A 115,343-nucleotide genomic window follows, 5' to 3' on the forward strand; every position below is an offset into this window, starting at 1 on the left:
TTTTTGCGTCATTCGTAGAGTAAGGAACTTTTTAAATTGCAAATTACTGATAATTAATACATTAGAGCGATGGTTCTGAACCCTAGCTCTCCGCTGAAAATATAAAGCCCTGTAAATCAAGCATTTACAGGGCTTTTTTAATTATATGCGTTGATATCGAACCTAATTTTGAAAAAACAAAAACCCTCTAATTTCGCTAATTAGAGGGTTTTTGTTTTTAGAGTTTGTTAGAGAATAACAAAACTCGTATAAAATCGCAAAACCCATGAGCGTCTTTTGGAGCGTTTTTTAGCCCTAAAAATGACGCACCAAGTCTATTTACAATAGCAAAACTGATTAAATAAAGTGTTCCTCATATCTCAATTAGTATCCCTGAATTGAGATTTAAGAAATGTAAATACCTGTTCTTTACCCGATTGATTTAACAACCTGATTTATACACTACCCCGTCTCATCCTCATATTGTTATTGACGTAGGAATTGTCGGATGTAGCTGGCAATTTCAGGTGCAGCCTCATCAAGTGCAAAATGTCCTGCATCCAGAATATGGATCTCAGCGTCAGGAACATCTTGTTGATAGGCATATGCGCCTGCAACGGTGAATGAAAGATCATATCTCCCCCACAAAACTAACAAACGTGGATGACGTACCCGCAGCCATTTTTGGAATTTTGGATAATTGGCAACATTGTTCTGATAGTCATAAAATAAGTCAATCTGGGCCTTTAAAACTCCCGGAGTGTTTAGCCAGGCTAATTCGTCAGTCCATGTGTCAGGGTCTATCGCTTCGGGGTGTGGCGAACCGCCTATGTGCCGTTGACGGGTCGCATTAGGAGACGTAAAATTAGCAATTAATGTTTGCACGTTAGCAGCACTATCCTTCCAAAAGGCCTTTCTTTTTGCCCACAATGGTGACAGGCCTTCGTCATGGCTTACGGCATTTTGGATTATGATGGAGGCTATCCGTTGCGGATTTAAAATCGCCATCCTCATTCCTATTGGCCCTCCGTAATCCTGCAAATATAAATTGTAACTTTTCAGATGAATTGCCTCTGTAAATTTGTCCATAATTTCTGCCAGGTGATCAAATGTATATTGAAACTCGGAGGTTGACGGATAATCACTATGACCAAAGCCCGGGTAGTCTGGTGCTATGAGATGAAAGTGGTCTTTCAACAGCGCGAACAATGAGTTGAACATACGTGACGATGACGGAAAGCCATGCAGCAGTAAAATCGTTGGCGATTTTGTTGACCCGGCTTCGCGATAGAATATTTTAAGGCCATTTACCATTACCGTTTTGTATACCGTTTTTGATGAATACTCCGCGACCTTAATTTCTCTTTCATTAGTTAATCGGGCGTCTTGCGCACTTGCCTGCTGGGGTTCCATTAAAAAGAATATGAATATCACTGCTGTCAACTTTAATAATTTCATCTTTCCTACGTTTTCTGAATGTTACTAACCGCTTTTTCCTAACTTTTAGGGAACGGTTTTAGGCGATATTGACAATTTAAAGGGCGAATTAAAACCTTTGTAAGAGTAAGCCGTATACTGATACCTCAGTGGCACTTGCATACGGCGATATTAACTACGACATAGAATAATTTAGATTTTCGTGGCGTTATTCATTTATTTTAAAAATGTATCCATATCCTAAACGTTAGCTTCCTTGGCTAGGATACTGACATCAAGGTCAAAGTCGTTATAGATCAATGTATCACCCAGCTTTTCAAAGAAATTGCCGGAACGAAAAATCATATTGTATTTAGTACGGTCAATGGTGATTTTGCCAGCGGCTTTGATGATATCTCCCTCAACAAATGCAGTCACTTTAAATGATACAGGATTAGTAATATCTTTGATGGTCAAATTCCCCAAAATGGCATATTCCGCCTCGGTTTCAGCTGCAGCCGAAACGATTTCAAACACTGCTTCGGGAAATTTTTCAGAAGAGAAAAAGTCGTCTGAAGCTAAATGGGCAATGAATTTCGCGTAAGTGTCAGGGTCGCTTATGTCAAGGTCCTTGATGGAAGTAGTATCGATGATGAATTTGCCACCGGTTATTATTCCCTCATTTACAATTAGCCAACCTGATTTAATTGCGATTGTTCCATTGTGGAATCCGGTTACTTTTCTGCCAGTCCACGCAATGATGCTTTCTGAGGTTTCGATGTTGAAATTTTTAGTTTCCATAATTTATGTTTTAAGTTATTTTGCCTTTTGTTCCTTTTATTGTATACTGGAAGGTAGGGTGGCTAATTAGTTGCATTATATGTCTGATATCTCCCTTTACTTTCAACCAAATACGACCAAGGACTTCCGGTTTCCGACGTAATCATTTTTTTGAATGATGGGCATTGCATTGTACATTATCAACAAATACAGTCAATTTTACAGTCACGGACTTTAGCAGTTATTTCACCGCTTTGGCACCGGCCCGGGCTACTGCCTGGTCATGTTCTACCGTGCTCCCGGAAACACCGATCGCCCCAATAATTTGTCCTGTCGTATTTGTAATAGGTACTCCCCCCGGGAATGTAATTAGTCCGCCATTTGAATGTTCAATCTGCCAGCCCTGTCCGCCGGGCTGCGATAATTTCCCGATCTCGCCGGATTCCATGTTAAAATAACTCGCCGTTTTGGCTTTGCGCAGGGCGATATCTATACTTCCAATCCATGCATCATCCATACGAACAAACGCGACAAGGTTGACACCTGAATCCACGATCGCGATATTCATTAGGGTACCCAGTTGCGAGGCTCTTTCTTTCGCAGCCTGTATAGCCAACTCCGCTTGTTTAAGTGTAATATTCATAACGCTAATTTTCAAAATATAAAAATGATTGACCTGTAGACTGGCAGCTGGCTTATTCACCTGCTTTATTTGGGTACGGTATCGGAACCCAGAACTCCGTTTGCCTTCTTAAATGTTAAGGTTGCAATATTCGCTGGTAGCTATAGTCCATTCTTTAACAACGTACCTGATGTTGGCTAAACTCCTATTTCAGATGCGCTCTTAACATCCAGGCCATCTTCTCGTGCGCCTCGATCAGGCCGGTAATGTAGTCGCTGGAACCGGCATCTTTCAGGTCATTCGCGAAGTAGTTAACTTTTTGACGAAACTGCATAATTAAACTTTCATGGTCATTTAACAATTCTTTGATAAAGCCCGGGCCATCATTCGTTTCATGTAATTGTTCTGAAAAATGGGTCAGGTCAAGAAAGTCTTTTAATGTTGCTGGAGCGTAGTGGCCTAAGGAACGGATGCGTTCGGCGATGCTATCGGCTACTTCATCCAGCACTTTAAATTGTTCTTCAAAAAAAAGATGCAAGCCATGAAAGTTTGCACCCTCAACATTCCAGTGCGCATTTTTTGTTTTGGTAAAAAGTACAAATTCATCAGCAAGAAAAACGCTTAAAGCGTGTGCTACCTGTGTACGGTTGTTCGTTATGATTCCAATTTGAGTGTCCATTATTAGTTGATTTTTAGATTTAATATTAAGCCGAGGCGTTAGTGAAGATCTGATCAATGATCATGACACCTTTCTCTCCATTACATGTATCTATGGTATGGATATATTTAAAGCGCCGGCTGAGCTGATCATAAACCTGATCGATGACTTTTATGCATACATCGTTAACACGAAAATTGACAGCATTTTGCATACACAGCAAATGCTTATTACATAAACAAAAATCATTGACATATCCTTGCTTGTGTAAGTTTATCACCTGCCTGGTTATAGCGCGGTTTATTATTCGTGGAGTTTTGAATATCATGCCCATTGGATTGATCTTTAGTACTTTATAGGATTATCCCATTATATAAATCATGCCAAATGCCTAATGCGCTTATTATCAAACACATACTAACACATCTGATTAAATTTCATATTCGAAAATTCGTTAAACAATAACTTGAACAACGAAATATCACAAGTAACCAATCCATTTCACACCTAACTGAAAATAAGTTAAGCCGCCGGTTTTCCGAACCTGGATGATAAGTAATCAAGTATACTGCCTGCCAACAGCGTTGCAGCACCGATCTCAAAAAGCAGTGTATAGGAACGCTCAATCGAAAAAAGGAAAGATAAGAGGTAGGCAGTACCGGCATGAGTGATAGAAAAGATAACTGTCATCCTGCTCCAAACCTGTTTTTGATGCTGATGACCCGCCAATTCTGCCGTCCGCCCCGCCGCCAGTGAACTGATACCCAGCGCCAAACTGCCGACAAATATGCTTGATAATGCTAAACTCCAGCTCGCGGTAGACACCAGTGGTAAGATTACGCCAATTGCTTTAACCAATAAGCTGATGCGAATGCTTTTGGCAAAACCGATCTTATCTGCAACTATGCCAGTCAGCACCGGCCCAACAGCTGCCGCCAGTCCGAGCAGTACCCAGAAACGCGTACCTTGTTCAATTCCCCGGTGCAGTCCCCGACTAATAAAATCTACCCAAAAAACGGTATGCGGAACAAATCCCACCGCATTACAGGCATAAGAAAGGATGAGGAAAATTATAGCCCCCGACCATAGCATCCCCTTGCCGGAACTTTGACGATGAGAAGGTACGTAAATGTGTTTTTCATTACTCCCCTCGGGCCAGCCTTTCCAGATCACCAACGTTAAGATAAAAGCTATTGCAGCAAAAACAAACCAAGTGGTTTCCAATCCCTGGCTAACCAAAAAAGGGATGAGCGTACCGGCTAAGGCAATGCCAATACCAACCCCGGAAAATATAACGCCGCCTACCAAGCCCTTGCGCTCGGGCGCGGTATGTTTAAATATCGTGGGGGCGGTGATCACCATGATCACGCCACCACCAAAGCCGGCTAATAACCTGATCATAAAATACAGCGGGTAGGCAAGCGGAAATGCACAGGTAATAAAAGACACAACAACCAGTAATAACATCGACCGTACCAGCGTAACAGATCCCACATACCTATTGAGAAAAGTTCCCGCCATCGAGCCGATGATATATCCGGTAAGGTTACCTGCACCCAGGTAGTCTGCCTGAGCAACTGTAAACCATTTAGCATCAACTAACGCCGGTATTAACGGCGGATAGCCGAAGCGGCCAATGCCATTACTGATGAGCAAGGTAACAAAGCCTGTAAGAGCGGGTATAGCGAAACTTCTCCGCGATTTTTTTTTGATAGCTAATTCCATATTCAAAACTAATTCCATAAAATGAACATTAAAAACAATTAATAATGATATATTTGTATCATTATTAGTGATTAATTATGCAAATAAATGATTTGGTAATTTTCCAGGCAGTGGCGGAACATAGTAATTTCAGCAAGGCTGCAGCCGCAACACATACTGTGCAATCCAACGTCACCGCCAGAATTAAAATGTTGGAGACGGAGTTTAATACGATACTATTCGCACGGACGTCTCGATCCATCCAAATGACTGATGCCGGTGCAGAGCTACTGAAAACCGCTAAACAGATCTTGTTAATGATCGATCAAACCAAGGCTACGATTAACGGCGGCGAACAGCCGGTTAAAGGTTTGGTTAGGATTGGTTGTATCCATACTACTGCCGCTTTGCGTGTTCCCGGAATGTTACAACACTTTGGTGAAACTTATCCCGATGTGGAATTTAAGTTGAAGACGGGAACCACTGAAGCTTTGATTAAAGAAGTTTTATCCTGCCAGTTAGACGGCGCTTTCGTAGCCGGAGATATTACCGATGCGCGCCTTTCCGTGCAGCCGATCTTAACGGAAAAACTGGGCATCATTGCCTCCTCATTGATCACATCTTACGAACAACTTCAACAAAGCGGTCGGAAACTGAAGCTGATTGTTTTCAGCGATGGGTGCTCCTACCGTAAACTTGCCGAGCGCCTAACCAAAGACTGGCCGGTCAGCAAGATCTCCCTGATCGAGATGGATACCTTGGAGGGAATATTGAATGCTGTCGAAAAGAACGTAGGCGTAACTTTAATGCCTGTTGCCCTGATCGAAAAACTTTATCAATATAAAAACCTTAAAGTATTTAGCCTGCCGGCCGATATTTCGCAAATGACTACCGTCTTCGTAAAAAGGAACGACGTTGGTATGAGCAAAGCTTATACCGAGTTTTACAGATCCATCACCGACGGTTACAAGGCCTGATAAAAACGATTTTCGCAACATGATATTAAGCAACAAGCACCATCATCTTGAGGTTTGATGCCTAGTTTACCTCTACTATGTATCCAAATACAGCAAAGAAAAAGAGGCTATTTTCAAAATTGAAAACAGCCTCTTTTGATAAATAGCCACTTTTTCAGTGCCCTGCAATTTTGCAGACTTTTTTGCTTAAAGATTTCATTCGGAGAGTTAGTTGACCGAAGATGACAAGTAAGTCATCAGTTTTTGTGCAACTAGTAAAGATGATTGCGGATTTTGGCCGGTAAATAATAAGCCGTCCTGAACTGCAAACGGGTGCCAGTCCTCCCCTTTTTGATAATCGGCTCCTTTAGACCTTAACATATCTTCCAGTAAAAAAGGTACAACTTTGTTTAGCTGCACAGCAGTTTCTTCAGTATTCGTAAAAGCCGATACTTTTTTACCTTTTATTAATGGTTGTCCGTTCGCGGCTTTAACATTTTTCAATGCAGCCGGTGCATGGCACACCAAAGCTACCGGTTTTTGATTTTTGATGAAGGACTCGATCAGGCGGGCCGAGTTTTTATCTTCGGATAGATCCCACATCGGCCCATGTCCTCCAGGGTAGTAAACGGCGTCATAATCTTTTTGATTTACCTTTGAAAGCAAAACAGTATGGGCCAGTTTTTCTTGCGTAGCCACATCGGCAAAGTATTTCCGGGTTGATTCAGTTTGAAATTCAGGATCGTTACTTTTAGGATCTATCGGAGCCTGACCGCCTTTTGGAGAGGCGATGGTGATCTGTGCCCCCTGAGCGGTAAGGTAAAAATAGGGCGCTGCGAACTCCTCTATCCATAACCCTGTTTTTTTGCCGGTGTTACCTAATTGATCGTGCGAAGTAACAACGAAGAGTATTTTCTTCGCCTTCGAATTTACCGGTAACGCAGATTGATTTTCTTGCGAAAACCCGCTTAAATTTACTATTGAAAGTAAACCTAATAATATTGCACTTGCTTTAATTCTCATTTTCATTTTCATTTCCTTTGAATTTTATTTAATGCAAAGGTTTGAAGATTTGAGGTTTTCACACAGGACATACATCAAAAAATTCGTGTGATATATATCAAATTATTGGTGGGTTTTGTATAGGCGACTAAGGGTTTCACGGGTAACCCCAAGATAAGATGCGATCAATTGCTTCGGCACCATTTGAAATAAAGCAGGATATTGTTTTATCAGTTGCTCATACCTATCGCGGGCGTTGGTATTGATCAAGCCCAATACACGCTGCTGAAGAGCAACATAACCGAAATTAGTTTTTTTCCGAAAAAAATGTTCAACTTTATGCAGTTCGGCACAAAGTTTATCCTTATCCGCCAACGAAATTACAAGTACCTCTGCCGATTCCACAGGATCAATATATAACGATGATGGGATTTGATTGTAGAGCGCGTAGTAGTCTGTTATCCACCAATCGGGAAGGGCAAACTGAAGCACATGCATCTTATTATCGCTATCTATCATATACGATTTCAAACAGCCCTTCACCACAAAAAACTCGTTTTTTACCAGCTCACCCTCCTGAATAAGAAACTGATGCTTAATCAGTTTCTTATGTACAAAATGACTGTATATATATTCAAACTCACGATCTGTAAGCTGAATTATTTTCTCGAAATGGGCTCTTAGCAGTTCTTTCATAAAAAGCACTAATTTGATAAATTTCGGCAATAAAATTATCATTAAAAGCTAATGTTATAGCTCCCTTTTGCTCACCTGCTTATGAGCCTCGTACCTGTATTTGCCAGAGTAGACCTTAAAAAAAAGGCAAGGCAATGGCCAAGCCAAACCGCTCTGTCCACTGACTCTAGTTGCCCCCCAATTGGAGCAACGTGACAGGCATTATCTTAGAAGGAATGATTTATGTATGGCGAAACCTGATAGCCACTTCAACCGATTGAGATTAACGGTTATAAGGCTTAACCGGAAACATTAAAAGAAAAGGTAATAAGACAAGCCCCCGTCATCGGAGGCTTGTTGCTCAACTTAATTTATTATGCTTCGGGTAAAGCTGCGGGCAAGGCTTCTACCAGCTCTCCCGTCGTTAAGATGGCATGGGCAAAAGTGGGTCCGTTCAAAACATGGGCAGCGTGCATCATTTCCGGCGTAAAGGCAGCTGTTGCGTCTTTTACCAGGGTCACATGATAACCCAGTTCCATCGCGAAACGGCAGGTACTTTCCACGCAGGTATTAGCCAGCAAGCCCACCGCGATCACGTGGGTAATCCCATGCTGCTTAAGCAACATATCCAGATCCGTATTGGCAAAACCACTTTGGGCCCAGTGCTCTTTGGCAATGATATCACCCTCCTGGGGGGCAAAATCCGGGTGCCATTCCCCGCCCCAGGTACCTTTGGCAAAGGAATGACGGCTCATGATACCCACTTGCGTTGGGTTGGGATATTTCCAGTACTGGTAATCTGTTGGCTCCCATCGTTTATGGGGCACGATAAAAACCTGGATACCCGCTTGCCTGATGGCCTTAACAATCGTCCGGAGGTTATTTAATAAGTTATTACTCTCCGCAACATCTTTAACCCTTGGCCACACCTTTCCCCCTTCTGATAAAAAATCGTTGTAAGGGTCGATAAACATCAACGCTGTTCTTTCGCGTTCATAAGTTTGAGCTTCCATTTCAGTAAATTTTATTTATGATAAAATTAATTTTGTCTCAAAGCATGTCGCTCGATGCTTTTGGCGAACAACGGCGTTTCACTTTGGTTGTGATAGATCGATACCGGCTGGCGCTGGGTTTTAAACAGATCAAATGGTATCCCCTGTTTTTCCAGGCCTTTTAAAAAGCCTTCTGTGGGCCTTGAAATTACCCGGTTCGTAAATTCGCAGCTATTTTCGTCGATCTTTTTTACGCTCAGCTCCCAATGTACCAAAATATTCACGCGGCCGGTGGGTGAGAACACATCTGAAACCGACTCCAGGATCAGGTGTCCCGGTTCTGACAATGTTTCTATGTAGTGCTGTACCATTGGGCTGCCCCCAAGTATCTCCACATTGATAGACATTCTTTTTCCTTCGGGTGAGGTTGTCACACCTGCTGCCACGTGCGCGGGTGAGCATGCCTGGTATTCAGCTTCCGGAAGCGAAAAGCACCATTCCGGGATGTTGATCTTTTCGATCGGAGCGTTGATCACAGCTGAAAAGCTGGAATCCACGATAATTTGTTCATTTTCCATGATAATTACATTTTAATTTTAAGTATTGTGTTATTTAAATTATTGTTGAACCGGCTTATTTTGAATAACCTTCAGCCTCAATGATCGCATCTGCAAATGCCTGCGGCGCTTCCTGCGGCAGGTTATGCCCGATACCACCATCGATAATCTTATTGGCATACTTACCTGAGAATTTTGCGGCGTACGCGCTCGGCTGTGGATGAGGCGCACCGTTGGCGTCACCTTCCAAGGTGATAGTTGGTACAGTAATTACCGGGGCTTTTGCAAGTTTGTTCTCTACATCGTCGTATTTTGATTCACCCTTTTCAAGGCCCTGTCGCCAACGGTAATTATGTATCACAATAGCGACGTGATCCGGGTTGTCAAAAGCCGCGGCCGAACGGTCAAAAGTGGCATCATCGAAGTTCCACTTGGGCGATGCCAGTTTCCAGATCAGTTTATTAAAGTCATTCCGGTATTTGTCATAGCCCGCCTTTCCACGTTCTGTAGCGAAATAGAACTGGTACCACCACTGCAGTTCAGCAGACGGTGGTAGGGGTATTTTTCCCGCTGCCTGGCTACCGATCAGGTAGCCGCTCACAGAGACCAGGGCGCTGCAGCGTTCAGGCCATAACGCCGCGATAATATCAGCAGTTCTCGCGCCCCAGTCAAACCCTGCAAGAATGGCTTTGTCGATCTTGAGCGCATCCATGAACGCTATGATATCAAGAGCAATAGCGGATGGCTGCCCGTTCCTGAAGGTTTTAGCCAAAAGAAAGCGGGTTGTTCCAAAGCCACGCAGGTAAGGCATAATCACGCGATAACCTTTTCCTGCCAGCAACGGTGCAACATCAGCAAAACTGTAAATATCATATGGCCAGCCGTGCAATAGTATAACTACTTTGCCATCTGTCGGCCCCAAATCAGCGTAGCCAATATTCAATAAACCAGCATTGATCTGCTTAATATCAAATGAGGACGATGCGTTGATTTTCGTGCTTGATTTACCTGAAGTTAACGGGCCAGTTTTAACAGGCTGTGCATTTGCCCCCCCTATCATCAATAGTGGGCCGGCCGCCATGGCTATCGCTGCAGCTCCTAAAAACCTGCGGCGATCATAGTTATGTTTCTGTAACATATGCTTGATATTTAAATTCCTAATGAAAAATTTTTCTCTTTTGACCAAAAAGTGTTTTCCCACCTGCGGAGAATCACATCCTTGGTACGTCACGGTTAAACTATATTAGTTTCCACTTTAATATTACCATGAGTGGCTTTTGAATAAGGACATAATAAGTGCGCCCCTTCGGCAATAGCCCGAGCCAGTTCCGGTTCAATACCTGGTAGACTTACGTTTAAACGAGCTTCCAAAGAGTATCCAGATTCTTCCGACAGCCGAAGGTCTACTTCAGCGTCAACTGCCGCATCTGCCGGAAATCTCACTTTCCTGGTGGCAGCTTCCAATTTTAAGGCACTGAAAAAGCAGGACGACCAGCCTACAGCAAACAATTGTTCGGGGTTGGTGCCATTTCCAGGAGCGCCGGGTAAAGAAAGTTTAACATCCAGACGGCCGTCTGATGTACGTGACGAACCGCCATCGCGACCACCGACAGTGTGTGCTTTTGCGGTATAAACTACTTTTGCATTTTGGTCATCCACTTGTGAATTCCCGTTAGTGCTGTTTTCCATTTTCTTATTATTTAAGTTGTTAATTATTTCAATTCGTTAAGTAGATCCATTAATCAATGTTATGCTCACTGATCCGGTTCAAATAAGCGCCTACGTTGTATTCGAAATCACCGTCCTGCTGAAAGCCCCAGGCCCGGAGTTTTTCAATGGTAGGTTTTCTTTCCGGCCTGCTGGCAGTCTGGATATACGCGGCTCGCGACTCATTCATATGTTCCAATGATGGCCTTGGTGCTCGCTTATTCACCAAAGTTTTTGCCTGTCCGGTTACCACCTGGTCAAACTGGCTAATACGAAGTGCAAAATTGTGCACGAAATCGTCCAGTTTATCATCCGTTATCATCCGGTTAATTAGCCCATAGCGTTCGGCTATACCCGCATCTATGTCTTCACCGCCTACTATGATCTCCAGGGCTCGTGCTCTCCCTACTAAAAGCGGCAGAAACTCCATGCTGCCTCCGCCAGGGATCGTTCCAACAGCCACTTCAAATTGACCAAATATGGCTTTATCGCCCGCAAAGCGAATATCACAGGCTGCTGCAAACTCAATACCTACGCCACGGGCGCGTCCACGGATAGCAGCAATCGAAATAACCGGCGACTCGTGCAATGCTACCGCAACATCGAATACCGGCAGTATCCCCGAAGGTGTTTTGCGGGCAATTATTTCGCCACCTTTTACCACGTCAAAATGCGCAATAAAGAAATCCGGTAGCGCGCTGTCAAATACGATCACACGCAATTCGGGCGAGGCCTGCATACGGCGCACCACTTCTTCCAATCCGGTAAGTAGTTCAGGGCCGAACAAATTAAGGGGTGGAGCATCTAACGTTAGCTGCCAGTAACCGGGATTATGGCGGGTTAATCGAACCGGAGTTCCTTCTATTTGCTCTGTAGTTTTTGTTATTTTTTCCATTGTCTTACTTTTTTGAATTATTAGTATAAGCTCTTGATCATCCAAATGTGAAATCATATACCTCAACCTTAGGGGATAAAAATTCGATTTGAAAGTCCCGGTCGATGATCGGCCCCTGCTGGCGGATCAATTGATACATTCGCGGTTCCGTTATCGTTCCGTTGCCATTTTCGTCTATATCTAACCCGTGCGAGGCTCCGGGAATATTCCCATCAATAGTGACACGGAATTTTACTGGAGTTCCTTTTGCGCCAGGACCGATAATTAAATTAAGATCGCGGGCATGGAACCGGTAAATTAGCCTGCCTTGTTTCCCGTTTAATAAAACCTTTTCCTTGCCGATGGTCCATTCTCCGTTAAGCGCCCATTGATTGAGTTGGAGGCCAGACGGCACAGTATAGATTACCGACTTATCACTAATTATTCCACCCGGGGAAGCAAAACCCTGCGTTTGGCCGTAACCCACATAATTTTCAGGCGACTCAACGTTGCTCCAATCAGCAGCAGCTTCAGCGCCGCCGGGTTGAATTGCTGTAATTTGAAGTGGTGTGTTTTTTGGCGAAAGCTCCCTTAGCAATTGCTGGATCTTTATTTCAATTTCTTTATAATCACCTTCACCGAACTTTTGATAGCGTATTTTTCCGTTCGGATCAATCAGGTAAAGCGCCGGCCAATAATGATTCCGGAAGGAGTTCCATATTTCATAATTGGAATCAACCGCAACCGGATAACCAATATTCATTTCTGTGTTGGCGTTCCTGATATTCCCTAATTCTTGTTCAAACGAAAACTCAGGGGTATGAACACCTATCACCACCAATCCCTGATCTTTGTATTTTGAGGCCCAATCCTTCACATAGGGCATGGTACGCCGCCAGTTGATACAGGTGTAGGTCCAGAAGTCAATAAGCACGACTTTTCCACGCAACTCTTCCAATTTTAACGGCGTTGTATTCAACCAGCCGGTTGCACCTTGCAACGACGGTTTGTTATCTTGTTCAGGCGTAAATTGTATTGGTGTAACAGCTACGACGATCGCGGCAATTAAGATCGCAGGGATGGTGATGTATAGGGTTCGCATAGTTTTCATCGGGTTTAATATTTCTTTGAGAATTATTTATTGGTTTCAATTAACCGTGCGCTGCGTCGGTAACGTCCTTCCACTCCTCGAACTCGGCAAACCGCTTTTCATAGTTTTGCTTTACCAGCGGAAATGCAACTTTACCTAAGAGCAATCTAAGGGGCGGATTTGGCGCATCAACAAGTTTTAAAATGGCTTGCGTAGTAGCTTCAGGTTTGCCCCAGGCATCCGGTGTAAGGCTTCCATAAAAAGCTGTTCTTAATGGCGCGTAAACTTCATTTTCTTTTGTGCGTATGGCTGATGCCCCCGACCAATCTGTGGAATAGCCGTTAGGCTCGATCAATGTGACGTTAATCCCAAAACCAGCTACCTCTGTGGCTAAGGTTTCGCTCAGGCCTTCAACTGCAAATTTGGAAGCGTTATATAAACCCAAAACAGGTAGCGTTGCTAATCCGAGCATACTGGATACCTGGATAATATGACCACTTTTTTGTTCCCGCATCAGCGGGAGTATGGCTTGGCTCATCCATAACAAGCCGAAGAAATTCGTTTCCATTTGATCCCGGGCTTCCTGCTCTGTAGTTTCCTCGATCGCACCAAACAAGCCGTAACCTGCATTATTGATCAAAACGTCAATGCGGCCGAAAGCGGCCCGCACCTTTTCCACAGCTTCGAAGCTTTCCGACCTGTTGTTTACATCTAACTTTATAGGTAATACTGTATCGCCATATCTGGCCACAAGTTCGTCAAGGTGTTTGATATCCCTGGCGGTGGCAGCTACTTTATCGCCACGCTTTAAAAATGCTTCAGCCCATAATTTGCCAAATCCACGCGAAGCTCCTGTTATTAAAAATACTTTGGGGCCTGTTGTAGCACCCTCATTTTTATTAGTTTCCATTTCCTTGTTCGTTTATGTTTTATTTGCTGATATTTTTATTCCTCGGATCATCCGATGGAACTATATAACTTATCCCCAGGGGGCCGTTAGCGGTAACCTGCGTTTCATAGCCGCCGGATCTGGCCCAATGGAAATGTGGTGTGTTTCCGGGTAGAATGACCACGCTTCCGGGCGGGTACGCCTTTAATTTTGAAGCGTCGAATTTGGTGCCTATACCGATATAAAAGACGCCGGAAATCACGGTGTATATCCTGTCTTCAGGATGTAGGTGCGGCCGCAGAATAACACCGGCGGGTACTCTTACCCTGATTACATACGGTCCCGGCTTTTTGGGGTCACCTACGAGAATAGCCAGGCGCGCCTCTGGGGGAAATGCCGGGAACGGTGACCATTTAATGTTCTCCTGGTAGATTTCACCAAACTTATGATTTGGTAAGCCCTGGGCATGGGTGCGGGTTGCTTTGAGCAGCGCAGCGAGGCAAAAGAGTGTCAATAAAAAATTTATTTTTTTCATGATCTTAAAGGTTAAATGTCTTGTGTAAAATCGGCATGAATGGAGACTTCCTTCCATTCTTCCAGTTCTGTTGACATCGCTTTTAACTTTTCTGCCGCGCGGTTGTAAGCATCCCGGCCCAAAAACAGGTGCTCCGGCGCTTCCGGGCTTTCGGCCATATCAATAAATATTTCCGCCGCGCGTTCAGGATCGCCTGGTTGGCTTCCGTTTGCTGATAAGTAGCTGATCTCCGTGTCTTTTACAGCGTTATATCCTTCTGTAATATTGGGAATCCGCGCCAGTGAGCTTTCAGTTAAAAAACCTGTCCGGAAACCTGAGGGTTCAATCACGGTAACTTTAATCCCAAATTCTTTGACATCCAGCGCCAGGACTTCAGAAAAAGCTGCGATGGCTGCTTTAGTAGCTGAATAGATTGCCCATCCGGGCGCACCGGCAAGACCGGCCACCGAGCCAATATTGATAATATGCCCTGATGTTTGTTCGCGCATTACCGGTATCACCCTTTTAGTCACTTCGATTAAGGCAAGAACGTTCACACTAAAAATGTCTTTGATATGCTCCTCTGCGGTTTCTTCAACAACCCCAGTCATACCGTAGCCTGCATTGTTGACCAATACATCTATCCCCCCAAAGGCGGCAAGCGTTTGCCTGATGGATTCGTCAATACAATCCGGGTTATTCAGGTCCACAGCCAATGGCAAAAAGCGGTTGCTGTCGATAACGCCGACTGCTGTTTTGAGTGTTTGCGCATTACGTGAAGTTGCAGCAACCCGGTATCCGCACGCTAATAATTTTTTAACGAGGGTGAGCCCCAATCCCTGGGAAGCACCCGTTACATACCAAACTTTCGGTGTGTTCATTGCCTTTTGTTTTAGTGATTGATTTAGTTTTATTAGCCCCTTTCGGCATAGTCAAGTAAGGTATCGATCGCTAATACCGATGATGCAGGATTTTGCCCGGTGATCAGCAAACCATCGCGCGTTACGAACGGCTTCCAGTCTTCTCCTTTTTGAAAATTTGCGCCCCTTTGTTTCAGCATATCTTCTAATAGAAAGGGCACCACTTTAGTCAGTTCGGCGGTTTCTTCCTCTGTATTGGTGAAGGCGGCCACTCTTTTTCCTTCGATCAGCCATAGCCCTTCCGGTGTTCTTGCATACTTTAGAGCTGCCGGAGCGTGGCAAACCAATGTTACAGGCTTGCCGTTATAATAAAATGCTTCGATAAGCTTTACAGAGTCTCTGTCTTCGGCCAGGTCCCACATTGGGCCGTGACCGCCCGGATAGAAGATGGCATCAAAATCACTCTCTGAAACCGTGCTTAATTTTACCGTATTACTCAGCCTGTCCTGCGTTTCTGCATCGCTATAGTATCGTTTAGTAGCTTCGGTTTTATTTTCAGGAAGATCACTTTTGGGATCAATTGGTGTTTGCCCGCCTTTTGGTGAAGCAATCACGATCTCTTTACCAAGGTCACGTAATTTGTAATAAGGAGCAGCAAATTCCTCGATCCATAGTCCTGTTTTTTTGCCGGTGTTGCCCAACTCATCATGAGATGTTACAACGAATAGAATTTTGTTGATTTTCATAGTTTTAATATTTAATTTTTAGATATAGCATCTCCTGTCCGGATGTTTTCCAGCTTAAAAAATGCTTGTGCTTGTTGTTTTACAGTTCTGTTTTTACCCCTGCTTTTAGTATTTTCAGCCTTTCGGCAATTCCCAGGGCGCTAAAGGATTGCCGTAACATTTCACCTGTCTCCGTATAATGCGACCAGCCCTCAAAATGTACTGGAATGATCGTAGCTTCCGGGAAAGCAAAGGCTGTATCAATAGCATCGTTGGTACCCATGGTTACATTGAACGGCCCACGTGGCTTAGCTGCCCCTGCAAAAATGAATATGTATTTCGGTTTGAACCTTTCGGCAACTTCTTTAATGCCATCGTAGAAAACCGTATCCCCGGTAATATATATCTGGATGTCTTTTGTTGATACGATAAAGCCTGTGACATCCCCAGTAAGATGTTCGCTTCCGGCCGGGCCGTGCCTGGCAGGTGTTGATATGATGGTAATCTTGTCATTTAAAATGGCGGTATCCCAGGGGGCCAATCCGATAGCATTGCCCTTCAATCTCTCTGCTCCTATCCTGGTGGTAAATGTCTTCGGCACCGATTTCAGAAACTCCCTCCCTGCATTATCGAGGTTATCGCCATGCTGGTCATGACTTAACAGCACGGCATCAATTTTGCCAATATTAACTCTTGCCGGGCCTTCAGTTTTTGAGTAAGCAGGCTTGTCATTGATCTTGAATACTTCACCCGCAGGGTCAAGCGTTGGATCGGTCATGAGCCTTAAACCGGCTATCTCTAATATGATAGTCGGGCCACCGAGATAAATAACATTGATCGCCTTTTTCATCGTCTTAAGCTTTTAAGTTTTCAAAGTATGCGGTAGTTTCTTCTATTAGGGCACTCATCAATTCACCGGCTTTGGTATGTTTTAATACCGGTGCTATCTGCCCGCCCCAAAACAGAATCATATCCCACTTTTCCTGTTCGATAGCCGCTTTGCGGATGTGTGACATAAACTGCGTTTGCAGAGGGAAAGGCAGGAACCCTTTTTCCTGGTGTACGAGATCCCTGGCGATACGGCTGGTTATGCCCCTTCCCAATCTTCCTGTAAACGCCCGCGATAAAGTGGTGTACTTTGCCGCATCCGAAAACAGCATTTGTTTATGAATGGCCGTGGCGTTTGATTCATCGGTAGCCAGGAAAGCTGTACCTATTTGTGCAGCATCGGCACCAAGTGCCAGCGCCGCTGCTACGCCTTTGCCGTTGGCTATACCACCTGCGGCAATAACAGGTGTTTTTACTTTCTCATTAATGAGTTGTAGCAATACAAACGTTCCAATTGTGGACGACTCGGCCGGTGCCAGAAACGATGGACGGTGCCCGCCTGCTTCAAAGCCCGAAGCAATGATCAGATCAACTTCCGCTGCTTCCAATGCTATGGCCTCATCCAGCGTAGTTGCAGCACCGATGGTGACAATGCCCAGCTTACGGCATTGTTCCAGAATATTAGCAGATGGGGTACCAAACATAAAGCTGAACACCGGAGGCCGTTCATGAAGGATGACTTCTACCTGATTTTCAAAACGGGTTTTGAATGGCGCAGGTTTTCCCGGCAATTCTATCCCTAACTCATCAAAATAGGGTTTGAATAGTTCTTGCGCTCGTTTAAATTGATCATCTAAAACAACACCGCCTACCGCATCTGTATCCGAAACCCACAGGTTGATATTATAAGGCTTATCGGTTGCAGCCTTGAGCTGACGGGCAATATCGCTTAACTCCTGCGGGCTTAGCGTGTATGCGCCATATCCACCGAGCCCACCGGCATTTGATACGGTTGAGACAAGGTCAACGGATGACAGGTTACCGCCAAACGGCCCCTGCAGGATAGGATATTGAATACCCAGAATTTCAGTTGCTTTTGTTTGATACCACATGATGCTGTTTTTTATTGGGCTACATCAGTTAACATTTTGTTGACGATAACCCACTTTCCGTCAATCTTATGAAAAGAGAGGAATTCATCGTAATTAAAATCATACATTTTAACATGTAGTTTGGCCACAGCAATGGAATTCACTACATCTATGGAAGTAATAATTCCCCTAAACGGTTTGCCGGAGTCTTTGACACTCACGCGATTCTTTACACCATCCAGGTATTGATCAAGCGTTTTGGCATATGGCACCCCATTGATATCTCCAAATACCAATGTGCCCGAATGATAGACCTTACGAAGCAGGTCAATATCACCTTCATATATGCCTTTCAGATAAAGATCCTCCAGTGCCTGTGTGATCGCTACTTTATCCTGTTGATTGGTTTCCATTTTATTTTGATTTTGTGCTTTTGATACCTGTAAAATACAGGACAGAAAAGCGGTTAATAAAATCGTTTTCATTTAGTTTAAGTTATGCCCGGCTGACATGCCGCCGTCTACATTGATGATTGCACCGCTGATGAAATTGCTTTTTGCAACTGTATAAACCATTTCGGCAATGTCTTCCACTTCGCCAACCCGGTTTAACAAATGCAAGCCTGCGCCTTCATCGGCCTTACTGCCGTGCATCGGTGTACGGATGGTGCCTGGCGCTATGGTATTCACCCGGATGTTATCTTTACCAAATTCGGCTGCCAACTGTATAGTAAGCGCATGTATCGCCCCTTTTGATGCCATTTGCGCCGTGATCGGCACTCCGCCCAATGCGTGATTAACCAAAGGTGTCCCGATATTGATCACCACGCCATCATGTTGTTTCAGCATATGCGGAATAGCCGCCTGTGTGGTAAAATAGGTTCCCTTCAAGTTGGTATTTAAAAAGCGGTCAAGGTAGGCTTCATCCACCTGCAGGAATGGTTTTGTTTCAAAAATCCCGGCGTTGTTTACCAGTACATCTACCGAACCAAATCTTTCCAGCGCGGTTGCCACCAGTTTTTCACCGGTTCTTTTATCACTTACGTTTCCTGCTACCCAAGCCAGGTTTGTGCCCGCGCCTAATTCCTGGTATACCTGTTCTAATTTATGAGCCGTAGATGAATTGATCACTACATTGTCGCCTTTTTCTAAAAAGTGACGGGCTACTTCTTTACCGATGCCAGAAGAGGCACCGGTAACGATTATCGTTTGTTTTTTCACTGTGTTATTTTTTATCTGCCGTAATACCTTTTTCCCGCAAAACCGATACTTGTTCGCCGGCAAATCCCCAATCATCCAGCTCTATTTCCTGTATCACCACATGGGTTAATTGCGGGTCTTTATTCAGCACATCGGTTATCAGATCGGTGATGCCTTTGATCAGCGTTTGCTTTTGTTCTCTGGTGATGCCCTCCCGGGTCACTTCTAATTTTACGTATGGCATGGTTTTAATTTTTAGGCCAGGGCCGCTTATTAAGCGGCTTTGGCAGTAATGTTTACATCAAGGTCAAAATCATTGTAGATCAGCGTATCGCCTAAGTTTGTAAAGAAATTGCCCGAACGGAATTTCATATCATACTTGGTACGGTCGATAACTATTTTGCCTTTTGCAGTTAACTGGTCACCGTTTACCGTAACGGCAACATCAAATGCCACCGGATGGGTAATGCCTTTGATGGTTAGGTTACCTTCAACATGATTGCCTGAAACTGAGGTTATTTCTAAAACAGCTTCCGGGTATTTCTCCGATGAAAAGAAATCATCAGAAGCCAGGTGGCCCCAAAACTGGCCGTTTAAATTAGGGTCGGTTACATCCAGTATTTTTATGGATGTGGTGTCGATGATGAATTTACCACCGGTAAGTTTCCCGTCGTTTAAAATTACTTCGCCCTCTTTGATGGCGATGGTGCCGTTATGCGCACCAGTTACTTTTCTTCCCACCCAGTCAATGTTGCTTTGAGGAGTTACGATTTCGAATTTTTGATTTTCCATTTTATTTATGTTTTAAATTATAGAACAAATTACGGTAGCATTTCGCAGCCGGGCGTGTGACCTACATCACATAGACACCTATGCCTTATTTAATGTGATGTAGATCACTTTCGACCTGTGCTAAACAGTAGGTTTCCTGTATTAGCGCAGTGTTTTAAATGCTGCCCGCATTTCTTCGGAAAATATTTTTGGTTGCTCCCAAGCTGCGAAGTGACCGCCCTTATCAAGCTTATTATAGTACACAAGTTTAGGATACGCCTGTTCTGTCCAGCTACGCGGGGCCTGATACAGTTCGTCTGGAAAGGCGCTTACCGCTACAGGTATGGTAATACCCTTTGGCGCAAAGAAGGGAAGCTTGCTTTCCCAGTACAACCGGGCGGAAGAAACAGCCGTACCGGTTAACCAGTATAAGGTGATGTTATCCAGAATGTCGTCCCTGGTCAAACCTTCAGTCTTTCCATCGAAAACACGCGAAATAAGCGCAAGACTGGTAGCATCGTGGTCGAGCATCCATGCCGCCAGTCCCACTGGTGAATCTTCGATAGCATACAAAGTTTGTGGACGGTTTGCCATCTCATTAGCGTAACCCAGACCGTGTTTGTAAAAATAATCGAGCTGATCGTAGGCATGTTTTTCATCAGCAGAAAGGGAGGCCGGTGCCGGTTCGCCAAACTGAAGCGCTTTGGCAACGTCGGCGGGCACTGTGGCCGGCATATTGGTATGAATGCCGATCAGTTCGGGCGGTGTTAGCAGCGCCATCTGTTCGGTAACGGCATTTCCCCAATCGCCGCCCTGAGCAACAAATCGTTTATAGCCCATACGTTTCATTAGGGTAACCCATGCCCGTGCAATATGTTGTTGGTCCCAGCCGGTAGCTGTTGGCTTGCTTGAATAGCCATAACCCGGTAGTGACGGTATGATGACATCAAACGCATCTTCGGCTTTCCCACCGAAAGCGGTAGGATCGGTTAGCGGGCCGATGATCTTCATTTGTTCAATGATGGATCCTGGCCAACCATGTGTTATGATAATGGGCAAAGCATTTTTGTGTTTGGAACGAACATGAATAAAATGAATATCCAGCCCATCTATATTTGTGATAAATTGAGGTATCACTTTCAGCTTAGCCTCCATTTTGCGCCAATCATAGCCTGTTGCCCAGTAGTGCGCCAACTTTTTCATCACTTCTAGTTGTACACCCTGCGATCTATCTTTAACGGTTTCACGCTCGGGCCATTTGGTTGCCAGGATCCGGCGCTTAAGGTCTGTTAGTTTAGCAGCGGGAATACTTACATGAAATGGGCGTATCGATTCATCCGGCAAGGAGCTACCGGTATTTGCACTTTGCGCGCTGCCGGGTGTGCCCTGGGCAACAATAGCAGTTGCGATTATGGTACCGAGAAGGATTTGGTTAGTCTTTTTCATTTTTTTTAATATTTTATTTCCGACTTGTTTCAAGGGCCAATTCATTTATTGTGCCAACATTAAAACATTGCTTATCAGTATTTTATAAAATATTAAGATAGATTAAACCGTTACATTTCGCTAATTACGCAAACCCGCCTTGACATATCGTGGTAACACGATCTAACTACGCCCTGCAAGCTTTTAAACAATTTGGTTTTAAAAGATATTTTTTAGAAATTTATTTAACGGCACGCAAAATACTGGATATCAAGGTTATTTTTCGGGAAATAAATCTTCATAATAGAATAAAGTAAGTATTTAGCCCATCGCAAAATGCTGTCGAATTAAATTCAGTTATTGATAAAGAAAGCCACAGTTATGAGCACAAAGATTTTTAACGTATTACTGTTAAACACTGTCCGTGCTGAACCGGCAGCACCGACGATTGAAAAAACGTTAATTAATCTCATGTTCAAGTGGGTAGCAACCATGGCGTTGATTAGTTTTAGCTTAATAGCTTTTGCACAGAACCAGCATTCAAGGGACTCATTACAAAAAGTATTACAAACACGCGTAGTTGATACAGCCCGAATACATAATTTAATTCTACTTGCCGATGAATATGAAACCGCGGGGATTGTTGACAGCGCAAAGATTTATATTGATCAGGCCCGCGAATTAAATAAGAAATACCAAGTGTTGAGATTTAAGCATTCAATAGATATAATAAGTTTAGCGACGATTTGTTCTCAAAACCCTAAAATCGATTACACCCCCCGATTTCTACCGACATTGGAAGACTGTAGGAGAACTGGTGATAAGGAAGGTGAATTACGAGCCTTAACGGCACTTGGGAAATATACCATTTCGGATTCAAAACACAACGAGCTTAAACTTAAGTATTACCAGCGTGCGGTTGTATTAAGTCACGAGTTAAAACCGTACAAGGAGTGTTATTACCTAAGGCAGATCGCAGATATTCATCTTCAGCAACTCAAATATGATCTGGCTGAAAAAGAGTTATTTCAAATTTTAAATAACTCTAAAGCGGACAGTGAAGACAAAATGTCCTCAACAGATCTGTTGACAGCGGTTTATACTTCAAGGGGGCAGTATGAGAAAGCGCTATTGTATGCAACGAAAGCCGTCAAAATTATGCAGGCCACCAAAGATTCATCGGCTGCCATGACCTTTTACGGTCGGTTATACTTCATTCACAGGATCTTAGGGAATTATTCCTTGAGTACGCATTGGGCACGAAGGGCGCTCAGTAGTGCTATTGCTATAAACGGCTCCAAATTTATTTATAGGATTTCAGCAACCATCACCAAAAATCTGTTGATGGAAAAAAAAACCAAGGAAGCTTTAAAGTTCATTTCCAGCATTCAACGTGAACATAAACCTTTGGACGGGCGTGACAATGCTGTCCTGCATGGCATTTTAGGGGACTGTTACTTTGCGCTTCATAACAATCGGCTTGCAGAAAGTCATTATATAAAAATGCTTTCCATCAAGCGGGTGAAAGAAGTTGACTATGACTACAATCTCCATACTGGAATAAATTATAGAACTATATCCGATTTCTACATAAAAACGGGTCGATATTCAAGGGCGAAACTATACCTCCTTGAAGCGCAAAAATACTTTAAAGAGGTGGGTGACATTAGCTATTTGCAAAATGTTCAACTTTCGCTTTTCCAGGCCGATTCGGCTTTGGGAAATTACAAAGATGCGATCAGTCATTTGCGGGCAAGTAACACGCTAAAAGATTCGATGTTCAATATAGCAAAAAACAAACAAATAGAGGAGTTAAATATATCCTATAAAACAGAAGAAAGGGAAAAGGACCTCGTCCTGATGCGAAATAAAGAAAAACTGGAACAGATAAAACTTGAGCGTGCTGAAAACACCAGGGATTGGATTATCGGTGGCTCGGGTTTACTTGTGGTCATTGCTCTATTGCTCTATCGGCAAAGCGGGTTGCAAAAAAAGAACAACAAAGTGATCAGCCATAAAAATGACTTATTACAGCATTTACTTACCGAAAAAGATTGGCTTCTAAAAGAAGTGCACCACCGGGTAAAAAACAATTTACACACTGTGATCTGCCTGCTAGAATCCCAGTCCCGATACCTCGAAAACGACGCATTACAAGCCATCGAAACCAGCCAGCAACGCATTTTCGCTATGTCTTTGATCCATCAAAAATTATATCAGTCTGATGATATTAAAACTATAAATATGTCTACTTACATACCGGAGTTGGTTAAATCATTAATAGATGGTTTTGGCACTGCGGGACAGATACGCTTCAATCTGGATATTGAACCGATAGATCTAAGCCTTTCGCATGCCATCCCCCTGGCGCTGATTATCAATGAGGCGGTAACCAATTCCATTAAATATGCTTTTCCTGATAACGGTAAAGGTGAGATATTGATTGTAATGAAGGAAGAGGGAAAACGAATCATTTTGGAACTGGCTGATAATGGTATCGGCATGCCTCAGATCGATAACGATATTGAACCTGAATCACTCGGCTTAAGATTGATAAAAGGACTTAGCGAAGATATTGACGCGAAGGTCCATTTTGATATTCACAACGGAACAAAGGTCATTATTGAATTCAAACGAGACCCGTTGATTAACACAGGCAGCTACTTAGAGTCGACAAATATTAAGGAGGCCTCTTATGCTTAGAGCAATATCAATTGGTTTTTTACTGCTGATATTTGTTTTTAGCGTCGCGGCCCAGGCGCCGGAAAGGATGGAAACATCAGCTTCCAAACAATCAATTTCATCGCAGGAAGCTTTAAAAATATATTCCACTGCACAAAAACGGTTATTGGCTGTGAACACGGCTATTTTTATAAATACAATCACACAATCCCATCTTGATGCTGACAGTGTTCAACTAATCGCATCAAGAATTACAGATCAGCCATTTATGCTTCCTTATACCGATCGTATTGAAGGAGATGAACATTCCGCTACCGCCCGTTTACTTAACGAAAATAAAATAACCGCATCCAAAAAGCTCTCGAAACAATTAAAGGGTGAAGATCAAATCAGGTCTTTCTTGCTCCTGGCACTTTGGTACCTACATCAGCCTCATGCTTTGCAAAGTGACCTGGATAGCGCTCAGCATTACGCAATGGTTGCCAATAATCTGAATAGTGTCAAACCTTCAAAAAAGTGGCATGAAGAATCAAACTTGATCATGGGCGACATTGAATATCAAAGAGGTAACACTGATAGGAGCAGGAATTTTATTTCGAGCATCTTTTCTTCGGCTAAAGCAGGAAACGAGACTGAGATTGAAGCAGCTGCATTACAACAATATAGTAAAACGTTTGGTTCGCGGGATACCGCAAGGCTGCCTTACCTGATACAGTCTATTACTGTTTATCATCGCCTGCATCTGGTAGAGAATGAAATTGTATCGCGCTGGCTCCTTGCAGATTATTACATGACCAATGATAGAGCCTTAGCAGAAGATAATTTTAAGCAGGTACTTGCTATGCAGCGTTCATCCGGGTTTAGACATGAACTGTTCACCCATTATCTACTGACTGCTGTTTATAATAGCAACAGTAAATTTTCGGACGCTTTAAAAGCGGCCTACGCTGGTTTGGAAAACATGAAATGGTCGGGCCTTAATCAATTCGCCGGGGGGTTTAATATGCGAATTGGGGTTGTTTATGCATACGTTAATAAACCCGAAATGTCCATTCCCTGGTACAGAAAAGGGGTTGAAATAAAAAGTGAAGAGACACATTTCTTTTGGTATAAGAGTTTTTTATACCTGGCTACGGCACTTGTTGACCTCGGGAGACCGAAGGAATGCATTAGATTAATAAATTCAACGATTACCAAATATCCTCCCAAAACTACGTGGGAAAAGGTACAGATACTTACTACCCTTGGCTACTGTTACAATAGCATGCGTAAAATTTCGCTTGCCGATCTGTCATACAGGAAAATACTGAACGTTGTTAAAAATTACAATGACACTTATGGCGAGTTATCTGAAACCTACGCTCAAAGTGCTTTATTTTATATCAGCTTAAAAAAAACTTCCGTAGCCCGTTTATTTCTAAATCAAATAAACCCAAATTCAACAACGTTGGTTAACTACAATACCTTAAAATATAGCATCTTATACAAGATAGATTCGTTGGAGGGTGATTTTAAAGCTGCGCTTAACGACCATATCATATACCAACAGGCCAGTGAGGCTGTGGCCGGATATGACGAGCAGAAAAAATTGAATGAATTAACGGTTAAATATGCAGCTGCAAAAAAAGATCAGGATATTAAACTACTCCATAAACAGCGTGACGCTCAACAAGCTGAACTCAAAAAAGGTAAGCTTATTCGTGATTTGATGATTATTGCGGGTTGTTTACTTGCACTGCTGTTAATTGTAGTTGTTAGCCGCTACCGGTTAAAACAGCGAACAAGTGAGCAGATAACCCGCAAAAACGCATCCCTTCAGCACCTGCTTACAGAAAAAGAATGGCTCCTAAAAGAAGTGCATCACCGGGTAAAAAATAATTTACACACGGTTATCTGTTTGCTCGAATCGCAGGCCCGCTACCTGGAAAATGACGCACTGGAGGCGATCGAGACCAGCCAGCATCGTATTTTTGCCATGTCGCTTATCCACCAAAAACTATATCAGTCTGATGATATCAAAACGATAAACATGGCTGATTATGCTCCGGAGTTGGTTCAGTCATTAATAGATAGCTTTGGTACTGCGGGTCAAATTCACTTTAAGCTAAACATCGAGCCAATCAATCTTAGCATATCGCATGCCATCCCCTTAGCGCTTATCATCAATGAAGCCGTAACGAATTCTATTAAATATGCTTTCCCTGATAACCGGAAAGGTGAAATTTCAATTTCGATGATTGATGATGGAACTCGAATAATATTGAATTTAGCCGATGATGGTATAGGAATGCCGCAAGTAAATTACGAGGCTGAATCAGAATCATTAGGCCTAAGGCTCATAAAAGGGCTGAGTGAGGATATTACAGCGCAAATCCGCTTTGAAGTTAGCAAGGGAACAAAGATAATTATTGTCTTTAAAGCTGACCCGTTAAATGACCCCAACAGCATATTGAGTTCAACTAACCTAATTGAAGGAAGCTATGCTTAAATTAATTTCAACGGGCTTTTTGCTCTTACTTCTTGTTAAGACCGTTACCGCTCAAATTTCGCAGTTGAAAACCTCAAAAGAACTGCTTTTAGCAATTGAGGAAAGCAAGCCGGATACTAACCGGATAGCCCTTCAATTAAAACTGGGTAGCTACTTTCTTTCAAAGCCTGGCCAGTTTAAAAAGGAGCTGGACTCCGCTTACAATTTTATAAATCAGGCTGCCCGGTTAAGCCATGAGCTAGGTGAGGTTGAATGGCAATACAAAACCGAACTTCTTATGGGGAATTACTTTGCGAAAGTCGGTGATTTGGAGCGGTGCAAGCACTATTTTATGCGGGTAATAAATAATTACCACATTGCAGGTAAGTTAGGAAAACAGGCGGATTGCTGGGCACTGTTAGGTGATCTGTATGAAAATAATGGAAAATATGATCATGACACTGAACAGATGGTTTACTACCAGCGGTCGCGGACTTTATACATAGCTGATCAACAGGCATTAAACGCAACTCATATGTTAGTAAAAATTGCTGACATTAAAATTAATAGTTTCCAGTATAATCCGGCCGAAAAAGATCTATTGCAGGCTTTGGCGGAATACAAAAAATTACGTTATAAGAAACTACAAAATACATATGAAAGGCTTGCCGGGATAGAATATCTTAAAGGAAACTATTACCGGGCAATGACTTACGCAACTGAAGGTATAAAAAACGCGGAAGCTAGCGGTGATACAGAGATGGCTGCGACTTTATATGAGGAAATTGCTCGGTACAACTACATCGTCAAAAATTATAACCAAGCGCTCCAATGGTTAAATAAAGCAATGGTTATTGATCCCAGAAAGTTTTCCTATAAATGTAACGTAGTGTCAGCACTATTGGCATTAGACAGATTGAAAGAAGCACGTGTTGCACTGGAAATAGCTACAAAAGAGGAATACACTATACCCGCTTTTTATAAAGCGATGCTTTATAAGGTGACAGGTCTTTATTATAATAAAATAAATAAAAACGAACTCGCGCTAAAATATTATCATAAAATTTTAGACCCTGATTTTAGAAAAGATTTGGGGGAAAACAATTTTAATTATTGGGCTATCATTTGTGATAATGAAATTTCGGGTATCTATTTAAAATTAAATCAAGCTGCAAAAGCTAAAAAATATCTTGATGATGCTGAGACAATTTTTAAAAATTCAGATAAACCTGATCTGCGGTATTTAGCGGATTTTTATAGTCATTCCTATAAATATAATTTGGCCACCGGTAATTATCTGTCTGCGGTAAAAAACTTAGAAAAACGTGACAAGTTGCAGGATTCACTTTTCACTATTAACAAAGACAATAAATTCGCGGAGCTTGTTATTCAGTATGAAACGGCTCAGAAAGAACAATCTATAAAAGATTTGCATAATCAAGCAGCTGTTCAGCAAGCAAGGCTGCAAAATGCGAATTTGCAAAGGAACATCACTATCGGTGGCGTGGTGATCATGATTGCGATCAGTGCATTATTTTATAAATACTATAAGCAAAAGAAATCAGTTAACGATATTATCACCCATAAAAACCAGTTGTTGCAGCATTTACTTACTGAAAAAGAATGGCTGCTAAAAGAAGTACATCACAGGGTGAAAAACAATTTACACACCGTGATCTGCTTGCTGGAATCCCAAGCCCGTTATCTGGAAAATGATGCGCTGGAGGCTATCGAAACCAGCCAGCATCGTATTTTTGCCATGTCGCTTATCCACCAAAAACTATATCAGTCAGAAGATATAAAAACCATTAATATGGCGACGTATATTCCTGAGTTAGTAAAATCATTAGAAGACGGTTTTGGTGTTTCCGACAACATCCGGTTCAAACTGAATATTCAGCCAATATCACTTAGTCTTTCACATGCCATCCCTTTAGGCCTTATTATTAATGAAGCTGTTACGAATTCTATAAAATATGCTTTTCCTGATAAAAAGAATGGTGTGATTACCATTAATATGGCCGATGACGGAAATGAGACAATATTAGAACTTGCCGACGACGGTATTGGTATGCCACAAATCGATCATGATGAAGAACCCGAGTCGTTAGGGTTGAGATTAATAAAAGGTCTTAGCGAAGATATCGACGCTGAGACCAGCTTCGAGCTTGCTAATGGGACAAGGATAATTATAATTTTTAAACATGATCCCTTAAACAACCCTGAAATTATATTAGAATCATTTAAAACAGAAGAGATACAAGAGATATGAATACAAAGATACTTATAGTAGAAGATCAGTTTATCGAAGCTGACAATCTACGTTCTATCCTGCGAAAGGCAGGCTATATAGTTTGTAAAATTGCCCGTTCGGTACCCGAAGCATTACAGATCAGTGATGATGAAAAACCAGACCTGGTATTACTGGATATTCATTTGAAAGGTAATTTAACCGGCATAGATCTGGCTAAAACGTTAAAAGAGCGAAATATCGCTTTTGTATACCTATCGGCAAACTCTAACAAACAGATACTTGATGCGGCCAAGGCAACCAAACCTTATGGATTTCTGGTAAAACCCTTTAGGGAAAAGGATGTACTGGTGATGCTGGATGTTGCATGGTATCTGCACCGCCAAAATCAGGGAACAACCGGTAATACAAAGCTTTCGGATGCAAACATAAAGCCGACAGACTTCAAAGAGATTATTGGGGGAAGTGAATGTATGGCAGAGGTTTTGGAAAATGTTAAAATCGTGGGTACTTCGGATATATCTGTGCTGATATTAGGAGAAAGTGGTACAGGAAAGGAATTGATCGCCCAAAGTATTCATCGATTATCAGAGCGTAAACAAAAGCCATTTATAGCCGTGAACTGTGCAGCTCTTCCGGCGAACCTGATCGAGTCAGAACTATTTGGTCATGAAAAAGGATCTTTTACGGGTGCAACTGATAAAAGAATTGGGAAATTTGAACAGGGAAATGAGGGCACTGTTTTTTTGGATGAGATCGGTGAATTACCGCTGGAATTGCAAGTGAAATTGCTGAGGGTATTGCAGGAAAAAGAAATTGAATCAGTAGGAGGACGAACAAAAAAGATAGATGTTAGAATTATCGCCGCAACGAACCGAAATTTAGAAGAAGAGATAGCGGCTGGCAGATTTAGATTGGACTTATATTATCGCATCAATATTTTCCCTATACTGTTACCGCCTTTGCGGGAACGTAAGGAGGACCTCGTAGCCTTAGCTAAGCACTTTGTAAATATTTACGCCCGCAAGGAAAAAAAAGAGATCACCGGGGTGGCAGATCATGTGATCCAGGCAATGATCAATTATAGTTGGCCTGGCAATATCAGGGAACTGGAAAACACCATCGCCAGAGCTGTGCTGTTAACTAATGGGCCTATTGTGAATTCTGTAAAGTTATCCGAACCAAACAAAACGGCGGAGGCGGCAAACAATGGGCGCGTAAAGTCACTGATCGACAACGAACGGGATCATATTTTATTCGCGCTGGAACAGTGCAGCTGGAAGATATACGGCCAGGGTGGGGCGGCAGAGTTACTGGAACTTCATCCCTCAACATTAAATTCGCGGATAAAAAAATTGGGGATCGAAAAAAAGTATGCTAAAAATGATAACCATTGACTCCTATTCAGTTAGCGCCTTATAACCAGTGAAAGCTTAACGGTTTCGCAGTAATAAATTATTACCAGGCGGTTGCGCCGCCATCTACCGGAAAGTTAGCCCCCGTAATGTACGACGCTCCATCCGAAGCAAGAAAAGCGGCGAGTTCCACCAATTCCGAAGGATGACCGAACCGCTTAAGAAGTGTCTTTCCGGTAATTGCGGCCCTGGCTGCCTGATCGTCTCCAAGGTCCCGGTCGCTGGCAGGTGTTAAGAAAGGTCCCGGGCTGATCGCTACGGCACGAATTCCATGTTCAGCTCCTTCAAGCGCCAATTGGCAGGTCATGGCGATGACTCCTGCCTTCGCGGCGACATGCCCTATCATCGGCGGGTTGGCTCCGGCGATCATGCCCGCCATTGATGCAATGTTGATGATAGTGCCTCCACCACGACGGATCAGGTGCGGCCATGAGTACTTCGAAACGAAGAAAGGAATGTTAAGCTCTCCTGCAATGGTAGCCCGCCAATCATCTATCGAGAAATCAGGCATCGGACCGAAATATTGAATGGCCGCATTATTGTAAACCACATCCAGACCACCATAAACAGCTACACTTTGTTCGACCATGTCACGGACCTGATTGTGGTCGGTCAGGTCAACTGGCGCTATTCCTTTCATTTCTCCACCGGAGGAACGCACTAGTTCGACGGTTTCATTGTTGGTGACCTCATGAAGATCACAGCCGATGATCCTGGCACCTTCCCACGCGAATGTAAGCGCCGCGGCCCTACCAAGGCCTCCTCCGGATCCGGTTACTAAGATGACACCGTTTTAAGCACGTCAGATCCGGTTCGCGTTTATCAGAATTTTGCGACGCTGGATCTCATCTCCAAAGGTCGCGCAGAGTTGGTTGTCGGCCGCGGCTCTTCAGTCGAAGCCTATCCGCTTTTTGGCTACAACCTCGATGATTATGACGCGCTGTTCAGGGAAAAGCTGGACTTACTTTTACAGATTCGTGATAAGGAATTTATCACCTGGAATGGAAGGTTTAGACCCAAGCTGGAAAACCAGCCGGTTTATCCAAGATCATTTCAGGCGAAATTGCCGGTATGGCTGGGCGTAGGTGGGACGCCTGAATCATTTGCACGTGCCGGAACACTTGGCCTCCCGCTTATGGTGGCGATAATTGGCGGCGAAACTCAGCGGTTTCGTCCATTGGTAGATCTTTACCGGGAAGCCGGCAGAAGAGCCGGATTTGCACCGGAGCAGTTAAAAGTGGGATTGCATTCCCCCGGATATGTAGGTGAGACAAATGAACAAACCATTGCCGATTATTATCCGGGGTACGCCGAACTTTGGACAAAACTCGGCAGGGCGCGCGGCTGGCCACCGGTAACAAAAGCGCAATTCGATTCACTTAGAGGTCCCAAGGGTGCAATGGTCATTGGCGATCCTGAGCAGGTGGCTGAGAAATTGCTCGATCACAGTGAGTCTTTGGGTGGCATTGACCGGTTTACTTTTCAAATGGATAATGCAGGGTTGACCCATGCGCAGTTAATGCGTTCTATCGAATTGATCGGCACAAAGGTCATACCCTTAGTAAACCGCCGAAAGCAAGATCCTACTGCTTACCAGCAAGCAATTAAATATATGAATACTTTAAAAGAAGAGGAATAATTCGATAATTCCTCTTCTTTCCTTAATAATCGGAGTTAAGAATTGATATTACCCTTTGCGATATTATAGACCATTTGGGCAATAAGCTCCAATTCATTCACCCCATCGGAGTACTCCTTTCCTATGTCTCGGTCGCTACGTTTACCAGGTGTTATCGTATTGAATTGGATATTCTTATTTCCGAATTCCGCCCCCAGTAGCAAGGTAAGCGAATGCATGATTCCTTTAGGTAACAGTAAATTTGAATTTAATTCGGTTCCTGGCGAATGGCTAATCAATGGTGCATCAATATTGATCACAATGCCATGGCCTTGCTTGAGCATCTGAGGAATAATTGCCTGAATCGCAAAGAAAGCCCCTTTGAAGCCCGTATCTAAGACTTGGTTGAGATAAACTTCATCAACATTGAAGAATGGTTTCGATTCAAGATCACCTGAATTATTCACTAATACATCTGCCGACCCAAATCTTCCAATGGCATTTGCCAATAATTTAACTCCGGTAAGCCGGTCGTTGACCTTTCCCCCTACCAAAGCCAAATTTTCAGCTGCATCGAGTTGAAGATAGATGTCTTTTAAATTTTCATTTGCAGATAGATGGAGGACTACATTATCTCCGTTCTGCAAAAAGCGGCGCACTATTTCTTTACCGATGTAAGATGAACCACCGGTAATAATTATGGTTTGTTTCTTCATTTACACCATAAAGAAAAGCAACATTTCTGAGGTGATTATGTGATCTACATCACATTCGTATGCGCAAGAAAAAATTATTAAGAGATGATTATATTGCCGCCACTATAGCCTGCTGAGCGTTTCACGTGATACCCCCAAATATGCAGCGATCAGTTGCTTGGGGACTGCATTGTATAATTCAGGGTATAATTTTAAAAGTTCTTCATATCTTCGTTTTACATCATTATTCATAAAAGACAATAATCTTTTTTGAGCGGCGACGTACCCTCTATTGGTTCGCCATCTGAAAAAATGTTCCACCTGATGAAGCTCTTTACACAATTTCTCCCTATCGTCATTACTTAAACAAAGAACTACTGTATCCGTGATACAGTCAACGTTTACCGTAGCTTTGCTACCACTATATAAAGCATTGTAATCCGATGCCCACCAGGTAGGCATGGCAAATTGAAGGATAAACATTTTCAGGTCGTCGTTGATATAAAAAGTTTTTAAGCAACCCGAAATCACGAAATATTCACAAGTTACTGCATCGCCATCGGTAATTATCGCCTGCCCTTTTTTAAAATCCTGCTTTTTAAAATGTGAAAAGAAATATTCAAACTGTTCCTCAGTAAGAGCGGCTGTTTTAATGATATGACCTTTTAATAACTCTTTAGCTTCCATAGTTTGCAGTGACTAATAATAGTACAATTTTTAAAGATAAATATTCTTTAAAAAACTGCGGGCATGAATATAAATTCAAGGACACGAATAAGGTAATGTAAAATAAAATTTTGACCCTTTATTAAACTCGCTTGTCAACCATATGTCACCATGGTGTTGCTTTATAATTTGTTTTGTTAAATATAATCCTATTCCATATCCCTTAACCGGTATATTGGTTACTTGCTTAGCTCTGTAAAACCGGTTAAATATTTGTTTTTGGTCAGCTGGTTTTATTCCTATTCCATGGTCTTGAATCTCTACCTGCACATAATTGTCGTTAGTTCTGATGTCTATGGCAATTACATCTTTTGGCGAAGAGTATTTTATTGCATTGCTCAGGAGGTTTTGAATAACCTGGCTAATTTTTCCCTTGTCAGCGAACACCATCAGTCCCGGAGCAGGGTTAAGGATAATTAGATAACCCGGGTATACAAGGCGCAAATCATTTATTATTTCAACTAATAATTGTTTGATATCAAATTTTGCCTGGGTAAGAGTGATCTCTCCTTTACAGTTCAAGGAAGCTTCCAGGTAGCACTCGATCATGTTATTCATTTTATCGACTTGTAACACGGATTTCTTTAGCATTTCCCGGATAAGATGGTTGCCAGAATTAATGATTTCACGTTCAAATAGCTGCATGTATAGTTTTATAATTGACAGAGGTGATCTTAAATCGTGGCTTACAATTGCCAGGTAATCCTGTTTCAATAGCTCACTGAATTTCCGGTCCGAAATGTCTTCTATGGAGCCATGCAATTTCGGTAAGGAATTTGGACCGCTGAAAGTGGTTACACCCGTTATCCTTACCCATTTAGCATTAAATTCATTCGGTACAACAATCGGCACCTCTATATCAAATGGGGCATTTGTCTTAAATGCCGAATAAAAGTTTTTTAAAACTTGCCTGCTATATTCAGTATCTACGAGGGCGACCAGTTCGCTGCTTTTGACATTACCATCACCTAATGTAGGAAGTAACTCCCTGCATCTGCGGCAAACCAACAATAAATTTGTTGAAATGTCGAAGGTCCAAGTTCCCAGTTTGAGAGATTTTATGGCAGATTGCATCCGTTCAACTTCGCTACATAGGGTTTGTTTGTTCGCTGTAAAACCGTCAAGGGCTGATATTTTTAAATTAAGTTCGGCGCCATGGGCTTTAGGAGCTACAATAAATGGTGTGCTATCGTTTTCTTGCATTGCAATGATTTGTTATCCTCGACGTTCATATCCGGGTCTTACGCCGCTGTTTAATCACGGTAACCCATTTCAGGGCGATGATCAGACATCGCTTTTAATAAAACATCTTGTTGACAGCATTAAAGCTATCGGTAACTGAATGAAATTTAGGGGTAAGATCTGGCTAAAGCCAAGTCAGGCAATGGTACATATTTTTAAGCCACACGAATGTAGTGGCTTAAAAATATGTACCAGATTAAAGGCTGAAAGCGTATGCTATCCTCAATGCCAGAAAATTACTTGATTTACCGGCTTCATAAAATTTGGTATTGCCTTCAAACCTAAAGCCTGCATCTATATAACTTTTGCCGCCAACAGGCAATAGAACCCCTATCTGGGGTGCGTAAACAAATGTTGCAGATTTTTCGGCCTTATTGTTATTTGTCAGGAACGATGCACCCGCTTCTCCCTGTACATAAAAAATCTTCACGGGAAAATATTTCAAACCTGCCTTTACCGGGATAAGATGAATGTCATTTAAATTGGAACTATTTTTTGCAAAAATATTATTGTATCCACTGTTTAATGTGATGTATAACTCATCCTTGATAAGCGGGAAATCGGCCTGGGCAGATCCTCCAAAAGCCCATCTGTATCCATTTCGTAACGAGCCCACAGGAATACCAGCATCAGCGCCAATACTGAGTCTGATCCCGGATCCATAGGTTTCTGTTGTTGTGGATGATTGAGCTTTTACATCTGGTCCAAAAAAGGAGAACAAAGCTAATGTAAGAACACTGATTTTAATTGAATTTTTCATGATGTATTTATTTGTGTTAAAAAATCGGTTAAGTGCTATTTTAAATGAGTAATTAGTATACTCATTGCTATCCTATACACGGTCTTTCCAGTCCGTTCGATCAACCTTATACCTTTTTTAAAGAGTGGATCGCTTAATACTCTGTTATTTTGATCGCTGTTAGTTTCAGGAGACGTAAGCGATATCTGAACTAATGTTATTATGCAAATTGCCATAACAAAGTGCGTTATTAAGTAAATGTTATTCATTTTATTGATGCCTATATATGTTTGATTTGCTTTAAAATAACCGTATGACCGTTTCTTTATATAGCTGCTTATACCAAGCACGTGCCACACATTCAACAATCTTATTATCAGATAATTGTATATAAAAATGAAAAGTAACAGATGTTTTAAATTTCGTTCTTTAGCAGGTTTCCTAACGAAATATAGAGGTCTGGAAATTGGTTGTTGCCTACTTAGTAAATTATGCTCATGCTAACTTTATAGCATTTAAATACAATCAGAAGATTAATTCAGAAGGCTTGTGGGTCATCGAAAAGAACAGAGGTATCAACAATAATAATCAGGGTTATATATATCGAATGTTAATAACTCAGAAAATTAACAAATCAAGTAATCTCGGGGTAAAAACCTAACTTCAATATCGTCAAACATAAACCAATCTATAACACGGATGTTGCTATGGTTATGCTAAACAGATTAAATCTTAAGTAGTGGAAAAGGCGGTTAAACAAATTCTGATAAAGAAAGTAATTGACGGCGGAGGTTTTGACAGGAAGGACTCCCTTGCCATAGAAGAGCCTTTAGAGATCAGACTTGAATTTGGTGCTGATGGAGACCGAAGGGTTCAAAACATCTCCGTCACTATGCGAACGCCTGGTAGCGACGCAGCGTTAGCCACCGGATTTTTGTTCACAGAAGGTATTGTAAAAGATCCGGCGGATATATCGAACGTTGATCATTGTTTTATTGCCTGCGTTGAAAACAAAGAAAACGTGATCCAGGTAAACCTAAAACCAGGCGTTGTTCCTCATCTCCAAAACACAGAACGAAATTTTTATACTACCTCTAGTTGTGGAGTATGCGGAAAGGGATCAATCAGCGCAATTCGTACGGTAAGTACTATTAATCCCCACGTCGGTGATCTGGTAATTGAAAGCAATTTGCTCTTTCAACTACCAGTTATTTTGCGACGGCATCAGGCAGTATTTGCAGATACGGGCGGCTTACATGCCTCGGCTTTGTTTAGCTCAGCAGGTGAGTTATTATTGGTAATGGAAGACGTTGGCCGACATAATGCCTTAGATAAACTTATTGGCGCTGCACTAGCCAAAGGTTGGGTGCCGTTAAACCGACATATATTAATATTAAGTGGCCGGGCAAGTTTTGAGCTGGTTCAAAAAGCAGCGATGTCTGGAATTCAAATCATCGCAGCCGTTGGTGCACCTTCAAGCCTTGCCGTTGAACTAGCCGATGAGTTTAATATCACACTTGCAGGTTTTTTAAGAGATAATCGTTTTAATATTTATACCACACCGCAACGCATATTATTACCTGTTTATGAAAATACGCATTAAAGGAAATTCGTTAAGATACAGACTAACCCGTACAGATGTAGACCGGTTAGATAAGGAAAGTTACCTGGAAGAACAAACCAATTTTTCGGGTAATAGATTGGTTTACGCTATACAACTAACCAAAAGTGAGGTGTTGATATCTACTTTTATCGACTACAAGATCACCTTAAGCATGCCGCATAGCATGCTCGAAGAACTTATCCATACAGATAAGGTCGGCTTTAGTAACCGTGACGGAGATATACAGATACTTGTTGAAAAAGATTTCACCTGCCTCGACAATGTTGCAGAGGATCAGAGTGATAATTACCCTAACCCGTTAGCTAACAAACAGTATGAGCAAGGAAAATAACAACCCGGCTGCAGAGAATCCTGAAAAACTTTTAGGCCTCAAAATTACTGATCCAAAAACCTGGGCTGCAGGAATTCCTGCGGTGACAGCTGCAATGGACGACATATTCAAGGAAGCTGGCGTGGCCCGTGGTATGGAAGGGCTCTTTCACATGAATAAAAAATTGGGGTTCGACTGTTCCAGTTGCGCCTGGCCAGATCCCGATGATGACCGTTCTCCTATCGCGGAATATTGTGAGAATGGAGCTAAAGCGCTGGCTGAAGAAGCAACCACCAAAAAAGTTGACAGTTTGTTCTTCGCCCAAAATTCAGTAAAGGATCTGGCTAAATTAAGCGATTATGATATCGGGAAAAAAGGTCGCCTGAGTGAACCGGTTTATTTGCCTAAAGGAGGGACCCATTATGAGCCTATTAGTTGGGACGATGCTTTTAAAAAGATCGCATTTCATTTGAATGGTCTTGCATCCCCGAATGAAGCGACATTTTATACATCGGGACGTACCAGCAATGAAGCATCATTTACCTATCAGCTTTTCGTGCGGGAATATGGTACAAATAATATGCCCGATTGCTCAAATATGTGCCACGAATCTACAGGAACAGCGTTATCTGAAGTTATAGGGATCGGGAAAGGTACCGTAACCCTGAATGATTTCTATGATACTGACGTGATCATCATTATGGGACAAAACCCGGGCACTAATCACCCAAGGATGCTTTCAGCTTTGCAAAAAGCAAAGGAAAATGGTTCAAAGATCATCGCGATAAACCCCTTGCATGAAGCGGGTTTAACGGGATTTAAAAACCCACAGACCGTTAAAGGGATATTGGGTATCAAAACAAAGCTGGCTGACATTTATTTGCAGGTAAAAATAAACGGTGATATGGCGCTTTTGAAAGCGCTTGAAAAATTGCTGTATGCAGCGGAGTTAGAGCATCCCGGCGAAGTTTTTGATCAAGAGTTTATAAAAGAAAACACGCTGGGTTATGTAGCGTTCCTGCACCGTTTGGAAAAAGAGAACCTGGACAACCTGGCCATAGAGGCTGGGATTCCGCTCGACGAAATAAAAAAAGCTGCTGAATTACTGAAATACAAAAAGCGCATTATTTTTTGTTGGGCAATGGGCGTTACTCAACAGGAAAATGGCGTTGATACCATCAAGGAGATCGTCAACTTTGTCAGCTTGAAGGGAAGTATAGGTAAAAAAGGCGCGGGTTTATGCCCGGTCAGGGGCCACAGTAATGTTCAGGGTAACCGCACCATGCTGATCTATGATAAACCTAATGCAAAACAGTTGGATAAGCTAAAAGAAGTATTTGGTTTTGAGCCACCACGGGAGCACGGATTTGATGTCGTTGAATCTATAAAGGCAATGCATGAAGGTAAATTAAAAGTATTTTTCGCCATGGGAGGTAATTTTTTATCGGCAACACCGGATACCACATACACTGCCGAAGCGATGCGGAAATTAAACCTGTCGGTGCATGTTTCCACTAAACTTAACCGAAGCCATTTAGTTCATGGTGAGGAAGCGTTGATTTTGCCAACCTATGCGCGTAGTGACAAAGATATAATCAACAACGAGGTTCAGTTTATAAGTTGCGAAAACTCGATGGGTGTAATACAAATGTCCAAAGGCGTATTGGCGCCTATTTCAGATCGTATGCTAAGTGAAAACGAGATAGTTTGTAAGTTAGCTAAGGCAACTATTGGGGATCGTACGGTAGTTGACTGGGATAAATATGAAAAAAGTTATGATGCGGTGCGCGATGTGATCGAAGAAGTGATCCCGGGTTTTGATAACTACAATAAGAGAGTGCGTGAGCCGGGCGGATTTTACTTACCTAATGCCCCCCGGGACGGAAGATTTGAAACTAATGAATTCGGTTCGAGGATACCTTTCAGTATTACTGAATTGCCAAAACATGAGATGGCAGCTGACGAATACAGACTTGCTACCATTCGCAGCCATGATCAATTTAATACAACGATTTACGGACTTGATGACAGATACCGGGGTATCCATAATGAACGCCGGGTCATTTTCATGAACGAAGTAGATATTTTAAATGGGGGTTTTCAGGCTGGTGATAAAGTGGATATTTTCAATTATCATGGCGACAAAGTTAGAGTTGCCAAACTATTTGTGATTGTACCCTATAATATCCCAAAAGGTAACACGGTTGCTTATTACCCTGAAACTAATGTTTTGGTGCCAATAGATAGTGTTGCTAAAAAAAGCAATACGCCTACTTCAAAATTGATCTTTGTTAAGATTAAAAAGCACTTTTAAGATTTAGTTTTTCAAAAATAGATATTTACTCCTATTCAAAAGTGCCGCTACCTTATCATTGCGTAAATAGCAGAGTATGTCGAAACATTAAGTGAAGATAAATGACTTTCAATACGTTATACTTTAAGTTTTGAACTCTCCCCCTCCTCTTTCTAGAATAAATTCAATTGGCAACTTAGATGTAAATGATTAGATGCGGTAGGTTATTAGCACCATATAAGATTTGCCAATATTTTAATAGCCTTTCAATTTTGCTATCTCATAATGGAAAGCAGTTTAACCGCATTTAATGGTAGTAGCATCTGAGGTAGAAAGATAGCCGGGATATATACCTATTCCTTGGCTTTGCGCCTTTATTGGATAATCAGAAACTCTGAGACACCAGTTCTTTTAACTCAATAAAACCTTTTACAGATTTGCCGACATTTAAAAAGATCGTATGTTAGAAAAAAGCTTCGGTTTGCTTTACTATTTAAAGCAAGCTAAAAATCAAAAAAATGAAAATAGATATGTTTATTTACGTATTACAGTAGACGGCGACCGCCGGGAAATATCCATCAAAAGACAATGGATACCTGAACAATGGAATGCAAAACAGGGCAGGGCGATTGGCAGCACCGAAGAAGCTAAAGAAATGAATTCTTACCTGGATTTGATTTCAGTAAAGGTGTATCGAGCAAAAGTCAAATTGCTGGAAAGCAGTAAACCATTAACCGCCGACAACATTAAAAATGTACTAACTGGACAAGATGAAAAAAAGCACTTCATCATGGAAGCCTTTCTGCGTCATAATAAACAGATGAAAGCTTTAGTAGGCCGCGAGATTGCTTCTGCCACATTAACTCGTTATAAAACAGCATACGATCATGTACGCAACTTCATTAAATGGAAGTACCACAAAGAAGATTTTGAGATAAAGGATTTAGATTATGAGTTTATATCGCAATTGTTGTTTTGGCTTAAAACAGAGAAAAATTGTGCTAATAACACGGCTGTTAAATACCTCGGCAATTTCAAAAAAATTGTCCTCGATTGTATATTGAAGGGATTGTTAACTAAAGATCCCTTTTTAGGCTTCAGAACGAAACGAGATGAAGTAACGCCCGTTGTTTTAACAAAGGATGAACTTATTAAAATACGAAATAAACAATTTGAAACGGAAAGGCTCAACCACGTCAGGGATATATTTCTCTTCAGCTGCTATACCGGCTTAGCTTATAGTGATGTTTATAAACTACGCGCTTCTAATATAATAATTGGCGTAGATGGTGGTAAGTGGATCAATACAATCCGGCAAAAAACAAAATCAAGCACGAGACTCCCTTTGCTTCAAAATGCTTTGGCAATTCTTGAAAAATATAAGAGTCATACTAGGTGTTTAACAAATGGCACTCTCCTACCCATCCTAACCAACCAAAAAATGAATGCTTACCTGAAAGAGATCGCTGATTTATCCGGCGTAAATAAAAAGCTAACTTTCCATACAGCAAGACATACTTTCGCGACTACAGTTACGCTCACTAATGGCGTACCAATAGAAACAGTGTCCAAAATGTTAGGTCACAAATCGCTTAAACAAACACAGCATTATGCTAAAGTCCTTGACGTAAAAATCAGTAATGATATGAAACTGCTAAAAAGGAAGTTGGAACGGGTTTGAGCAACCCAAATAAATGGGGTATTTCGACAATTAGATTTCTTCCAAAAGAAAAATGCGCTATATTTGATTAACAATTAGAGTAACTTGCCAATTGCGTTATACGTAGAGTAAGGAACACTTAAGAAATGTAACATACTGATTATCAGCACATAAAAAACAAGGTTCAAAAACCTTGTTTGGGGTTGAGAGAGTGAAACAAAGGGAAATGCGTCATTCGTAGAGTTCTCTCGAAAAAAACGCCAAAAACAGCGTTTCCAGCGCATAGAGGCACATAGTTCATGACCCTAGCTCTCCGCTCCTTACATCATCAAAAATGAACAAAACCCTGTAAACCAATAGTTTACAGGTTTTTTTATTCGAATCAACTGCCCAAAAAACACCAAAAATGCTCAAAAGTTCGTGGCAAAATCGTGGCAATTTATATTTTGAGAAAAATTGCCACGAATAGTCACTTAACTTATTGACTATCAAGTTGTTCACGAGGTGAACATCTTGATTCCCAACCGCTGTATTTCGACATTTATTCACTCTTAATTGTAGCAATTATGTTGGAAAAAAGCTTTGGGTTACTGTTCTTCCTGAAACAGTCAGGAAACGAGCCTAAAAAGTACATTTATTTACGCATTACCGTAGATGGACACCCGGTGGAACGATCCACCAAAATGCAGTGGTGGGAAAACCGCTGGGATCAGGAAAAAGGCCGGGCCACCGGCGTCAAGCAGGATGCCCAGGACTTAAATTTCTACCTAGATACCCTGGCAAACAAAGTATTTCAGGCACGGAAACAACTTATAGAGGATGAGGAAATCATCACCGCAGAGTTGCTTCGCGACATGCTGATCGGTAAGTATCAGCGAAAAAAGATCATGGAGGTGTTTGCAGAACATAACAAGCAAATGGAGGCGCTTATTGGTAAGGACTTCGCTAAAGGTACTTTAGAACGCTATGAAACCTCTTTTGATCATACCAGGGCCTTTATGCAATGGCAGTACCAGTTGGAAGACCTAAGTATTCGCAAACTCGATTATTTCTTTATTGAACAATATGCATTCTGGCTGAAAACCGTTCGTAAATGCAATCACAACACTACGGTTAAATACCTGGCTAACTTCAAAAAAATCGTACTGATCTGTGTGAAGAATAAATGGTTGCCCGGGGATCCATTTGCGAATTTTAAACTGACAAAAAAACCAGTCTTCCGTGACCCGCTTACCGAATGGGAACTAGAAACAATTATTAGAAACGACTTTGAAAATGAACGACTGAATAATGTTAAGGACATTTTTTTATTCGCTTGTTACACCGGATTAGCCTACGCAGATGTGAAAAAACTGAAGCGGTCGGAGATTATGAAAGGCGTTGACGGCGAACAGTGGATATTCACTCCACGTCAGAAAACCGAAACACCCTGTCCCATTCCATTATTACCCGTAGCATTGCAAATACTGGATAAATATGCCAGTCATCCAAAATGCGTTAATCAGGACCGGGCCTTACCAACACTTTCTAATCAAAAAATGAACGCCTACCTGAAGGAGATCGGTGATATCTGCGGTATCCGGATGGCGCTTACTTTTCACCGGGCACGCCACACCTTTGCAACGACCATCACCTTAAGCAATGGTGTGCCGATAGAAACCGTAGCCAAAATGCTTGGACATACCACACTGGCGCAGACTCAACACTATGCCAAAGTCATGCATGCTAAGATCGCCATGGATATGGCAGCATTGCGCGAAAAATATGCGGTGACCGCACCTGATGCAGAATTGGAAGGTGTGACAGTGATATTGGAACCGGTTAAACAGCTTAAAACGTTGCTAAAATACAATTATGTGTTGGTCGCGTCATAGGCGATAAATCTATAAGGTCACAAAATGTGACCTTATAGACGAACCTTAAAGCTTTCATGCGAATAGGTCTTAAGGTCGCATTTTGCGACCTTAAGATTGCAGCTGATAACTATTAACCAGTTAAATGAATATAACGATGAAAGATCAAATTTTGCCTGATGAGGCTATCACTACTAAAATTTACTTAATACGAGGACAAAAGGTTATGCTGGACAGTGATTTAGCCGAACTCTATAACGTTGAAACTAAACGTCTGAAAGAACAGGTAAAACGGAATATTGAGCGGTTTCCTGCCGAAACTTATATGTTTGAGTTAACACAAGACGAGTTTTAGTTTTTGAGGTCGCATTTTGCGACCTCAAACGATGGTCGCGGTGGCTCCCGGTATTTACCTATGGCATTTACTGAGCACGGCATACTTCAACTTTCAAATGTGCTTAAAAGTCAAAGAGCTATTGCTGTAAGCTTTTTAATCATTGATGTATTTGTCAAACTAAGGAAAACGCTGTCTGACCAAACTGAAATATGGTTAGCTATCGAAAAAATCAAAGGAAAACTGGATAGTCAGGATAAAAGCATGGACATCATCTTTAGGTATCTCGATGAAATATCTGATCGGATACCACAGATACCTGAACATGGGCAAAGAAAAAGAATAGGTTATAAACCAGGAGAGGATTGATAAATTGGAGGTCACAAATGGTGACCTCCAATTTACATTGTCCTAACAAATCAGAACATGTATCTGAATGTCGTCACTCAGGCTTTTCGTTAAATCTTTTACTGTTCGTTTCTCCACCTGGTATAATCATATTGTTACAATTGTTAAGGGTGATGTTTTATAACTTGTACCAGTTAATCCATCCCTATATGCCATTTATGATCAAGGTATTTTGCAGGCAATTTGCCATTCCGGTCAATAGAATGACCTGCACGACCGGTATGCCAAAGCTGGGCAACGATCAGGCCACCATGGGCATGAACGGCTTGGGTAACTTTCTTCCAGGCAGCGATCTGTTCGGGGGTATAGATCCCCGGAGTCAGCGGACTGCCGGTCGCTTCTTCACTGATCCGGATGGCCTCGGTAAACATCAGCCCGGCACCGGCTCTTTGGGTATAGTATTGAACGGTCATATCGCCTACCACACCGTTTAAGTCAGCCCGGCTCCTGGTCATAGCCGACATCACCATGCTGTTCTTTAAGGTTAGTTTTCCTAAAGTTGCTTTTCCCAATAATTTCATGATCTTAATTTTTTATGTTACTGATTATGTATTGTTTTATAAATTGTAGGCAGGCAGATAAACCTGGTTGATAAAATCCTCGGCTGTTGTAGAAGTGGTTGTCGAATCATCTCTTTTTTGATAATTCATAAAGCCAGTTTTGATCGCCGTTCCCATTTCAAGCAGGTTATCTACAAAGTCTTCTGCAAAGCCGTTGCTTAAAAATGTTTGCTTGATCTGCCCGACAGGTACCTGCACATAAGGCAGTTCAGGCTGGCCAATAGCTTTGCCTATCAAGGTCGTAAACTCCCTGTAGGTATACTCTCTTGGCCCCATCACCGCGTGAACACTTTTACCACTAAAGTCGAGGCTGGCTAAATGTCCGGCTGCTATCTTTGCCACGTCCTGAGTAGCCACCATTGGTATGGCATGATCACCAACTGCCGCGGTACCATTGATGCCTTTGTTCTTCACTAAAGCTATTGTCCTTAAGAAGTTCTCCATAAAATAAGCAGAACGGATATGTAATACATTTACATCGTTCAACTGATTTAACCTGACTTCCTGTTCGCCGGTACCCGCCATGATGCCGTTGCCTTCGTGCATATGAGAACCAAGACTGCTCATGTTGACAATGTGTTTGATGCCGGAGTCCTCGATGGCTTTAATCAGCGTGCCGGTAACCATTCGCTGGTAGGCTCTGGTTTTCTCTGCCTTCACATTGTCAGGTAACAGAATGAATGCGCTATCTGCGTTTTTAAAGGCGTTGGTAAGCGTTTCTATATCAGTAATATCACCTGCAATAATTTCAGCACCCAAAGCGCGATGCTTTTCTAATTTCTCGATGTGCCTGGCGATCAGGGTTACCTGATGCCCTTCGTTTAAAAGGATCCCGGATATTTTACTACCTACTGTTCCGGTAGCTCCGAGTATGACTATGTTCTTTTTCATGGTAGAATTATTTAATTGTTGTTGTTTAATTACTATGCAAAGATGTTGTGTTTGACAGCCTTAAACTTGTATCAAATCACTGTTCTTATTTTACTTCCAGGTGGTTCCGTTTTCCAGTTGGCCGCTCTCCAGATCATTTTTAATGATTGCCAGGGCATCCGTCAGCATAGTTCGAACCGTTTTCATCAGCACTAATTCCACCATCAGTCTGGCTAAAAAGTTGGCAGGGACCGCCCGGTAAGTCCACTCGATCCTGGTTTGGTTGCTGCCCAGATCGGTGAACAGCCATTCGCCTTCCAGTCGTTTCAGGAGAGCCGAAAGAACCTTCGAAGTGAAATGCTCGTTCTTGTAAGAAAATGATGTTGGGGCGTTTACAGTGAGCAGGCTTTCCTGCGAGGTTGAGCCATCTGCAAAATAAACGGTTCTCTGCAGCCCGGCTTTATTCCAGCCTGCTTTGACACTGGTATCAACGATCGCCGGAATCATCGCATTCCCGCGAAAGATGTGCATTAGGTTGATCGGGGCGATATAATTAAAAGCTTGATCAATGGGAGAATCGATGGTCACAACCACCGTTATTTCTGGATTTTTAGGAGTTGTCATTTGATGTTGTTTTATTTGATTACGATACAAAGATGCGCTGATCATCTGCGGCACACCTGTATCAAATCACTATTCTGATCGTCAGTGCAGATTGCCGCTGTACATGCCGCCGTCAAAACGAACCGCATCGGTTTGAGTAATGAATAAGATGATGTCACTGGTTTCCGCTGCACGGATTTTTGGATTTTCGTTTTCGATCAAAACACTTTCCCCAGGTATTGCTTCTGATCTGCCACGGGTAATCGTCGCCTTTGCCCGTTATTTTGCGCCAGTTATTATCGCTGTAAATTTCCGGCAAATCGTAAAATTGAACCTGGGGTGGTAGACCTGCAGTCTCCGGCCGGATGAATATTTGCAGCCCGGTTAAAACACCGCCTTCCTCCAGCACCCGCTCTTCGTGAGAAAAGCTGGCACCCGCATTCATCAACATCAAATTTTGATTGGAGATGATACAGGTATGGCCTTCCGAGTCCAAATGGCTAACCTGGCCGCTTCTCAAATAGGTAAGGATCTCGTCATCCCCGTGAGGGTGCATGGGGATTAGTGTGCCTGATGTTATCCGGGCATGGTCTATTCTACCTATGGTGGAAAAGCCTGTATCGTGTAATTCTGGCTGGATAAGCCCTGGATACAAAATCTGGATGCCAAAGCCGTCATGCTGCTTACCATACTTGATGGTATGATCGATCTTGGTCAGCATCTTAGTCAATCGCTATAACTACTTTACCCATATAACCGCCACGCTCCGCATATTCATAAGCTTCTTTGTATTGCGCGAATGGAAATACTTTGTTGACTTCGATCTCCAGCCCGTTATTCAAGGCTCTTAGCAGAACATCGGTATTTTTGGCAGATGGGTTGGAAAGGATGACCACATGCTTTTTACTTCTAAATAAGTTACCTAACAGCGATAGCGGAATGTCAATTGGCTTTGGCGTAGGATTTAAAAATAGGGCTTTAGACTTCATGATCTGTTTAGCACTTTTGTAACCCATTTTGCCGGATAGGTCGACAACAAAGTCATAAGTGGTTTTCTGAGTAAGCACATTTTCCTTCTTGTAATCTTTCACGGAGTTTGCGCCCCATTTTTTTGCATAGGCTGCTCCCTGGCTGCTGGTCACCGCGGTTATGTTAGCGCCGCGTTGTTTTAATAATTGCAGTAAAAACATACCAAAGCCTCCGGTAGCCCCGTTTACCAAAATGCTCGTTTGCGAACGGATGTTGCCCATTTTTTCTAATGCGGTAACAGCAGCAGTTCCGACTACAGGTATAGCGGCAGCCTGGGTGAAGCTGATGTTAGCGGGCTTTTTCCAGACAAGTGAAGCTGTTACAGCAACGTACTCTGCTGATACGCCTTCTTTCATCATGTTTTTTACCACCCCAAAAACTTCATCGCCTTTTTTTATGCCAATGACGGCAGATCCGGTTTCTTCAACCATACCGGCGAAATCAGTACCGGTCTGCTTTGGGAATTTTGAACCGGACATCAGGGTCATTTCGCCTTTCCGAATTTTCCAATCCATTGGATTGATAGAAAATGCTTTTACTTTGACCAGTACCTGATCTGCTTTGATAGCAGGTTTTTCTTGTTCTACAGTTTGCAACACATCCGCAGGTCCAAACTTTTGATATACTATTGCTTTCATGATATTATTTTTAATTGATTAAAATGATATCACAAAGGTGCGGACAGGCTGATCAGTAAACTTGTATCAAATCACTGTTATAATACCCCCTTATGAAATTTGCGGTATTCGATTATAGAATTATCTTTAGCTGAAAAAATCAGCATATGAAAAACCCGGCCCAACTATTAGAAGATAGTTTACTAATTATCTGGAATAATCGAAATTCAGTGGAAAGACTTCAGGCAATGCAGCAGATTTACCACCAGGACATCCAATTTTTTGAAAGTGATTCAGGCAATGCAATTATTGGCTATGAAGCAATCAATAACCTCATAACGGGTTTGCAATCTGAATGGGCAACGGAATTTTCTTTTCAGTTGAGCAAACCAAGTCAGACCAACCATGATGTTCAAATAGCTTCCTGGACACTTGGCATTTCAGGTGAGCAACCTGTTGCGAGTGGAATGGACGTGGCCATCGTAGAAAATGGAAAAATTAAAGCGCTTCATTTATATCTTGATTAACAGCCGTTAAAAGCTGCAAGGCTGGTTCATAGCCTAATAGATCTCGATCAGGTCACTGTTGAATTTTAAGGCTTTAGGAGGCATGCCGAACATCTCATACATGTACTTATTAAATTGGGGCAAGTCATAAAAGCCTGTGTCGTAGGCGATCTCGGTAAGGCTTCTGTCTTTGTCAGAAAGCGTAAGATAGATTGCCTGGCGCAACCTGGTCCATAATAAATACTTGGATAGGCTACTGCCGGTTTGTTGTTTAAAGAGTGAAGCTAAACGCGAGGGCGAAAGAAAAACGATATCGGCAAATGTTTGCGGTGTGATGTTTTGTTTGCAATAGTTGGATTTGATATAGTCTGCTATTTTGGCAACTCTTTCATCATAGGCTGTAGCCGGTAATTTAGCGAGCAAAGCATCAACTATTTGGCTGATAGCTAAACTGTCTTTGGGCGTCTGAAAAAAAGCATTGGTTTCGGATGGTGAATCAAAGACAACATATTCCTCATTTGCTGCAAATCTGGAGGCCAGCTCTAAACCGATATTCGAATAAGGCTCTATATTTAAAACATTCAGCGTTCCTTTTTCGGCCGCGCAAAAATGTGGCACATGCGGTTTTATTAAGAAACCGTGGATCCGTTCGTACAGCGTTCCGCTGATGGTCGAATTAAAGGGTGTGTCGTTCGATAAGACGATCTGATAGGCCGAATGATGGTGGATCTCTACGGTTAGGTTTTTTGCTTTTAGGGCAAGGAAGAAAGGATTCATTTTTACAGTTAACGTTTCACTGTAAAAATATCAAAATAGGAAACCAGGTCAAGCACTATCGCCTAAATGAATAATCCCACAGAAACATGATTTTAATCGAGAATTAGTTTGCTTATACAAAGGCGATAGATATGCCGTTCGGGATAATGGAGTGGTATTAAGTGTAATGCGGCCGGATAAGCGCCTTAGCTCTATTGTAACCAATTGGTATTTCGTGGAATATCGAACGGCGGGCGTTTATGTTTAATACAAGAGTACCCTCGGGTTTAACCTTTGCTAATTCAGCGGGCAATTCCATTTTTTTAATAAAATCAGAAGCTAAGTAACATTGTAAAATAATACCGGATACAATTCCAGCTTCAGGTGAAAAAATGGTCATGAAACCAGAAATAATTTATCCGAGTTTATCTGAGCTCATCAAAAACTTCCGGGTCGTCAATTTTTCTCCATTCCGCCAACATTAATTCGGACAATTCGTCATCCGATGAAGGTTGAGCTATGTAAGCCATTAATTCCATGAAATCCCGGCGCGCAATTTGATTGTTAAGGTATGCGGTAAAGAGAATTTTCAAACGACTTTTAGTCACTTTTTAAGCTTTTAACAGATTATCACGGGATGCGCCTAATGCTTTGAAATCAATCGTTGTTAATGCGCTCACTACGAAATCTGTCCCGCCCGCAAAGAATATCCAACAGTTGATTGGCATGCCGTATAGATATTTTATTCGCTTCTCAAACTCTTTACCGGGTTAGCCAGTGCCGCTTTAACAGCTTTGTAGCCTACGCTCGTCCAGGCAATGACTATGGATAGCAAAATCGCTACCATAAATATGTCCGGGCCAATGGTAATCCTATAGGTGAAGTCCTGTAGCCATTGATGCATGAAGTAGTAGCCGATCGGGGCTGATATGGCGAATGCGATGACGATAAGTACTGTAAATTCTTTGGAAAAAAGGTACACAATATGCCCTACAGAGGCTCCTAATGTTTTACGTATGCCTACTTCTTTAGTGCGTTGTAAAGCCATGAACGATACAAGACCATATAGGCCAAGGCACGAAATGAATATCGCTATACCGGCAAAAATTTTATAAAGCGTGGACAGTTTGTCTTCGTTCCTGTAAAAATTGGCGATTGTCTTATCAAGGAATTGATACTCATAGATACCTTCCGGGAAAGTTTTATTCCATAGGTTTTCAATATTTGCAAGGGTTTGCTTCACGTTCCGGGGCTCGATTTTGATATTCAACTTTGCATACTGCCCCTTCCAGGGGCCCATCAATACAGGCGGGATCGCATTACGAAGTGAGGCCACATTGTAGTCTTTTACCACACCCGTAATCCGGGCGTTTAATTTCTTGTCATCCCAAAGCATAATGTATTTGCCTATGGCTCGCCTGGGGTCGGTAATACCAAGCTTATGTATCAGCGTTTCATTAACAACATAACCTGATACGGTATCCGTTTTCTTATATGGACCACCGGCTAAAAATTGAATATCGTATAAGCTGAAATAGTCAGCGTCGGCCCATTTCAGGCAGGCGGCAAAGTCGACCTGTTTGGGCGAATTATTGAATTTAAAATCACTGAACCAGCCGCCGTTATCCGACGGACCGTACAGGCTAACGCTTACGTCTTTTATTCCCGTTTGCTTTAAAAGCTGATCTTTCAATGCGTTCACCCTTGTTCTGCTAGTGCTATCCCCGGGAAAAGGAACAGTAATCACAGCCTCTTTATTAAACCCGAGTGATTTGCTTCTAAAATAATTCATCTGGTAGACCAATACCAGCGTGCCGATCACCAAAAACTGCGCTATGCAGAACTGTGCAACCACCAATACCCTGCGCAATGATACCCCGCTCGTGCGTCCGGCGTTGATCTTATTCCTCAATGCCGCTATCGGGTTAAATCCAGATAGCACAAGCGCCGGATAAAACCCGGCCAAAAAGGTTACACCAATGAGCACTCCCGCTAAAAACAAGAGCACCATTGGATCAGCCAGGAAATTTCCGCTCAGCTGTATCTCGAGCAGGTTATTCAACATCGGTAAAGCCACCATGGAGATCACAGCAGCGAGTACAAGCGCAAAAAAGGTAATAATCAAAGTTTCGCTGATAAATTGCAGCACCAATTGATAGCGGTTGCTGCCCAGAACTTTGCGTATACCTACTTCTTTCGAACGATTTACAGCCTGAGCAGTAGCCAGGTTGATAAAGTTAACGCAGGCTATGATCAGCAGGAATAAACCGATCAAACTAATTACACTAATTAATTGCTTACTGAACGGGTGCCCGCTGTACAAACTTGTTTCTGTGTTATAATGCATCTCTTTCAACGCCTGTAATTGAAAGATCCTACCTTTATTGTACGGCGCGGGCACATGCTTTTTTGCAAACGCGGCAAGGTCGGTGTTAAATTGTTTTTCGTTTACCTGCGGAGGCAAAATGATATAGCAATTCCGGTCGCCAAAAGTACTTATCCAATCCTGTGCATTGCCGCCAAGATCTCCGCCTTTTTCGATAAGTGTGACCCAGGAAAGCGCAAGTTTCATAGGGAAATCAGTATTGACCGGGGTATTCTCAAAGATCCCCGTTACTTTAAAATCGCGCTTGTTTTCGTATCGCACTATTTTTCCCATCGCGCTATGCCAGTCGCCAAAAAATTTATCAGCTTCATCGCGGGATAATACCATGGTGTTGGGTTCTGCCAAAGCGGTATGTTTATCTCCCGCCAGCCACTTAAAATCAAAAACCTGGAAGAATCCAGGATCGGCGTAATAGGCCAGATCCTCTTTAAATTTCTTCAATGCCCCCCCATTGCGCCCCTCACCCACAGCGTAGTGTGATCCGTCATTTTTCATGATATTGGCGAACTGCTTTATTTGTGGGAAATCAAGCTTCAACCCATCGGTGAGTGGTAATGGTGTCCCGCCACCGGCATGCGTTCCATCCGGGCCGCTGTTTACCGTCACAATACGATATATCCCGTCTTTATTAGTATGGTAGCTGTCAAAGCTTGTTTCAAACTGAACCACCAGGAATATGAGCAGGCAGGCGGCGATACCTATGGCCAGGCCGGTAATATTGATCGTAGCATAGCTTTTATTGCGCATCAGGTTGCGCCAGGCGATTTTGAAATAATTTTTAAACATATGGTTGCGCTTTACTTTGTCATGAGACCACTTGGTAGGAGGTTCATGCTTCAAAATTAACGGCGCAAACCGGTCGCGACTGCCCAAATGATAAGTTGGGCACTCTTTTTTCAGCCCATTTTTATATTCCATCGGGCTTTTACCAGTCACCTGCTTAAAAATCCGGGTAAAAGTGCTTTGTGAATTAAATCCCGAGTCATACGCGATTCCCAGAAGTGTTAAATGATTAAGTGCGGGGTCCTGCATTTTTCGGACCGCTGCCTGAACCCGGTATTCGTTGATAAAGTCATTAAAGTTTTTTTTAAGGGCTGTATTGATGATCCGCGAAAGTTCATGCGGATGCAGTTTAAGTTTGTCGGCTAAAGAACTTAAGCTCAGCTCAGGGTCCTCGTAATAAAGGTTGGCTTTCATCATATTTTTCAACCAGGCGCTTCTGTGCTTCAGTTCAGCCGGAATCAATCCATGCTGAAGTGGAGCCCTTTCCACCAGCCTGCTAACTTCCGGCCTCAAATAAATCATGATCGTAATCCTGATGAAAATGACTGCGTTTAGGAGATACAACGGGTAAAAGGAGCGTGCACCCAAATGATTATGGTAATAAAAATAATCCACTGCGGTAAAAGGTATCCATAGCAACCATATCAGAACAAAATATTTCAGCAAGCGATCCAGCCATTGGAATTCATGCCGAAAGCGGTCACCCGCTATAAATTCCATCCGATGATAATGGCTTTCGATCAGTTTCCGGCACAAGTACAAGTAAATGGTAACCGAAAAAAATACCAGTATTTGAAGTAATGGATTCCATTGCTGAAAGATCAGCGTATCGTAGGTTGGTTTTCCGGTGTTCCTGCTTTCATTGATCTGTAATATCAGGGCACCCAATTCCAGTAGTGCAGGGCCGAAATGCAACAGATCCTTCAAGCGGAATTGATATTGCGGACGGGTAATTTTTAAGACATAAAAAAATATCAACGGGCCGATCGCCAGTGAAAAGTTTAAAGGTAACCAGTTCCAGCGGGGGAAATAATAATCCAGACCTGCGTCCCTTAAGAGTACCCATACCAACCCCAACAAGGCCAGACCCAAGGCCGAACTTAAAAACCGGTTTACAGCCCGGTCTGCTTTTTTAGCGAATCCTAATTGCAGCGCAAAAGTAAACCCGATAAAAATAAGCCCCAGAAAGGCCAGGTCATAAATGTCGATATGAAATATATATGAATTCAAGTACTATATGTAGCCCAAACGTTGTTCCAAATTTTTAACCAATTGATATATAGGAAATTACCATTTAACAGCATCAGTTACCTGTACCGAAAGCGAACGTCTCCATGTCCGCTATTAGCATATTCCATGGAGTTGGATGAAATTAATGTTTTCTATGTTCAATATTTGTTTGATGTTGTAGTTCTTTTTTCACCATCATGGGATAGCAACGGAATCCTGCGAAGCAGATATAGCGAGCCCGGCCCGAAAAGGATGCCATTGGAACGGGAAATTGTAATACAGTTTGGCAGCACGATGATGTAATAATTATCTTTAAAAAGATATAGATTGTGTAAATAAATATTAAGCAATGGGCGTAATGTCGTTCTTACTAAAGCTGCTCAAAATCAAGCCGGGAGTACTGCCCAAATAATTTCGTCAGCGTCAGCCAGCTTACCGGCAACTCGGCAAGCAACGGCGTTGGAAGTGCCGTGGTCGCGGTATAAATAGCCAGCACATTACCCGATGGATCGTAGACATAATAAGTGGTCCCTATCGCATTGACCATTTTAATACGATTACCGGCCTCATCGTAGGTATAAGTTGCTATCGGTACAGTCATCGCTGCATCACTGCATATCCCGGTCACTTTGCCGGCCACGTCATATTGCAAATAATATTTTGGTGCTGTAGTACCGGTTTGATGGAGAGAATAATTCCGTTTTTTTCCTCACGCACAAAATTTAATTACTTAATCGTATAGCTTTTAGTGTCTACTTCTGCCAGTCTGAAATAGCCAAAAGCGTAATTTTTGCTATTGGTCTGATTGATAATATTACCGCGTGTACGGCGGCAGTTACAACGGCTTTACCCAATGGGCAGCAACCAAAAAACTGCACCCGGCGCTTAAAACCATTGTGCCATCGGCCGCGGTGGCGCCTGGGCTGGATGTACCTATGACCAACAACGTGCAAATGAGCTTTGCGTTCCCCTGGACGTATTATACCGGCAACAATAAATTCCTCGACCAAAAAGATTACGGTAGCCCGCAATGGGGCGACCTATACTGGAAATGGTACAACGAGGGCTATGCTTACCGCTCGCTCGACAGTTTAACCGGCCGGGGCGCTAACGCCATGTTTCAGCGTTGGGTAGCGCACCCCACCTACGATAAATACTGGCAGGATATGATCCCCTATAAAAAGGAGTTCGCCAATATCAATATTCCGGTTCTCACGACCACAGGCTACTACGATGGCGGTCAGATAGGCGGAATGTACTATTACCGCGAACTGATGAAGCATAACCCCAAAGCAGATCAGTACGTGCTGATAGGCCCTTACGGCCACTTTGGATCACAGGGGTACCCCGATTCGGTTTATAACGGCTATCGAATTGACAGTGTTGCACGGATCAATATCCATGAGGTTATCTACCAATGGTTTGACTATGTGTTTAAAAACAGGCCGAAACCGGCGATACTGCAAAACAGGTTTAACTTTGAGGTGATGGGGGACAATGAGTGGCGGCACATACCTTCGCTAAAACAAATGAGTACCGATACCCTGAAATTCTATCTCGATAGTCCCCACCTTTCCCCGCTTAAGCCACTAAGAAAGGCTGCGCTGTCACAAAAGATAGACTTTGCCAACCGTGATGGTTTGAGCAGTTATTATTACGAAAACCAAATCATTTACGATAGTCTGAATACCAGCGGAATGGTTTTCACCAGCGCACCATTAACCAATCCATTAACCATCAGCGGGGCTTTCTCAGGTCTGCTGAAAACCATCATCAATAAAAAAGATATGGATTACCATGTATTACTGTTTGAGCAGATGCCCGATGAGAAATATTTTTTCCTGTCGTATTTTATGGGCAGGGCCAGCTATGCAACGAGTACCGAGAAACGCAGCCTGCTTACGCCCGGGCAAATGGAAAGCATCCCTTTCAGCAATACCTATATCACCAGCAGGCGCTTAGGCAAAGGCAGTAAAATTGTAATAGTGCTTAACATTAACAAAAGCCCTTTTGAGCAGATCAATTACGGCACCGGTAAAAATGTGAGCGATGAAAGCATAAAAGACGCCAAAACGCCTTTAGCAATAAAGTGGTTTAATGATAGCTATATTAATATACCGGTGCTGCGATAACAATAAGTTAAAGTATTATATCACCTGTCTGTCCAGTTGTTCCATTTCTACGGCAATAATGATGCTCAATGAAAATTCCGCCCTTTATGAAACGCCCCCTCGGCCGATATTGCCGGTGAAGTGGAACGCCCGTCATAATTGAGCGGTTTGGTTGTTTCATCGCCCCGCGCCAGTGTCTGTGGCATATCAACCGGCGTTTCCGTCAAACTCCGCAGCAAGGTCGTCAGGTTAAAGCAGCGATAGACCACCAAATGCGTTACCCCATTGGCAATTTGCAATTTTCCCGCCACCATCAGCAACCGTGACTGCACGATTTCCTTGCGGTATTTATCAAAGAGCGATTGCCAGACCACCAGGTTAGCCGAACCCGTTTCATCCTCTAATGTCATGAACAATACGCCTTTGGCCGTTCCAGGCCGTTGCCGCACCGTGATCAAACCCGCAATGCAGACCATATCGCCATCTTTTTTATACAACAACTCGTTCACCCGCACATTGCGCAACCGCGTCAATTGTGGACGGACCAAGCCAATCGGATGGTCTTTCAGCGAAAGCCCCGTGGAAATATAATCCTGCACCACATGCTCGCCGCGCGTCATTGCCGGCAATTCCACCGGCAACTCTAAAACCGTTTCCGATAATTGCCCGTCAAAAAGCCCGACAGGCCTATCCGCCAAAGCCGAAACCTCCCACAAAGCCATTCGCCGGTCGGTACCCAAAGAACGGAACGCATCCGCGTCCGCCAGTTTTTCCAGCGCCGCTTCCGGCACCCCCGTCGCCCTTAGTTGGTCAATATGCCGGTAACCGTCCTCCCGCATAGCTACTAACTGCACCATATCGTCCTCCCTTAAGCCTTTGACCTGGCGGAAACCTAAACGCACGGTATAAAACTTCCCGCCTTTTTGTTCCAGCGTATTGTCCCATTCCGAATAGTTTACATCCACCGGCAATACCTGTACCCCGTGTTCGCGTGCATCCCGCACGATCTGCGCCGGCTGGTAAAAACCCATTGGCTGGCTGTTTAACAGCGCCGCGCAAAACACATCCGGGTAATGACATTTCAGCCAGGAAGAAATATAAACCAATAAGGCAAACGAAGCCGCATGGCTCTCCGGGAAACCATAACCTTCGAAACCCTGCAACTGCTTGAACACCCGCCGCGAAAAGTCTTCCCCGTAACCACGGGCTACCATCCCCTCCACCATTTTCTTTTCGTACAGGTGCAGCTTACCGTTCGCCTTAAAGGAGGCCATGCTCCGCCGTAACTGGTCGGCTTCCGCCGGGGTAAAACCAGCTGCCACAATCGCGATCTCCATCGCCTGCTCCTGAAAAAGCGGAACCCCTAATGTCCGGCCTAATATCTCCTCCAGTTCTTTGGACGGGTAAACCACCGGTTCCTCGCCATTACGCCGCCGCAAATAAGGGTGCACCATATCCCCCTGGATGGGCCCAGGCCGTACAATCGCCACTTCGATCACAAGGTCGTAAAAACAGCGGGGCTTTAAACGCGGCAGCATGGACATTTGCGCCCGGCTCTCGATCTGGAACACCCCGATGGTGTCGGCTTTACAGATCATATCATAAACCAGCGGATCATCCTGCGGCACATTGGCTAAAGTCAGCTGGATACCGTAATGCGCTAACACCAGATCAAAAGCCTTACGGATCATGGTCAGCATCCCCAAACCCAGCACATCGATTTTCAGGATGCCCAAATCTTCCAGGTCATCCTTGTTCCATTCCACCTGCGTCCGGTTTTCCATCCGCGCATTCAGCACCGGGCAGAAGTCGGATAGTTTACCTTCCGTGATCACGAACCCGCCTGTGTGCTGGCCCAACTGCCGCGGGAAACCCATCAGTTCGCAGGTTAGCTGCAACACCTTCAGGATCAGCGGGTCTTTAGGGTTCAACCCCTGGTCGCGCAATCGTTTCTCATCAAAACCTTCTTCCCAAAAATCCCAAATGGTCGCGCCGATCCGTTTGATCGTATCTTCCGAAAGCCCCATCGCTTTACCTACGTCCCGGATCGCGCCCTTATGCCGTTCCTGCGTCACCGTCGCTACAATTCCCGCCCGGTCACGCCCGTAATCCTCATAAATGAACTGGATGATCTCTTCCCGCCGCTCATGCTCGTAATCCACGTCGATATCCGGCCATTCGTCCCGCGCCTCTGACATAAAACGCGAAAACAATAACCTGGATTTGGCCGGGTTCACCGCCGTAATGCCCAAACAAAAACAAACCGTTGAGTTCGCTGCCGAACCGCGCCCCTGGTGCAGGATACCCAAGTCCTCCGCCTTTTGCGTTTTTTTATACACCCGCAAAAAATACCAGGCCAGGTTGCGCCGTTCGATGAAAGCCAGCTCAAATTCGATCTGCTGACGGTGCTTTTCCGGTACCGGGTCGCCCAGACAGGCTTTCGCCCGTTCCCAGGTCAGTTTCACCAAACGCTGCTGCCGCGTCAAGCCGTCCTCCAGCAATTCCTTCGGTTCCATGTATTTCAGCTCATCCAGCGAAAAATGGCAGGTATCGGCAATAACAGTCGCATTAGCTAAGGCACCAGGATACCCACGGAACAGCCGTGCTACTTCATCCAATGGCTTTAAAAACCGCTCCGCATTGGGGTGCAGGTGAAAGCCTGCCGTATGGATCGTACACTTTTCCCTTATACAAGTCAATACATCCTGCAATTCCCGCCGCTCTGCGATATGGTAATGCACATCCCCGGTAGCTACCAACGGCACACCCGTTTCCGCCAACCGGAACAGCCGCTTGGCATCCTGCCCCTGATAGTTAAAAGAGGCCGCCAAATAAAGCGAACGCCCGAAAGCCCGCCGGTATTCCGACAAATCACCCAAAAAACCGGCATCCAGTTCAAAGCGACTGTTCAGCTTATCCGGCGGCACCGCAACAAATAAAATCCCTTCGCTATGCGCGTAAACATCCGCCTTGTACAATTCGCATTTGCCCTTTTCCGTCCGCAAATTGCCCAAAGTTAGTAGCGCTGATAAACGGCCATAAGTAGCAATATCCGTTGGATAGGCCAGCAAACTTGCCCCATCAACCAAGTCCAGCCGGCAGGCAGTTATAAAACGGATACCCGCAGCCTTAGCTGCCATATGCGCCCGCACGATCCCCGCCAGGGAGTTCCTGTCCGTAATAGCAATAGCCGAATAGCCCAAAGCCGCCGCCTGCTCCGCCAGTTCATGTGGGTGCGAGCCCCCGCGGAGAAAGCTGAAATTAGAAGTAACCTGTAATTCTGCGTACTCCATATCCAAAAATGCATTACAAAAATACTAATATTTTTAGTATTAAATAAGTGATATTAACGTTTCAAAGATAGGGGTCGTTAATTTCTAACTTCAGCAAGTTCGGCAGAATATTTTTAGCTACGCAAATAGTATGCGTACTATAATGTGATCTTTGAACATATTTATAAGCTCTGATATGATAACATAGAAGAGCACATGATTTGGTTATACTGCGGAAGATTGACGTTACATAACTTATTAATACTCGCAATTAAACAATTAGATTTAGATAAAAATCTGGAGTTAGCTATTAGTATTTTATGAAACAAAAAGTCAACTTAAGAAATCTGGAGGGTTTTCGCACAAATAAATATTTGATACCATACCTGTCCTTACAGCGATATGGTCCTGAAAAGGCCATTGAAATGTCCTACACTCTTTATGCAATCCATGCTTTCTATAGCACAATGGAAGACATTAAAGATTTAGAGCAACAGTCAACCTTTGTCAATAACGGCCGACGTTCCAACGTATCTATTGCGCTTTGGTTTTTAGCTTTAGAATCCTTTGTCAACTGTATTGGCAAAATAGTTTGTTTGCGGAATAGCCAGGATTTCACAAAAGATTGGAGCGGTAAGTCAATTGCCCGACGTCTAGGCTTCCTATTGGATACTTTTCCTGTTGAAGGTGAGGTTTTGCGAAAATCAGGTGTGATCGCGCGGGTTAATGAATTTCTTCAATTCAGAAACGAAATTTTCCATGACCGAAATGTGGGTGACGACATTGTTTTTCACAAAACTAACTTTTCTTCCCGTCCATATTTCAACAACCAAGTTGATGTTTTTCAGGCACTGGTGATATTTATTGAGATTTGCTGTGGGTTGAGATACGTAATTAACGGTTTAGATATTATGCCAGAAATTTCTATTGGCAATCATGATCTGCTGATATTTGATAAGCTAGATAAGTTATATAATTCTTTTCTTAAGCCGTTTTTCATCGAGGCATTGGCGAAACATAATTTAACCACAACCCTGGATCTCAATATTGACGATTATTTTCAACCAAGCCAATATAGTAACATTTACTTCGGGATGGGCGAGATTTTACCAGTATTCCAATATCAACAAAACTCGGACTACACGCACCCACTCAGCCAAGAAAAGACAACAATTGGAGCAGCTTTATACGCCGAGGTAATCGCAGCATACGGAAAACCGCCTGGTCATTACGATAGCATGCATTTTATTATAGATTGGCCTAAGATGTATGGAGACGCCCAGAATGAAAGAAAGAATAATATTCTTTAACAGAAATTTTCGTGCTTTTTTACGGTTTGCGTTGGCTGTTTCCAAACGGATCGTTAACATACTGAATCGATCATTATGGATCAAGATGTTGCTTTAATAAAAGCATCTTCGATATGCTACCCGATCCAACGCCAATCTCCGGTATGCTAAGTTTATGGCTTATGAACGATATGCTGCCAATTGCCCGCACGTCCACTTAGACTATTGGCAATACTGTTGTTAGCTGCAGAATTAGTTCGGTAATTTTTCCAAATCATTTGCTAAATTAAGCATAAACAAGCCATATTCAGGAGCCCTTGGATAGCACAAAGTTCGGCTTCTAAAAAAAGTAGAAAGTCCTTTTGATTTATTAAAAAAGATATGTCTGCAAAAAGCCGCGATGTACTGTGCCTCTGCAAAATATTCTATGTAAGATATAAAGGGACGCACGCATGGTTTACTTGGTTCTAAAACCATTACATTGTACAAAAGTGCATATAACGTTCGGGACAATTTATCCTTTAATTCATTGTTTAAAGTTATAGTTTGCCAAACACTTACGTTGTCTGCAAATATCTGAGTAATATTCAAATGTGTACTACTGTTGAAGCTAGTAGCGTTAGTTCTCGTCAATAATTGAATAATTATTCTTTCAAAAAGACCATCATAACTTGTATTGTTTTTATCAATAGTATTTACGATTTCATTTAGGTCAGAATCTGAAAATTTAAAAGTATTGAAAAGATAACGAAGTTGAAGATCCCCGGAATTTTCATGTGCTATAAACTGTTCAGCTATAAATTTCAATATGGTAAATTTTGTAAATTCAGTCTCTCCTTTCATAAAAACTTCTTGAGTGACAAAAATTTCTAAAAGTATATAGTGGTAGTCATAATTCGGAACAGATATTCCAAGTTTGTTCAAAATGTTTAATAAGGTCGGCATAGTGGCCTCTTCAGGTGGAATTGGATCATTAGCTCTTCTTCCGGTGTTTGGTGCCCAAGAATAATCGGGCTGTGGTCGGTTTTCACTTGAAATCAATTTTAATTTCCCAAGCAACTTGTGCCTTGTAGAATTACTGAAAAGCCCGAAATATTCTTTGTTATTCATATTCCAATTCATAATCAAAAGGTATGATAATGCATTGCTTTCTAGTCCGTGGTCATGTGTTGCACTTAAAACATTTACACCCTCAGTTATATCTTTTTCTGAAGGCTTTGCATTTTTCAGCACTGAAATTGCGTTCTCACGGATTTTGGCTGTTCCAAATTGACTTAGTTTCAATAAAGGCTTAACGGAAAAATAAAAATTATCAGGTTCAACGTATTTAAGCGTATTAATGGCTTCGATTCGTTGAATATAACCAATTTCTTCTGTCGAATTTATCTTTAGGCTTCCGTCACCATCTGGCATCATTGAATTTAGTTCAATAGATATTTTTTCAATTCCTTGTGAAAAAATATCATTGACAAAGACAAATGTTAAGAGCAATAAAACTGTAAGATATTTCATTTCACCAAGTTTTGCAGCTAACTGAAGGATATACGTATATTTTACGGGTCGGATATAAATGTACCTAAAGTTTTTTATTAAAATGTTTCTAATTAGTTTATAGTCACCACTTTTAACTTTTTTTTAAACAATCTTAAAATACACATTGCACTTGTTGTCCTGGTTTCATTACGTCAATACAACTGCCACTAAATTCACATTTTTCATTTTCAAACTCTAAACTGATCAGGCAAAATACCCGTGTAAATACCAGCGCGCGTCGCCGCCGTCATAATGCCCCGAACGGAACACCCAGTAACGCTGCCCCTCGCTGTCCTCCACCACATAATAATCCCGGTGCTCGCCGCTGTCCTGCCACCATTCCCGCCCGATGCGTTCCGGCCCGTCGGCTTTGATAATACGATGTCGTTTATCCTTATAAGTAAATGTTTTCGGGGGATTATCCGGCACCAGCGCCATGACTTCGATGGGTTCAGGCTCGGTTAACAAACGCATCGGGCGTAAAGCTACCGGCCAGGCGGCGGCCGGTTCTTCCGTCAGCGAAGCCGCCACTTTCACCGAACGTTCCGGCCAGTAATGCTCCGCCGGCAGATAGCGCCGGATGGCTTCTGCACCAACCCTGCCTGCCACGCGGTCGAGCAACTCCGCCAGCGCCGTATCCGCCAGCCCGCGGTCAACCACCCACAACTGCTCCTGCACCGTTTCCATGTCCTCTACTTTCGGCGCTTCCAGTACGAACAATTCAATGCCCAAAGCCGGTTCGATCTTCGCGACCTGCAAACCAAACAGTTTTAGCAAATGTGAAACACTATGCGAACCCCGGTTGGTCGTAATGCCAGCCTGCACCGTGCGCCCGTCCACCCGCACACATTTCAGCACCGCTTTACGCAGCCCTTTGCCCTCGGCCTGTAGCCGGAGACACAATTCCGTTAATAATTTTTCAATAGCGATCCCGATCCCCACCGCCGTTTTGATCGGCTCCAGGCAGGGCAGCCGCTCCACATAGGGGACCGGCGGCACGATAAGCACCAACACCTCCTCCGCCCGTCCCAGCGCCTGGTCGATACGGATCAACAACTCCTTGCCAAACCGCCGCCGCAAAGTAGGCGAAGGCATCGTCAGCATGGGCCCGATGGTGCGGAAACCCAGCTTTTGCAGCAGTTCCAACACCCCAACGTCCAGCCGCAGAGCCGCCGGCGGTAATCCCGCCAGTACCGGCGTTTGCCCGCCAATAGGAACGATAGGTGACACCCGCGCAAACCGCGATACCGCCCAGGCCGCACCCGGCGTATCGGCTATCGCCGCCCGCGCATCAAAGCCCGCCGCCCTTAATTTCAAAACGATTTCTTTGAGATAATCCCGTTCGCCGCCCCAGAGATGGGCGCAGCCTGATATATCTAACAGCAAGCCGTCCGGCAGGTCGACTGCCACAATGGGGCTGTAACGGATACAGCCCAAACCCAGCAGCCCCAGTAATTGCGCCGCTTTACCCGGCGTAGCATCGACCACCACCAGTTCCGGCACCGCCGCCCGCGCATCGGCCACCGCCATACCCGTAAAAGCGCCCTGCTGTTCCGCTAAAGCGCTGGCTGCCGTAATCACCACCCGGTTCTTGACCGGCGCGGCCAGTACAAAAGGCAGCGCCCGCAGTTCCTGCCGGCGGAACGCCAGCCCGTCCGTCAGCAAATGCCGGAACCAGATCGCCATAAAACGCTTTTGCATCGCTCACCCTACCTGCCTTTCTTCCAATATCAAAACCTGTTCGACCGGCACAAAACGCCCGTCCTGCCATTCCAGCACCCATTGACCCGGCTGCCCGTTACGTACTTTTAACAATTCCACCTGCCAGCGCAGGAAACCCAAACCCGGCAAGCCCCCTAAATCCGCGCTCGGTAAGGATTTCACCCGCCAGCGCGCCGCGCAGGCCGTTGAACTCAATTTACCGGAAGCGTTCCGCAGCACAAAACCCGTTACCCGGCTTTGCTCCACCGCTAAAGCAAGTCGCTGGGATTGCTTGAAATTGAGTTCCCGCACCTCGCAAACAACCGCTTTCAGCCCGGTACATTTCAACGCCTCTTCCATCACCCAAAGCGCGTCCTTGTCTTTCGCCAAACTGATAAAGATCACCTGATGCGGCGCCACCCCGAAAGCCGCCAGCGCCGGCGCGAACAAACGCCGCGCCCGCCCGATCCAGACACAGATACCACCCTGCTGCAACAGCGCCGACAGGATACCTGTCACCCAACCGCCGCCGGCCGCCGCCTGTTCACTGGAACCGCAAACCAGTTCGTGTACCGCCGCCACCGGGAACACTCCATTGGGGAAAGCCGCTTCCAACGGGCCCAGACCGACCACCGACTGCGCATCGGTAACCGGCGGCTTATAGCCTTCCCATTGCAACAAGTTTTTGCGCAGCTCGCTGATGATATGGGCTTTACTTTCCGGCATCTTTAAATCATGGACTACAAAACTAATACTAAAAATATTAGCATTTTGTTTATATTTGAAAATTATTTTTAAAAGGATCAAATATGACCGCCAACAGCTATTTAACCCGCGAGGCCAAAGCCTTTGTCAGGCGCAAAAATGGACCGGATGAAGTGATCAGGATCATACCCGACCGCTTCCACTCCAAAGCAGCGCAATGCTACCGGCTGTGTACCGCCTTTGACGAAGACCCGGACGAACTCGGCTGTATCCTGTTCGATGCCCGGGGTTACTGGATCTATGACGGTGACTTATTATCTATCGGAGAACAGGAACAGCTTGCGGATTTTATTATCAATTATGTAGAAAGGTTATGAAAAAAACGATTAACTACCGGCTGACCATGCCGGAAAAGCAATTGCTAAAAGCCAAAAAGATCAGCCAAAAGCTGTTACCCGATTACGCGCCGGACGAGATCGCTGCCCTCATAGAAGCCGGCCCCGAACGCGCCAGGGAATTGAACGCCCTCGCCGCATTTCAAAGTATACCCTCGCTCGGTATCAACTTTGCCGAAGAGCTCATCAGCCAGGGTTATTATCATTTCGATCAACTCCAGGGAAAAACCGCGGCAGCACTTTTTGACGCTTTTGAACAGCATTGTGGCACCTGGGCCGATCCTTGCGTAGAGGATTCCTACCGCCTGCTCATCCATTATATCGAAAACCGCGACGACAGTAAGCGCTGGTGGCATTTCACCGCCGAACGCAAAGCTTACCGCGAACAACATGGCTTCCCCGCGAACCGGCCCCAAAAGCCCTGGTACAGCGATGAAAAATATCCGAAAATGAAGGCCTATCAACGGGATTAAAACATGGAACAGCTAAGTTTTTTTGCAGAAGCAGGACAGAGCAAGGGATTGCCCAATACACTATTGGCATACTATCCAGGCTTTATTGATGGGGAAACCGGCAACGATCTGTTGCAGAAATTCATCACAGCAACACCCTGGAAACAATCCACCCAAAAAATGTGGGATAAGGAATATTTGACACCCCGGCTTACTTCCTGGCATGGCGACATCGGTACAGCCTATTCCGTATCGGGTAAAATCTCCAACCCCAATCCCTGGACACCGGAGCTATTGATGCTCAAAGAAAAGATTGAACAGGCAGCCAGCATCAAATTCAACAGCGTCCTGCTGAATTATTACCGCGACGGCAATGATTCCGTTGCCTGGCACAGCGACCGTGAAAGCGTATTAGGCAAAAACCCCATCATCGCCTCCGTCAGCTTCGGGCAGGTACGCAGCTTTGATATCCGTAATAAGGCAAATCACAGCGAACATTATTCAGTACGCCTGGAACACGGTTCGTTCTTACTGATGAAAGCCGGTTTACAGGAGTGCTGGGAGCACCGGATCGCCAAATCAATCAAACCTATGAAAGCCAGGGTTAACCTCACTTTCCGCTTAGTCCTTTAATATTTTACCAACAATATTGATTTTAAAACCATCCGCCGTTTATATTAGCAACATGAAGAAACTGTTTAATTTTTGCCTGTTGGGCGCTTCGATCACACTGATTTCCTGGGGTTTTAAAGGTCACCGCGCTGTGGCGACCATCGCGCAAAAACACCTGACCAGCAATACCGCTTACGTAGTTTCCGTCTACCTGAAAGGTGAAGGCATGGCTGACGTGGCTACCTGGGCAGACGAAAACAGAAATCGCAAAACCGCGCCGTAGCATTTCTTAAACCTGCCATTGGGTTTATCGCATGAACAATTCGTACAAACCGTACTACAAAGCGACAATAACGTATATACCGCCATCCTGAAAACGGAGGCCAGTTTAAAAGACAACAGCCTGACGCCTGATCAAAAAAATGAAGCATTAAAATACCTGATCCATCTGGTTGGGGACGCGCACCAGCCGATGCATATCAGCCGGAAGGAAGATAAAGGCGGCAATACCATACAGGTACGTTTCGATCATAAGGGCACGAACCTGCACAGCCTGTGGGACAGCAAGCTCATCGACCATGAAGGTCTAAGCGAGGCAGATATCGCTAAAACTTATAATGTGGCAACTCCTGCCCAGATCAAACAATGGCAGGCTGACAGCCCCATGGAATGGATCTGGGAAAGTTACCAGATCAGCAGCGAATACGCCAGCACCAAACCCGGACAAGAGGTCGATGAGGCTTATTACCAGAAATATATCATAGTAACCCGCAAGCGTATCGACCAGGCTGGCATCCGACTGGCCGGCGAGCTCAATAAACTGTTCAATACCGCTGCAGCACCGGTGATCACTACGGTCCCGACAACTGCTGCTGCCCCTGCTACTGTCGTAACCGTTAAACTGGAAGATGTAAAAAACGCCATCGGCAAAACCGTGAACACCCAGGGCAAAGTTTACAGCAGCCGGGATATCGGTAGCATGGTACTGGTGAATTTAGGCGCAGCATATCCAAACCAGCTACTGACCATCGCGCTGAAAGGCAAAGCCAGGGAACTGGGTAATCAAATGGAAAACAAAATCATCACCGTGGAAGGCGAAGTGATCGACTACAAGGGTAAACCCGAGATCATTGTCACCGACCCGGGCAAGATCAAATTTGGATTATGAACGAACCGTTTATCATAACCGTTACTTATCAGGGCACCGAACATGAGTTTAAAGCACGTTTCGAGCGGTGGGGTTATAACCACCGTATCGCCGTGCTGATCGGTGAAACCACTTTTACCTTTGAGCCGGATGAAGAAGGCGGTTACCGGGCACTCGCGCATCCCGAACAACCTGCTACAACTGCCGAGATCAATGTGCACCTGCTCCAGGCGGTTGCTGAAAAGCTGGCCCAGCTTAGCCATTAACTCCGGCGCTAAAATCACCGGGGGCAAACTGCAAGTAATGAAAATTGTTCAATTACATAAAGTTGAACATAATGGCAAGGATATTTATAACAGGCTCTGCCGACGGTTTAGGACAAATGGCAGCAAGGGAATTAGTGGAACAAGGCCATCAGGTCGTACTGCATGCCCGTAATGAAAAACGTGCAAAAGAAGCCTTAACCAAAGTTCCCGGGGCGGAGGCTGCACTGGCCGCAGACCTGTCGAGTATGGAAGAGACCAAACGGCTGGCAGCCGAGGTTAACCAAATAGGTAGTTTCGACGCCATCATTCACAACGCGGGTGTTTACCGGGTGACCGGCTATGCAACCGGTGCCGAAGGCCTGCCGCTGCTGCTGGCGGTAAACACCATTGCACCCTATATCCTGACCTGCCTGATCCATCCACCAAAACGCCTGATCTATTTGAGTTCAGGTATGCACCTATCAGGCGACCCTTCGCTAAAAGGCTTGCAGGGCGACCAGCCCCTGGCGAGTTATTCCGATTCTAAACTGCACGGGCTGATCTTAGCGAAAGCCGCCGCCAGGAATTGGGTCGGTGTCTATGCCAATACGCTTGATCCGGGCTGGGTGCCTACCAAAATGGGTGGTGCGGGCGCGCCTGATAATTTAGAGCAAGGGTTTCAGACACAGGTGTGGCTGGCGGTAAGTAATGAGCCTGAAGCACTGGTGAGCGGCCGTTATTTCCATCATCAGCGCGAAGCCCATTATCAGTTAAAGGCTGATGATGCGGGCGTCCAGGAGCAATTTTTGGACTTATGTGAGCAGATCAGCGGCGTGCGTTTTCCAGAAAATTAGGCGTTATTCGCACTTGGAATCTGTAACCGGTTGTTTAAAACAAAAACTAATGATGACCGCTTGAATCGGCCAATCTTCAAAACATAATACCCATGAGCGATATAACAATAAGCGAAGTGGTCGAAAGATCAAAAAAAATAAGGGAACAATACCATGAGCTGGAACTTATCCACCATGGCAGTCAGTGGACCGTAGAGGAGGATGCGTTGGCCTTCCTGACCGATGCGGGTTTAGTGGGCCGTTTAACGATGTCGCAACAGGGTCGCTGGCCAAAAGGAGGCGATACCCGACCTGAACTGGCGCATAAATTAGGCGAATGTATCTGGTGGCTGACGATCCTGGCAGAACGCATGGATCTGAATATTGCCGATGCGCTGGAACTGTTCTTATCGAAAACGGAAACAGTACTGAAAAAATAAAGGGCGTCAGGAAGCCGCTTTACCTTTTTAACGGCCTCTTAACAAAAACCCAATAACAATACCCAGGATCACCGCAATGATGACCACTGTCCAATTTATGGAAGATTTGGTTTCAAGACTGGCCACCTGTGTTTTGTAGTTGCTGATCTGTTCGCTCAACAGGCCAATCCGTTCACCTTGCAGCCTTTGTTCCCCGGCCATCTGGGCATTTAGGAGGTCTATCTTTTCCTTATACACCTGCTCCAGATCACCAGCCGTTTTCAGCCTGAGTTCCTCATGGGCTTTGAGCTTTTCATTCAGGTTTTCGATCTGTTTCTGGTAATTAGCTGTTAGCTGGGACTTGACGGATTCGATCAGTTTGGCCCTGGAATTTTGCAGTTCTTCGACCGTATGGTTGTAGGTATCGTTTAGGAACTGGCCCAGTTCCGAGGGGATGATAAACGACTTGTCTGCGACTTTCTGTAATAAACTGATGTCGTCCTTATGCCCGATAGCGGTGATGAACAAAGGCTCCAGACCGATGGCTTTTTCGGCAAGGCTGAATTTATTAAAAATGTCCAGGTTCTCGCCGCCGCCGCGGGAAATGGCGATCAGGCCGTAATGCTCGGTATACAGACGGTCGATGGCAGCCAGGATCTCCTGTTCTGAACTCAGGTTGACCCGGTGAAAGCTCAGGTCGTAAAATCCGATGGACTCGCGCAGCTGGTGCTTGATGTCATTGTCGATGATCCCGGTTTTGCCGATGATGATACCGATCCGGAAAGGTTCTTCGTTAATGATCTTTTCTTTCAGCCAGCTGTAAACGTCACGGTAACCCACAGCGGCTTTGGCCTGCATGAGTTCGATCTTTTTGATCTCATCGTCCGAATATTTGTTCTGGGTTTGCCCGACCAGGTCGGTTACGGTCAATTGTATCTGTATGCTGCCGGAGGTACCCATGATCCGTCGCGTAATAAAGCCGTTAACGGTGATGGTTTTATTCGGCTGCAATTCGTTCCGGATAAGCGGCGGCACGAGGATCGTGATCGCGGCATCCGAAGATTCGTCCCGGAAGGTGTCGTAAAAATAGCCGCTGTAAAGGGCGCCCTTGCCCTGCACATAAATCCCTTTTAACTGGATGATCCTTTTGGTCTGGCTGACGGAGATCGAGTTATTGAATAAATTCAATACGGCCGCAGGTGAATAAGTGACCAGGTTTGTGTGTTCCGCTTCCATCAGCGCCAAATTTAGAAAATTACAACAACTCGAGGGTCGCCTTTGAATATGAACGCGGAAGAAACGTAACTAATTAAAATCATTCTTAAATCTGCAAAAGCAGTTATCGGAGGCTTTAATTATTTAATTCAAGCTTGGTAAGCCCCTTGCCTGCCAGGTACAAAGTTTTGCCGTCATTAGTTACCGCTATCCTTTTGTTCTCAACATTTTGGGCAATCTTAGTTATAATGCCGTTTTTTATGCAGAATACATTGCCCAGCGTACTCACGCCTGTACCATCGTGATATGCACCCGTTTTTAGATACATCGTTTTCGCATCCTTTGAAATCTCTATACATCCCATCACGCCCAATTGCACATCGGTAAGCGGCCCTTCAAACGGATAGGATTCATGCACACTTCCAACCATGGCGCCATAGCCTTCTGTAAGCGAATAGGTAAATGGATTGTCTGTTAAACTGTTTTTATAAAGTATCCCGTAATATAAATCGTTAAATTGCCCTAAGCCGGCGTTCCATAAATCTCCAGGTGCACCGGTTGCAAAACAGGTCATAAATGACTGCGGGGTCTGGTCGGTTTCATCAAAGGGTATAAAGCCAAGCTGTCCGTCTTTTGTGATCTTGTAAAGCGAAAATAATATGGGATCAAATCCACGCCTTACGGTTCCGAATATGATGGACTGATCGGCTTCATCAGGGCTTATTTCAAGGCTGCCAAAGTTTTGTTGGGTGAAGTTCTGCAAAGGCGGTTCTCCAACTTTGTAAAAGTGAAGCAACTGGCCCCCTTTAAAAATTTTTATTCCGTTGAACCCTCTTAAATAAAAGGTAAAGTCTTTTGAAATACCTAAATATAGCGGATTGAAATCGGCATAAAATCCGGCCGGTACATCAACATCCATTAACCCAGTACCATTAAGCCGCTTCAGCTTTCCATTTTCTAGTAAAAAAACTTTTCCGTCATAACATACTTGAATATCACTAAACGTGTGGCCTTCGGCTGGTATAACGGTAATAACTCGTGTAGTATCGCGCGGCCCAATGACCGCTTTAATCTTTTTTGGTGTAACGTCGCTTTGGATTTTTTTACAAGAATACAAAACGGCGCATAACATCAGCAACAGTAATGCTTTGCCGAAAAAGCCGTGGAAGTTCTTCATGGTTAATCATATTGGTTATTTAAAAATACCCAATAGCCCGTAGCATTATTTGCCGCCAATTTTATTGTATAACAGATTGTGAAACCATTTCCATTATATCACAATTAATACCGCCACGCAAAGGGAATTTATCCACTTACTATCCACACAGTATTTAATGCCGCAATCCTATTAAGGCATCGTAAAGCTCGGATGGTATAATAATGCGAATGCTTGCCGCAGATGCTTAGGATGAACTTAATGCACATAGGCCAGGCCGAATCTATGATTTTTTTTATGGAGCTATTATTAGACGAACACCCGGCGAGTTTTTATGTGCAGGCATACTGGCGTTTACTACCGCGTCGGTTACCAGGTCGCGGGCGGTAAAATCGCCGGAGCCAACTACGCTTTGCCACGGGACATTCCGGTGTTCCTCGAGGTTCGTCATAAAGATTGGTTCAAGGATTGGAAAGCCAGACAAAAACTGTTTGGTACATTGCCATGACTTGAAGATCGGTGCTGTGATAACTGATACCGCTGGCCGGCGAGATTGTGCCCATATGGAGCTAAAAACGCCTTACACCATGACCCGCTTTGTGGGAAGCGATCTACACCAGACTGATTACACACATGCAGATGCATGGGTGAAAAGGATAAAAAGCTGGAAAGAGAAGGGCCTACAGACGCTGTAGTTTTTTGTACATCAGCTAAACGAAAACAATAGCCCTGAGATGTGCTAAGGTGGATCCAACATCTCAAGGAACCTGCTTTGTTAATTTTACCAAGAAACTCTTATCTCCAGATATTAAGGCAGCTCAAAGGCAGGGCCTGGCTTCAGCAGTAGCCTGTCCACAAAATAAAAAGATATGACGGGCGAAGAAATCATTCAGGAACCTGCCATCAAAAAATAACAGTAAACTATGATAGTCGTTGCCCTTCGTCGCGGCTATTTCCGTCATCAAACAGTTGCCGGCGGTTAACATAACAAACTGATGCGGTTTTACTGATACCTGTTCACCTGCGAAAAGCACCATTTTTTCGCCCGCTATAGAGAAAAGTAATAACAATTGCTGAAGCATAATCTTGGCCCTGGCAGTGGGCTGAGCGGTGCGGTAACAAATGATGGAAACTGATCCGTTCTCTGATTTTACTAATGTAGCAGGCTCGCTCGTAATTTTTAACAATACAAAGTCAGGATAATCCGTTTTAAAACACCTTAGACCATGAACCTTTGCTGTTACTTTTCGTGATAGGCCTGATCGCCAGGGCAATGAACGCGGCTGCCGGATAGCGGTCATTCATAACCTTTCAAATGATGGTATAGGTTCGGGGACCGAGCGAAGCGGCTGCAGGCTGATGACTATGATAATCCAATTATTTTCTATATTTGCGATACTGGGAAACTTAACGGTCTGATACGATTATGCTGAACACAAGCTGTCTTCCTCCTCCAGTATCATTTTTATAGCTTAAAAGTTATATCATAATGGCCTGCGTGACCTTTTATTCAACCGGTCATGGCTTCTTATTGATGTAATTTTCACACCCATATTTATCCATTATATATTTATTAAATCCCTATCCGTCCATCAATGGACAGGAATGGACTACAGCTTCTAAAAATGAAACAAGCATATTTCAAATTACATATTGCGCTGATCCTTGCCGGCTTTACCGGGATATTCGGCAAATTGATCACTTTGAACGAGGGTCTAATCAGCTGGTACAGGTTATTTTTATCATCCATTATCATGATAGTCTTCTTTGCCATCAAGCGTTCCATGTCATCCACCACCAGCCCCGACAAGTTCAAGATCGGTTTTACGGGTCTTTTACTTGGTCTCCATTGGTTATTGTTCTACGGAAGCATCAAATACTCCAATATCTCGGTCGGCGTGGTCTGTTTTGCACTGAGCAGCTTTTTCAACGCAGTGCTCGGACCGATAATTAATAAAAAACGTGTATCCTTTCAGGAGCTGTTCCTTAGCGGACTGACGCTTTGCGGTATCGCGCTGATATTCGGCATGGATGCTCATTATCGTACAGGAATTATCCTGGGCATTGTTTCTTCCATGTTTTCTGCATTGTACACCCTTTACAGTGAGCGTATTGTTAAACAGCATGAAGGTGGGACATTTTTGTTATGGCAGATGGTTGGGGGTTGTATCGGCCTGACACTGGTCATGCCTTTATTTTTCCTGATCTCTTCGACCGTATCCATAATCCCTTCGACGGCAGATTTCGGCTGGCTATTGGTATTGTCGTCTTTTTGCACGGTATTGATGTATTTTTTGATCAACAGTGCACTGAAGAAAATACCATCCTTCACGGTAAGTCTAACCTTTAACCTGGAACCGTTGTCACCATCCTGCTTGCGATACTAATTTACAAGGAAGGACGTGAGCTATCATTGGCCTTTTATGCAGGTTTGTTATTAATAGTTAGTTCCCTATTGTTCCAGATGTACAGGCTGAGTAAGACACGAAAGGTCGAAGCGACAGTTGAAGATTGCAATTAATTTTGCAGGTAAATTTCCTGGTCAATATAAACAGGGGCTTCCTTTCGATAGAATGGAGGGCCCCTTGTAATTATCCTGCTTTTCTACGATTTTAAGCCTATATTACCATTTGTTGGCAGTCAGGTAAAATTAAAAGGCTTCGGGAGCCTGTTAATGTGGCGGCGGATTGAGGGACCGCTATGTTTGGCTTATGATTAAAACGTTGTTTGTTGAGACTGATTGTAACATAACATTTGACACTAAATATTATAGAGGATTTTTCTTAGAGATATAATTCATGGCCTCCGAAAATGTGGTAACCCAATATTCATCTTCATGATTTTTTAAGTATTGTAAGAATGCTTTGTGGGTCTCGGATGATATCTCAAATACCTGGCCACCAACACCGTGAATCTGATATACGCCCATTCCCTTTGTTTGCCTGGCTTTCTCTGCAAAAGCGATGAGTTGTTCAAGTGTTGTATTTGTAAACACATGCCAGGATGGAACCTGCATCGTATTCAATGATTGGAAATTTGTTATTATACTATTTTCGTCTCCTCCGGCACGGGCATAGGTGATTAATCCCTTTTCTTTAATAATTTTTGAGTAATCTTTACCTTCTACAAGAATATTATTGCATGGAAATGCAAAAGACCTCGACTTTCTCTTAGGATCAAGCAGCGAAAGCATACCGTTGTTAATCTCTATTTCTTTTATAATTTGATCAACCGTATAATTATCAATAGCTAATGTTTTGTTCCAACCAAGATTTTCCGGACACGGATGAAATAAGGTATGATTAGCTAGCTCGTGCCCCTGCAAGGCCACATTTGTCCATGCAAGAACTGATTCTGGTGTTTGTCCGATTTTGTTGGATTGCGAAGAGCCAAGAATAGAATTAAGGAAGAAAGTTGCTTTTAAATTGAAGTCATTTAATTGAGGGACAGCCGTTGAAAGCTGCGTTTCTAACCCATCATCATAAGTGAGGCATATAATAGCTTTTCTTAACCCGTCTTTAGTCGTTTGTTGCGAAAATGCAGTAAGGTAACTGACAAAAATTAAAAAGTGAATTAATATTGACCTCTTTTTCATTGCTCGTTTAAAATTATATTAGCCTCAACTAAATTTAGGCAAAAAAAATCATCAAAGCGTTATTTGGAAACCTAATTTGAAATGTAGTATCTTAAGAAGGCAACAATTCTTACAAAAACGATTAGGTTTAGGATTTGTTAGGTCAAAAGGATCATACTTCGAAAGATGAAAAGGGCATCAGCCATATTAACATTGGCATTGCCACTATCATCAAAATAATAATCTGTTAGTTTATATTTACAAGCTTACACTATCATATGGCATCTGGCTTTTTTGCGATTTTAGACGATATAGGTGCTTTGATGGATGATGTCGCGGTCGCTACGAAAATAGCATCGCGTAAAACTGCGGGTATTTTGGGTGACGACCTGGCCGTGAATGCGCAAAAGGCGACCGGTTTTCTGGCCTCCCGGGAATTACCCGTGCTTTGGGCTATTACAAAAGGTTCATTGCTGAACAAACTGATCATTGTTCCCATCGCTTTATTATTGAGTGCGTTTTTTCCCGTAGCGGTTACCGTTATCCTGATTTTGGGCGGATTTTACCTGGCTTTTGAGGGTGTGGAGAAAATACTGGAATACTTTTTTCATCGTCCGGAAACAGGCCGGCAGGTAATTGCGGCCGGTGAACTAAACGATCAGCAGGCAGAGAAAGCAAAGGTCCGATCTGCAGTCACAACCGATTTTATTTTGTCCATAGAGATCGTCATCATCGCGTTGGGATCTGTCGCGGAAAAAAGCCTGGCTATACAGATCATCACCGTTTCCGTTGTTGCACTGCTGGCAACCATCGGCGTCTATGGCTTTGTCGCGCTGATCGTCAGAATGGATGATACGGGCTTTAAGCTGATCAAAAATTCCGGTAATAAAAGTTTCTATGCGAGCTTTGGTGGCCTGTTGGTCAAGTCCTTACCGGTTATTATCAAAATCTTAAGTATTATTGGGACGATAGCCTTGCTTTTGGTATCGGGTGGGATTTTCAGGCATAATATTGCCTGGTTGCACGAGTTATTTCCGGCCCTGCCCTCCATCATTATGGAGTTCGCGCTGGGTTTGGCGGCAGGACTGATCGCGGTTGGCCTTTGGAAAGGCAGCAGGAAAGTCTTTTATTGATCGTGTAAAGTACGGCTGAAAGAATCCGCCCATGGCAAAGATATTCATCCTTCATTTTAAAATCTGACATTAAAACAGAAAACAGGGTAATACAAAACCCTCCGGGATTTTTTTGAATCCATAATTGCGTAAGATTCGTTATTCCCACGCCCCCGGAGCAGCTCTATAAATGAATAACGAAAAATTGTCTTCAATTGAATCCCAAATTAAACTGATGAAATCTTACATTTCATCTTAATGCATTTAAGACTTACCACAAAGCATGAGAATTCGCCGGGTTCAGCCTAAATCATAAACGGCAAAAAATAACATCTTCATTCCGGATTTTTAAGTTTCCATACAAAACTGATGCAGGGCTACTGTATAGATTGATGAAGGCCAACCCACCGTCGTTTCGATATTTCTTCCTTTAGAGCTATAGGTTATTCGGTGTCTGTATAAGCATAACCACCAATAAAGATTAGTGCATTATCTGGTCTTGCAGGCGAACCCTTGGCACCCAACGCAAAGGATGTTTTCACGACCCTGCCGTCATTATAAATGAATTCAATAGTGTGGCCGGAGATCCGGTAAGTCCCGCCGGTTGATGACTTTTTCCATGCCGCAGCGTTTCCTGTTGAAATGCCTCCGTTGGTACCTTCGTTGAAATGGGTGCCATCTAACAAAGTAATTTTTTTAATAGTTAAAGCATTTAGACCGTTGCCATAGTCCCCACCGCTAACTTTTTCATAAGCCGGCTTAAGTTTTACTGCACCTGTATAAGCATAGGCAGGGAACCAGTTGCCTCCGCCAAGTTCGTAATCATTAGTTTGTCCTTTACTGTTGGTCAGCAAAAATGTTTGGCCTTGTTTCTTCCAGGTGCCCCAAGCTTTAGGATGTTTATTTTTATCCTCCGCCATATTTAAACTTTCCAATGCCTCACCGCCTGCCTCCCAATAATCACCGTTTTTGAATAGTACTACCGGCTCAAAAGTAATAGCAGCAGGATAGCCGCTTATGGCTCTAAAGTACCAGCCTTCAACGGCGGGAACTACCGATGAAGGCTGGTACTTTAGCGGTTTTTTTATCGCTGTGGCACCCGCATCTACATAACATGATACCATTGAGGTGATCACCAGGCCAATTAAAAATCTCCTTATTTTCATAATTCACTGATTTGATTAGTTATTTTTTAACAATAACCGGTAATTAAAGTTTTTGGCATCGCCCCTTCCCGGACAACGACATAGTATTGAAGTCACAAATTCTCAGTCGATTAATATATAGCTACGTTGAGCTTCACGGATGTTCTGCGCCTGATAGTCTATCTTCAACCGGACGTCATTCGTCAGATTTCTCTACGAAGTCGCTTATGCGAAGACAGACTATGGGTGAAAGTCAAATTAGAGATAGATTTCCTGCCGGGTGGACATTTTCCGGTGTATTGTCCAAACTGCTATACAGGGCATACATTTATGCGGTGCCAGAAGCTGCGTTGGCATGTTTTTGATTAATAAAGAGGTATGAAACACTTTAACGAAAACGCTTCGGTGATCTTTACCGACCAGGATGGCCGGCAGATCGATACTTTTGTGGTGTTTGGAACGGATCCGGTAACCGGACTGACTCGTATCAACCATGAAAACCTGCGCGTACCGGCGTCACAACTTAGGTTGCATGCAAAGACCATGGGAGATCACCATATGCCGCTTGAAGATGCATTTAGCTTTGAATTGCTCCGTTTGCTGAAAGAAAAATATCGTGTGGCAGATATGCGAAAGAGATCACCTCAGCTAAAGCCAACAGGGGCGTCAAAAGGGTACACACACTTGCGAAGGCTTCCTGACACATTGACCATTTAAGACTTGACCTGCCTAAGCCTATCATAATGACAAACTGAGCAACAAGCAGGTAAAAGAAACAAAAGGCTCGCCTATTTTATAAGTCTGGGGGCTGGAGATTCATGCTCAATTCGCTATTCAATTGTTTTATAATGTAGTCGCCTTAAAATAGTAATTAATAAAATAACCGGAGTCGTTTAATCAAAGCTTCTTAAAATATTTCAGTGGGGGACCAACTCTTTTAAAACCATGCTCCTCCCTGAATCTATCCTGTTCCGCTTCTGTCATATTTTTCGCGGCTCCCTTACTGAGCTTGGTAAAAAACTCTTCCATTCTTCCTGCCGGTTGAAAGAACATCAGGAGTTTGGCTTCCCCTTCACCCACTTTTGAAAAACTATGGGGAATTTTTCGGGGACCAAATACACTGTCACCCGCTTTGGCTTCGTAAGTGAGCTCTCCAACTTTGATCAGGAACTCTCCCTGTAAAACATACCACCATTCATCCTGGTCAAAATGATAATGAAGGGATGGCCCCCCTTCTTTTATCCGCGTCGATTCAAATACATAAATATCACCGTCGGTGTCCTTGGTGGAAACCTTTGTAAAAAAAGTATCCCCTTCCAACAGACCGATACTATTATCAAACCTATCTTTGCCTACCTTCACGAAAAAACCTTTACCAATTCTTTTCCTGGCTGTCTGCGCCATTATTCGAAAGGGTGTATACACGAAAGCCCCTGCCAGCAGGAATCCTTTTATAAATTTACTTCTGTTCATGATGGATAAGTTGAAGAATAAAGATAGCTAATTCATGAGCACGGGTCAAAATGCATAAATATTTAACAACCGCTATGCATCAGGAACTGAAAGTGAAATTAGGGATCAAGGATCACCATGGCCTGTATCATGGCCCGGTAAAAATGACTGGAACAGGGGTATTCCTGGATAAGAGTGAACTCTAGTCCATATAGCCCTGAAGGAACTTCCTATAGACAAAATCAATTTTGCTAGTTAAGAAGGATAATTGTGCTGAATCAGATCCACAAAATTGATATGCAAAAGTTACGTCAAAAACTACACCGTTACGCTCTCAAGATCATCAATCAAATGAAATAGCCGGAAGTACAAACGATGGAGGTTTGCGGTGTGACATGATTTTGTATGATTATTCCTGGGACAGAATTGCTGAAGTGATTGCCGATAGCAATCTTTCATCAAGGCCATGACCTAAAAGCAAACACCAGCCTTTCCGGCGAAGCTGTAGCCAGCAAACATTCGTCCCGGGACTTACCGCGCTGCGAAGCACTACCTTATAAATGGATTCGCCCGACCTATAAACCACTTTCAGCACCTTTGTATACCATAGCTGTTGTAAATAGCTGAAAGTAATCGGGAATATTTTTGAAGCAGAAAGGGCATTTTGCGTGAATACCACCTTCTCCTGTTTAAACAATGGATTATCCGTTTTAACCGGCGGCCGTGGGGAGGACAACCTTTGGGAAGAAATACCGGAACCGATGATCAGTAGTTTACGATCAGTGGTCTGCCGGCCTCTTTGATCCATTGAAGTTTTTAGCGGAGCTGCCGCAGGTTGATGAGCGATTGGAGTCAACATTTTATCGGTTACTAAGATTATAAAAGCAATACCGGCGTTTTACAAAAACATTATCGAAGACCGGTAACCACCGGCATAAATGGTCTGGATAATTAACAACCTTCTGTCGTAAAAACCTATTTTTATCCAATTGGTTTTAGCTGGGTTAAATAAATTGAAATGCGCGTTAGGAAGCGCTTTAAGTGCAGATAATCAAACCGCACATCAATTCTAACAATGACTAGAAAGGTGGTATAAAAGCAGAAAAGCAGCAAATAAGCTAATCTTCAATTTTTGATGAATAAAACTTTCTGAAATGATCGCTGTTTAAATATCGCTCCAGCGAACGCAATATCGCCGGTCCAAATAATTACGGATAAATAATATGTTACTAGCCAAACAAATTTCAATTACTTATTTTCTAAAACTGATCAAATGGGATGTACTGGCTATCTTCCTGTATGCTTGTTTGGTCGGCGCATTGGATTATCTTACTTTCTTTAAAGACCTGACCATCCCATTGAGCGTATCTGCAATGGTTGGAACACTTTTATCCCTGCTGCTGGCTTTCCGCACAGCGCAATCATACGAACGTTGGTGGGAAGCGCGGGTTATCTGGGGAGCCATCGTGAATGACAGTCGTACGCTCATACGTCAATTGATTCAGTTTCTTCCAAATCATGATAAAAAATCAACTTATATCAAAGAGTTTGCGACCCGCCAAACTATTTGGTGCTACGCATTGGCTGAAAGTTTAAGAAAATGCCCTTCATCAGAGAAAGTGGATCAATACATCGCTCAGTTAGGTACCGATAGTAATAACCGGCCTAATCTTTTGTTGTCGGCGCATGCTGAACAATTGCGTGCCTTAAGCGATCAATACAATCTTAACGCGAACAAACAGGTTCAGTTAGACAACAGCATCCAACGGTTAACCGATTCCATGGGCAAATGCGAACGCATAAAAAACACGGTGTTTCCCCGTGCATATAGTGTACTGATTCACTTTTTAATTTATGTACTTACGACTATATTCCCTTTCGGCCTGGACGATCATCACTGGGCAATCGAAATTTGTTTAGCAACCATAATTCCCGTATTGTTCATCGCTATAGAACGAACTGCAATATTAATGCAAGACCCTTTTGAAAATAAGCCCACGGACACACCAATGACAACCCTAGCTGAAACAATAGAGCGCAATTTAATGGAAATGGCGCATATGCCGATACCAGCGCCAAAAAGCAAGCAAGCAACTTTTTATATCATGTAAAATTTAAAACGCGGTAAAATATAAATTCTGTAAGTCGAGTAAACATTGAGTTATGGTTTGTTTTTTTTAAATTGAACGAAGGTCATACTTTTGGGGTATCCAATTTTTTGATTTCAAATGTTTAATAAAAATTTAGGATTATAAAATAACATCCTGATTAGTAATTAATTACATACACGATCACTCCCGCTGTTAATCAGAGGGTCGCTGGTTCGAGCCCAGCCTCAGGAACAAAAGCTTCGCATGTTTGCGGGGCCTTTTTTTAAATAAAAATGGCCCCTTTACGAAAGTAGAGCGGGTTTCTTTTTATAGATTCAATCTACGAACATATTAGCGATTTCAATTTTAAGATTCCCTTGGGGTAAAAGAATTGGTTTATCCGCAAGCTCTAAATGGTTTTTGGCTTTTAAAGAGAGTGATCTGCGTTGAATTTCTTTGACATCAGCTCCGGTAGCTGCAAACAAATGTTTAGGAAATTGAATCTGTACCGTTACAGATAATACTTTCAGATTCTTGAAGTAACCTATAATAGCATCCTATTCAAAAGGAAAGCTTTGTCCTTTGCAAATATGTTTTCGCGACAAGCCAATGTGAAAGGCTGGCCTTTAACTTCCAACACAACATCAACCTTTACTTTATCTTTCTTAGGGCAGAAGCATTTTTAATTAGCCAGTTTTCCATTCTTATTATGCCAAAAAAAAATAAAACTGGAAAAAACTGTGATATTTTAATACCCTGTGCGAATCATATATCAAAACAAAAACAAGGAAGCCGAAAACTAAATAGAGTAGGCATTATTTCAAATCTAAAAAAATGAAAAAAATAATTTTATCTGCTGCCGTTTTGGTGCTTTCTGTTGGTACTCTCCTGGCTCAGTCTGTTGACGAAATAGTTACCAAAAACCTAAACGCTATCGGCGGCGTTGCGAAACTTCATGAAGTTAGATCTTTGATCATGGAAAACACCGTAAAAGTGCGGGGACTGGAAATTGAAAACCTGACAACCGTGTTAGTGGGCAAGGCCGTGAAAAGTGATTCAAAAATTATGGGGAATAATTTGGTACAGGCGTTTGACGGTACTACGGCATGGGCAATTACACCGATAATAATGGGCGGTAATGGTGAACCCCAGGTAATGCCTGAGGAGACGTCTAAAAGTGTTATTAACCAGGTCGACCCATTTCCTTTGTTAGATTATGCAAAAAAAGGCACCGTGTTAGCGCTTCTGGCTCCTGAAAAAGTAAAAGATAAAGATGCATACCATTTGAAAATATTCCCTAAGAGTGGTGCGGAATCTGAAGTATGGATAGATGTTGCGACTGGTCTGATATCAAAATTCAAAACTATTCAAAACGGACAGGTAGTTGAACTATTCTTTTTGAATTATAAAGAAATCGAAGGAATAAAATTCGCCATGAGTTCGGAAACTTCAAACCCTATGGCTGGTACTGTTTCTATTGAAACCAAAACAGTCAAACTAAATAATGCCATAGATGAGGTAATTTTTAAAATGCCCGGCACAAAAAATTAATGTCATGAAAAAGGTAAATTTAATAGTTGTAAATATGATCTTCATTGCTATGTTGAGCTTATGTTCTGAAAAATCGGAAGGGCAAAATTTATACCCCGCCCCAATTCGGGGAATAAAAATACATAGCATTAAATCAGCTTTCAATCATAAGACGTACCAGTTAGGTGTTTTGCTTCCGAAAAACTATTCAGAACAAGACACTTTACATTACCCCGTTTTATACGTTTTAGATGGCAAATTTTCTTTTAACGGTATGGGTTCCATTCGGGACGTGATGGATTTAGGTAAGGAAATCAAAGACATAATTATCGTAAGTATTGAAGACAGCTGCACTACGGATGCCGATTGGCTTGCAAGCCGGAATAATGACTTTACTCCGTCAAGTATGCCGCAAGTTGATACACTTACGTCAAAAATTATGAACATTCCGGAAGGAAAACTAAAATCAGGCGGCGCCGAATTATTTCTTAACACCCTGCAAAATGATATGATCCCATTTATTGAAAAACACTATAAAACCACCAACGACCGTGGCTTATCGGGGCATTCACTTGGAGGGCTGTTTGCAGGCTATTGCCTTCTGAAAAAGCCGGGCCTATTTAAAAGATATGGCATAAACAGCCCTTCTTTTTGGTGGAATAATAGTGAAATGGTACGAATTGAGAATGATTATGCCAGCCATCATTCGGAACTGACCGCCAAGGTGTTCTTCTCGGTTGGCGGCTTTGAAGATGCCAATATGATTGCCTCTTTCAATGCTTTTACAAATGCGATGAAAAGTCATGATTACAAAGGGTTATCGGCTACAGTAAAGATATTTGACGGTGAAACGCATCTGTCGGTAGTACCCGCATGCAGCAGCAGAACGTTAAAAGTATTATATGGTACCAATGTTAAATAAATACAACCTAAAATAAACCAGGAAATGATGACCAGGGACCAGGAATTCACAAGGCTTATAAGGGGAAATAAAAGAATAATTTACAAAATCTGCAACTCCTATTGCTCCGACAAAGACGATAAGGATGACCTGGCACAGGAAATTATTTACAACTTATGGAAATCGTTTAGCAGTTTTAAGCCTGAATTTAAATTTTCAACGTGGATGTACCGCATCGCGCTGAACGTAGCAATATCTTTTTATCGCCAGGAAAAAAAGTTCAAAAATCATGATCCTATTTCGGAAGGGCTGATTGTTTTTGAAGAAACGTCGACGGACAAAACTGAAGTGGAAAAAAATCTCCACCTATTGCAGGATTTTATAAATGAACTGAAAGAAATCGACAAAGCAATTATCCTGCTGTATTTAGACAATAAATCGCATCGGGAGATTTCGGAGATCACGGGCTTTACAGAAACAAATGTGGCCACTAAGATCAACCGGATCAAAGACAAACTAAGGACAAATTTTTCAAACAAATAAAATTAGAAATCATGGAATTAGATGAGTTAAAAGAGACCTGGCTTTCAAACGATATAAAATTAGAGCAAAGCCTAAAACTGAACGAGGAAAGCGTAGCATTGATCCAGGTTAAAAAGGTGGCATCAAAACTTGCACCATTGTATCGACAAAGGGTGATCGAGTGTATATTTCATTCAATCGCAATCATATTATTAATTGGCTTTCTATTTAAAAACATTTCTGAATTTCCTTATGCAATGTCGGCAATTGCACTATCGGTTTTTTACCTGACTACTTTGAAAAATGCCATAAAGCAAATTAATTTAATAAGGGATATGGATTTTAGTAAAGACTTGGCGACCATGCAAAGTTCACTGGTAATGCTGCAAACGCATATTATTAATTATGCCAAATTATCTGTGCTGTTTATCCCCACGTTTTTAGCATACCCAACAATTTTAACAAAAGTCATTAAGGACTTTGATATTAAGGCCTTGGCTGAATTTGATATTATAGCAAAATCAAACGGAAGCTGGTGGACTTTAGAAATGGTGGCTTTAATTATTTTAGTACCACTGGGCATTTGGTTTTATAACGAAGTAACCTATAAAAATATGGACAAGAAGTGGGTGAGGGACTTCATTCAGAGATCATCAGGGACAAGAGTAACAAAGGCTTTGGAATTTTTGAAAGAATTGCAGGATTTAAAACATGAAATTATCTGACAGAAAGGAGCCCCCTAAGGGACGCTTTTCGGACCTATACATTAAGCAGCCGCAATTCGCTTAAGAATTTTAATTCCTCTAAGATTTGGTTCGAATTCCGTCCAGGTCTGGGGGCTTCGAACATTTTTTATAATTTAAGATTATGATACTAAACCTGTCTGTTGGTCACCATAAACCGTCCTGTGGTCAAAATGTTTTCAAGCGGCGTTCAGCAAATCGCTTCCTTTGAACTTAAACAGATCACATGGAAACCACACAACGACAAACCTACCTCGACTGGCTCAGGATACTATCCATCTTAGGTGTCTTACTCTTTCATTCGGCCATGCCCTATGCGAGTGATATGGGCTGGCACATTAAGAACCACGAAACCAGCAACCTGATGATGGAATCGAACCTGTTTATGCATCTTTTTCGGATGCCGTTACTCTTTTTTATATCGGGTACGGTAAGCTATTACATGATGCAGCGACGCTCTACTTTAAGCTTCATCGGCTTGCGCTTCCGTCGGCTTTTTATACCCCTGTTGGTTGGTGTGTTCATCATTGTACCGCCGCAGATCTATATGGAACGTTTAACCACTGGTTTCAAAGGAAGCTATTGGGATTTTTACAAAACGGTATTTGGTTTTATACCGTATCCCAAAGGCAGCTTGGGCTGGAACCACCTATGGTTTATTGGATACCTGCTCATTTACGACCTACTGTTTGCACCGCTGTTTGCCTGGCTGGTATCAACTAAAAGTAACAGATTTAAACAAAAACTCTCCTTACTGGCAAACGATAAATGGGTCTATGTGCTCATGGTGCCCGGCGTTGTGTGGTTTGGATTATTGGCTGCAAAATTGCCCGAGACCAATAATTTGGTAGATGATGGCTGTTATTTTGTGTACTGGCTGCTATTCCTACTTGCGGGATTTATTTGCATCCTACAGCCCAAACTGATGGACAGTTTGGAACGTAACCGACATTTCGCGCTTACAATTGGCTTTCTCAGTCTGGTTGTATGGGAATATATGCGCTGGAATAAAATTGAGCCGGGATATTCCGGCTGGCATTTTGAAAATGCGATTTTCTATTACCTGTTTACCTCATTACAAGCCATTATAGGCTGGGCATGGGTGCTGGCGCTGATTGGCTATGGTAAGCGGTATTTAAACCGTCCTCATCACTCGCTTAATTATTTGAACCAGGCTGTTTACCCGTTTTATATCCTTCATCAAACAGTTATTGTGCTCGTTTCGTTTTACATTGTTCAGGTATCCAATGAGAGCATCCTGTCAAAATATATTTACACGGTTGGCATAACCTTTTTCATAACGGTGCTTACGTATCACCTGCTTATCAAGCCTTATGCACCTATGCGTTTTCTTTTCGGTATGAAACCGTTGGATAAACCCAAAAAGGCTGAACCGCCGCAGGCAGAAATAAAACCAGCCATAGCTCTTTCTTTATTAGATTTGGAGCATAAGACATGAGGTTTTTCCAGAAATATATTTTTCCTGCTTTATATGGGCTGCTGATCTATTTTACGATCAGGCTATTACATGATACTGAAGTTAACGAACGTTTTTGGGAAAGGCGTTTATTTGTAAACGCTGTTGAAATTACCTGCTCGGTGATCATTGGTTACACGCTGGTTTACCTGTTCGGTATACTTTTCAGGAATTTTGATAGACGGCGACCGGTGCAGCTAAACTACGGTAATGTGGTGCGTGAGTTGGCGATAGTAGTCGGCACCAACCTGTTACTGGTCAATGCGATATATGTTCCAATGGATATTGCTCTCCATTGGAACTGGATCTCATTAGTGGACATTATCGACATTAATATGATCCCTACCTTATATGCCGTAATTTATTACGGCATTACCCGCAGCAGCACCTGGCTAAAAGCTTATGTGGACAATAAGATGCAACTGGAAAAAGTAACCAATGACCACTTGCGGACCGAACTTAAATTTTTAAGGTCGCAGTATCATCCTCATTTCCTTTTCAATGCCCTTAATACCATTTATTTCCAGATCGATGATGATGCATCCGGCGCGAAAAGAAGCATTGAAAAGTTTTCAGACCTGCTGCGCTATCAGCTATATGACCAGCAGCACCAAGTTCTGGTAAGCCAGGAGATCGGATATCTGCAAAGTTTCATCGAGCTGCAAAAGATCCGCAGCAGTGAGCGGCTCAGCCTGCAAATCGTTTTCCATCCGGAATTGAAGGAACAGCTGGTATATCCGCTACTATTTCTCCCATTGGTCGAAAACGCGTTTAAGTTTGTTGGCGGTGACTATAAGTTATCTATCGAGGCTGGTCTGGACGATGAATTTATCATCCTTAAAGTCGAGAACACGATATCCTTAACCAGAAAAAAAACGAATAAAGCAAGTGGTATCGGTTTAGAAAATTTGAAACGACGGCTCGATCTCCTTTATTCTGGCAGGCATCAATTGACAATAAATGATAACAGCCAGATTTTTACGGCTGAATTAAAAATTCCTTATGAAAAATAAGATCAGTTGTGTTATTACCGATGACGAGCCGTTGGCACGTAAAGGGTTGCGGGGTTATGTCGATAAAACAGATTTTCTGGAACTTAGGGGTGTTTTTGAAGACGCTTTCCAGTTGAGTGAATTTATGAGGGCAAACCCGGTAGACCTGCTTTTCCTCGATATTCAAATGCCGGATTTCACAGGTATTGAGTTCTTGAAAACGCTCAAAAATCCGCCAAAAGTCATCTTCACAACGGCGTTTGAGCAATACGCCATTGAAGGTTTTGAGCTGGAGATTATGGATTATTTATTGAAACCGATATCTTATGAGCGTTTTTTAAAAGGCGTTTCGAAGGCCCAAGCTTATTTTAATTCTAAAAAACAACCGGATAGCTACCTGGATTACCTTTTCGTTAAGGTAGATGGCAAACTGGAAAAAATAGCGTTTTCTGATGTGCTGTTCATTGAAGGAATGGAGAACTACGTGGCTATTCATCTACCAAACAAAAAATTGGTAACTCATATGACTATCAAAGCTTTGCTGGAAAAATTGCCAAAGGATAAGTTTGCGAGAACACACAAGTCATATTTGGTGGCCTTTGACAAAGTGGAAAGTATAGAAGGAAATAATCTTTTCATTGGAAAACATAAAATACCCGTTAGCAAATACTTAAAAAATGAAGTATTATCTAAAATAATGCGATAGAGTAAAAGACATTTACTGCAATACCAGTTTGTTCATATGGGGTTTAGGACTTTGTAGAAGTCTTTATTGAATTAACTTAATTCAGCCTTAAAATAAAAAGGGATGAAGCTATTGTCTTAAACAGTCAGAAGAAGAATTCCGCAATGTGCTAATGGTAAGCGCCTTTTGTAATTTTATAGTAAGTGTCAATCAGCCCGTAAGAAATCGAATCCATTTATACGAGTGGTAACTCGTTTAAAATCTTCAATTGTTCTACTATGTGGTTCGAATTCTGTCCAGTCTGGGATCACAGGTCAGTGCTTACATTTTCGATTCAAGTTAATAGTGCTTCAGAATCTCAGTTAAATGGCATAAAAATCAATCATTTTACTTTAATTGATCGGGCGTTCAATACCATTTCCTGACCCCAAGTTGCCATATGTATCAATAAAGGCCTAACGCTTTTCCCCAACTCAGTTAAGGAGTATTCTACACGGGGCGGTATCTCCTTGAATTCCTGGCGGCTGATCATTCCATCCGCTTCCAGTTCTTTCAGTTGTTCACTCAACACTTTCCGGGATATTAAAGGCATCCGTACAGCTATTTCACCAAAGCGTCTGGTATGGTCCGACAGATTGTAAAGGATGATCGGTTTCCATCTTCCACCGATCATAGTTATCGTCGCCGTAACCGGACAAGGGGTATTTTCCATTTTATTTTCCATTAGTCACTTTTAGGTTACCACTATTTCCCATTGTTACCAAAAGGTAACAGTTACTTTTTGAAATCACCATTAGTAACTTTGTGTAACAAAAGTAATTAATAAATATAAATTTAATAAATTATGATCTTAGTAACAGGTGCAACAGGGCATTTAGGAAATGCAGCAATCCAATCACTTTTAGAAAAAGGTGTTTCGGCCATTGAAATAACCGCTTTGGTAAGAGATGAAAACAAAGCAGTAAATTTGAGTGAAAAAGGTGTTCAGCTAAAAACAGGAAATTACAATGACTACGATTCGCTTGTAGATGCCTTAGAGGGTGTAGACAAGCTCTTCCTGATCTCTTCGAATGATGTGACGGCAGATACGCTTGCGCAACATAAGAACGTAATCAACGCCGCTAAGAAGAATGGTGTACAGCACATCCTTTATATCAGTCAGGAAATTAACGACGATGAAAGAACAGCCATTCCATTCGTGATCAAGGCACACAGGGGTACTGCCGAATATATCAAACGGTCCGGATTTGCCTATACTATCTTTAACGACACGCTTTACGCTGACTCGATCGACAAGTTTGCCGGAGAAGGATTTTTAGAGAAGGGTATCTTCTTTCCCGCCGGTGACGGCAAGGTTCCCTTTGTTCCCAGAACGGATATTGGCGAAGCGGCAGCTGTAGTGCTGACGACTCCCGGACATGAGAACAAGACATACGCGATCACCGCCAATACCGCTTATTCGTTCGAAGATATCGCAGGCTTCCTGACTGATATTACCGGTAAAAAGGTGCCCTATCTGAAGCCTGACCTGGATACTTACAGCAATGCACTTAGCAATGCCGGCGTTCCGAAAGAGGTTGTCGGATTCTTAGGCGCGTTCTCTACTGCTATAAGTAATGGTGAATTCGATACACAGAAAAGTGATCTTGAATATTTACTGGGAAGAAAACCAACGGAATTAAAGAAGTTCCTTAAATATACTTATGGTAAATAAGTTGCGGAAAACGGGATAGACTTATAGAACGGCGGACCATTTAAGTTGGTAGGCCTTTTTTCCATCACTTGCTTAATGGGACAGGTATCATATGCGCTAATAATCCAAAGCAGTACTTTGTGCTTATTAGATAAAATACATTTGCTTTTTTCAATAGTCAAGCCTATATTTTCCAGATAGAAGGCTTGACTATTTAATGACAAGAGTTCTGTGTCAAATAAAATCGAGTTTGCTTGTCGTTTCAATGTTATTCAATAGCTTCAATTGTTCCACTAATTGGTTCGAATTCTGCCCAGTCTGGGGATCATTCTCTTGCTTAAATCTTTTATTTTTTGATTTTCAGCATCTCATTAATGGAAAAAATCCCTGTTTCCGGGCGAAGCAGGGATTTTAAAGAAATTATACTTTTGTAAAATTATTAATGCCCTATCGGTGAAACCTAAACCTGCGGCTTTTCGGAAGCTCGCGCCATTGCTTGCGTGTCGACATACTCCCTAACGTTAGTCACTTTGCCATTTTGAACGGTAATGGCAATAACAAAATGGTCCTCGAACTTTTTATTCGTAGCTTTAACCCTCCCTGTGCTGAAGCCAATAACCAGAACCCGGTTTCCCTGCCCTACAAATTCTGGGGCCTCCGGGAATGACGTTTCCAGCTTTTCGGTGGACTTCTGAATTAAATCCAATAATCCAGGGTGCCCGCGCCGCGTACCAGCCAGCGGCCAGTCCTCTCCCGGAGTTATCCACTCAATATCTTCGGCCGCAAGCGTCAGCAAGCCTTGCTCATCACCCCGGCCAAATGCTGCAAATAAATCCTCCACCATTCGGATATTATCCCGTGTTTCTTTGTCTTTCATTTTCCATTAATGAATTAAAAAATTTATATCCCATCTGAGCAGGAAATTTGCTTGCCTGTGCCTCTGTGCAGTTTTTTAAAGTTTAATAAAATTCTGACTATTTAGCGGCCATCTAAACTGCTGTAATTTCCCACCGGCTGCAAGCGTGCCGAGGTCGATGGGCACAAAGCCAATTTTACTGACAATTTCACTCACGATAGCTTTCGAATTTTTATCGTCGCCGGAAATAAAAAGAACCCTTTTCCCGTTTCCAACAGCCGGATTTTCGGCAAGTACCTTTGCAAAGAGGGTGTTAAAAGCTTTTACAACTTTTGCGCCAGGTAAATAATTTTGAACAACTTCACTTGATGCCAGTCCGTCGTCTTCAATTCCGTCACCTTGTTCAAAACGATTGGAAGCGTCGATCACGATCTTTCCGTTCCAGTCCGTGAGTTTTGTAAGATCTTTGATATTTGGCCAGGGTACTGCTATCAAAACAATGTCCGCTGCAGCAGCTTCGGCCGCTGTTACAGCTTTTGCTCCGGTTCCAAGTTGTGAGACAACACTGGTAAGTGTTTCAGGTCCCTTGCTATTGCTGATCAAAACCTGACAACCATTTGCCAAAAATTGAGTGGCTGCGGCTTTGCCGATATGCCCGGCGCCAAGGATGCCTATTAATTTCATAGTGTAATTCTTAATATATTTACTATATGGTTTGGTAAACCACCGTTAACCATAGATATGATTAACTGACTTTAATTTTTAGCTTTTCGAATTAAAAACCATACATACCACCCGAAACTGAAATTTGCTCTCCTGTGATCCACGCTGCGTCATCGGAAGCCAGAAATACTGCCGCTTTCGCAATATCTGCGGGTTGTCCCCTGCGTCCAAGGGGTGTTTTTTCAACAAATATCTTTTCGTACTCACTGCCTGCAGTAACGCCCGCGCTGGCTGCACCTTCCGTATCCGTAGCGCCCGGCAAAATAGAATTGATGCGAACGTTTTTTGCACCCAGTTCTTTCGACAAAGCAATGGTGAAGGCATCTAATGCAGCTTTCGTTGATGAGTATAAGGAGGCATTCGGAAGTGGGTATTTACTGGCACCCGAACTGATATTGATGATGTTTCCGCCCCTATTGCCAAAAAGTTTCAAAGCTGCCTGGATAGTCAGGATTGGCCCAAGCACATTAACGCTAAAGCTTTGATGAAAAGCCTCTACCGATATCTGTTCAATAGGTGCGTATCCTTGCGAAACTGCATTATTGACTAAAACATCCACAGTGCCGAAAGCTGTCTTCGCTTCTTCGAACAACCTGGTTACATCAGCCTTCTTAGATACATCGGCCTGTACTGCAATGGCTGTGCCTCCATTGTCGGTTATGGCTTTCACTACTTTATCTGCGCCCTCTTTGCTTGAGGCATAATTTACTACAACCTTTGCGCCTGCTGCAGCAAAGTGTTTGGCGATAGCTGCACCTATACCTTTGGAAGCACCGGTAACTACCGCTACCTTGTTTTCTAATTTACTCATGATTTTTATTATTAATTATATTCAAATCCTCCAGGTTTTTTCCGTTCTGAAGCACAATCAAAGATGCTGTATCATAACGAACTGCATGCTGACGTGAATCATTAAATACACCCGATAAATGTCACCTCAAAGTGTTGACTTAAATCAAAAAAATATGGTAACTGATTATAAAATAGGCATTTAAGGCAGCAGTGAAAAAATCAAAGATGTAGATCGTCTGAAAGAACACAACGGCCTATATTCCATTGTTGAGCACTGTTTCCTATCCAGGGAAGTATAGTGTTGGCAAATTACGAATTGGCGTTCAAAGTAGAAGTAATTGACAAATTACCCTTGCGAATCCAGACATTGATCAGGCAGATTTTTTTATTATCTTGGGAAGAGAAGATTCCCGGTCGATTCAACTTAACAGGACATTTGTATAATAGCGAAGCCTGAAATTGCTAACGAACTATTTTAAAGCGTTTTTCTTTATCCTGCTCAAAGTTTCAGATGATAAACCAAGATACGAAGCAATCATATTTTGCGGGAAACGCTGTAGAAAAGAAGGATAATCGCTAATCAATTCCTCGTAGCGCTCTTCAGCCGAATAGCTAATATTCTGTATTCTTTTCTGGGTTGCAATGGTGTTGTTTTGACTGATCACGTTCGACATCGCTGAAAAGGCAGGGATTTGCTTCAAAAACTCCTCAATTTCCGCATTGGTTGATTGCAGAATATCCAGATCCTCCAGCGCTTCAATATTAAAGCGACTTGGCGTTAACCGGTAAAAACTTTCAAAATCGGCCAGCCACCAATTTTCGACCGCTAATTTCAGGATATGTTCATGTCCTTTTTCATCTACCGTAAAAGTTCTGGCGGAGCCCTTCACAATAAACCCAATATATTTGCATACGTCTCCTTCCTGTAAAAAGTATTGCCGCTTTCGGAGTTTTCTGGATATGAAATGTGCTGTCAACAAATGCTTATCATCCTCGGAAAGCACTTTGCCTGATATTTTTTGAATGTAATCGAAAAACGCTTCAAAATTGGACATTGTACAAATATATAATTATGCGCAATTTACTCAAGCTGCTGCTAAAAGACTAAAATTTATTTAGTTGCATTGCCTGCATGATACTTAAATACTATATGTCACATTTTCTTTTTTGGTAATTTGAGTGAAGCAACAAATAATCCCTGCTTCGAGTTTTACCGCTTTACACTATTCTTATACCGAAATTATATTGGAAACTATTCGTGGAGCAGCGTTGGAATTTACGGCATAAAAAAAGGCGTAAGCTAAGGTGTAGTTTCAGCTAATATTCTTAAGCTTTCGACAAGCTGGGTCGAATTCTGCCCAGTCAGGGGACGAAATCTAAGTTCCCGAGACTGGGCTCGCAAGTTTATTACCGTTGGTTTTGATGATGCCTTCATCTTCGTTATCTGACAATATAGAATAAGTACTTCCCATAATGATCAACTTTTGACCAGTGTAATTTTCGGGTGGAACGACATTTCCGCCTATCTCTTGGTGAACCGGTACCCATTCGCTGTCGGGCGTGTTTTGTTTGCTTTTCATTATCCTGCAAAGATTAAGTATTAGCAAACTACTCAATAAAACCTAAAAATCATGTGCAACTAACGGGTTAAGACATCAACCATCCTGGCCTCTCCTTCCTCAAATTGGCAAAATACTTTTCAAAGTTTTTTCATGAACTTGATTCCATAAGTGATCACCGATGGCTGCCCATCCGCCTTTACATCCCCGATAAGCCGCTCCGGTTTCAAGGTAATTGAAGAGGTGCCCAGCGAGAAAACCCTTACTTCAGGGGTAATGCTGAATTTGGAGGTTTCAAACCCAAGGGTGCCGATGGAAAGATAGGCTATCGTGATGTTTTCATTCCAGCCTTTGTCGTAATTAAAATCTTTTACCAAAGCCTGCGTGGCGACATCTTTTCCATTATTATGCAGGTACATATATTGCGCGCCAAATGCTGTTGAAAGCACGCTCATCCTGAGTTTTGGATTGAGCAGGATAAGCCATTGCGCCCTGAAATAAACATAGGCACCGGCAGTGATACCCCCGGCAGAAATTTGGTTATTTTCATCGCTTAACCAGTTGGCAGTTGTTTTGGCCGATGGGCTGAACAGTATATCGGCCCCGAAATCAAAATCCACGAAATTAAAAATGGGGTCATAATGCGTATCGATGTAGTTGCCATAATGGTCGTAGTGATTGGAAAATATGCCGTCCCTTAATGCAGGAGTTCCAAACAACGATTTTTTTTCGATACCCAAGGCCAGCAAAGTACGGCTCACGTCATGGTCAAAGCCCGCTGCCGCGTTATAAAACGGTACGCCCGTTGGCGGTGGAGTTTGCTCATATTTCCAATGGGTGGTTTGTATGGCCCCGTAACCGCCTATCCCGATGTACCAGCCTTTACGTTCCTTTACATTTTGCAGTGCCTGTTCTTTGGTTTGTGCCATGCCTAAAAACGGCAGTGATGCTAACAGCAGCAAGGAAGTGATTTGTTTCATAATGGAATAATTTTGTTGATGACTACTCAAAATTACCCCATACGGATAGCCATGGAAATAGAACAAAAGTTACATTTAGTACGGTCGTCGGTGAAGATTACCCCTGCTTGCCAAATATTTTGTTAATGGCTTCTGTACGATTCTGCACGTGCAGCTTTTCGTAGATGTGATGAATATGCTGCCGTACCGTCCCGGTGCTGATAAATAACTGGTCCGCGATTTCTTTATACAAAAAGCCTTTGGCCAGCCTGCCAAGAACTTCCATTTCACGTGTGGAAAGTTTATTTTGCTCGTCAGATGCCCTAAAGGAATTCACCACTTTGCGTGCGATAGATGCGCTCATCGGCGATCCGCCATCCTGCAGGTCTCTTAATGCTTCAGCAATCTTACCCGGCGAGGCGTTCTTTAACAAGTAGCCGCTTGCTCCGGCAGCCAGTGCTTCAAAAACCTGTTCGCTATCTTCGTAAATGGTAAATACCATAAATTGCGTGGTACTGCCTGCTATTTTCAGTTTCCGGATGCAGTCCAGGCCAGTACCGTCGGGTAGTGAAATATCCATGATAGCCAGTTGTGGCGGATTGCTGAGCAGGCCCCGGTAAGCATCCGCCGTATTTTCATAAACGGCCAGGCAAGAAAAGTCGTTAGTTTGATTGATCATGAAACGCAGGCCCTCACGGATCTCGGCGATATCTTCTACAATACTGACAAGTATTTTTTCCATACCGTAAAGTTCTTAAGTTTCATACAATCATTGCGTATAACAAAAGTTATACGGGTAAGGGAACCACAAAGCGCACCTGGGTTCCTTCCTTACATAAAACTTCCATACTGCCGTTCAACTGTTCCATCCGGGATTGCATATTCTTCATCCCGTTACCCACACGCCGCTGTCCGTTATTTTCAAATCCTTTACCATTGTCCTGCACCAATATCTCCAGTTTTCCATTATTGGAGATTATAATTTGTACATGGGAAGCTGCTGCATGTTTGATCACATTGTGCACCGCTTCCTTTACGGCCAGGTAAACATTTCGGCGAAATTCCCGGTTCAAAGGCATGGTACCCATAGGCTCATTTACTTGAAACGTATAGTTTATTCCGGCATTTTCCAACATATCTGCGGTAGTTGCCCGGATATAGGCAACCAGGCTGTCCAGTGTATCCTGTTCGTCGCTCATCGTCCAGATCACCTCGTTCATTTTTCCGATAAGTTCTTCAGCGGTTGCCGCTATTTTCCCGGATGTTTCATTTGGAGTTCCCATGGTCCGGCTGAGAAAGAGCATCCTGGTGAGGCCGGCCCCCATATCATCGTGCAATTCCTGGCTGATCCGGCGGCGCTCCTGCTGTTCTCCTTCCAAAACAGCTTTTAAACGTTCGCTTTCCTGCTCGGCTTTCAATACCTGTAGCGCTTTGGTATTCAACTGTTGTTTTTGCAAATAGAACCGGTAGATCAGTAAAACCAGTAACGCGAGGAAAACCATACCGGCGCCGGTAACGATAAGCCACTGGCGCTGGCGCTGGGTTTCGCGCTCCTTTTGTTCCAACAGCAGGTTTTTTTGCAGGATCTCCCGCTGTTTTTTTTCAAGGCCGTATTTCGTTTCCAGTTCCTGGATATTTTTCAGTAAAGGCGCGTTCAGCAATATATTGCTGATGGAATCATACCGGCTTCGGTAGATGCGCGAATTCTCAGCCTTGCCCATCGCGATCTGCACATCCGACATCAGCAGCAGCATTTTATTCCATACTTCTTTCTGATCATGGCGTTGTACAAAAAGCATACTGCTGTTCAATAATTTTTCTGCGTCAGGATATTTCTTCTGCCAGAATAAGCCCAGGCATATCCCGTTAAGCGCATAGGCTTTACCCGAAACGTCTTCAATGGCTTCTGCCAATGGCAGGGCCTGACGAAAATAACCTATGTACCGGTCCGGCTGGTTCAACTGGAGATAGGCGTCGGCAAGACCTATCAACGCTGTTTCCTGGGAATTTTCATCGTTGATCTTTTTTCCGATATCATGCGCTCTGGTCATATAGTTAATAGACTCCTTTATTGCGCCAACATCTTTAAGGGCATTACCAACATTAATACAGGCAGAAGCGGTGGCATAAAGGTCATGATCGCTTTCGGCATATTTTAGCGAAAGACGGCCGTAAGTTAACGCTTTTTGCGATTGCTTGAGGTTACGGTAGAGGCCGCAAAGATTACCATAAGCCAATGACAAATTTTGCGTGCTGCCCGCTGCTTCCAACAGGGGAAGCGCCTGCAGGTAATAATGAGCCGCGCTGGCGTAGTCTTCTTTATATTGGTAAACCGCACCCGTGTTCATCAGCGATTTCACGAGCTGCTGTTTCAGGCCCGCTTTGCGGCTGAGCTCAACTGCCTGAAGGTTTAATTTTAGTGATTCATCAAATTTCCCCTGCACGTTTAAAACTGCCGTATAGTTAGCAATATAACGCACTACGCCGGCGGGGTAATGTAATTGCTGGCTTAACTGGTTTGATAGCTGGTAATAATATACGGCTGAGTCGGGTTGGCTGCTTTCATACTGCTGGCCAAGGGTGATCAGCGTCCTGGCTTTCAGGCTATCATCAGGCTGATTGCTTAAGACTTTTTTAAGGCTGTCCTTGTTCAGGCCCACCTGCATTTGCGCGGTAGCAGTTAATAGGAGGCACAGGAACATCAGCCCGGTCAGCGAGGCGAACTTCATCGTTTAACTACATTAAGCCGGAAGCTAATTTATTGATTATTATGTAACTTTTGTTCTATTGCTGCCCAAAAATGCCTGCGGTAATTTTGATACAGAAATCATCAACTAAAAATTACCCGTATGAAAAAGTTCAATTTTATCTTAGCAATTGTAATCACTATCGGTTTTGGCGCCTGTAAAAAAGAAGGCACCGGGGGTGCATCCGGTAGGGCAATTACCGATGAAGCCACTGCGAAAGCAGCCTTTTTAAAGATCAATAATTTGTGGACAGCGACACTTGAACCGATGATCGCTAAAACGGAAAAAACCTATAAAGATGAGACGATATCCGGGCCAAACGGAGGACAGGCGGTGATAAATGGCCGCTACTATAAAACAAGAATTTCGTCCTCATCATCAAGCACCAGCACTACTAATTTTGATATGCTCATTACATTTAAGAATTATATTACTGATGGGATGACGCTGGACGGCACGGTACGATTTTTCGAGTTCAGTGAGTCGCGCTCAGCTTGTTCATCCTCGGGCTGCGCGTTTACAAACCATTACAGTATCAGTTATGACACCAACGACGGACTGGACAACAATTTCCCGCCGTTAGGCATTCAGTTCGACAACAATGGCAGCAAGGTAAATGACAAAATCCTTATTGAATCGGGCAAATCGGACAACTTTCGCTGGGGAATCACAGTCACCAACAGCGCGGGACAGGCGTTTACATTTAATTATTGACTTGTTATCCCGGAAATGCCAAAAGATCATGGTCAACGCCGGGCAGCATTGCATTTGGGTCGTCCAACCGGAAAGTTCACATCAAACGAAGGCAGGGCTGATTCAAAGGTCCCGTGCGTATCGATCACTTGTTTTTAAACAAAAGAGGCGCCAAAGGTGCCGGCACATTGGGAACATTCCAGCGGGATATCAGTGTCGCACAGCTTACTCATCCGGCCCGGCAAACGCGGGTTCAGTTATAATTGAAGATAAGTTCAATTGCCCAGCCTAACCATCATTCTTATGGTTTAAGGCCAGTATTTCAGCAAAGGGAGTAGCGGCTTGATTTGCTGAAAGTCTGGCAACCCAACACGCCGTTCTGCCTGCTGCGGATGAAAGCAGCAAGTGGCAGGGCGGCGCGATTTTCAAGACCGCAGCGCAATTAACTTTTCATAGACGTCTTGCCAATAAACCTGTAGAGCCACATCCTGTGCGGCATGGGCTCGGTCGACATGACGGTAATGGCGGTAATCATCCGCCTGTAAAATGGCCTGCTTGTCTTTGACAAGATCCTGGCCGAAGTCGCGGACTGGCCAAAGGTGTTGATTGGAGTGACGCCCAATTGCATTGTTTTCACCCGACGCGTAGGTTTTCTTATTATCCGGCCGATGAAAAAGGAACTGGACCTGAAATTTTACTCGAAGGTTCTGCATCCCGAGAAACCGGTCATCAAAAGCGTAGCTACAGGTAATAAATTCGAAAATCATATCCGGATCTCACAACTGGATGATATCCGGCCAGGTTTGTTTGTTTACCTTCGGGAATCTTACGAATTGTGATGACACTTAATGATTTCAACATACTCAAACTGAAGAAAAAGCAGCCACGGCTATGCAGGGTATTTTTGTTGATATGCGTGTGGAAGACAAACTAAAAGTAGCTCTTTACAGTCACCCCAATTTTTACGCCGAGGTCTTCTATGATGGTCTGAGTAATGTGATCGTCCGCTGCCGGGCATTCACTTCTTTAGCGCTCCTTGCAGCGTATATTAGCTTGAATTAAATACCGCCTTGATCACTTGATCCGCCACTGATCAGATTTTCGACTTGGGATACGTGACATAGCCAGATCACTCACGAGAAACTCGTTGAAAAGCCAAAGAAAAAAGTATCTACCATTGATTTGTTCGTGAGTGAGATCGTCCACAGTTTAGACCCTATTATTCTCTGTAACTCAGCAAATTATCCAAAAAGAAAAACCAGCCAATCGCCGTTAAAATTCAGAACTTCATATAATAAGGTGCTGCGTAAGTGCCTACAGACCATATCATTTTTTCCATAAGTGCTTTTCAAATAATTTAAACTCTTCAACTACCTGAACTTTTTTCCGGCAATAGCTGCCGAACTTTGTTATATGGAAAACATCAAAAGCATAGAACAAACCATTCTCATTTATACGAGTGCATGGAATGAGACCGAACGAGAAGCCATTATGGCAAAGATCGGTAAATGCTGGGCCCCTGATGGTACCTACACCGACAGGTTAACGGATACCATTTCCGGGCAGGACGCGATCACCGACCTGATCATCAGTTCGTACGGACAAATGGGACCACGAACGTTTCAGGTACTGGCAGAACCGCAGGTACATCATCAAAGCGGCCGTTTCCGCTGGCTGGCCGTACGCCCGGAAGGATACCCGGTTGAGGGCATGGATTATTTTGAATTTGACAGCGAGAACCGCATCACCCGCATTGTAGGCTTTTTTTAAACAGGAAATCATGAAAATAACATTACCGAATATTGAACCGGGCCAAGGGCCTGTGTTGATGCTGAACATGATCAAGTTCAGGGACAAAAAGATCTACTTTGAACAGTATATACCGGCATTTAACCAGGTGGTGCAGCAATTGGGTATTGAAGGCGTCAGCCTAAAACTGGTGAGCAAGGTAGTAGCTAATATAATTGCCGATGAGGACGAGCAATGGGACGAGATAGTATTGGTAGAATATCCCAATGCTGAAGCGTTCATAACTATCGCGCAAAGCGATGTATATCATGAAATAGCTAACCCGCTTCGTGAGGCCGGAACAGCGGAATTGAAATTGTTCATGACACGCAAAATTGACTTTTAAAGGTTATACTTGCTGATATGTCCGAGCTTATCCTGTCCAATTTTGCCTTGCATATAGCACTTGCCCCTGACGAACAGGAGCAAGTGCTTGCCTTGTTGCAACGTAAGACAGTTACCAAACGCAGCATACTGTTGCGCCCAGGCGAGATCGAACGGCATATTTACTTTGTTAACGAAGGTTGCCTGCGCATGTACAACACCGATAAGGACGGGCAGGAACACAACCTCTGCTTTTACCCCGGGAACTGGTGGGCTTGCGATATTGTAAGTTTTTTTAAAGCGAAACCTGCTACCAACTCCATCCAGGCATTGGAAGACACAGAAGTGTGTTACTTTTCCTTGCCTGCGCTCGAACGGCTATTTACCGAGGCACCCAGGTTCGAGCGCTTTTTTCGCATCCTCACGCAAAACGGATTTGATATGTTTCAGCGACGGGTTACGTCTAACCTGTCAAAAACCGCCGAGCAGCGTTACCGCGAATTCCGGAGACATTACCCGGGGCTGGAACAGCGTATATCCCAAAAGCATATTGCCAGCTACCTGGGCATAACCGCGGCCTTTCTTAGCATGATGCGCAAAGAAAAGGACCTGTAATATCTACACCTTGTCGCCCGGCAAAGACCTGATATCAATCTTTAGTTTAGCTGATCCCGCCGGAACTGGATAGGCGAAACACTGGTGCGCTGTTTGAATAGTTTATTAAAATCCTACACTCATCCCGAAGCAAATGCATATTATTCGGATTATGGCATTGGCGAGGTTATAAAGGCGAAAATCAATTATAGTTCGCTCTGAACCCTGTGGGGAGAAGCTGGTTTTTGATTTGAAAAGTTTGCGGAATGATTGTGGGTTTCGCAAGGGAGCAGCGGATACCTGCAAAGCAGATACAGCGTAGCCCGGCCCGGAGGGCTTGCCATAATATCCTTTATATGTAGGGTGAAACTTGACAAAGCGGAACAGCTATGCTTATATTTATAATAAGCCGGGCTCTCACTTTATTTAAGGGCGATGGGACTACTAAATTTCTTTTTGAAGCTGTTCAGGATCAAGCCTGGGTTTAACGGACACCGGAAATGTTCCTGGCGATGGTAATGGAGTTCCAGTCACGGAATAATAAAGAATTTGTGGTACATGAAGTGCTGCAATGGGGCGAGGTCATGCAGAAGATGATGAAAGTTGACCTTCCCCCTATTCGAGTTTTGCTGAACTGCTGCAAAACGGTGTAGCCGATTATACCATGGTAGAAAAGTGAGAGGAAAGCTTGACGAGATTCACGGGAGGGTCCAATTGAAAAAAGCGATCTACGGGGAGCATGTCGATCTGGGCGATGACGACGTGATGAAAAGCAAGGACGAAGGCGCGGTTTTCGCGAGAAGATTTGTTAAGGATATGTCTAAGTATGTGGATTTTCCGGAAGAAGAACAAAAGAAGATAGATAAGATCGACGACTAACATTTATCTAAATTGTTAGTTTTGTGCTCAATTAAATTTTAAACACATGGAAAATTCACCCAATTAAAGGCGCTGGTTGAAAGCGCTGAACATGATGCCCAGGCATTCTATGAGAAATCAAACAAAGCGGCCGGTACCCGTTTGCGGAATGCACTGCAACAAATCAAAGTTGTCGCTACCGGTATCCGAAAAGAAGTAACGGAAAAGAAAAATTCAGCAAACTAAAATAAAAGAGCATCCTGTTTGGGAAAGCCTGGCTATATGCCGGGCTTAATTGTTAGCGGACATTTAACGTCAAAGCTATTGAAGATGCACCCAGCCATTCTGTGACCGGAGCTAAACGGGCAGATTTTATCATTAAGACTTACCCTGGAATCCAGGTGGTCAAGATCAACTTAATCTCCCACCATTATGCTGTTATATTATCCGTTACCATTGCCCGCCCGATTTTAAAGTATTATTTTTGAGAAACTAGGGTTGCCGGGTATTTTGTATGGATAGGAGGAATATTTTTTCATATAAGTACAGAAGGTGTTGCACGTTTTTGGGGTGCCTGGCATTATTATGCCTGATAAATCGGGCCATTGCTCAGCAGCCAACCGCAATACGCGGCAGTGATTTTGGTAAATATAATCGGGTTCTCCTCGATGATTCGGTTTGGTTTTTTCACCCCGGTGATTTGCCCGGCAATAAACAACCTGTAACTTCTACAGCTGGCTGGGACACCCTGCACCATACCATTTTTGGCAAAACCGATGCGCCACGACGTTGGCGGGGCATGGGCTGGTTTGGTTTATGGGTAAGGGCGGATACAGTACTGGTGAACACGAAACTTTTCATCGCTATTAATCACGATGGTGCTTCTGAAATATTTATGGATGGCAAACCGATAGGTGGTTACGGCAAGGTGGGCCACTCGGCGAAGCAGATGCAAGCCATTCGTGCGCCAAGAGACCTCATCCCGCTTTGGTTTGCCGATACCCGCCCTCATCTGCTCGCGATCCGTTATTCCAATTTCTTTGGGGTTTACCCCAATTTCTATGGGTTCCAGCTTTCGCTAGGTGATTATGTAAAACGTGCTGAAAAAGCAGGTACCGACAAACAATTGCTTGATTATTTGCCCTTATTTGCCGCTGCACAGCTGGTACTTGGCCTGCTGCATTTCCTGTTCTTTCTTTTTTATCCCCGGCAAAAACTCAACGTGTATTATGCTTTGTTTGTATTGCTGATCGGTATCAATGGCATGGCTGTTTACCAATTTTATTTAACGCCCTATCCTTCGGTACAATACGTTGCTGATTTTACGACCTTTGCCTGTAAGGCATTGATCATGTGGTCGGCGGTCATGTTGCTTTATGCGCTCCATTACCACCGGCTGCCGCGTTGGCGCATGGCCGCCTTAACGGGCATTACGCTGTTTTACCTGACAGGTTATGTTTTAACTTTTTGGGTTTTTAGGGTGGAGAAATGGGATGACTATTATTCCGTTGCCTATATTGTTTTTATGATGGATGGGCTGTGGTCGGTAGCCCAGGTCATAAAAAGGGGGCAAAAAGATGCATGGCTTATCGGCATCGGCACCGGCACCATCATATTGGTTTATTTTTTCGCCTGGGATGATACATTTCATGTTTGGCATTACGGGCAGAATGCTATGCGTTTGTTTGTAATGGGCGCGGGATCATTAGTATTGCCGCTTTGCTTATCGCTTTACCTGGCGCTTGATTTTGCGCGTACCAATCAAAAGCTTACGGCTAAACTAAGGGAGGTAGAAAATCTATCGGCGCGGGCCCTTGCCCAGGAGGCCGAAAAAACGGAATCGATAGCCACCGAAGCCCGGCGGCTGGAGGAGGTTGTGCAGCTGCGCACCGCAGAGCTGAAAGAACAGGCCAGTAAGTTGCTGGAATTGGATGCCGTTAAATCGCGCTTTTTCACCAACATTACGCACGAGTTTAAAACACCGCTTACCCTGATCATGAACCCGGCCAAGGAATTGCTGTATGCGCCTTCAGGGGACACCAATAAAAACCTCCGGCTGATCATCAGCAATGCGGAACGTTTGCTGCAACTGATCAACCAGCTGTTAGATTTAAGCAAGGTAGATAGCGGCCATATGGATGTGAACCTGGCACCGGTAGATCTGGTGGCGCTTGTAAAACTGCACACACTCTCCTACGAATCATTGGCTTTACAAAAGGGCATTCATCTGCATTTCGTTGCCGACCGGGACACACTTTGGGTCTTAGCTGACCGGGATAAAATGGATAAGATCATGCTGAACCTGCTATCGAACGCTATAAAATTCACCGACGAGGGAAAGATAGAAATAATACTATGGCAAAATGCAGAAGTACCCAACAGCGCTTTTGTTCTTACAGTAAGGGATACGGGTCAGGGAATTCCTGCGGCTAAACTGCCCTACATATTCACGCTCTTTTACCAGGCCGATCCGTCCGATACCCGGTCGGCAGGAGGTACGGGTATTGGCCTGGCACTTACCAAAGATCTGGTTGAACTGATGGGTGGGCAGATAGCGGTCGAGAGTGCCGAAGGTTTGTATACACAGATCCGGATAGATATGCCTTGCGAACTTGCCAAGGCGGTTTCCGAACCGGCAGTGGAAATCTTGCCTGATGAGTTATTTACGCCAGTGAACGATGCCAACGAAGTATTAGTAGCCGATGAAAGCAGCCCGCTCATCCTGGTGATCGAGGATCATCCCGAATTGAGGGAATTTATACGACAATCGCTGGCCGGCAGGTACCGGCTAATAACGGCGGCAGATGGCGAAGAAGGTATAGCCCTTGGCTTGCAGCATATCCCAAACCTGGTTATTACCGACCTGATGATGCCCCGGGTAGGCGGTTACGAGGTAAGCGAAACGCTTAAAAGAGACGAAAAGACCAGCCATATCCCCGTTATCATCTTAACTGCTAAAGCAGGACTGGACAGCCGTATACAAGGGATTGAAAAAGGTGCCGATGCTTATCTCGCCAAGCCATTTGAGCAACGGGAATTACTTGCCCTGATAGAAAACCTCATCAGTGTACGCGAGCAATTACGCCTGCATTACAGCATCCGCGACCTGTGGTTTAAGGATACCACTGCGCTGCCTACCATTGAGCAGGAATTCATAGCGCGGGTACGCCAGGCTGTGGAAAGCCACCTCAACGAAGAAAGTTACGGAGCCGATCAGCTTGCTGCAGGTATTGGGCTTAGCCGCACCCAACTGCACCGCAAACTCAAAGGCCTCATTGGCCAGTCCCCCGGCGAACTGATCCGGATCGTTCGCCTGCAATATGCGCATGACCTGTTGGAACGTCGCGCGGCAACCGTATCGGAGGTGGCCTATATGGTTGGCTTTGGCAGTCCGGCCAGTTTTTCCACCAGTTTTTCCCGCCATTTTGGCTTTGCCCCGAGTAAGGTGATAGAAGCCTAATCCATAGCCATTAACCTTTAGCATTTAAGCAAAATTGTTGCTTGCCAATAAAAACCGCAACAAATTCGAAAGGATTTGCAACATACGCGAAAATTTATTCTGGATGGGGTATGTTTATTTGTGAAATGATTACGACTGTCTTATAACTTGTATTGGTACTGTTTAACGCGTTTCCAAATCATTTCACAAAATATTCTTACATACCTATGAAAAGCCTAAAAACAACCTTAGCAATACTGCTTACTGTGCTACTCAACTGCCTGATCTTTAGCAGATGCAACTATAGTAAAGGTGCCAAAAAAGACCTCCGCACCGGTTTATCGTTCAGTTACAACGGCTTTATCGTGCAGGATGCTTTATTGATCGATCCGGCTAATAAACGAATGACCGATAATAAAGTAAACTTAAATACCCGTATAGCTATAGCAGCGGTCGGACTAAACAACTATGCCCTTAAGGACGGTAAAGTTTTTCCGGGGATGATGCTTGTGGTGACCGATAAGAAGGGGACTCCCATACTTAAAGCCGACGACCTGTTTGCAGGTGACCAGGGGCATCCCCCGGCGGAAGCCTCCGAATTGCGCGGAGACATTACCCTTGCAAGCCCAATGGTAGCCGGCGAAACCTATCACGTTAAAGTACACGTTTGGGACAAGGTAAAAGCAGACAATGAACTAAATATTGAAGCTGACCTGGTTGTACAATAAGCTTTTATACACCTCAAAATTTGTTAACCATTTTAATTATTTACCATGGCCATTTTATTGCCGAGAAAACCGACCCTTATTTGCATGGCAGTGCTGGGCCCCATTTGCGTGGTAGACGGTATTGTCAAAAAAGACACCAAAGAGATCCTGGCAATGTTGGCCGTCTTCATATATGCCATAGTAACCCTGGCCATGGACAGCAAAAAAAAGAAAAAGCTTATTGACAGAAATAACCGGGAACATAGCAATTCCCTTAACCCAAAACGATAAACCAAAACAAACAGCGTTATGCCCGATGAAAAGAGCTTTTGGACGACCCTGCCGGGAATTATTACAGGCTTTGCCGGCATAGTTACAGCCATTACCGGATTAATTGTGGCATTAAACGGGGCGGGGTTATTTAGTAAACCGGCGGCGGCAAACAAAGTATCTGCCGAAACAAAACCGGGAGCTTTAAATGAGGCGGATAGTTTAATAAGTAAACCAATAGACCCACAAAAGCCGGTTGAAAAATTGAACCCAGTATTTTCAATGACGCAGATAAAAATAGAAGACCACGAATATAAGATCATTAGTTCATCACTTGAAGCAATAACACCTGAAAGCAGCTCGCTGAAAATTAAAATTAAATACAAAAACAACAGTAACTATTCGCCGGCTACTTTTTGGAACGAGGGTTTCAGGCTTGCCATTGACGGGGCACTTACCGCACCTTCAGGAGATTTAAGCGAACTGGTTGAGCGGCATGCCGAATTGGTTGGCACCGTAATCTTTGAGGTGCCCAACAACACCTCGAGTCTTGTTTTTCACATCCTTGATGTTGGAAAAGATGTTGCGATACCCATAAAACTAGCTTCCGATTGACCTTGGTATCTTTTTGCGCCTGGCGCAAAAAGATACCCCCCATTACTTTGTACATATTTATCAAAATCAAACCATAAAATCAACCATAAAATGAAAACACTTCAAACCCACTTTACATCTGGCAGGATGCAAAACATCTCCTCAAGACCCGGAAAAGATGAGATGGCAGGCATTATTTCAGAGAAAGATGGAAAAAGCATTGCCAGATCCGCGCTTGCTGCCTTACTCATGGGTAGCTTATTAATTCATTTGTATGGTTGTGGTAAACCCTCCAATAACCCTACTCCTCCCGTGCTAAATATCACGGGCTGCGCTATTACGGGCGATGTTGACCAGGCGCTCGGGTCCCGGATATTTGAATACGATGATAAAGGTTATCTTATAAAGATGACAGGCCCCAATTATTACTATGGGCCTTTTGTTGAAACCATTACAGCTGCTAAAGTTGTTGACACCTACCCTACTCAGTCGATTGGTGGTGATGGTACCCATTACAGCGGCATCATTAAAACTACTTATAGCTATACTGGTGGCAGCGGAAACGTTTATGACGGTAATCCGGAATTTGTACACCAGGTATTTTCTGCTTCAAATCCACCTTCCTCGTTAAAAAGAGACTCGCTGTTTGGATTCTTATATGACGCCTCAAAGAAACACCTGACCACTGTTTTTATGGCCGGTAACGGTTCCGAGGATGCCGAGCATTTCAAACTTGCCGAAGTTGAACTCAATTTTACTTATGATGCCAATGATAACGTAACACAGGTAAAAATTTTATATGATTACGAGCGGAGGTTCTACATACCACAAACTGGTGAAACCCGTATCGATCACAAACAAACTTCTGATGACTTACTAAATATCACCTATGACGATAAGCCCTCCCCATACACGGCCATTTCAAAATATTGGAAGTTTATAGGCGGAGATTTTACCGGCTTTGCAGCATATAACCTGGATAAGGTTCGTTATTGGGCAAGCCGCTGCGCAATACTGAGCAAAAATAACCCGGTAAAAATTTCCGGGAAACTGGTAGAAAACTTTGGGTCGGCACCTGTGAATATTAACGCAAACATTACCTATCAATACAACGATAAAAATTTTCCGGTTAGCATGGCCATTAGTGGTTCGGCCGTAAATGCGTTTACTTACAACTGCAAATAGGCCTTGATATAAGGCACCTGTCTAAAATAATGATGCAGTGCTACCAGGGGTAAATTTAAAATGTCTGTTTACGTAGTTGATTAAGTATACAACAAACTCAAAAGCATTTGCAACAAACGCGAAAGTATTTTACCAGCTACTTATGTCTCTTTGGGCTCCCTGACAGGCTTTCGCAATTAAACGGGGTTCAATTATTAATTAAACAATAAATACCTAATACCTATGAAAAAAAATTATGAGCACGGCATTTGCTGCTTTGTAATGAATGCGCTAAAATTTACCAAATTATTGGCTGTTGCCGGCTTGTTGCTTTTTGCGAGCTGCGGTAAAGACACGCCTTCAATAACTAAAACGGATACTGGAACAGGTACAGGAACCGGCACGGGAACAGATACAGGAACGGTCATTGATACCCTTGCTGCCAGTAAAGTTGCCGTTGCCGCTTTAGATGACGAGGTAAATACTTTTATGACCACTTATAATGTTCCGGCAGTATCTGTAGCAATTACCAAAGGCGAAAAGCTGATTTATCTGAAAGCGTATGGTACAAGTGATCAATCCAAGAATGTTAAAGCTGCTATCAGCGATAGATACCGTATAGCGAGCCTTTCAAAACAGTTCACTTCTGTTGCCCTTATGAGGCTGCTTGATCAGGGCAAGATAAAGCTGGATGACAAAGTATTTGGCGACGGCGGTATATTAGGTAAAACCTATGGTACTAAAACCTACGGCCCGCATATTACCGATATTACGATTGACGAACTGCTGCACCACACATCCGGAGGTTGGGCTAATGATAACAACGACCCGATGTTTACCAACCCAACCATGACGGCTGCACAACTCATCACCTGGACTTTAGATAACCGTCCGCTTGACCATATACCGGGAACCAGTTATGCCTACTCGAATTTTGGTTACTGTATATTGGGGCGGGTGATAGAAAAAATTACCGGACAAACCTATGAAGAAGCGATAAAAACATTGGTATTGACACCTATCGGCATCACAGACATGACCATTGGTGGTAACACACTTGCCCAAAAACTGCCAAAGGAAGTTACTTACTACGGCCAGTATGGTGAAGATCCTTATGCTTACAATATCAGCCGGATGGATTCGCACGGGGGGTGGATCGCTACAGCTGCCGACCTGGCCAGGTTCCTGGTTTATATTGATAAATTTCCGGTGCGTAAGGATATTCTTACACCATCAACCTTAAATATGATGTATACCGGCTCCACAGCCAATACAGCTTATGGATGCGGCTGGGGCATTACAGGCAATAACTATGTTCATACGGGAAGTCTGCCCGGTACGGCGACTGAACAGGCCCGTTTGGATAATGGATTTAATTTTGTGATTTTGACCAACACCCGCAGTTGGAAAACGAATTTCGACCTCGACTTAGACCAGATATTCTGGAAAGCTTACGCCAAAAATCCAACCTGGTCTGCAGACGATCTGTTCACTAAATAAAATTGCTATCATGAAACGTAATGCTTTCCTTCGAATGCTATCCGTAACCTGCGTTGTTTTAGCCAGCCCCGTTAGCGGCATTGCCAAAATATATAAAGAACTTCGGGAAAAAACCGGGTATAAAATTAATGCCGGGGCCGGCCGTTTTCAGAAACCTATTAACTTATTTGACGGGGACACTTTTTATACCAAAGTATCAGCTAAAGATACGGATGGCGATTTGTATGTGTATGAATCGTCGCGCGTAAAAAAAGGCGGACCAAATCTGCACCTTCATTATAACCAGGATGAATGGTGGTACATTCTGGAGGGAGAGTTTGTGATTAAAGTGGGCGATAAACTGCACCGCGTTAGACCCGGCGATAGCGTGTTTGGTCCTCGGGGAGTGCCGCATGCGTTTTCAAAGGTAGGAGAAGGTGTTGGCCGGATGCTCACTACTTTTCAGCCGGCCGGTAAAATGGAGGAATGTTTTATAGCTATAAGCGAAGGACAGATGAAAGGCAAACCCGAAGCCGAACAGGACAAGTTCAGGAAACAACATGGCTTCGAACGCGTGGGGCCACCAATTGATATACTAAAAGCTTTTTAAGCTCAATTTTTTTTCATTAATAAACAAGTTATGAAAGTTAATAGTTTCAGGTTCATCGTAGTTTGTCTGTGCTGGCTGTGTGGTGTTAAAGCCTACGGCCAGCAAACAGACACCGTTAAAGAAAACACACAGATAAGGCAACTCATTAAAAATTATGAAGATGCCTGGAACCGGCATGATCCTAAAGGGCTGGCCGATAACTACACTGTTGATGCCACCTGGGTAAATTGGTTTGGTGCTTATTACAAAGGCAGGGATGATATTCAATTCCATTATCAGCAGGTGCACACCACCTATTTTAAAGCCACCCATTATTATACCCGTGCGGTTGAAGATATCACCTACCCGTACCCTAACCTTGCCATATCACATGTGCGCACCGGCTTAGATGGCGACGAACGTTTTCCCGGGCAAACGTTTGAATTCCGGAGGATGATTGTACTGGTAAAACGCGACGGTGCGTGGAAGATCCTCGCCGGACAAAATGCAAAACTTGAAAAAGGAATAAAATAAATCAATGTATAAAGAACCCGCCCCATTTAAACAACAACTGAGCCTGGCATACCTATGGCTTGTTCCCCCGGCAACGGTAGCTATTGGTTTTGGTATAGGACATGTAAGCTATACAATATATTTATCCGTTTGGGTGCTAAATGCCTGCCTGATGATGCTCTCTGCCCTTCACCTTGGCGGATGCAGGCTTTGGAAGCAAGGTCGATCCGGTAGACAACAGGTTATTACCGCGCTATTATTATTTGCACCCTGGTTATTATTTTCCATCTTCGCTGGTATGGGGCCCCTGCCCTCTACGATGCGAGGCTGGGTTGACGCTGCTGCCGAACAGCAAATACGCTACACTATCCTGATGGCTGGTGGCCTATTGCTTTTATCGGGCGCTGCGCTGTTAAAAACGCAATTACAGACAAGCGGCGAAAACCTGTACTCAGTATTAGCATTTGCAGTGCTAAGTATGGCAATCCCCCTGTTTATGATCAATATGGCATTCTGGGGTTATTTCCTCAATGATGCTTTCCGGCTATTTACCGCAAACCCTACCGCAAAGCGCCCGGATTGGTATGGTCCCATAAAAAGTTTATTTTATGTGATCAGCGTGGCCGAGGTTGCAATGATATACCTCGCAATCGTGCTTTTTGCAGTTTCACTCAAAATAACAGGCTTACTGAGCCGGTCCGCGTTCCGTTGGTATATAGGTTGCGGTCTAATGGCTATGTTGCTGGCATTAATGCCGCCTAACTGGCCGCAACCGTTTGGTACAGCCGGCTACCTGGTAGCTATTCCGGCCATTCCTTTTATCATGCCCTATCTGTTCGGGATCAACCTGATCAGGAAAAATGATCCATTGGGGACTTAGCGGATCAGAAGAAAATAAAAGTATTGTAAGATGAAAAACGCATGGATCATATTAATTGCGATCCTTCTGATGCCTCGGTATGGCTTTGGTCAGACCATTACGGCGACACCTTTATGGCAAACCTTGCCGGTTGAACCGCCAATGCTTCCTGCAGATCAAAGCGGGCTGGCTCCTGTCAATGACATTAAGCTATATTATGCCGTCTTTAATAAAAACGGGAAAGATCCGGTCATGCTGTTGCATGGAGGGTTTGGGAGTTCAGATGTTTGGGGCTTCGAAGTACCTCTGCTGTGTAAAACGCACCAGGTAATTGTGGTTGATAACCGCGGGCATGGCCGGAGCACGATGTCCGGTCAATCTCTCAACTATGACTTAAAGAGCGCTGATGTGTTGCAGCTTATGGACTTTTTACACATCGAAAAAGCCATACCGGATTCCAGGAAACACCATAAAAGCATGGGCAGGCAAGCTTAATTTGCCTACTTTACTGAATGCAAACAGTTCTTCATTGGTCCCTGGGATGCCCAAAGCCAGGAATCCAAGTTACTCCTGGGGAAGATACATGAGCTTACTAAAGCATTAGAGCTATCTCCATTGAAGAACCTTGCCTTGGAAACAATGATCGAGGTAGCTGAAAGTGACTTACATATCAAGATCCGAAAAAAGCGTGGTATCAAACAGTCTTAAGAATGCGGCAAAAGCGGTCAAAATATACCCTGGCAGCTATTTGTGCATTGTTTGGTGTAAGCCGTGAGGGCTTACTATTTAGCTCATCATAAGGCTGCCAGAGCAAAAGGCACGCTGCTAAATAAAATATTTTAGCATCAAACGCATCATCGCGGTCAGGCAACAGTTTATTTTCGCCTTATAGGCGCACCCCCTTGTTGAAGAATTATTTTGATCCCGGATTTTTACTTGCTATTGCTATTCCCATCAGGCGCAAATCAGAACAAACTTTAGATTGAACCTAACTTATATTAATTTAGCGGGAATGAAATATAAATTATCTGGTATTTTTTTACTACTAGCCTTTTGGTCAGTGGCCGCACGCCGGGAACAATCAAAGCCAGTTGATAGTAAGCAGTTTACTTTCCTAACGTCAGACCATGTCAAGATACCGGTGAATGTTTCAGGAAAAGGTTATCCATGTATGTTTGTTCCGGGAGGGCCAGGCGGCGGCTACCGATCATTTGAACAATTGGGTGGCAATAAGCTCGAAAGCTTTTTAACCATGATCTATATGGACCAAAGGGGTTCGGGCAGTGCGCAAAATGCCAAAGATTACAGCATGGACCGCATTTTGCGGGATATGGATGAACTAAGAGCAAAACTTCATATTGAAAAAATGTTTTTGCTTAGCCATTCTTTTGGCGGCGTCATCCTCATTAATTATGCTAAAAAATATCCTCAGCATGTAAAAGGGATCATTTTGGTTAATTCCACGCTTCATTTTTTAAATACTGAGTCACTCCTTGAACAGATTAAATATGGATATGGACTCTTAGGTAAAGACACCGTGATCAGTGATCACTCCCTGCAGTCGTTATCTTCGGTACAAGTTACGTTAAGACAGCGTTTAAGTAAAAAGCACTTAGCATACAAACTACTTACCGACTCTGTTAATACGATTAAGGCGCTGGATAAAATTGATTCAATATATCCCCGCATAAACGATTTTGCTTATAAAATACTGGGGCCTGTAATTGATAAAAATGCCTCAATGCTTTATCCGGAATATTTTAAAAACTACACTACATTGACCGCGGCTATAAGAGTGCCGGTTTTAATAATTACGGGGACAAAAGACCATGCTATTGGTATAAACCATTACCACCTATTCAAATTTCCGCATCAAACAATCGTAAAAATCAATGGCGGGCACTTATTGTATGCGGAACAAAACGAGGCTTTTGTAAAAGCGGTTAATCAATTTATTGATTTTACCAAGCAAAAAAATACCCAAAAGCACCCTAAAAAATATTAGTAATGTATCTCTTCATTTGCACAATGCTTACAGGCGATAAACTTGCTCTCGATTAAAATCCATTGATGAAGAGAAACATCTTAACTCAGATAAGCGTCAACGAAGTTAGATTTGCTTCCTTTGTCAATTTACCTATGCGCATTGCATAGCAAGCAGGGCAATTGGAAAGGAGTTAGAAAATTAACATGTGATCAATCGCTGACATAAATTTCACTATGAGCCAAGTCTGATCAATATATTCCCGGCATTTAAAAAGTTCTCGAGCAAGATGTGGGTTTATACCAACCAATATTGGATGGGTGATTTTCCGATTATCCGCCTGGGTGAGGTTTATCTGATTGCGGCCGAAGCGGCCCTGCTTAGCACCGGCGACCAGGCTAAAGCTGCACAATATGTTAATATGATACGCAAACGTGCCGCTATAATAGGTCGCGAGAATGAAATGGTAATTACCCCGGCAGAAGTGAATATTGATTTCATTTTGGCCGAAAGAGCCCGCGAATTGGCCGGAGAGCACACCCGATGGATTGATTTGAAACGCACCGGCAAACTTACCAGAGTTTACTTCCAGTCGACCAACCCGTCTGTGGCGTTAAATTTTAATGAAAAGAAACATGTTGTGCGCCCCATACCACAATCTTTCCTGGACGCTATAATAAATGGAAACGAGTTTGGTAATAATGATTATTAAAAACACATAGATTGAATTACAGGTTTGCTAAGCAACCTGTAATCGTTTTATAAATTGGTAGCCGTTTCGCTAAATAGCGAAGCGGCTTTTAATGGTTTTGAAAATAATTACCGTGCGCCATCAATCAAATTGTCTATATCCGCCTTGATCTTATGATAATTAACGGATATATCGTCTTTAATCGTTGTCCTGATTACTGGGATGGATTGGTAACTGTCTTCCTCGGTGCGGATGACGTCATGATCATTTTGTATTTGGCAATGAAAGGTCTTGAGGTCGATCTTATTGGTAGGATCATCGGGCACCATGCCAACGAATTCACCGGATGAAAGACCTGCGATTTTTGAGGCAGGTATGGCGTAATCGAGTTGTGTCGAACGACTCATCGACGTATCACTGTTGATGGATACACTTTCCATTTGCTAATTGATCTTACCGAACCGTTCAGATAATTGTTTGGCAGTATCGCCGGCCACCTGCATATTTTTAGTTAAAATACTACTTATTCAAGTATTTATAATAATTACTACACCCATAGCAACTTCATGGGCTCCGTTTGCAATGCAATATCCCTGCATCTTTAAACCTCCTATTTTTCAATTGATTACACAATAATGAACAAAAAAGTAACAAACGTTTATGGAGATATACAGATTGACAAGCATCAATTTACCTTTGGGAATATCATTTATTCAACCATTTTATAATATCAATACTATGAAAAAAATACTTATCATTCTATTAGGCCTGTCCGCAGGTTTAATAAGCTGTAAAAAAGAAAACAGAATTCCATCCGCCAAACACGAAGAAAACAGCGCTGAAAAATATCCAGTTTCGTTCGCAGTAGCACCATTTGATGTACAAACCGGAACTTTATCGGTACAGAGTGCTGCAAAAAAAACTTCAGCCTTGAAAGATAATTTCAAGTACTTATATTATTATGTAACCAAACAGAGTGATTCGTTGAACGTCATTAAAACCATCAAACAACAATCAACCGATCCGAATTTCGGGAGAGTTACCGATACATTGCCTGCGGGAAAATACAACATTTTTATCATCGGCGCGGCCCGTTCAGACGTGTTGGTATTTACAGGGAACGAAACGTTATATTTTCCCGGTTTATTTTTAGCCTATGAAGGACAAAACTTTCATCGGCCCCCGAACAGCATAGGAGACAACTTTTATAAAAAGATTCCGATTACTGTTAGCAAATACAGCAATCAGGATGTAAAGCTTGACCGGATTGTTGGCCGTGTAAATGTAAAGTTTACAGATGCTATACCTCCGGGAGTGTCTAAAATTGTTGTCAATTTCAATTCCGTACCGGATATCCTTGATCTGTATACTGGAGTAGAGGCTGTCACGAATAGCGTAGGTGGTGAAACCGTAACACAAACGTACATTGTTAAACCCGGGGATGTAGGTAAGACCGGTTTAACGATGGGCGATTATTTTTGGGAGGGCGGACTTTGGATAGACGTCACTTACTATGATCTCAATGGTAACGAGGTTGACCGAAAAGTTCCGACTGGCAGTTGGGTGATTGAGGCAAACACGATTGTTACTTTTTCCGGAAAACTATTCAATCTCTCAACCGGGTTTAATGTAGGCGTGAACAGTGATTGGGGTCCACAGATCAATCAGCCATTTGAGTTTTAATCTGCAAACCTGAAACAAGGGCTCCAAGCTTTTCTGCTTTCTTTGATTTTATATGTTCTCAGATGAGATTGGTCCCTTAAATGGACATTCTGGAAAGCTTGACCAGTCTATTCCGTGCTCTTTAGAGCACCGAGTTGTGTCGGCAATAAGAAAAAACTGGGCTAATTAATTAATATGGTCAAAGTGTTTCGAAACAATTTGTTTGCTATTCCGGAACGCGGTGATCAATGGCTCCGGAATGTCCACCCTGATCGTCAGAATGGATGATACGGGCTTTAAGCTGATCAAAAATCCCGGTAATAAAGGTTTCTACGCAGGTTTTGGTGGCCTGTTGGTCAAGTCCTTACCGGTTATTATCACAGCCTTAAGTATTATTGGAACGATAGCCTTGCTTTTGGTATCGGGCGGGATTTTCAGGCACAATATTGCCTGGTTGCACCAGTTATACCCGGCCCTGCCCGCCATCATTATGGAGTTCGCGCTGGGTTTGGCGGCAGGACTGATCGCGGTTGGCCTTTGGAAAGGCGGCAGGAAAGTCTCTTGTTGATCGAGTAGAGTACGAGCTGAAAGAATTCGCTCTGGACGGGCTCTACTTTCCTTATCAATGGCCCGAACCCGCCACCTATTTAGCTCACACTAAGCAGATAGAAATGTTATGGAAATTTAATCCCACTATAGATTCAATAGGCCTGAACCTAACCGACATAAATACGTTATTGACCAGTGGACAATCAGAAGTACGGGCGGTTAAATATATGGCCAACCGCTTTAGTGATTTATAACGAATTTTGGTTTATGTGGCTGTGAGGCAGGACGTAATCCCTTTTTATCACCTCCCCGGGAAAACCCATCAGATTTAATAAGGTCAATTTTTTTTCTAACAACAAGCCGCATAGGCCGCTGCTATTTGACTCGTTTCGGTTTTAACAGAGTTGGTGTACTAATATCGTACGCTTTTCCATAAACACCGTCCGGATTCGGACGGAGAGCCGCGGAAATAATCCCGGTTTACCTGTAAATTGCCGTTCAGTCTGCTGGCATAGTAATTGAACTGCCAATTAAGTAGTTTGAAGCACTTTTTAAAAGTTTTACAAAACGCTACGACTTACATTTCATATCACATTTATGTTCTCGAACTACCTGAAGATTGCTTTCCGTGTGCTTTGGCGTAACAAAATTTATGTTATCCTCAATATCGGCGGGCTTGGATTTGCGATTGCCTGCTGTATAGTGGCTTATCTTAACTATAACTACCGGGCTAATTTTGACCAGAACTACACGGGGACCGAGCATATTTATCGACTCAACAGTATGCGCGTTGTTGACGGCAGTAAGCAGCCCTGGGGTGTTGTACCCCTGCCGTTGGCCCAGGCAATTCAAAGGGATGTACCCGGAGTGGAGCAGGTTGCCCGACTGAGCAGTGCTGCGGTTATAGTAAAGCATCAGGAGAATACATTCGATGAACATATCCAATACGCCGATAAGGCCATATTTTATTTTTTTGCC

Annotated in this window: 112 protein-coding genes and 6 pseudogenes (1 of these 118 running past the window's edge); 59 read left to right on the top strand and 59 right to left on the bottom strand. The window is 43.3% G+C overall.

Annotated elements, in window-relative coordinates; translation table 11 throughout:
- Window positions 1-465 precede the first annotated feature (465 nt).
- The 5 genes from M2273_RS28465 to M2273_RS28485 all read right to left on the bottom strand — a co-directional run bounded on the left by M2273_RS28465 (window position 466) and on the right by M2273_RS28485 (window position 5,198).
- Window positions 466-1,392 (bottom strand): alpha/beta fold hydrolase, encoded by a 927-nt coding sequence (locus M2273_RS28465; protein ID WP_429401402.1) that lies wholly within the window; start codon window positions 1,390-1,392, stop codon window positions 466-468.
- Between the two features lie 264 nt (window positions 1,393-1,656).
- A complete protein-coding gene (locus M2273_RS28470) occupies window positions 1,657-2,196 on the bottom strand; it encodes a YceI family protein (RefSeq protein WP_429401404.1) in 540 nt (179 codons plus the stop codon).
- A 220-nt stretch (window positions 2,197-2,416) separates the two neighbouring features.
- A complete protein-coding gene (locus tag M2273_RS28475) occupies window positions 2,417-2,818 on the bottom strand; it encodes a GlcG/HbpS family heme-binding protein (RefSeq protein WP_429401406.1) in 402 nt (133 codons plus the stop codon).
- Between the two features lie 184 nt (window positions 2,819-3,002).
- Window positions 3,003-3,476: a Dps family protein gene (locus tag M2273_RS28480; protein WP_429401408.1), complete on the bottom strand. Its 474-nt coding sequence runs from the start codon at window positions 3,474-3,476 to the stop codon at window positions 3,003-3,005.
- 501 nt (window positions 3,477-3,977) lie between these two features.
- Window positions 3,978-5,198 (bottom strand): YbfB/YjiJ family MFS transporter, encoded by a 1,221-nt coding sequence (locus M2273_RS28485; protein ID WP_429401410.1) that lies wholly within the window; start codon window positions 5,196-5,198, stop codon window positions 3,978-3,980.
- A gap of 59 nt (window positions 5,199-5,257) precedes the next feature.
- Here M2273_RS28485 and M2273_RS28490 point away from each other — a divergent pair.
- Window positions 5,258-5,428 (top strand): annotated as a pseudogene (locus M2273_RS28490) (LysR family transcriptional regulator); the annotation flags it as partial.
- A 48-nt stretch (window positions 5,429-5,476) separates the two neighbouring features.
- Window positions 5,477-6,136: a LysR substrate-binding domain-containing protein gene (locus M2273_RS28495; RefSeq protein WP_429401643.1), complete on the top strand. Its 660-nt coding sequence runs from the start codon at window positions 5,477-5,479 to the stop codon at window positions 6,134-6,136.
- Between the two features lie 207 nt (window positions 6,137-6,343).
- Here the strand turns inward: M2273_RS28495 and M2273_RS28500 are convergent, their stop codons facing one another.
- The 19 genes from M2273_RS28500 to M2273_RS28590 all read right to left on the bottom strand — a co-directional run bounded on the left by M2273_RS28500 (window position 6,344) and on the right by M2273_RS28590 (window position 21,335).
- Window positions 6,344-7,144: a type 1 glutamine amidotransferase domain-containing protein gene (locus M2273_RS28500; protein WP_429401412.1), complete on the bottom strand. Its 801-nt coding sequence runs from the start codon at window positions 7,142-7,144 to the stop codon at window positions 6,344-6,346.
- Between the two features lie 96 nt (window positions 7,145-7,240).
- Window positions 7,241-7,813 (bottom strand): Crp/Fnr family transcriptional regulator, encoded by a 573-nt coding sequence (locus M2273_RS28505; protein ID WP_429401414.1) that lies wholly within the window; start codon window positions 7,811-7,813, stop codon window positions 7,241-7,243.
- A gap of 353 nt (window positions 7,814-8,166) precedes the next feature.
- The gene (locus tag M2273_RS28510; RefSeq protein ID WP_429401416.1) at window positions 8,167-8,805 is read right to left on the bottom strand and encodes an isochorismatase family cysteine hydrolase; all 639 of its coding nucleotides are present in this window, start codon (window positions 8,803-8,805) and stop codon (window positions 8,167-8,169) included.
- Window positions 8,806-8,831: 26 nt separating this feature from the next.
- Window positions 8,832-9,362 (bottom strand): hypothetical protein, encoded by a 531-nt coding sequence (locus tag M2273_RS28515; protein ID WP_429401418.1) that lies wholly within the window; start codon window positions 9,360-9,362, stop codon window positions 8,832-8,834.
- A 55-nt stretch (window positions 9,363-9,417) separates the two neighbouring features.
- Window positions 9,418-10,479 carry an alpha/beta fold hydrolase gene (locus M2273_RS28520; RefSeq protein ID WP_429401420.1) on the bottom strand — a complete coding sequence of 354 codons (1,062 nt, stop codon included), beginning with the start codon at window positions 10,477-10,479 and terminating at the stop codon, window positions 9,418-9,420.
- Window positions 10,480-10,574: 95 nt separating this feature from the next.
- The gene (locus M2273_RS28525; RefSeq protein ID WP_429401422.1) at window positions 10,575-11,030 is read right to left on the bottom strand and encodes an organic hydroperoxide resistance protein; all 456 of its coding nucleotides are present in this window, start codon (window positions 11,028-11,030) and stop codon (window positions 10,575-10,577) included.
- A gap of 49 nt (window positions 11,031-11,079) precedes the next feature.
- Window positions 11,080-11,943, bottom strand: a complete 864-nt coding sequence (locus M2273_RS28530; protein WP_429401424.1) for an enoyl-CoA hydratase/isomerase family protein — start codon at window positions 11,941-11,943, stop codon at window positions 11,080-11,082.
- A 37-nt stretch (window positions 11,944-11,980) separates the two neighbouring features.
- Window positions 11,981-13,033: a thioredoxin family protein gene (locus M2273_RS28535; RefSeq protein WP_429401426.1), complete on the bottom strand. Its 1,053-nt coding sequence runs from the start codon at window positions 13,031-13,033 to the stop codon at window positions 11,981-11,983.
- A 40-nt stretch (window positions 13,034-13,073) separates the two neighbouring features.
- On the bottom strand, window positions 13,074-13,922 hold the full coding sequence (locus M2273_RS28540) for an SDR family NAD(P)-dependent oxidoreductase (RefSeq protein WP_429401428.1): 849 nt from the start codon (window positions 13,920-13,922) through the stop codon (window positions 13,074-13,076).
- A 19-nt stretch (window positions 13,923-13,941) separates the two neighbouring features.
- A complete protein-coding gene (locus M2273_RS28545; RefSeq protein WP_429401430.1) occupies window positions 13,942-14,436 on the bottom strand; it encodes a cupin domain-containing protein in 495 nt (164 codons plus the stop codon).
- An 11-nt stretch (window positions 14,437-14,447) separates the two neighbouring features.
- Complete coding sequence (locus M2273_RS28550) at window positions 14,448-15,296, bottom strand: SDR family NAD(P)-dependent oxidoreductase (RefSeq protein WP_429401433.1); 849 nt, start codon at window positions 15,294-15,296, stop codon at window positions 14,448-14,450.
- A 32-nt stretch (window positions 15,297-15,328) separates the two neighbouring features.
- Window positions 15,329-16,021 (bottom strand): type 1 glutamine amidotransferase domain-containing protein, encoded by a 693-nt coding sequence (locus M2273_RS28555; RefSeq protein ID WP_429401435.1) that lies wholly within the window; start codon window positions 16,019-16,021, stop codon window positions 15,329-15,331.
- Window positions 16,022-16,100: 79 nt separating this feature from the next.
- On the bottom strand, window positions 16,101-16,850 hold the full coding sequence (locus M2273_RS28560) for an MBL fold metallo-hydrolase (protein WP_429401437.1): 750 nt from the start codon (window positions 16,848-16,850) through the stop codon (window positions 16,101-16,103).
- 4 nt (window positions 16,851-16,854) lie between these two features.
- Window positions 16,855-17,940 (bottom strand): NAD(P)H-dependent flavin oxidoreductase, encoded by a 1,086-nt coding sequence (locus M2273_RS28565; protein ID WP_429401439.1) that lies wholly within the window; start codon window positions 17,938-17,940, stop codon window positions 16,855-16,857.
- An 11-nt stretch (window positions 17,941-17,951) separates the two neighbouring features.
- Window positions 17,952-18,404 (bottom strand): nuclear transport factor 2 family protein, encoded by a 453-nt coding sequence (locus M2273_RS28570; RefSeq protein ID WP_429401441.1) that lies wholly within the window; start codon window positions 18,402-18,404, stop codon window positions 17,952-17,954.
- Window positions 18,405-19,139 (bottom strand): SDR family NAD(P)-dependent oxidoreductase, encoded by a 735-nt coding sequence (locus M2273_RS28575; protein WP_429401443.1) that lies wholly within the window; start codon window positions 19,137-19,139, stop codon window positions 18,405-18,407.
- Window positions 19,140-19,143: 4 nt separating this feature from the next.
- The gene (locus M2273_RS28580) at window positions 19,144-19,362 is read right to left on the bottom strand and encodes a tautomerase family protein (RefSeq protein WP_429401445.1); all 219 of its coding nucleotides are present in this window, start codon (window positions 19,360-19,362) and stop codon (window positions 19,144-19,146) included.
- A 29-nt stretch (window positions 19,363-19,391) separates the two neighbouring features.
- Window positions 19,392-19,910, bottom strand: a complete 519-nt coding sequence (locus M2273_RS28585) for a YceI family protein (RefSeq protein ID WP_429401447.1) — start codon at window positions 19,908-19,910, stop codon at window positions 19,392-19,394.
- Between the two features lie 141 nt (window positions 19,911-20,051).
- Window positions 20,052-21,335: an epoxide hydrolase family protein gene (locus M2273_RS28590; protein WP_429401449.1), complete on the bottom strand. Its 1,284-nt coding sequence runs from the start codon at window positions 21,333-21,335 to the stop codon at window positions 20,052-20,054.
- A gap of 360 nt (window positions 21,336-21,695) precedes the next feature.
- On the opposite strand from M2273_RS28590, the gene M2273_RS28595 reads away from it, so the two are divergent.
- Genes M2273_RS28595 through M2273_RS28610 form a run of 4 tightly spaced genes read left to right on the top strand, consistent with a single transcriptional unit; the run spans window position 21,696 to window position 30,111 of the window.
- Window positions 21,696-24,017, top strand: a complete 2,322-nt coding sequence (locus M2273_RS28595) for a tetratricopeptide repeat-containing sensor histidine kinase (protein ID WP_429401452.1) — start codon at window positions 21,696-21,698, stop codon at window positions 24,015-24,017.
- Window positions 24,010-26,484, top strand: coding sequence for a tetratricopeptide repeat-containing sensor histidine kinase (locus M2273_RS28600; protein WP_429401454.1), 2,475 nt, complete (start codon window positions 24,010-24,012; stop codon window positions 26,482-26,484). Before M2273_RS28595 ends, M2273_RS28600 begins: the two co-directional genes overlap by 8 nt.
- Entirely contained in the window at window positions 26,477-28,735 is a 2,259-nt protein-coding gene (locus M2273_RS28605) for a tetratricopeptide repeat-containing sensor histidine kinase (protein WP_429401457.1), read from the top strand. Before M2273_RS28600 ends, M2273_RS28605 begins: the two co-directional genes overlap by 8 nt.
- Complete coding sequence (locus M2273_RS28610; protein ID WP_429401459.1) at window positions 28,732-30,111, top strand: sigma-54-dependent transcriptional regulator; 1,380 nt, start codon at window positions 28,732-28,734, stop codon at window positions 30,109-30,111. Before M2273_RS28605 ends, M2273_RS28610 begins: the two co-directional genes overlap by 4 nt.
- Before the next feature lie 61 nt (window positions 30,112-30,172).
- Here the strand turns inward: M2273_RS28610 and M2273_RS28615 are convergent, their stop codons facing one another.
- Entirely contained in the window at window positions 30,173-30,913 is a 741-nt protein-coding gene (locus M2273_RS28615; RefSeq protein ID WP_429401644.1) for an SDR family NAD(P)-dependent oxidoreductase, read from the bottom strand.
- A 15-nt stretch (window positions 30,914-30,928) separates the two neighbouring features.
- Here M2273_RS28615 and M2273_RS28620 point away from each other — a divergent pair.
- Window positions 30,929-31,768, top strand: a pseudogene (locus M2273_RS28620) (LLM class flavin-dependent oxidoreductase); the annotation flags it as partial.
- A 35-nt stretch (window positions 31,769-31,803) separates the two neighbouring features.
- Here the strand turns inward: M2273_RS28620 and M2273_RS28625 are convergent.
- The 4 genes from M2273_RS28625 to M2273_RS28640 all read right to left on the bottom strand — a co-directional run bounded on the left by M2273_RS28625 (window position 31,804) and on the right by M2273_RS28640 (window position 35,170).
- Window positions 31,804-32,463 (bottom strand): SDR family NAD(P)-dependent oxidoreductase, encoded by a 660-nt coding sequence (locus M2273_RS28625; protein WP_429401461.1) that lies wholly within the window; start codon window positions 32,461-32,463, stop codon window positions 31,804-31,806.
- Between the two features lie 102 nt (window positions 32,464-32,565).
- Window positions 32,566-33,129: a Crp/Fnr family transcriptional regulator gene (locus M2273_RS28630; RefSeq protein WP_429401463.1), complete on the bottom strand. Its 564-nt coding sequence runs from the start codon at window positions 33,127-33,129 to the stop codon at window positions 32,566-32,568.
- Window positions 33,130-33,204: 75 nt separating this feature from the next.
- Window positions 33,205-34,371, bottom strand: coding sequence for a sensor histidine kinase (locus M2273_RS28635; RefSeq protein ID WP_429401465.1), 1,167 nt, complete (start codon window positions 34,369-34,371; stop codon window positions 33,205-33,207).
- Between the two features lie 235 nt (window positions 34,372-34,606).
- The gene (locus M2273_RS28640) at window positions 34,607-35,170 is read right to left on the bottom strand and encodes a hypothetical protein (protein ID WP_429401467.1); all 564 of its coding nucleotides are present in this window, start codon (window positions 35,168-35,170) and stop codon (window positions 34,607-34,609) included.
- A 718-nt stretch (window positions 35,171-35,888) separates the two neighbouring features.
- Here M2273_RS28640 and fdhD point away from each other — a divergent pair.
- The 7 genes from fdhD (at window position 35,889) to M2273_RS28675 (ending at window position 43,592) form a co-directional block, all read left to right on the top strand.
- On the top strand, window positions 35,889-36,752 hold the full coding sequence (gene fdhD / locus M2273_RS28645; RefSeq protein ID WP_429401469.1) for a formate dehydrogenase accessory sulfurtransferase FdhD: 864 nt from the start codon (window positions 35,889-35,891) through the stop codon (window positions 36,750-36,752).
- On the top strand, window positions 36,736-37,104 hold the full coding sequence (locus M2273_RS28650) for a DUF7009 family protein (RefSeq protein WP_429401471.1): 369 nt from the start codon (window positions 36,736-36,738) through the stop codon (window positions 37,102-37,104). Before fdhD ends, M2273_RS28650 begins: the two co-directional genes overlap by 17 nt.
- On the top strand, window positions 37,088-39,397 hold the full coding sequence (locus M2273_RS28655; RefSeq protein WP_429401473.1) for an FdhF/YdeP family oxidoreductase: 2,310 nt from the start codon (window positions 37,088-37,090) through the stop codon (window positions 39,395-39,397). The genes M2273_RS28650 and M2273_RS28655 overlap by 17 nt, the downstream gene beginning before the upstream one ends.
- 439 nt (window positions 39,398-39,836) lie before the next feature.
- The gene (locus tag M2273_RS28660) at window positions 39,837-41,057 is read left to right on the top strand and encodes a site-specific integrase (protein ID WP_429401475.1); all 1,221 of its coding nucleotides are present in this window, start codon (window positions 39,837-39,839) and stop codon (window positions 41,055-41,057) included.
- A gap of 545 nt (window positions 41,058-41,602) precedes the next feature.
- Window positions 41,603-42,910 carry a site-specific integrase gene (locus tag M2273_RS28665; protein ID WP_429401477.1) on the top strand — a complete coding sequence of 436 codons (1,308 nt, stop codon included), beginning with the start codon at window positions 41,603-41,605 and terminating at the stop codon, window positions 42,908-42,910.
- 136 nt (window positions 42,911-43,046) lie between these two features.
- Entirely contained in the window at window positions 43,047-43,244 is a 198-nt protein-coding gene (locus M2273_RS28670) for an ORF6N domain-containing protein (RefSeq protein WP_429401479.1), read from the top strand.
- Between the two features lie 60 nt (window positions 43,245-43,304).
- Window positions 43,305-43,592, top strand: coding sequence for a hypothetical protein (locus M2273_RS28675; RefSeq protein ID WP_429401481.1), 288 nt, complete (start codon window positions 43,305-43,307; stop codon window positions 43,590-43,592).
- Window positions 43,593-43,765: 173 nt separating this feature from the next.
- Here the strand turns inward: M2273_RS28675 and M2273_RS28680 are convergent, their stop codons facing one another.
- The 5 genes from M2273_RS28680 to M2273_RS28700 form a co-directional block, all read right to left on the bottom strand.
- Window positions 43,766-44,152, bottom strand: a complete 387-nt coding sequence (locus M2273_RS28680) for a hypothetical protein (protein ID WP_429401483.1) — start codon at window positions 44,150-44,152, stop codon at window positions 43,766-43,768.
- A gap of 36 nt (window positions 44,153-44,188) precedes the next feature.
- Window positions 44,189-45,082: an NAD(P)H-binding protein gene (locus tag M2273_RS28685; protein WP_429401485.1), complete on the bottom strand. Its 894-nt coding sequence runs from the start codon at window positions 45,080-45,082 to the stop codon at window positions 44,189-44,191.
- A 90-nt stretch (window positions 45,083-45,172) separates the two neighbouring features.
- Window positions 45,173-45,730, bottom strand: a complete 558-nt coding sequence (locus M2273_RS28690; RefSeq protein ID WP_429401487.1) for an SRPBCC family protein — start codon at window positions 45,728-45,730, stop codon at window positions 45,173-45,175.
- Window positions 45,731-45,839: 109 nt separating this feature from the next.
- Window positions 45,840-46,385 (bottom strand): pirin family protein, encoded by a 546-nt coding sequence (locus tag M2273_RS28695; RefSeq protein WP_429401489.1) that lies wholly within the window; start codon window positions 46,383-46,385, stop codon window positions 45,840-45,842.
- Between the two features lies 1 nt (window position 46,386).
- A complete protein-coding gene (locus M2273_RS28700; protein ID WP_429401491.1) occupies window positions 46,387-47,331 on the bottom strand; it encodes an NADP-dependent oxidoreductase in 945 nt (314 codons plus the stop codon).
- Window positions 47,332-47,477: 146 nt separating this feature from the next.
- On the opposite strand from M2273_RS28700, the gene M2273_RS28705 reads away from it, so the two are divergent.
- The gene (locus M2273_RS28705) at window positions 47,478-47,837 is read left to right on the top strand and encodes a hypothetical protein (RefSeq protein WP_429401493.1); all 360 of its coding nucleotides are present in this window, start codon (window positions 47,478-47,480) and stop codon (window positions 47,835-47,837) included.
- Window positions 47,838-47,870: 33 nt separating this feature from the next.
- Here M2273_RS28705 and M2273_RS28710 read toward each other — a convergent pair whose 3' ends face one another.
- The 3 genes from M2273_RS28710 to M2273_RS28720 all read right to left on the bottom strand — a co-directional run bounded on the left by M2273_RS28710 (window position 47,871) and on the right by M2273_RS28720 (window position 53,572).
- Window positions 47,871-48,593 carry a helix-turn-helix domain-containing protein gene (locus M2273_RS28710; RefSeq protein ID WP_429401495.1) on the bottom strand — a complete coding sequence of 241 codons (723 nt, stop codon included), beginning with the start codon at window positions 48,591-48,593 and terminating at the stop codon, window positions 47,871-47,873.
- 721 nt (window positions 48,594-49,314) lie between these two features.
- Window positions 49,315-52,971 carry an ABC transporter permease gene (locus M2273_RS28715; RefSeq protein ID WP_429401497.1) on the bottom strand — a complete coding sequence of 1,219 codons (3,657 nt, stop codon included), beginning with the start codon at window positions 52,969-52,971 and terminating at the stop codon, window positions 49,315-49,317.
- A 370-nt stretch (window positions 52,972-53,341) separates the two neighbouring features.
- Entirely contained in the window at window positions 53,342-53,572 is a 231-nt protein-coding gene (locus M2273_RS28720; protein ID WP_429401499.1) for a hypothetical protein, read from the bottom strand.
- Window positions 53,573-53,792: 220 nt separating this feature from the next.
- Between M2273_RS28720 and M2273_RS28725 the strand changes: the two genes are divergently transcribed.
- Complete coding sequence (locus M2273_RS28725) at window positions 53,793-55,103, top strand: CocE/NonD family hydrolase (RefSeq protein WP_429401501.1); 1,311 nt, start codon at window positions 53,793-53,795, stop codon at window positions 55,101-55,103.
- A 65-nt stretch (window positions 55,104-55,168) separates the two neighbouring features.
- Here M2273_RS28725 and M2273_RS28730 read toward each other — a convergent pair whose 3' ends face one another.
- Complete coding sequence (locus M2273_RS28730) at window positions 55,169-58,375, bottom strand: error-prone DNA polymerase (protein WP_429401503.1); 3,207 nt, start codon at window positions 58,373-58,375, stop codon at window positions 55,169-55,171.
- 299 nt (window positions 58,376-58,674) lie between these two features.
- Between M2273_RS28730 and M2273_RS28735 the strand changes: the two genes are divergently transcribed.
- Window positions 58,675-59,664: a hypothetical protein gene (locus M2273_RS28735; protein WP_429401504.1), complete on the top strand. Its 990-nt coding sequence runs from the start codon at window positions 58,675-58,677 to the stop codon at window positions 59,662-59,664.
- A 231-nt stretch (window positions 59,665-59,895) separates the two neighbouring features.
- Here the strand turns inward: M2273_RS28735 and M2273_RS28740 are convergent, their stop codons facing one another.
- From M2273_RS28740 to M2273_RS28750, 3 genes are all read right to left on the bottom strand, one after another.
- Complete coding sequence (locus tag M2273_RS28740) at window positions 59,896-61,155, bottom strand: hypothetical protein (RefSeq protein WP_429401506.1); 1,260 nt, start codon at window positions 61,153-61,155, stop codon at window positions 59,896-59,898.
- Window positions 61,156-61,380: 225 nt separating this feature from the next.
- Window positions 61,381-62,877, bottom strand: a complete 1,497-nt coding sequence (locus M2273_RS28745) for a Y-family DNA polymerase (protein ID WP_429401509.1) — start codon at window positions 62,875-62,877, stop codon at window positions 61,381-61,383.
- A 3-nt stretch (window positions 62,878-62,880) separates the two neighbouring features.
- Complete coding sequence (locus M2273_RS28750) at window positions 62,881-63,684, bottom strand: ImuA family protein (protein WP_429401510.1); 804 nt, start codon at window positions 63,682-63,684, stop codon at window positions 62,881-62,883.
- A 2-nt stretch (window positions 63,685-63,686) separates the two neighbouring features.
- On the opposite strand from M2273_RS28750, the gene M2273_RS28755 reads away from it, so the two are divergent.
- From M2273_RS28755 to M2273_RS28785, 7 genes and pseudogenes are all read left to right on the top strand, one after another.
- The gene (locus M2273_RS28755) at window positions 63,687-63,959 is read left to right on the top strand and encodes a hypothetical protein (protein WP_429401511.1); all 273 of its coding nucleotides are present in this window, start codon (window positions 63,687-63,689) and stop codon (window positions 63,957-63,959) included.
- Window positions 63,956-64,450, top strand: coding sequence for a helix-hairpin-helix domain-containing protein (locus tag M2273_RS28760; RefSeq protein ID WP_429401512.1), 495 nt, complete (start codon window positions 63,956-63,958; stop codon window positions 64,448-64,450). Before M2273_RS28755 ends, M2273_RS28760 begins: the two co-directional genes overlap by 4 nt.
- 3 nt (window positions 64,451-64,453) lie before the next feature.
- Window positions 64,454-65,062, top strand: a complete 609-nt coding sequence (locus tag M2273_RS28765) for an alpha-ketoglutarate-dependent dioxygenase AlkB family protein (protein WP_429401514.1) — start codon at window positions 64,454-64,456, stop codon at window positions 65,060-65,062.
- A 52-nt stretch (window positions 65,063-65,114) separates the two neighbouring features.
- Window positions 65,115-66,209 (top strand): annotated as a pseudogene (locus M2273_RS28770) (S1/P1 nuclease).
- Window positions 66,206-66,454, top strand: a complete 249-nt coding sequence (locus M2273_RS28775) for a hypothetical protein (protein ID WP_429401516.1) — start codon at window positions 66,206-66,208, stop codon at window positions 66,452-66,454. The pseudogene M2273_RS28770 and the gene M2273_RS28775 overlap by 4 nt, the downstream one beginning before the upstream one ends.
- A 71-nt stretch (window positions 66,455-66,525) precedes the next feature.
- A complete protein-coding gene (locus M2273_RS28780) occupies window positions 66,526-67,287 on the top strand; it encodes an SDR family NAD(P)-dependent oxidoreductase (RefSeq protein ID WP_429401518.1) in 762 nt (253 codons plus the stop codon).
- 92 nt (window positions 67,288-67,379) lie between these two features.
- A complete protein-coding gene (locus M2273_RS28785; RefSeq protein WP_429401519.1) occupies window positions 67,380-67,706 on the top strand; it encodes a MazG-like protein in 327 nt (108 codons plus the stop codon).
- Window positions 67,707-67,733: 27 nt separating this feature from the next.
- Here the strand turns inward: M2273_RS28785 and M2273_RS28790 are convergent, their stop codons facing one another.
- The 4 genes from M2273_RS28790 to M2273_RS28805 all read right to left on the bottom strand — a co-directional run bounded on the left by M2273_RS28790 (window position 67,734) and on the right by M2273_RS28805 (window position 71,357).
- The gene (locus tag M2273_RS28790; RefSeq protein ID WP_429401520.1) at window positions 67,734-68,696 is read right to left on the bottom strand and encodes an exodeoxyribonuclease VII large subunit; all 963 of its coding nucleotides are present in this window, start codon (window positions 68,694-68,696) and stop codon (window positions 67,734-67,736) included.
- 340 nt (window positions 68,697-69,036) lie between these two features.
- Window positions 69,037-70,077: a hypothetical protein gene (locus tag M2273_RS28795; protein ID WP_429401522.1), complete on the bottom strand. Its 1,041-nt coding sequence runs from the start codon at window positions 70,075-70,077 to the stop codon at window positions 69,037-69,039.
- 274 nt (window positions 70,078-70,351) lie between these two features.
- Window positions 70,352-70,507: a hypothetical protein gene (locus M2273_RS28800; RefSeq protein WP_429401523.1), complete on the bottom strand. Its 156-nt coding sequence runs from the start codon at window positions 70,505-70,507 to the stop codon at window positions 70,352-70,354.
- Between the two features lie 367 nt (window positions 70,508-70,874).
- Window positions 70,875-71,357 (bottom strand): hypothetical protein, encoded by a 483-nt coding sequence (locus M2273_RS28805; protein ID WP_429401525.1) that lies wholly within the window; start codon window positions 71,355-71,357, stop codon window positions 70,875-70,877.
- A 324-nt stretch (window positions 71,358-71,681) separates the two neighbouring features.
- Here M2273_RS28805 and M2273_RS28810 point away from each other — a divergent pair, with 324 nt between their 5' ends.
- Window positions 71,682-72,443, top strand: coding sequence for a DMT family transporter (locus tag M2273_RS28810; RefSeq protein ID WP_429401527.1), 762 nt, complete (start codon window positions 71,682-71,684; stop codon window positions 72,441-72,443).
- A 380-nt stretch (window positions 72,444-72,823) separates the two neighbouring features.
- Here M2273_RS28810 and M2273_RS28815 read toward each other — a convergent pair whose 3' ends face one another.
- Window positions 72,824-73,651 carry a polysaccharide deacetylase family protein gene (locus tag M2273_RS28815; RefSeq protein WP_429401528.1) on the bottom strand — a complete coding sequence of 276 codons (828 nt, stop codon included), beginning with the start codon at window positions 73,649-73,651 and terminating at the stop codon, window positions 72,824-72,826.
- Between the two features lie 257 nt (window positions 73,652-73,908).
- On the opposite strand from M2273_RS28815, the gene M2273_RS28820 reads away from it, so the two are divergent.
- Window positions 73,909-74,763 carry a DUF808 domain-containing protein gene (locus M2273_RS28820; protein ID WP_429401530.1) on the top strand — a complete coding sequence of 285 codons (855 nt, stop codon included), beginning with the start codon at window positions 73,909-73,911 and terminating at the stop codon, window positions 74,761-74,763.
- A 422-nt stretch (window positions 74,764-75,185) separates the two neighbouring features.
- Here M2273_RS28820 and M2273_RS28825 read toward each other — a convergent pair whose 3' ends face one another.
- Window positions 75,186-75,908 carry a hypothetical protein gene (locus M2273_RS28825; protein ID WP_429401532.1) on the bottom strand — a complete coding sequence of 241 codons (723 nt, stop codon included), beginning with the start codon at window positions 75,906-75,908 and terminating at the stop codon, window positions 75,186-75,188.
- A gap of 357 nt (window positions 75,909-76,265) precedes the next feature.
- Here M2273_RS28825 and M2273_RS28830 point away from each other — a divergent pair, with 357 nt between their 5' ends.
- On the top strand, window positions 76,266-76,604 hold the full coding sequence (locus tag M2273_RS28830; RefSeq protein ID WP_429401533.1) for a hypothetical protein: 339 nt from the start codon (window positions 76,266-76,268) through the stop codon (window positions 76,602-76,604).
- Window positions 76,605-76,784: 180 nt separating this feature from the next.
- Here the strand turns inward: M2273_RS28830 and M2273_RS28835 are convergent, their stop codons facing one another.
- Entirely contained in the window at window positions 76,785-77,360 is a 576-nt protein-coding gene (locus tag M2273_RS28835) for a cupin domain-containing protein (RefSeq protein ID WP_429401534.1), read from the bottom strand.
- 388 nt (window positions 77,361-77,748) lie between these two features.
- Window positions 77,749-78,147: a hypothetical protein gene (locus M2273_RS28840; protein WP_429401536.1), complete on the bottom strand. Its 399-nt coding sequence runs from the start codon at window positions 78,145-78,147 to the stop codon at window positions 77,749-77,751.
- 415 nt (window positions 78,148-78,562) lie between these two features.
- Here M2273_RS28840 and M2273_RS28845 point away from each other — a divergent pair, with 415 nt between their 5' ends.
- The 8 genes from M2273_RS28845 to M2273_RS28880 all read left to right on the top strand — a co-directional run bounded on the left by M2273_RS28845 (window position 78,563) and on the right by M2273_RS28880 (window position 86,300).
- Window positions 78,563-79,450 carry a bestrophin family protein gene (locus tag M2273_RS28845; RefSeq protein ID WP_429401537.1) on the top strand — a complete coding sequence of 296 codons (888 nt, stop codon included), beginning with the start codon at window positions 78,563-78,565 and terminating at the stop codon, window positions 79,448-79,450.
- A gap of 813 nt (window positions 79,451-80,263) precedes the next feature.
- Window positions 80,264-80,980 (top strand): hypothetical protein, encoded by a 717-nt coding sequence (locus tag M2273_RS28850; protein ID WP_429401539.1) that lies wholly within the window; start codon window positions 80,264-80,266, stop codon window positions 80,978-80,980.
- Window positions 80,981-81,029: 49 nt separating this feature from the next.
- Complete coding sequence (locus tag M2273_RS28855) at window positions 81,030-81,881, top strand: alpha/beta hydrolase (RefSeq protein ID WP_429401646.1); 852 nt, start codon at window positions 81,030-81,032, stop codon at window positions 81,879-81,881.
- 24 nt (window positions 81,882-81,905) lie between these two features.
- Entirely contained in the window at window positions 81,906-82,403 is a 498-nt protein-coding gene (locus M2273_RS28860) for an RNA polymerase sigma factor (protein ID WP_429401540.1), read from the top strand.
- Between the two features lie 11 nt (window positions 82,404-82,414).
- Entirely contained in the window at window positions 82,415-83,107 is a 693-nt protein-coding gene (locus M2273_RS28865; RefSeq protein ID WP_429401542.1) for a hypothetical protein, read from the top strand.
- Window positions 83,108-83,351: 244 nt separating this feature from the next.
- The gene (locus tag M2273_RS28870) at window positions 83,352-84,584 is read left to right on the top strand and encodes an acyltransferase family protein (RefSeq protein ID WP_429401543.1); all 1,233 of its coding nucleotides are present in this window, start codon (window positions 83,352-83,354) and stop codon (window positions 84,582-84,584) included.
- Window positions 84,581-85,615: a sensor histidine kinase gene (locus M2273_RS28875; RefSeq protein ID WP_429401545.1), complete on the top strand. Its 1,035-nt coding sequence runs from the start codon at window positions 84,581-84,583 to the stop codon at window positions 85,613-85,615. Before M2273_RS28870 ends, M2273_RS28875 begins: the two co-directional genes overlap by 4 nt.
- Window positions 85,605-86,300 carry a LytR/AlgR family response regulator transcription factor gene (locus M2273_RS28880; RefSeq protein ID WP_429401547.1) on the top strand — a complete coding sequence of 232 codons (696 nt, stop codon included), beginning with the start codon at window positions 85,605-85,607 and terminating at the stop codon, window positions 86,298-86,300. The genes M2273_RS28875 and M2273_RS28880 overlap by 11 nt, the downstream gene beginning before the upstream one ends.
- A gap of 361 nt (window positions 86,301-86,661) precedes the next feature.
- On the opposite strand, the gene M2273_RS28885 is transcribed toward M2273_RS28880, so the two are convergent.
- A complete protein-coding gene (locus M2273_RS28885) occupies window positions 86,662-86,991 on the bottom strand; it encodes a winged helix-turn-helix transcriptional regulator (protein WP_429401549.1) in 330 nt (109 codons plus the stop codon).
- Window positions 86,992-87,123: 132 nt separating this feature from the next.
- On the opposite strand from M2273_RS28885, the gene M2273_RS28890 reads away from it, so the two are divergent.
- The gene (locus M2273_RS28890) at window positions 87,124-87,993 is read left to right on the top strand and encodes an SDR family oxidoreductase (RefSeq protein WP_429401551.1); all 870 of its coding nucleotides are present in this window, start codon (window positions 87,124-87,126) and stop codon (window positions 87,991-87,993) included.
- A gap of 439 nt (window positions 87,994-88,432) precedes the next feature.
- Here the strand turns inward: M2273_RS28890 and M2273_RS28895 are convergent, their stop codons facing one another.
- The 8 genes and pseudogenes from M2273_RS28895 to M2273_RS28930 form a co-directional block, all read right to left on the bottom strand.
- Window positions 88,433-88,849, bottom strand: coding sequence for a nuclear transport factor 2 family protein (locus tag M2273_RS28895; RefSeq protein WP_429401552.1), 417 nt, complete (start codon window positions 88,847-88,849; stop codon window positions 88,433-88,435).
- Between the two features lie 75 nt (window positions 88,850-88,924).
- Window positions 88,925-89,536: pseudogene (locus tag M2273_RS28900) on the bottom strand (NADPH-dependent F420 reductase); the annotation flags it as partial.
- A 67-nt stretch (window positions 89,537-89,603) separates the two neighbouring features.
- Window positions 89,604-90,362, bottom strand: a complete 759-nt coding sequence (locus M2273_RS28905) for an SDR family NAD(P)-dependent oxidoreductase (RefSeq protein WP_429401554.1) — start codon at window positions 90,360-90,362, stop codon at window positions 89,604-89,606.
- A gap of 451 nt (window positions 90,363-90,813) precedes the next feature.
- Entirely contained in the window at window positions 90,814-91,398 is a 585-nt protein-coding gene (locus M2273_RS28910) for a Crp/Fnr family transcriptional regulator (RefSeq protein ID WP_429401556.1), read from the bottom strand.
- A 321-nt stretch (window positions 91,399-91,719) separates the two neighbouring features.
- On the bottom strand, window positions 91,720-91,923 hold the full coding sequence (locus M2273_RS28915; RefSeq protein ID WP_429401557.1) for a hypothetical protein: 204 nt from the start codon (window positions 91,921-91,923) through the stop codon (window positions 91,720-91,722).
- A 119-nt stretch (window positions 91,924-92,042) separates the two neighbouring features.
- Window positions 92,043-92,882, bottom strand: coding sequence for a hypothetical protein (locus M2273_RS28920; RefSeq protein ID WP_429401559.1), 840 nt, complete (start codon window positions 92,880-92,882; stop codon window positions 92,043-92,045).
- Window positions 92,883-92,979: 97 nt separating this feature from the next.
- Window positions 92,980-93,603 (bottom strand): response regulator, encoded by a 624-nt coding sequence (locus M2273_RS28925; protein WP_429401561.1) that lies wholly within the window; start codon window positions 93,601-93,603, stop codon window positions 92,980-92,982.
- A 46-nt stretch (window positions 93,604-93,649) separates the two neighbouring features.
- Window positions 93,650-95,590 carry a tetratricopeptide repeat-containing sensor histidine kinase gene (locus M2273_RS28930; RefSeq protein WP_429401563.1) on the bottom strand — a complete coding sequence of 647 codons (1,941 nt, stop codon included), beginning with the start codon at window positions 95,588-95,590 and terminating at the stop codon, window positions 93,650-93,652.
- A 120-nt stretch (window positions 95,591-95,710) separates the two neighbouring features.
- Here M2273_RS28930 and M2273_RS28935 point away from each other — a divergent pair, with 120 nt between their 5' ends.
- From M2273_RS28935 to M2273_RS29030, 20 genes and pseudogenes are all read left to right on the top strand, one after another.
- Complete coding sequence (locus M2273_RS28935; protein ID WP_429401565.1) at window positions 95,711-96,322, top strand: hypothetical protein; 612 nt, start codon at window positions 95,711-95,713, stop codon at window positions 96,320-96,322.
- A gap of 548 nt (window positions 96,323-96,870) precedes the next feature.
- Window positions 96,871-97,140, top strand: coding sequence for a DUF5655 domain-containing protein (locus tag M2273_RS28940; protein ID WP_429401648.1), 270 nt, complete (start codon window positions 96,871-96,873; stop codon window positions 97,138-97,140).
- A 574-nt stretch (window positions 97,141-97,714) separates the two neighbouring features.
- Window positions 97,715-98,071, top strand: coding sequence for a nuclear transport factor 2 family protein (locus tag M2273_RS28945; protein WP_429401567.1), 357 nt, complete (start codon window positions 97,715-97,717; stop codon window positions 98,069-98,071).
- Window positions 98,072-98,081: 10 nt separating this feature from the next.
- Window positions 98,082-98,435, top strand: a complete 354-nt coding sequence (locus M2273_RS28950; RefSeq protein ID WP_429401569.1) for a hypothetical protein — start codon at window positions 98,082-98,084, stop codon at window positions 98,433-98,435.
- Between the two features lie 17 nt (window positions 98,436-98,452).
- Entirely contained in the window at window positions 98,453-99,028 is a 576-nt protein-coding gene (locus M2273_RS28955) for a Crp/Fnr family transcriptional regulator (RefSeq protein WP_429401571.1), read from the top strand.
- Window positions 99,029-99,682: 654 nt separating this feature from the next.
- Complete coding sequence (locus tag M2273_RS28960) at window positions 99,683-99,886, top strand: hypothetical protein (protein WP_429401573.1); 204 nt, start codon at window positions 99,683-99,685, stop codon at window positions 99,884-99,886.
- Window positions 99,887-99,937: 51 nt separating this feature from the next.
- A pseudogene (locus M2273_RS28965) lies at window positions 99,938-100,111 on the top strand (histone H1); the annotation flags it as partial.
- 454 nt (window positions 100,112-100,565) lie between these two features.
- On the top strand, window positions 100,566-103,325 hold the full coding sequence (locus M2273_RS28970) for an ATP-binding protein (RefSeq protein ID WP_429401575.1): 2,760 nt from the start codon (window positions 100,566-100,568) through the stop codon (window positions 103,323-103,325).
- A gap of 206 nt (window positions 103,326-103,531) precedes the next feature.
- On the top strand, window positions 103,532-104,032 hold the full coding sequence (locus M2273_RS28975) for a hypothetical protein (RefSeq protein ID WP_429401577.1): 501 nt from the start codon (window positions 103,532-103,534) through the stop codon (window positions 104,030-104,032).
- A gap of 45 nt (window positions 104,033-104,077) precedes the next feature.
- Window positions 104,078-104,302, top strand: a complete 225-nt coding sequence (locus M2273_RS28980) for a hypothetical protein (RefSeq protein ID WP_429401579.1) — start codon at window positions 104,078-104,080, stop codon at window positions 104,300-104,302.
- Window positions 104,303-104,320: 18 nt separating this feature from the next.
- Window positions 104,321-104,896: a hypothetical protein gene (locus tag M2273_RS28985; protein WP_429401581.1), complete on the top strand. Its 576-nt coding sequence runs from the start codon at window positions 104,321-104,323 to the stop codon at window positions 104,894-104,896.
- A gap of 90 nt (window positions 104,897-104,986) precedes the next feature.
- Window positions 104,987-106,060, top strand: coding sequence for a hypothetical protein (locus M2273_RS28990; RefSeq protein ID WP_429401584.1), 1,074 nt, complete (start codon window positions 104,987-104,989; stop codon window positions 106,058-106,060).
- Between the two features lie 222 nt (window positions 106,061-106,282).
- Window positions 106,283-107,539, top strand: a complete 1,257-nt coding sequence (locus tag M2273_RS28995; RefSeq protein ID WP_429401586.1) for a serine hydrolase domain-containing protein — start codon at window positions 106,283-106,285, stop codon at window positions 107,537-107,539.
- Between the two features lie 10 nt (window positions 107,540-107,549).
- Window positions 107,550-108,128 (top strand): cupin domain-containing protein, encoded by a 579-nt coding sequence (locus M2273_RS29000; RefSeq protein ID WP_429401588.1) that lies wholly within the window; start codon window positions 107,550-107,552, stop codon window positions 108,126-108,128.
- A gap of 30 nt (window positions 108,129-108,158) precedes the next feature.
- Window positions 108,159-108,641, top strand: coding sequence for a YybH family protein (locus M2273_RS29005; protein WP_429401590.1), 483 nt, complete (start codon window positions 108,159-108,161; stop codon window positions 108,639-108,641).
- Window positions 108,642-108,645: 4 nt separating this feature from the next.
- Window positions 108,646-109,500, top strand: coding sequence for a hypothetical protein (locus M2273_RS29010; RefSeq protein ID WP_429401592.1), 855 nt, complete (start codon window positions 108,646-108,648; stop codon window positions 109,498-109,500).
- A gap of 30 nt (window positions 109,501-109,530) precedes the next feature.
- Window positions 109,531-109,974 (top strand): alpha/beta fold hydrolase, encoded by a 444-nt coding sequence (locus M2273_RS29015; protein WP_429401594.1) that lies wholly within the window; start codon window positions 109,531-109,533, stop codon window positions 109,972-109,974.
- 351 nt (window positions 109,975-110,325) lie between these two features.
- A pseudogene (locus M2273_RS29020) lies at window positions 110,326-110,388 on the top strand (DinB family protein); the annotation flags it as partial.
- Between the two features lie 103 nt (window positions 110,389-110,491).
- A complete protein-coding gene (locus M2273_RS29025) occupies window positions 110,492-111,484 on the top strand; it encodes an alpha/beta fold hydrolase (RefSeq protein WP_429401596.1) in 993 nt (330 codons plus the stop codon).
- Between the two features lie 235 nt (window positions 111,485-111,719).
- Complete coding sequence (locus M2273_RS29030) at window positions 111,720-112,175, top strand: RagB/SusD family nutrient uptake outer membrane protein (RefSeq protein ID WP_429401649.1); 456 nt, start codon at window positions 111,720-111,722, stop codon at window positions 112,173-112,175.
- 107 nt (window positions 112,176-112,282) lie between these two features.
- Here the strand turns inward: M2273_RS29030 and M2273_RS29035 are convergent, their stop codons facing one another.
- Complete coding sequence (locus M2273_RS29035) at window positions 112,283-112,594, bottom strand: hypothetical protein (protein WP_429401598.1); 312 nt, start codon at window positions 112,592-112,594, stop codon at window positions 112,283-112,285.
- A 298-nt stretch (window positions 112,595-112,892) separates the two neighbouring features.
- Here M2273_RS29035 and M2273_RS29040 point away from each other — a divergent pair, with 298 nt between their 5' ends.
- From M2273_RS29040 to M2273_RS29050, 3 genes are all read left to right on the top strand, one after another.
- On the top strand, window positions 112,893-113,837 hold the full coding sequence (locus M2273_RS29040) for a hypothetical protein (RefSeq protein WP_429401600.1): 945 nt from the start codon (window positions 112,893-112,895) through the stop codon (window positions 113,835-113,837).
- A gap of 202 nt (window positions 113,838-114,039) precedes the next feature.
- Window positions 114,040-114,384 carry a DUF808 family protein gene (locus M2273_RS29045; RefSeq protein WP_429401602.1) on the top strand — a complete coding sequence of 115 codons (345 nt, stop codon included), beginning with the start codon at window positions 114,040-114,042 and terminating at the stop codon, window positions 114,382-114,384.
- Between the two features lie 578 nt (window positions 114,385-114,962).
- On the top strand, window positions 114,963-115,343 hold the beginning of the coding sequence (locus M2273_RS29050) for an ABC transporter permease (RefSeq protein WP_429401604.1). The gene runs 1,578 nt beyond the window's last position; the window shows 381 of its 1,959 coding nt (coding positions 1-381); its start codon is at window positions 114,963-114,965; its stop codon lies beyond the right edge, outside the window.

Origin of the sequence: Mucilaginibacter lappiensis, assembly GCF_050433765.1 — a bacterium.
Lineage (GTDB): Bacteria > Bacteroidota > Bacteroidia > Sphingobacteriales > Sphingobacteriaceae > Mucilaginibacter > Mucilaginibacter lappiensis_A.

What these genes read in the sequence shown, in the direction of transcription:
- M2273_RS28465 (WP_429401402.1), bottom strand. Translation starts at nt 1,392, where the DNA reads ATGGAACCCCAGCAGGCAAGTGCGCAAGACGCCCGATTAACTAATGAA.
- M2273_RS28470 (WP_429401404.1), bottom strand. Translation starts at nt 2,196, where the DNA reads ATGGAAACTAAAAATTTCAACATCGAAACCTCAGAAAGCATCATTGCG.
- M2273_RS28475 (WP_429401406.1), bottom strand. Translation starts at nt 2,818, where the DNA reads ATGAATATTACACTTAAACAAGCGGAGTTGGCTATACAGGCTGCGAAA.
- M2273_RS28480 (WP_429401408.1), bottom strand. Translation starts at nt 3,476, where the DNA reads ATGGACACTCAAATTGGAATCATAACGAACAACCGTACACAGGTAGCA.
- M2273_RS28485 (WP_429401410.1), bottom strand. Translation starts at nt 5,198, where the DNA reads ATGGAATTAGTTTTGAATATGGAATTAGCTATCAAAAAAAAATCGCGG.
- M2273_RS28495 (WP_429401643.1), top strand. Translation starts at nt 5,477, where the DNA reads ATGATCGATCAAACCAAGGCTACGATTAACGGCGGCGAACAGCCGGTT.
- M2273_RS28500 (WP_429401412.1), bottom strand. Translation starts at nt 7,144, where the DNA reads ATGAAAATGAGAATTAAAGCAAGTGCAATATTATTAGGTTTACTTTCA.
- M2273_RS28505 (WP_429401414.1), bottom strand. Translation starts at nt 7,813, where the DNA reads ATGAAAGAACTGCTAAGAGCCCATTTCGAGAAAATAATTCAGCTTACA.
- M2273_RS28510 (WP_429401416.1), bottom strand. Translation starts at nt 8,805, where the DNA reads ATGGAAGCTCAAACTTATGAACGCGAAAGAACAGCGTTGATGTTTATC.
- M2273_RS28515 (WP_429401418.1), bottom strand. Translation starts at nt 9,362, where the DNA reads ATGGAAAATGAACAAATTATCGTGGATTCCAGCTTTTCAGCTGTGATC.
- M2273_RS28520 (WP_429401420.1), bottom strand. Translation starts at nt 10,479, where the DNA reads ATGTTACAGAAACATAACTATGATCGCCGCAGGTTTTTAGGAGCTGCA.
- M2273_RS28525 (WP_429401422.1), bottom strand. Translation starts at nt 11,030, where the DNA reads ATGGAAAACAGCACTAACGGGAATTCACAAGTGGATGACCAAAATGCA.
- M2273_RS28530 (WP_429401424.1), bottom strand. Translation starts at nt 11,943, where the DNA reads ATGGAAAAAATAACAAAAACTACAGAGCAAATAGAAGGAACTCCGGTT.
- M2273_RS28535 (WP_429401426.1), bottom strand. Translation starts at nt 13,033, where the DNA reads ATGAAAACTATGCGAACCCTATACATCACCATCCCTGCGATCTTAATT.
- M2273_RS28540 (WP_429401428.1), bottom strand. Translation starts at nt 13,922, where the DNA reads ATGGAAACTAATAAAAATGAGGGTGCTACAACAGGCCCCAAAGTATTT.
- M2273_RS28545 (WP_429401430.1), bottom strand. Translation starts at nt 14,436, where the DNA reads ATGAAAAAAATAAATTTTTTATTGACACTCTTTTGCCTCGCTGCGCTG.
- M2273_RS28550 (WP_429401433.1), bottom strand. Translation starts at nt 15,296, where the DNA reads ATGAACACACCGAAAGTTTGGTATGTAACGGGTGCTTCCCAGGGATTG.
- M2273_RS28555 (WP_429401435.1), bottom strand. Translation starts at nt 16,021, where the DNA reads ATGAAAATCAACAAAATTCTATTCGTTGTAACATCTCATGATGAGTTG.
- M2273_RS28560 (WP_429401437.1), bottom strand. Translation starts at nt 16,850, where the DNA reads ATGAAAAAGGCGATCAATGTTATTTATCTCGGTGGCCCGACTATCATA.
- M2273_RS28565 (WP_429401439.1), bottom strand. Translation starts at nt 17,940, where the DNA reads ATGTGGTATCAAACAAAAGCAACTGAAATTCTGGGTATTCAATATCCT.
- M2273_RS28570 (WP_429401441.1), bottom strand. Translation starts at nt 18,404, where the DNA reads ATGAAAACGATTTTATTAACCGCTTTTCTGTCCTGTATTTTACAGGTA.
- M2273_RS28580 (WP_429401445.1), bottom strand. Translation starts at nt 19,362, where the DNA reads ATGCCATACGTAAAATTAGAAGTGACCCGGGAGGGCATCACCAGAGAA.
- M2273_RS28585 (WP_429401447.1), bottom strand. Translation starts at nt 19,910, where the DNA reads ATGGAAAATCAAAAATTCGAAATCGTAACTCCTCAAAGCAACATTGAC.
- M2273_RS28590 (WP_429401449.1), bottom strand. Translation starts at nt 21,335, where the DNA reads ATGAAAAAGACTAACCAAATCCTTCTCGGTACCATAATCGCAACTGCT.
- M2273_RS28595 (WP_429401452.1), top strand. Translation starts at nt 21,696, where the DNA reads ATGAGCACAAAGATTTTTAACGTATTACTGTTAAACACTGTCCGTGCT.
- M2273_RS28600 (WP_429401454.1), top strand. Translation starts at nt 24,010, where the DNA reads ATGCTTAGAGCAATATCAATTGGTTTTTTACTGCTGATATTTGTTTTT.
- M2273_RS28605 (WP_429401457.1), top strand. Translation starts at nt 26,477, where the DNA reads ATGCTTAAATTAATTTCAACGGGCTTTTTGCTCTTACTTCTTGTTAAG.
- M2273_RS28610 (WP_429401459.1), top strand. Translation starts at nt 28,732, where the DNA reads ATGAATACAAAGATACTTATAGTAGAAGATCAGTTTATCGAAGCTGAC.
- M2273_RS28625 (WP_429401461.1), bottom strand. Translation starts at nt 32,463, where the DNA reads ATGAAGAAACAAACCATAATTATTACCGGTGGTTCATCTTACATCGGT.
- M2273_RS28630 (WP_429401463.1), bottom strand. Translation starts at nt 33,129, where the DNA reads ATGGAAGCTAAAGAGTTATTAAAAGGTCATATCATTAAAACAGCCGCT.
- M2273_RS28635 (WP_429401465.1), bottom strand. Translation starts at nt 34,371, where the DNA reads ATGCAAGAAAACGATAGCACACCATTTATTGTAGCTCCTAAAGCCCAT.
- M2273_RS28640 (WP_429401467.1), bottom strand. Translation starts at nt 35,170, where the DNA reads ATGAAAAATTCAATTAAAATCAGTGTTCTTACATTAGCTTTGTTCTCC.
- M2273_RS28650 (WP_429401471.1), top strand. Translation starts at nt 36,736, where the DNA reads ATGAAAATACGCATTAAAGGAAATTCGTTAAGATACAGACTAACCCGT.
- M2273_RS28655 (WP_429401473.1), top strand. Translation starts at nt 37,088, where the DNA reads ATGAGCAAGGAAAATAACAACCCGGCTGCAGAGAATCCTGAAAAACTT.
- M2273_RS28660 (WP_429401475.1), top strand. Translation starts at nt 39,837, where the DNA reads ATGTTAGAAAAAAGCTTCGGTTTGCTTTACTATTTAAAGCAAGCTAAA.
- M2273_RS28665 (WP_429401477.1), top strand. Translation starts at nt 41,603, where the DNA reads ATGTTGGAAAAAAGCTTTGGGTTACTGTTCTTCCTGAAACAGTCAGGA.
- M2273_RS28670 (WP_429401479.1), top strand. Translation starts at nt 43,047, where the DNA reads ATGAAAGATCAAATTTTGCCTGATGAGGCTATCACTACTAAAATTTAC.
- M2273_RS28675 (WP_429401481.1), top strand. Translation starts at nt 43,305, where the DNA reads ATGGCATTTACTGAGCACGGCATACTTCAACTTTCAAATGTGCTTAAA.
- M2273_RS28680 (WP_429401483.1), bottom strand. Translation starts at nt 44,152, where the DNA reads ATGAAATTATTGGGAAAAGCAACTTTAGGAAAACTAACCTTAAAGAAC.
- M2273_RS28685 (WP_429401485.1), bottom strand. Translation starts at nt 45,082, where the DNA reads ATGAAAAAGAACATAGTCATACTCGGAGCTACCGGAACAGTAGGTAGT.
- M2273_RS28690 (WP_429401487.1), bottom strand. Translation starts at nt 45,730, where the DNA reads ATGATCAGCGCATCTTTGTATCGTAATCAAATAAAACAACATCAAATG.
- M2273_RS28695 (WP_429401489.1), bottom strand. Translation starts at nt 46,385, where the DNA reads ATGCTGACCAAGATCGATCATACCATCAAGTATGGTAAGCAGCATGAC.
- M2273_RS28700 (WP_429401491.1), bottom strand. Translation starts at nt 47,331, where the DNA reads ATGAAAGCAATAGTATATCAAAAGTTTGGACCTGCGGATGTGTTGCAA.
- M2273_RS28705 (WP_429401493.1), top strand. Translation starts at nt 47,478, where the DNA reads ATGAAAAACCCGGCCCAACTATTAGAAGATAGTTTACTAATTATCTGG.
- M2273_RS28710 (WP_429401495.1), bottom strand. Translation starts at nt 48,593, where the DNA reads ATGAATCCTTTCTTCCTTGCCCTAAAAGCAAAAAACCTAACCGTAGAG.
- M2273_RS28720 (WP_429401499.1), bottom strand. Translation starts at nt 53,572, where the DNA reads ATGACTGTACCGATAGCAACTTATACCTACGATGAGGCCGGTAATCGT.
- M2273_RS28730 (WP_429401503.1), bottom strand. Translation starts at nt 58,375, where the DNA reads ATGGAGTACGCAGAATTACAGGTTACTTCTAATTTCAGCTTTCTCCGC.
- M2273_RS28735 (WP_429401504.1), top strand. Translation starts at nt 58,675, where the DNA reads ATGAAACAAAAAGTCAACTTAAGAAATCTGGAGGGTTTTCGCACAAAT.
- M2273_RS28740 (WP_429401506.1), bottom strand. Translation starts at nt 61,155, where the DNA reads ATGAAATATCTTACAGTTTTATTGCTCTTAACATTTGTCTTTGTCAAT.
- M2273_RS28745 (WP_429401509.1), bottom strand. Translation starts at nt 62,877, where the DNA reads ATGCAAAAGCGTTTTATGGCGATCTGGTTCCGGCATTTGCTGACGGAC.
- M2273_RS28755 (WP_429401511.1), top strand. Translation starts at nt 63,687, where the DNA reads ATGACCGCCAACAGCTATTTAACCCGCGAGGCCAAAGCCTTTGTCAGG.
- M2273_RS28760 (WP_429401512.1), top strand. Translation starts at nt 63,956, where the DNA reads ATGAAAAAAACGATTAACTACCGGCTGACCATGCCGGAAAAGCAATTG.
- M2273_RS28765 (WP_429401514.1), top strand. Translation starts at nt 64,454, where the DNA reads ATGGAACAGCTAAGTTTTTTTGCAGAAGCAGGACAGAGCAAGGGATTG.
- M2273_RS28775 (WP_429401516.1), top strand. Translation starts at nt 66,206, where the DNA reads ATGAACGAACCGTTTATCATAACCGTTACTTATCAGGGCACCGAACAT.
- M2273_RS28780 (WP_429401518.1), top strand. Translation starts at nt 66,526, where the DNA reads ATGGCAAGGATATTTATAACAGGCTCTGCCGACGGTTTAGGACAAATG.
- M2273_RS28785 (WP_429401519.1), top strand. Translation starts at nt 67,380, where the DNA reads ATGAGCGATATAACAATAAGCGAAGTGGTCGAAAGATCAAAAAAAATA.
- M2273_RS28795 (WP_429401522.1), bottom strand. Translation starts at nt 70,077, where the DNA reads ATGAAGAACTTCCACGGCTTTTTCGGCAAAGCATTACTGTTGCTGATG.
- M2273_RS28800 (WP_429401523.1), bottom strand. Translation starts at nt 70,507, where the DNA reads ATGACGAACCTCGAGGAACACCGGAATGTCCCGTGGCAAAGCGTAGTT.
- M2273_RS28805 (WP_429401525.1), bottom strand. Translation starts at nt 71,357, where the DNA reads ATGACCGCTATCCGGCAGCCGCGTTCATTGCCCTGGCGATCAGGCCTA.
- M2273_RS28810 (WP_429401527.1), top strand. Translation starts at nt 71,682, where the DNA reads ATGAAACAAGCATATTTCAAATTACATATTGCGCTGATCCTTGCCGGC.
- M2273_RS28815 (WP_429401528.1), bottom strand. Translation starts at nt 73,651, where the DNA reads ATGAAAAAGAGGTCAATATTAATTCACTTTTTAATTTTTGTCAGTTAC.
- M2273_RS28820 (WP_429401530.1), top strand. Translation starts at nt 73,909, where the DNA reads ATGGCATCTGGCTTTTTTGCGATTTTAGACGATATAGGTGCTTTGATG.
- M2273_RS28825 (WP_429401532.1), bottom strand. Translation starts at nt 75,908, where the DNA reads ATGAAAATAAGGAGATTTTTAATTGGCCTGGTGATCACCTCAATGGTA.
- M2273_RS28830 (WP_429401533.1), top strand. Translation starts at nt 76,266, where the DNA reads ATGAAACACTTTAACGAAAACGCTTCGGTGATCTTTACCGACCAGGAT.
- M2273_RS28835 (WP_429401534.1), bottom strand. Translation starts at nt 77,360, where the DNA reads ATGAACAGAAGTAAATTTATAAAAGGATTCCTGCTGGCAGGGGCTTTC.
- M2273_RS28840 (WP_429401536.1), bottom strand. Translation starts at nt 78,147, where the DNA reads ATGGATCAAAGAGGCCGGCAGACCACTGATCGTAAACTACTGATCATC.
- M2273_RS28845 (WP_429401537.1), top strand. Translation starts at nt 78,563, where the DNA reads ATGTTACTAGCCAAACAAATTTCAATTACTTATTTTCTAAAACTGATC.
- M2273_RS28850 (WP_429401539.1), top strand. Translation starts at nt 80,264, where the DNA reads ATGAAAAAAATAATTTTATCTGCTGCCGTTTTGGTGCTTTCTGTTGGT.
- M2273_RS28855 (WP_429401646.1), top strand. Translation starts at nt 81,030, where the DNA reads ATGTTGAGCTTATGTTCTGAAAAATCGGAAGGGCAAAATTTATACCCC.
- M2273_RS28860 (WP_429401540.1), top strand. Translation starts at nt 81,906, where the DNA reads ATGATGACCAGGGACCAGGAATTCACAAGGCTTATAAGGGGAAATAAA.
- M2273_RS28865 (WP_429401542.1), top strand. Translation starts at nt 82,415, where the DNA reads ATGGAATTAGATGAGTTAAAAGAGACCTGGCTTTCAAACGATATAAAA.
- M2273_RS28870 (WP_429401543.1), top strand. Translation starts at nt 83,352, where the DNA reads ATGGAAACCACACAACGACAAACCTACCTCGACTGGCTCAGGATACTA.
- M2273_RS28875 (WP_429401545.1), top strand. Translation starts at nt 84,581, where the DNA reads ATGAGGTTTTTCCAGAAATATATTTTTCCTGCTTTATATGGGCTGCTG.
- M2273_RS28880 (WP_429401547.1), top strand. Translation starts at nt 85,605, where the DNA reads ATGAAAAATAAGATCAGTTGTGTTATTACCGATGACGAGCCGTTGGCA.
- M2273_RS28885 (WP_429401549.1), bottom strand. Translation starts at nt 86,991, where the DNA reads ATGGAAAATACCCCTTGTCCGGTTACGGCGACGATAACTATGATCGGT.
- M2273_RS28890 (WP_429401551.1), top strand. Translation starts at nt 87,124, where the DNA reads ATGATCTTAGTAACAGGTGCAACAGGGCATTTAGGAAATGCAGCAATC.
- M2273_RS28895 (WP_429401552.1), bottom strand. Translation starts at nt 88,849, where the DNA reads ATGAAAGACAAAGAAACACGGGATAATATCCGAATGGTGGAGGATTTA.
- M2273_RS28905 (WP_429401554.1), bottom strand. Translation starts at nt 90,362, where the DNA reads ATGAGTAAATTAGAAAACAAGGTAGCGGTAGTTACCGGTGCTTCCAAA.
- M2273_RS28910 (WP_429401556.1), bottom strand. Translation starts at nt 91,398, where the DNA reads ATGTCCAATTTTGAAGCGTTTTTCGATTACATTCAAAAAATATCAGGC.
- M2273_RS28915 (WP_429401557.1), bottom strand. Translation starts at nt 91,923, where the DNA reads ATGAAAAGCAAACAAAACACGCCCGACAGCGAATGGGTACCGGTTCAC.
- M2273_RS28920 (WP_429401559.1), bottom strand. Translation starts at nt 92,882, where the DNA reads ATGAAACAAATCACTTCCTTGCTGCTGTTAGCATCACTGCCGTTTTTA.
- M2273_RS28925 (WP_429401561.1), bottom strand. Translation starts at nt 93,603, where the DNA reads ATGGAAAAAATACTTGTCAGTATTGTAGAAGATATCGCCGAGATCCGT.
- M2273_RS28930 (WP_429401563.1), bottom strand. Translation starts at nt 95,590, where the DNA reads ATGAAGTTCGCCTCGCTGACCGGGCTGATGTTCCTGTGCCTCCTATTA.
- M2273_RS28935 (WP_429401565.1), top strand. Translation starts at nt 95,711, where the DNA reads ATGAAAAAGTTCAATTTTATCTTAGCAATTGTAATCACTATCGGTTTT.
- M2273_RS28945 (WP_429401567.1), top strand. Translation starts at nt 97,715, where the DNA reads ATGGAAAACATCAAAAGCATAGAACAAACCATTCTCATTTATACGAGT.
- M2273_RS28950 (WP_429401569.1), top strand. Translation starts at nt 98,082, where the DNA reads ATGAAAATAACATTACCGAATATTGAACCGGGCCAAGGGCCTGTGTTG.
- M2273_RS28955 (WP_429401571.1), top strand. Translation starts at nt 98,453, where the DNA reads ATGTCCGAGCTTATCCTGTCCAATTTTGCCTTGCATATAGCACTTGCC.
- M2273_RS28975 (WP_429401577.1), top strand. Translation starts at nt 103,532, where the DNA reads ATGAAAAGCCTAAAAACAACCTTAGCAATACTGCTTACTGTGCTACTC.
- M2273_RS28980 (WP_429401579.1), top strand. Translation starts at nt 104,078, where the DNA reads ATGGCCATTTTATTGCCGAGAAAACCGACCCTTATTTGCATGGCAGTG.
- M2273_RS28985 (WP_429401581.1), top strand. Translation starts at nt 104,321, where the DNA reads ATGCCCGATGAAAAGAGCTTTTGGACGACCCTGCCGGGAATTATTACA.
- M2273_RS28990 (WP_429401584.1), top strand. Translation starts at nt 104,987, where the DNA reads ATGAAAACACTTCAAACCCACTTTACATCTGGCAGGATGCAAAACATC.
- M2273_RS28995 (WP_429401586.1), top strand. Translation starts at nt 106,283, where the DNA reads ATGAAAAAAAATTATGAGCACGGCATTTGCTGCTTTGTAATGAATGCG.
- M2273_RS29000 (WP_429401588.1), top strand. Translation starts at nt 107,550, where the DNA reads ATGAAACGTAATGCTTTCCTTCGAATGCTATCCGTAACCTGCGTTGTT.
- M2273_RS29005 (WP_429401590.1), top strand. Translation starts at nt 108,159, where the DNA reads ATGAAAGTTAATAGTTTCAGGTTCATCGTAGTTTGTCTGTGCTGGCTG.
- M2273_RS29010 (WP_429401592.1), top strand. Translation starts at nt 108,646, where the DNA reads ATGTATAAAGAACCCGCCCCATTTAAACAACAACTGAGCCTGGCATAC.
- M2273_RS29015 (WP_429401594.1), top strand. Translation starts at nt 109,531, where the DNA reads ATGAAAAACGCATGGATCATATTAATTGCGATCCTTCTGATGCCTCGG.
- M2273_RS29025 (WP_429401596.1), top strand. Translation starts at nt 110,492, where the DNA reads ATGAAATATAAATTATCTGGTATTTTTTTACTACTAGCCTTTTGGTCA.
- M2273_RS29035 (WP_429401598.1), bottom strand. Translation starts at nt 112,594, where the DNA reads ATGGAAAGTGTATCCATCAACAGTGATACGTCGATGAGTCGTTCGACA.
- M2273_RS29040 (WP_429401600.1), top strand. Translation starts at nt 112,893, where the DNA reads ATGAAAAAAATACTTATCATTCTATTAGGCCTGTCCGCAGGTTTAATA.